Here is a 111523-nt window from a genome sequence, read left to right on the forward strand (position 1 = left end):
CGGGGGGCCCGGCCGACGAGCGAGTGCGTGAGACACGGTAAAAAAATTAACTCGGTAACGTTATGGCGCTAGGGTGATGCCATGACGTCACCCCACCCCGCGCACCCCGCCCTCCAGGAGTCCCTCCACGCCGAGCGCGCCCACCACGACGCCTGCCGCGCCGCCCTGGCCGCCATGGTGGAGGGCGCCGCCGAACAGGTCGTCATCGGCGAGGACGTCTCCGCCTCCGGCGCCGACGCCGAGGTCCTCGGCTTCCGGCTGCGCAGCCGGGCCAAGGCCATACGTGAACTGCCGCCCGGCCCGCTCTTCTTCGGCCGCCTCGACTTCGCCGACGACGCCCCCGGGCACGCCGGGCAGCACTACCACGTCGGCCGGGTCCGGATCACCGAGCACCCGGCTGCCCCGCCGCTCGTGGTCGACTGGCGGGCACCCGTCTCCCGCGCCTTCTACCAGGCGAGCGCCCGCGACCCCCAAGGCGTCGGGACGCGGCGCCGGTTCGGGTGGGCGCCCGGCAGCCGGGGCGACTCCGCCGACCTCACCGGCCTGGAGGACGAACACCTCGGCCGGGGCGAGTCGCGGGCCAGCGCCATCGTCGCCCACGAGATCGAACGTCCCCGCGTCGGACCCATGCGGGACATCGCCGCCACCATCCAGCCCGAACAGGACGACCTGGTGCGGGCGGACCTCACCGGCTCCGTGTGCGTGCAGGGCGCCCCCGGCACCGGCAAGACCGCCGTCGGCCTGCACCGCGCCGCCTACCTGCTCTACACCCACCCCAAGCGGCTCCAGCGCTCCGGCCTGCTCATCCTCGGCCCCAACCGCACCTTCCTGCGGTACATCGCCGAGGTGCTGCCCGCCCTCGGCGAGAGCGGCGTACGGCAGTCCACCCTCCTGGAGGAGATCGCCCGCCACCCCGCCACCGGCACCGACCCCGTCGCCACGGCCGCCGTCAAGCACGACGCCCGCATGGCCGAGGTGCTGCGCCGGGCGCTGTACGCGCGCGTGAGCGCCGCGGGCGCGGCCGACCTGGCCGTGGTGGAGGGCTCCTACCGGTGGCGGGTGTCCGCCGGCGAACTGGCCGCCGTCGTCGAGCAGGTGCGCGCCGAGCGGCCGCCGTACGCCGTGGGCCGGGAGCGGGTGCGCACCCGGGTGGTAGGGCTGCTGCGGGAGCGGGCCGAGCGGCGCTCCGGCGTCCGGCCGGCCTCCTGGGTCCGCCGCGTAGAGCGGTCCCGGCCGCTCACCGCGCGGCTCGACGCCGTCTGGCCCAGGGTCCGTCCCGAGGAGATCCTGGCCGAACTCCTCACCGACGGCGCGGTCCTGGCCCGTGCGGCGGGCGGACTGCTCGACCCGGGCGAGCAGTCGGCGCTGCTCTGGCCGCGCCCGCCGCGCTCGTACAAGTCCGCCCGCTGGTCGGCCGCCGACCTGGTTCTCCTCGACGAACTGTCCGGGCTGATCGAGCATCCCGAGGGCTACGGCCACATCGTCGTCGACGAGGCGCAGGACCTCTCGCCCATGGAGTGCCGCGCGGTCGCCCGCCGGGCCGCCTTCGGCTCGCTGACCGTCCTCGGCGACCTGGCCCAGGGCACCACCCCGTGGTCCGCCCGCGACTGGACCGTGCAGCTGCGTCACCTCGGCAAGCCGGACGCGGCCGTGGTGCCGCTGACCGCCGGGTTCCGGGTGCCCGCGGCGGTCGTCGAGCTGGCCAACCGGCTGCTCGCCCGTCTCGACGTCGCCGTTCCCGCCGCGCGGTCCCTGCGCGCCGACGGCGAGTTGACCCTGCGGCCCACCGGCGACGTCCTCGCCACGACCGTGACCGCCGTACGGGACGCCCTCACCCGGGAGGGCTCGGTCGGAGTCGTCGCGGCCGACGCGGACGTGGACGCCCTGCGGCGGGCGCTCACCGCGGCCGGAGTCACGACGGCGGACCCCGACACCCTCGGCGCCCGCGTGACCGTCGTGCCGGCGAGCCTGGTCAAGGGGCTGGAGTACGACCACGTCGTCGCCGTGGAACCGGCCGCCGTCGCCGAGGCGGAGCCGCGCGGCGCCCACCGCCTGTACGTGGTGCTGACCCGGGCGGTGTCCCGCCTGGACGTGGTCCACGCCCGGCCCCTGCCGTTCTGAGTGTCCCGAGGCGCGAGGGGGCCGCCGGGGCCCATCCTGGAAGCCTGATGCCGGCCCATCCTGGAACCCTGATGCTGCTCTTCCTCGACGTCGACGGTCCGCTCATCCCGTTCGGGGCGGCGGACCGCGCCTACCCGGTGTTCGCGGGTCCGGCGCCGGCCGCCGCCGCGCACCCGCTGCTGGCCCGGGTCGATCCGGCGCTCGGCCCACGGCTCGCCGCGCTGGGCTGCGAGCTGGTGTGGGCCACGACCTGGATGGACGACGCCAACTCCTGCCTCGCGCCCCGGCTGGGCCTGCCCGCGCTGCCGGTCGTGGAGTGGCCGGACGAGGAAGGCCCGCCCGGCCTGCTGCACTGGAAGACCAGGCCGCTGGTCGCGTGGGCGGCGGGCCGCCCCTTCATCTGGGTGGACGACGAGATCACCGAGGCCGACCGCGCCTGGACCGCCGTCCACCACCCGGGTCCCGCCCTGCTGCACCGGGTCGATCACCGGTACGGGCTGACGCCGGCCGACTTCGGGACGCTCGAGGAGTGGCTGGGAGCGCTCGCGCGGCGGGCCCCGGCCCGCCGTCGGCGGACGGTCAGGCGCCGACGTACTCCGCGAGGTGCCGGCCCGTGAGCGTGGACCGGGCGGCGACGAGGTCGGCCGGGGTGCCCTCGAAGACGACACGGCCGCCGTCGTGCCCGGCGCCCGGGCCGAGGTCGACGATCCAGTCGGCGTGGGCCATGACGGCCTGGTGGTGCTCGATGACGATCACCGACTTGCCGGAGTCGACGAGCCGGTCGAGCAGGCCCAGCAACTGCTGGACGTCGGCGAGGTGGAGGCCGGTGGTCGGCTCGTCGAGGACGTAGACACCGCCCTTCTCGGCCATGTGGGTGGCCAGCTTCAGTCGCTGCCGCTCACCGCCGGACAGCGTGGTGAGCGGCTGGCCGAGAGTGAGGTAGCCGAGGCCCACGTCGGCCAGGTTCCCGAGGATCCGGTGCGCGGCGGGGGTGCGCGCCTCGCCGGCGCCGAAGAACTCGGCGGCCTCCGCCACCGGCATCGCCAGCACCTCGCTGATGTCCCGGCCGCCGAGGCGGTACTCCAGCACCGACGCCTCGAACCGTTTGCCGTCGCACTCCTCGCAGGTGGTGGCGACGCCGGCCATCATCGCCAGGTCGGTGTAGACGACCCCGGCGCCGTTGCAGGTGGGGCAGGCGCCCTCGGAGTTGGCGCTGAACAGCGCCGGCTTGACGCCGTTGGCCTTGGCGAAGGCCTTGCGGATCGGGTCGAGCAGCCCTGTGTACGTCGCCGGGTTGCTCCGGCGCGAGCCGCGGATCGGGGCCTGGTCGACCGACACCACGCCCTCGCCGGCCGGGATCGACCCGTGCACGAGCGAGCTCTTCCCGGAGCCGGCGACACCGGTGACGACGACGAGTACGCCGAGCGGGATGTCGACGTCGACGTCGCGCAGGTTGTGCGCCGTCGCGCCGCGGATGTGGAGCGCGCCGGCCGGCTCGCGCACCGTCTTCTTCAGGGCGGCCCGGTCGTCGAGATGGCGGCCGGTGAGGGTGCCCCCGGTCCGCAGCGCCTCGACGGTGCCCTCGAAGCAGACGGTGCCGCCCGCGGTGCCCGCGCCGGGGCCGAGTTCGACGACGTGGTCGGCGATCGCGATCGTCTCCGGCTTGTGCTCGACGACCAGCACGGTGTTGCCCTTGTCGCGCAGGCGCAGCAGCAGCTCGTTCATCCGCTGGATGTCGTGCGGGTGCAGGCCGACGGTGGGTTCGTCGAAGACGTAGGTGACGTCGGTGAGCGAGGAGCCGAGGTGGCGGATCATCTTGACGCGCTGGACCTCACCGCCCGACAGCGTGCCCGCCGGCCGGTCCAGCGAGAGGTAGCCGAGGCCGATCTCCACGAAGGAGTCGAGGGTCTGCAGCAGCTTTCCGAGCAGCGGCGCCACCGACGGCTCGTCGAGGCCGCGGACCCAATCGGCCAGGTCGCTGGTCTGCATGGCGCAGGCGTCGGCGATGCTGACGCCCCCGATCTTCGAGGACCGGGCCGCCTCGCTCAGCCGGGTTCCCGCGCACTCGGGGCAGGTGGTGAAGGTGACCGCCCGGTCCACGAACTCCCGGATGTGCGGCTGCATCGCCTCCCTGTCCTTGGCGAGCATCGACTTCTGGATCCGCGGGATCAGTCCCTCGTAGGTCATGTTGATGCCCGCGATCTTCATCCTGGTCGGCTCGCGGTGCAGGAAGTCGTGCAGCTGCCTCTTGGTGAACTCGCGGATCGGCTTGTCCGGGTCGTAGAGGCCGGACTCGGTGTAGAGGCGGTGGTTCCAGCCGCCCGCCTTGTAGCCGGGGATGGTGAGCGCGCCCTCGTTCAGGGACCTGGAGTCGTCGAAGAGCCGGCCGAGGTCGATGTCGGTGACCGAGCCGCGGCCCTCGCAGCGCGGGCACATGCCGCCGGTGATGCTGAACTCGCGCCGCTCCTTCACCTTCTGCCCGCCGCGTTCCATGGTGACCGCACCGGCGCCGCTGATCGAGGCGACGTTGAAGGCGAACGCCTTGGGCGAGCCGATGTGCGGGGTGCCGAGCCGGCTGAAGAGGATGCGCAGCATCGCGTTGGCGTCGGTGGCGGTGCCGACGGTGGAGCGCGGGTCGGCGCCCATCCGCTGCTGGTCGACGATGATGGCGGTGGTCAGGCCGTCGAGGACGTCGACGTCGGGCCGCGCCAGCGTCGGCATGAAGCCCTGCACGAAGGCGCTGTAGGTCTCGTTGATCAGGCGCTGCGACTCCGCGGCGATCGTGTCGAACACCAGCGAGCTCTTGCCCGATCCCGAGACGCCGGTGAACACCGTCAGCCGGCGCTTGGGGAGCTCGACGCTGACGTCCTTGAGGTTGTTCTCCCGTGCGCCGTGCACCCGGATCAGCTCGTGACTGTCGGCGAGGTGCGGCGCCGGTGCCGACGCGTCCGTCCTCGTGGTCATGGTCATCGTGTCTCCGTCCCTGGGATCCGCCGCCGCCACGCTAACGGCAGGCCCCCACTCCCTGCTTCTCGATTCCTGACGGGTTCTCCGGCTCCCTCCGCCTCGGGCGCGTGCGTCGGGCCCCCGGGACACACTGTTGCAAGCAGGTGCTTGCAATTGTTAGCGAGAGTGGGGCAAGGTGGAGACATGGCATCGCTGAACGTCGGCAATCTCGGTGAGTACCTGCGCGAGCAGCGGCGCAACGCCCAGCTGTCGTTGCGCCAGCTCGCCGATGCCGCCGGGGTGTCCAACCCGTACCTGAGCCAGATCGAGCGCGGGCTGCGCAAGCCCAGCGCGGAGGTGCTGCAGCAGGTCGCCAAGGCCCTGCGCATCTCCGCCGAGACGCTGTACGTCCGCGCCGGGATCCTCGACGCCGACCGGGACCGGGACGAGGTGGAGACGCGTGCCGTCATCCTCGCCGACCCCTCGCTCAACGAGCGGCAGAAGCAGGTGCTGCTCCAGATCTACGAGTCCTTCCGCAAGGAGAACGGATTCGGGGTCGGCGAGCCCCCCGCGGGCGAGGACGGTTCGGGGACGGACGGGGAGGAACCCGACGGCACCGCCGTGCGCGGCACCCGCACGGCCGACCAGGACGATGCCGGTCCGCGGCGGACGGCCGGGTGACCGGACCAGGGCGCCGGCCGCCGCACCACGGACCACACCAACCCTCAGCCGAACGCGAATCCGGGAGGACCATCACCATGGCCATCACCGACGACCTGCGCAAGACCCTCAGCGACCCGAAGCCGTTCTACTTCGCCGCCGGCACCGCCGACCTGGCGCTGCAGCAGGCCAAGAAGGTGCCGGGCCTGGTGGAGCAGCTGCGCGCCGAGGCGCCGGCCCGCATCGAGGCCGTGCGCAACACCGACCCGAAGGCCGTGCAGGAGCGGGCCGCCGCGCGGGCCAAGGAGGCGCAGGAGACCTTCCAGACCAAGGTCAACGAGTTCTTCGGCACCATCGACGTCGACCTGAAGAAGCTCGGCGACACCGCCCAGGACCTCGCCCTGCGCGGTGTCGGCGTCGCCGCCGAGTACGCCGTCAAGGCCCGTGAGGCCTACGAGCGGGTCGCCGAGCACGGCGAGCAGGCCGTGAAGACCTGGCGCGGCGAGGCCGCCGAGGAGATCGAGGACCTGGCCATCGCCGTCGAGGGCAAGCCCGAGCCCGGCGAGATCCGCACGGAGCCGAAGCCGGCCGAGGTCAGGGCGGAGCCGAAGCCGGTCGAGCCCGTCGCGGAGAAGAAGCCCGTGGACAAGAAGGCTCCGGCCCCGCGCAAGAGCACCACCGCGAAGAAGACCACCCCGCCGGCCAAGTGACCCCGCCGGGCGAGACGGAACGGGCCGGGCACCTTCGCGGTGCCCGGCCCGTTCAGTGGGTACGGTGGCTTTACTGACGACTGGACTCGGGTGGTGGGCATTGTGCTGATGACGGCATTCGGCGGCCTGATGTGGCTGATCTTCACCGCCATGCTGGCGATGGCCGTGGTGGCCTTCGTGATGGCCGCCCTGTTCCGCGAGGACGCGTACCGCGCCGCCGACAAGCAGAACAAGGGCTTCTGGCTGATCATCCTGGGCATCGCGGTCGCGGTGAACCTGCTCGTCCCGATGCTGTTCCTGCAGCTCGCGGGCCTGGTCGCGACGATCGTCTTCTTCGTGGACGTCCGCCCGGCGCTCCAGCAGGTCTCCGGCGGCCGCGGCCGCGGCTGGGGCCGCCGAGGGGGCAGCAGCAGCGACGGACCGTACGGACCGTACAACGGGGGGCGTTAGCGCCGGCCGGGTGCCGGGTGCCGGGTGCCGGGTGCCGGGTGCGGGTCCGTGGGGTCCGTTCGCGCAGTTCCCCGCGCCCCTGAGGCGGCCAAGCCGCAGTTCGCTCAGGGGCGCGGGGAACTGCGCGATCAGCCACGACGGACCCGCACCCGGCGACGACCCGACCGGATTCCCCTACACAGTCACGGCGTCCGGTCCAGCAGGACCACCGCGACGTCGTCCGTCAGCTCACCTCCGTTGAGGTCCCGCACCTCGTGCACCGCGGCGCGCAGCAGCTCCTCCCCGCGCAGCCCCTCGGAGAGCTGGCGGCGGATCATCTCCACCATGCCGTCCTGCCCGAGCCGCTCCCCGTCCGCGCCGACCCGGCCCTCGATCAGGCCGTCGGTGTAGAGCATCAGGCTCCACTCGCGGCCCAGCTCCACCTGCATCCGCGGCCAGCGGGCGCCGGGCAGCAGGCCGAGGGCCGGGCCGTTGTTGTCGTACGGCAGCAGGCTCGCGGACCGGCCGGGGCGGGCGATCAGCGGGGCCGGGTGGCCGGCCAGGCACAGGCCCGCGCGGCGGCCGTCGGGGGCGATGTCCACCGTGCACAGCGTCGCGAAGATCTCCTCGTCCGCGCGCTCGTGCTCCAGCACCTGCTGCAGCGTGCCCAGCAGCTCGTCGCCGCACAGCCCGGCCAGGGTCAGCGCCCGCCAGGCGATGCGCAGCTCCACGCCGAGCGCGGCCTCGTCCGGGCCGTGGCCGCAGACGTCACCGATCATGGCGTGCACGGTGCCGTCGGGGGTGCGGACGGCGTCGTAGAAGTCGCCGCCGAGCAGTGCCCGGGAGCGGCCGGGGCGGTAGCGGGCGGCGAACCGCAGCGAGGAGCCCTCCAGCAGCGGGGTGGGCAGCAGGCCGCGCTCCAGGCGGCGGTTCTCCTGCGCGCGCAGCCTGCCCTCGGCGAGCCGGCGCTCGGCGGTGTCGGAGCGTTTCCGCTCCACCGCGTACCGGATGGCACGGCTGAGCAGCCGGCCGTCCAGCTCGTCCCGGAACAGGTAGTCCTGGGCGCCCACGCGCACGGCCTCGGCACCGCGCTCGGCGTCGGCGGAGGCGGTCAGCGCGAGCACGGCGTGCCGCGGCGCGAGCCGCAGCACGTGCCTGAGCACGGCCAGCTCGTCGTCCGCGCCGGCGCCGCCCGGCGCCTGGAGCGCGAGGTCCAGCAGGATGCAGTGGACGTCGTCGGTCAGCAGCCGCTCGGCCTCGGTGAGGTTGCGGGCTGTGCGGACGCGGATCGGCTTGCCGGACGCGTCCAGCAGGTCGGGCACGATCGGCGAGGCGGCCGGGTCGTCCTCGATCAGCAGCAGGGTGAGAGTGGCGCCGGTGCCGCTCGTGGGCGTGGCGTCGCGGTGGGCCTCTTCCTTGAGGGGACCGCCGACTGCGCCGGCGGCCTGCGCCTGACCACTCTCCACGGCCGGGATCGCTCTCTGCCGCGGTACGGGTACGGGCATCGTCTTGGGTTCCTTCCCTCCCCCCGAGGGCACGGCGGTGTCGAGGGGTCTCGACCCACCGACGGGTGACCATAGCGGCTGCGACCGCCCCGATGGAATGGTGTGAGCCGCGTCGCTCACGCGCAGGACGCCGTCATATGCCGCGTATCGTCCCGCAGTTGGACAGGACGCCGGGGGCGAGGGGATGACGAAGCTCACGCGCGGCCCGGTCGGGCGCCGGTCGGGCGTGCGGTGGGTCACATGGCCTGCGTCACCGGGGAGATGGCCGGATGACGCCACCCGCCGGGAACTCCCGCGTCACGCCTCGGGGCCGCCGGTCGGACTCCGTGGCGGGTTGTGCGTCACGCGTCCGGGCCGCCGGTCGGACTCCGTGGCGGGCCGTGCGTCACGCCTCCGGGCCGCCGACGTGGCCCCGCGGGGGGCCGGACCTCACGCGTCCGGGCGTACGACACCCAGGATCGGCATCGTGCCGGCGCCCGCGACCGTCACCGTCCGCCCAGGACGCGGGGCGTGGATGATCGTGCCGTCGCCGACGTACATCGCGACATGGCTGGCGTCGTCGAAGTAGATGATGAGGTCGCCGGGGCGCATGTCCTTCACGTCGACGTGCCTGAGCTGCTTCCACTGCTCCTGCGAGGTGCGCGGAATGGGGTGGCCGGCCGCCGCCCAGGCCTGGGAGGTCAGGCCCGAGCAGTCGAAGGCCTTGGGCCCCTCGGCGCCCCACACGTACGGCTTGCCGAGCTGGGTGGTGGCGAACCCCACGGCCTTCCTGCCCTGCGCGGAGGCCTTGCCGTCGACGTCCTTGAGGACGCCCGTGTCCAGCCAGGCGGTCTGGGCCTTGCGGGCGGCCTCCTTCTCCAGCTCGGCGAGCCGCTCCTTCTCCTTCTTCTCCAGCCGGGACTCGAGTTTCTTCGCGGCGGAGATCTGCTGCTCGATCTTCTTCTTGGCGGCGGCCTTGGCCTTGCGGCCCGCCTCCAGCTTCTTCCACCGCGCCTCGGCGTCGTCGGCGTACTCCCGCAACTCCTTCTGGGTGCGGGTCGTCTCGCCGAGCAGCTGCTTCGTCGCCTTCTGTCCCTGCAGGATCCGGCCGGCGCCGTCCAGGACCTGTCCGGGGTCGTCGCTGAGCAGGAACTGGGCGGTGGGCGGTATGCCGCCGGTGCGGTACTGGTCCCGGGCCGCCGCTCCCGCCTGGTTCTTGAGCCTCTTCAGCTTCTGCTGCCCCGCGACGATCTTCTTCGCCAGCGCGACGATCTCGGCGGACTGCTTGTCCGCCTTCTCCTCGGCCGCGTTGTAGGCGTCGGTCGCCACGGCCGCGTCGTGGTACAGCTTGTCGAGCCGCTCGCGGACCTGCTCAAGGTCCTTACCGGGCGGGGGAGTCGCGGCGGCCGGTGAGCCGCTCGCCGTCGGGGCGGGCGTGGGTGCGGGGGCCGCGAACGCCGTGCCGGGCGCGGCGAGCGCGGTCACCGCGCAGACCACGGTCAGGGCTGCCGTCAGCAGGCCGCGCTTGGCCGTGGGCATACCTCTTCCCCCCCACCTGATTTACCGTCAGTAACTTAGGTCGTCCGAGGGATCGTGCCACGGCCGCGCGCAAAGCGACAGAGGTCGTCGGAAACCGGAATTACCCCGCCCGCCACCGAGTACGGCGATCTCCCCGCCGATGTGACGAACGACGCACGGAGATCGTTCCGTTCCGGCGACCACGAAAGGGTGATGTCAGGACCGGGGCGCCAACGCCGTCCACGCCACCGTCACTTCGCCCTGGCGCCAGCGGGACGGGGAGTCGGTCACCGGCCAGTCGGCCCTCAGGTCCCGCACCGCGCGCAGCCAGCGCTGGCGGGCGCCGTAGGAGGCGTAGGGCGCGGCCGCGGCCCAGGCTCGGTCGAAGTCGCGCAGGAAGGCGTGCACGGGCTCGCCGGGGACGTTGCGGTGGATCAGCGCCTTCGGCAGGCGTTCGGCGAGGTCGGACGGTTGGTCCAGGGAGCCGAGCCGGGTGGCGAAGGTGACGGTGCGCGGGCCCTCGGGACCGAGCGCCACCCACACGTGCCGCCGCCCGATCTCGTCGCACGTGCCCTCGACCAGCAGCCCGCCGCGCGACACGCCGGCGGCCGGGGCGAGGCGCGCGCACAGCCGCTCCCACACGGCGGCGACCTGGGCCTCGTCGTACTGCCGCAGCACGTTGGCGGCCCGGATGAGCAGCGGGCGGCCCGGGACCGGTATCTCGAAGCCGCCGTGCCGGAAGGCCAGCCCCTCCCGCTCGTACGGCCTCGCCGCCGCCACCCGCTCCGGTTCGATCTCGATGCCGACCACGCGCGTGCGGGGGGCGGCGGTCCGCAGCCGGCCGAGCAGCTCGACGGCGGTCCAGGGGGCGGCGCCGTAGCCGAGGTCGATCGCCACCGGGTCCTCGGCACGCCGCAGTTCCGCGCCGTGCACGGCCGCGATCCAGCGGTCCATGCGGCGCAGCCGGTTGGGGTTGGTCGTCCCGCGCGTCACCGTTCCCACGGGGCGGGTCGTCGCGCGGGCTGTCATGCGTACGAGGGTAGGCGGCCCGCAGGTGGGGCAGGGCGGGCCGCCCGGTGCGGGCGGAGGCCGGCGCCGGCGGGTGCGCCGTGCTCCTGACGGGGTACACGAGCCGGGGCCGGGGGATGCGCCCGGCCGGCACGACGGCGGCGGACGACCGTATCGAACCTTTGAGCGAGTGACCGTAATGATTGGGCAAAGAAGCCCGCAGGGGAATGGCGGCCGCCCTCGTCGCTGTTGATCCCCCTTGGAGGGCGCGGTGGGGGTCCTCCGGCAGGCCTGCCCGCAACAAGGAGGAACGCCAGGTGAGCCAGTACGTCAGCAGGCTCGGGCGACGCTCCCCGTCGGCCGCCCCCCGGCTCCGGCTGCACCGCAGGCCCCGCCGGATCGCCATGCTCTCCGTGCACACCTCCCCGCTCCACCAGCCCGGCACCGGCGACGCCGGCGGCATGAACGTCTACATCGTGGAGCTGGCCCAGCGGCTCGCCGCGATCAACATCGAGGTCGAGATCTTCACCCGGGCCACGGCGGGCGGCCTGCCGCCCACGGTCCAGCTGGCCCCCGGCGTCCTCGTCCGGCACGTCGACGCGGGCCCGTACGAGGGCCTCGCCAAGGAGGACCTCCCCGCACAGCTGTGCGCCTTCACACACGGCGTGATGCAGGCGTGGGCCGGCCACCGTCCCGGCCACTACGACCTCGTGCACTCCCACTACTGGCTCTCCGGCCACGTCGGCTGGCTCGCCGCCCAGCGCTGGGGCGTCCCCCTCGTGCACGCCATGCACACCATGGCCAAGGTCAAGAACGCCAACCTGGCCGACGGCGACACCCCCGAGCCCGCCGCCCGCGTCATCGGTGAGACCCAGATCGTGGCCGCCGCCGACCGGCTCATCGCCAACACGGCCGAGGAGGCCGACGAACTCGTCCGGCACTACGCGGCCGACCCCGCCGGCGTCGCCGTCGTCCACCCCGGCGTGAACCTCGACCGCTTCCGCCCCGCCGACGGCCGCGCGGCCGCCCGCGCCCGCCTCGGCCTCCCGCAGGACGCCCTGATCCCCTTGTTCGCCGGCCGCATACAGCCTCTGAAGGCCCCGGACATCCTCCTGCGCGCGGTGGCGGCCCTGCTCGACGAGCGCCCCGACCTGCGCTCGCGCATCCTCGTCCCCGTCGTCGGCGGCCCCAGCGGCAGCGGGCTCGCCAAGCCGGAAGGGCTGCAGAAACTCGCCGCCCGGCTCGGTGTCGCGGACGTCGTGCGGTTCCGGCCGCCGGTCGGCCAGGAGCAGCTCGCGGACTGGTTCCGGGCCGCGTCCGTGCTCGTCATGCCGTCCTACAGCGAGTCGTTCGGCCTGGTCGCCATAGAGGCGCAGGCCGCCGGTACCCCGGTCCTCGCGGCCTCCGTCGGCGGCCTCCCGGTGGCCGTGCGCGACGGCCACACCGGCTTCCTCGTCGACGGCCACGACCCGGCCGACTACGCGCGCGTGCTGCGCCGGTTCGCCGACGAACCGTCCCTCGCCGCGCGCATGGGCCGGGCCGCCGCCCGGCACGCCCAGTCCTTCGGCTGGGACACCGCGGCCGCCGCCACCGCCGACGTCTACACGGCCGCGACGCAGTCCCACCGCCGTCGCGTACGCTCCCACCATGGGTGATGTCGAGAAGGCCGGGCAGGTCCTGGAGGACGTCCTGAAGGACGCCGAACTGGAGTGGGAGAGCCCCGAGCCCGGCAACTACGTGGTCAGGCTGCCCGGTACCCGCAAGCTCTCCACGACGGTCTCCTTCCTGATCGGCCGCCACTCCCTCTCCCTGAACGCGTTCGTCATCCGCCACCCCGACGAGAACGAGGCGGGCGTCCATCGCTGGCTGCTTGAGCGCAACCTCAAGCTGTACGGCGTGAGTTACGGCGTCGACCGCCTCGGCGACGTCTACGTCACCGCGCGACTCCCGCTCGCCTCCGTCACCCCCGACGGCATCGACCGCCTCCTCGGCCAGGTCCTGGAAGCGGCCGACGGCGCCTTCAACACCCTGCTGGAACTGGGCTTCGCGTCCTCGATCCGCAAGGAGTACGCCTGGCGGGTCTCCCGCGGCGAGTCCACGCGCAACCTGGAGGCCTTCCAGCGCCTGATCGACCGCCCGGCGGACTGACCGCGCCGCCGGGGCCGCGCCGCCGGAGCCGCGGCGCCGCGCGGTCGCCACGGAGTTCAGCGGGCGCCGCGGTACCGGCCCGGGGTGATCCCGACCAGCTTCTTGAAGTGCCGGGTGAGATGCGCCTGGTCGTAGAAGCCGGCCACCGGGGCCACCTCGCCCGGCGGCAGTCCGTCCAGCAGCAGCCGGCGGGCCCGGCCGACCCTGCGGGATGTCAGGTACTGGTGCGGGGCGATGCCGTACGCGCCGCTGAACGCCCGCACCAGGTGGGCGGGATGGGCCAGCAGCAGCCGCGCGGCCTCCTCCAGCGAAACGCCCTCGACGACCCGTGCGTCCAGCAACTCCCGCAGCTCGCGGGCGAGAACCGGGTCCCGGTGCGGCGGGGGCGCCGTCACCCGGTGCCGCAGGTGGTCCCGCAGCCGTTCCCCGACGAGGGTCAGCCGGCTCTCCGCCTCCAGCTCGTCGCCGGGCCGGGCGAGGGCGGAGTGCAGTTGCCCGACCCGCCGCCGCAGCACCGGGTCGCGCAGGTCGGGCCCGTCCACGGCCGCCCCGATCAGCTCCTCGCCCAGGCGGCTGCTGTCCAGGTACACCACGCGCTTGCGGAAGCCGTCCGGGGTGGCGGGGGAGCCGTTGTGCGGGACGTGCGGCGGCAGCAGCGAGACGGTGTCGTGCGGGGTGCCGTGCTCGTGCCGTTCCAGGTCGTACCGGACCGCGCCGTCGTCCACGATGAGCAGCGTCCAGGCGTCGTGGACGTGCATCGGATAGGCGTACCCGGTGAAGTGGGCGTGGAAGACCTCGGTGACGCCCGGGACACGGGGGCGCCACGCGGTGACTTCCTGCCGGACGGCCATGCAAAGAACGTACAAGACCGGACCGTACGGCGATCGGCAGTCTCGTCCCATGAGCGATGGACCGATCCGATTCGACACGAAGATCGCCGTGCTGCTGCGCGAGGACCTGGAGGTCTGGCAGCGCCTGAACGTCACCGCGTTCCTGGTCAGCGGCCTGGGCACGACGGCCACCGAGGTGATCGGGGAGCCGTACGAGGACGCCGACGAGGTGCCGTACCTGCCGATGTTCCGGCAGCCGGTGCTGGTCTTCGAGGGCACGAAGGAGACCCTCGCGGCGGCGCACGCCAGGGCGCTGGCCCGCGCCCTGCCCCGGGCGGTGTTCACGGCCGACCTGTTCTCGACCGGCAACGACCGCGACAACCGCGCGGCGGTCCGCGCCGTGCCCACCGCGCAGCTGGACCTGGTGGGGCTGGCCGTGTACGGCCCGCGCGGCGGGGTGGACAAGGTGCTGAAGGGGGCGCGGATGCATCCCTGACGCGCGGACGCACCCCGGGCGCCCCTCTTCTCAGCCCATCCGGTGCCGCCACAGCCCATCCGGTTGCCGGCTCAGCCCATCCGGTTGCCGGCTCAGCCGAACATGCCGGGCACGTAGTCACCGGCCGGCTGCTGGTTGATGACGTTGACGCGGTTGTAGGCGTTGATCAGCGCGATGATGCCGATCAGGGCGCCGAGCTGCTCCTCGTCGTAGTGCTTGGCCGCGTTCGCCCAGGCCTCGTCCGTGACCCCGCCCGCCGCGTCGGCGATCCGGGTGGCCTGCTCGGCCAGCTCCAGGGCGGCACGCTCGGCCTCGGTGAACACCGTGGCCTCCCGCCAGGTCGCGACCAGGTGCAGCCGCGTGGCGCTCTCGCCGGCGGCGGTGGCGTCCTTGGTGTGCATGTCGGCGCAGAACGCGCACCCGTTGATCTGGCTGGCACGGATCTTCACGAGTTCCTGCGTGGCGGCCGGCAGCGAGGAGTCCGCGATCGCCTTCCCCGCCGCGTTGAAGTGCTTGATGAGCGAGCCGGCGACGGGATTGGCGAAGAGGTTCAGCCGAGCTTCCATGGTGTGCTCCCTGTGTGGTTGCCGCTGCTTACACCTCTGTGACGGACCGGCCCGACGGGATGTGACACGGCCGGACGTGACGCGCGTCACCCCCCCCGTGTGCGGGCCGCCCGGCCGCCTCGCCGGGTGATGCCTCAGGCGGTGCTGACCTCGGGCTCGGCGCCGGTCTTCACCGCGTCCGGGTCCGGGTCCGGGGCCGCGTCCGCGGCCGGGCGCTCCGGGGGCAGCCGGCGCATGAGCAGCGCGTAACCGGCACCGGCCACCGTGCCCACCGCCGCGCACATCGCCCAGAGCCACTGCGCTCCCAAGCGGTCGATGACCGCGCCGGACATGAGCGGTGCGATCAGGGCGGCGACGGACCAGGACAGGGTGTACACGCCCTGGTAGCGCCCGCGGCCGTGGGCCGGGGACAGGCGCACGACGAGGCCGGTCTGGATCGGGGCGTTGACGATCTCGGCGAGCGTCCACACGCACACGGTGACCATGAACACGCCCACCGAGCCGGCGAAGGCGGTGAGCCCGAAGCCGTACCCGGCCAGGAGCGAGGAGGCGACGAGCAGCGTGCGCGGGTCGCGGTGCTCGATGAACCGGGTGACGGGAATCTGCAGGGCGACGATCAGGACGCCGTTGACCGCGACGGCCAGCCCGTAGTCGGCGGGGGAGAAGCCGGCCCGGCCCATGGCCACCGGCAGTCCCACGAAGCCCTGCTGGAAGATCAGGGCGACCAGGAACGAGAGACCGACGACCGCCATGTACCGCCCGTCCCGCAGCACGGTGCCGAGACTGACCGGGTCGTCCGCCTCCCTGGCGCCGGCGGCCGCCGGCCGGGACTCGGGGATCTTCAGGAAGACGACGAGCGCGCAGGCCAGCGTCATCCCGGCCTCGATCAGGAACCCGGCGAGATAGCTGTACTCGGCGATGAACCCGGCGGCCGCGGAGGAGACGGCGAACCCCAGGTTGATGGCCCAGTAGTTGAGGGAGAAGGCGCGGACGCGGTCCTCGGGCCGGACGATGTCGGCCATCATCGCCTGCACGGCGGGCCGGGAGGCGTTGGAGGTCATGCCGACGAGGAAGGCGACCCCGGCGATGGCCACCGGGTCCGTCATGAAGCCGAGCAGCGCCACGGAGGCGGCGGTGGCGGTCTGGGCGACGAGGAGGGTCGGCCGCCTTCCCAGCCGGTCGGCCATCACGCCGCCGCCCAGCGAGGAGACGACCCCGCCGAGGCCGTGCAGCGAGGCGACGAGACCGGCGTACGAGGCCGAGTAGCCGCGCTCGACGGTCAGGTAGAGGGCCATGAAGGTGGCCACGAACGCGCCGAGCCGGTTGACGAGGGTGCTGGTCCACAGCCACCAGAACTCGCGGGGGAGCCCGGAGACGGTTTCCCGGGCGGCGCGTCTCACAGTGGCTGGTGACATCGGTGATCCCCCGCGGTGGTAAGTGGCTCGGTCGGCGACCACAACTTACAAATGCGGGCCGCCCGGACGCCACTCAATTAGCGGGGACCGTCGATCGTCGCCCTGCCGCCGCCACCGCCGAGCGTGGCGTGGTGGGCCCGCCAGCGGCGGCCACCGGGCCTGGCCGTGCGGGCCGTCGACGTACGGCGCGCCATCCCCGCCGATCCGGGCGCGCCCGCCGATCCGGGCGCGCCCGCCGATCCGGGCGCGCCCGCCGCGCCCGCCGCGCCCGCCGCGCCCGCCGCGCCCGCCGCGCCCGCCGCGCCCGCCGATCCCGGCGCGACCGGCCGGGAGGCGGTCCGGGCGGCCCGTTCGAACCGGCTCGGGAACGGGAACCTGCGCTCCAGGAAGGCGCCGATGGCCGCCTGCGCCGCCGCCCGGTCGGCCTGCGCCGTGTCCACGTCGTTGAGGCAGAAGAAGTCGACGTCCTCACCGGCCGCCAGCCGGGCCAGCCGCCGCCGCATGTCCGGGGTGCCCAACTGCACGTAGCGGAAGCGGTACTCGGCCGGTATCGCCCGGCCGGTCGCGATCGCCCAGTGGTGGTGCAGAGTGGACGCCGGCGCGACGTCCGAGGTGGAGCGGAACCGCGAGTACGAGGTCCGTTCCAGTTCCTCGATCTTCAGGTCCTCCATCTCCCGCATCACCGACAGCAGTTGCGGGTGCGGGGTGTGCAGCGACTTGTGCGTGGCCTGCCGGCCGTGGAAGCGCAGGACCACCTCGCGGGCGTTCTTGCCCGCGGAGTTCGGCGCCGGCTCCATCGGGTGCGGGTCGCCCACGCCGAGCTTCAGCGGGGACAGCGGGATGCGCGCGATGCCGTTGCCGTGGAAGAAGTGCCCCGGTCCCACGGGGCGGTTGAGGAAGACGTCGTCGTTGAAGTACAGGTAGTGGTCCGACAGACCCGGGATGTGGTGCAGCCGGCTCTCTATCGCGTGCGAGTTGAACACGGGCAGCGCGTCGTCCGGGAGGATGTCCCGGTGGTCGACCACGGTCAGGCCCTCCGCCCGCGGATCCAGCCAGGACGGCACCTGGGAGTCGGTCACCAGGTAGACGTGCCGGACGAACCCGGCGTACATCTCCAGCGAGCGCAGCGCGTACCTCAGCTCGTCGTGGCTGGTGTAGCGGGAGGCGCCGGTCTCGCGCGGGGCGATGTCGTTGTCCGACGCCTGCTGGTGGGCGCGCCGCTTCGCGGCCATCGCCGGATCGTCCCCGTCGACCCAGGTGTACACGACGTCGACGGGGAAGAGCACCTCGTCGATGCCGGGCTCGGCGAACTGGGCGAACGTCGGCACGCTGCGGTGGCCCGCCACCGCGGGCCGGCGCGCCGCCACCTGCTCCTGCGCCGCCGCGGGGACCACCTCCGACACGGCGTTGCCGCGCGGGGCGACCAGCGCCGACCCGAAGACGTCCGGCAGCCGGTTGCCGGGCACGGTCAGCCAGGAGGGGTCCGGGCCCCGGGTGTCCAGGTCCCGGCCGTGCCGCCAGAACTCGATGTCGCAGCCCGTCTCCAGAGCGCTGAGCACCTGGCCCGCGGGGCCGAGGCGCAGCACCCCGGTACGCAGCACGGCGGCCCGCCGCAGCGCCCGCGGCAGCTTCCCGTCCGCCCACAGCACCGCCGTGGTCACCACGCCGTCCGCGCCGACCGCGCCGACGTAGGCGGGGGTGCGCACGAAGCGGTGGGCGGCCCGGGCGAGCACCACCTCGCGGTACGTCTCCTCGACGCCGATCACCTGACGCGGCGTGCCGTGCCCCTGCTCGGAGGGGACCAGGAAGTACGGCACGCCGGCCGTCTCCAGCAGGGTGCACACCTGCTCCAGGTCGGCTGCGGCGGCGTCCGCGGCGGTGTAGCCGGCGACCGTGCGGCCGTACAGCCGCACCGGTCCGGCGGTGATCCGGCGCAGCCCGGGGATCGAGTCCTTGAGGCGCCGGCGGGCCCGGGCCGTGCGCAGCGACCAGAGCCCGGCCCACAGCCAGAGCCGCAGGCGCACGAGGAGGTCCCGGGCGGCCCGGGCGCCCGAGGGCGCCGCGAAGCGGTTGCGGATGTCCATGGGCTCGGCCTCGTCAGCTCTGCTTCTCGAAGGGGCTCGGGAAGGGGAAGTAGTTCTCCAGGAAGTCGTGCATCCGGACGCTGACCTGCTCCCGCTCCTCCGGCGGCACGTCGACGTCGTTGAGGCAGAAGAAGTCGAAGCGGCGGTTGCGGCGCAGGTCGTTCAGGCGCCGCTCGGCGTCCGGGCGGCTGATGTTGACGTACCGGAAGCTGAACTTGCCCGGCACGCCGCGGCCTGTCATCAGGGCGTACTGGTAGAGCAGCGGGGCCGTCATCGCGATGTCCGTCGGCGAGCGGAACCGGGACGCCGTGGTGCGGGCGATGTCCTCCGGGAACAGGTCCTCCAGCGCCCGCAGTGTCTCGCGCTGCTGCGGCAGCGGGGTGTGCATGAAGTTGTTCGTGGTCATCCGGCCGAACTTCTCCAGCAGCAGCCGGCGCACGTTCTTGCTGGCGGAGTTGGTGGCCGTCTCCTCGGCGTGCGGCTTGCCGACGCCGATCTTGAGCGGGGACACCGGGATCTTCATCAGGCCGCTGCCGAAGAAGAAGTGCTCCGGGGCGATCCGGCGGCCGACGAACACGTCGTCGTTGAAGTACAGGTAGTGGTCCGACAGGCCCGGGATGTGGTGCAGCCGTGTCTCGATCGCGTGCGAGTTGAACACCGGCAGGGCGTCCGCCGGGAAGATGTCGCGGTGGTCGACGACCGTGATGCCCGGGGCGGTGTCGTCGAGCCAGTGCGGCTTCTGGCCGTCGGTGACGATGTAGATGTGCCGGACGAAGTCGGCGTACATCGCGAGCGAGCGCAGCGAGTACTTCAGCTCGTCGTGGCTGGTGTAGCGGGAGGCGTTCGTCTCCTTGTCCAGGATCTCGGCGGTGCCGCGCTCCTGGTAGCGGGCCCGCTTGGCCCGCATCTCCGGCTCCTCGCCGTCCACCCAGGTGTAGACGACGTCCACCGGGAAGGTCACCTGGTTCACGGTCGGCAGGGTCAGCGGGGTGAAGCTCGGCAGCTCCCGCTCGCCGACGCGCACGGTGGCGGGCTTCTGCTCGGCGGCCGGCAGGACGTCCGTGACGCCGTTGTTCCGCGGGGTGATCAGGGACTCGGCGAAGACGTCGGCGGACGCCTGCGGCTGAACCTTGGCCAGTCGCCGGGGGCCGTCGGCCGACTCCAGGAGCGCTCCGCCGTCCTCCCAGAACTCGACGTCACAGGCCAGCTCCGGTCCGGCGAGCAGCTGGCCCTCCGGTCCGAGGAGGTTCTCCCCGACGCGCAGGACGGGGGCGCTGCGCAGCGGGGCCGGCAGTACGCCGTCCATGAACATCGCGGGGTGCTTGAGCGCCCCGCCGGGCAGCGGCCTGCCGATGAACACCGCCTTGCCCTCGTTCTGCGCCTCCAGCGCGGTGAGGAAGCGCTCCCGGTCGACGGCGTTCACGCCGACGACGTGCCGGATGCGGGAGGCGACCATGAAGTAGGAGATGCCCTCCTGCTCCAGCGCGGCGACGACCAGGTCCAGGTTGGAGGCGGCGGCCTCGGCGGCGGTGAAGCGTGTCACCAGCCGTCCGTACAGCTCCTGGCCGCGGACTTTCACCGGGCGCAGCACCGGGTCGGTGACCGCTGTCCTGCGACGGCGCCGCATGGTACGCAGCTGCCAGACCCGCTCGGCGGCCTTCCGCTCGACTCTCGGCCGGATGCGGCGGGCAAAGGAACGGACGGTCACGTTCGGGGCTCCTCTTCGTAAACCTCACTTCTGCGATAACCAGACCGTCGGATGTGGTGAAAGGTTGTAGAAGAATTAACCGGGGCTTGGACGAAGTGATCGCGGACACAGAGCGAGGCACGTACCGACCCACGCACCGACCCACGTACGGGCCGCCCGCGCCGACGCGGGCGGCCCGGCTCGCTGGGTGGACACGGAGGCCGCCCCCCGGGGCCCCTTAGGTAGGCTCGAAGCCATGGCCGACGCACCGTACAAGCTGATCCTCCTCCGCCACGGCGAGAGCGAGTGGAACGCGAAGAACCTGTTCACCGGCTGGGTGGACGTGAACCTGAACGAGAAGGGCGAGAAGGAGGCGGTCCGCGGCGGTGAGCTGCTCAAGGACGCCGGCCTGCTGCCCGACGTGGTCCACACGTCCCTCCAGAAGCGCGCGATCCGCACCGCCCAGCTCGCGCTGGAAGCGGCCGACCGCCACTGGATCCCGGTCCACCGCAGCTGGCGCCTGAACGAGCGCCACTACGGCGCCCTGCAGGGCAAGGACAAGGCGGCGACGCTGGCCGAGTTCGGCGAGGAGCAGTTCATGCTCTGGCGCCGCTCGTACGACACCCCGCCGCCCCCGCTCCCGGACGACTCCGAGTTCTCCCAGGCGCACGACGCCCGCTACGCGACGATCCCGCCGGAGCTGCGCCCGCGCACGGAGTGCCTGAAGGACGTCGTCATCCGCATGCTGCCGTACTGGTACGACGGCATCGTCCCCGACCTGCTCGCCGGCCGCACGGTCCTGGTGGCGGCCCACGGCAACAGCCTGCGCGCCCTGGTCAAGCACCTGGACGGCATCTCGGACGCCGACATCGCGGGCCTGAACATCCCGACGGGCATCCCCCTCGCCTACGAACTGGACGCCGACTTCAAGCCGGTCACCCCCGGCGGCAAGTACCTCGACCCCGAGGCGGCGGCAGCGGCGATCGAGGCGGTCAAGAACCAGGGCAAGAAGAAGTAAGACGGACTGATCAAGCCCCCTACCTGCGGTTTCTCCGCGAGTAGGGGGCTTGCTGCTGCCTCCGGGCCGTCTCTGGGCCGTCGCGCTCAGATGCGGTGCAGTCTCACCCGGACCGACACGACGAAGGCCAAGGGGAGGACGGCGATGGGTTCAGCACCGACCCACACGGCCAGCGCCGCCCCGCCGAGGCCGACGAGGCCCAAAGGCAGCTCACGAGGGATGAGAGCGCTCCTGGCTGGACGGCATGAGGTGCGCGTACACGCGGAGCGTCAGGCCTGGGTCCGAGTGGCCGCGGTACTCGGCGAGGGCCTTGATGTTCTCGCCGGCGTCCAGGAGCACCGAGGCCTAGAAGTGCCTCAGAGCATGCATCCCGTTCGCCCGGGACTCGACGTAGGGCTCGCCAGGAACCGCTTCATGTGCTCCCCAAGCGCATCGGCCACGGGGCCAGGAAGCGGGACGTCCCGAAGTTTGCCGCCCTTCGGCGGGGCGGGGGCGGGCCCTATCAGTGTCCGTGCTGCGGCTACCTGACGCTCGCAGAGCGCGGCCTCTACGAGATCTGCGCCGTGTGCTTCTGGGAGGACGACGGCCAGGACGATCACGACGCCGACAGGGTACGCGGCGGACCGAACGGCCGGCTGAGTCTGACTGAGGCCCGTCGCAACTTCCACGCCATGGGCGCATGCGACGAGCGGTGCACCCAGTTCGTTCGGGAGCCACTGTCACACGACAGCGGCGGTCGAGGCCGGACGCCCAGGGGTGATCGGCCGAGGCGCACGGGCGGTTGGCCGACGTTGGCAGGCCCCCGTGATCGACCTGATAAAGATGAGGCCAGACCTCAAAGCGTTCACCTGGCCCGGGTGCCGTCCTCACCGCTGGCTGGCCCCCGCCGCCTTGACTCAGCCTTGATCCATCGATCCGATTCCGAGGCGGCTGTGCTGAGGGCCTGTCCCCGGATTCACCAAAGGTGAGATCGTCCCCGATCGCGGCCGAAGAGTCGCCGGATCAGCAAGTACGTACCCACGGCAAGCAAGGTCGCCCCTATAAGGATCAAGGCCACCCCGATAGCGATCAGGAATGCCCCGATAAGGACCAGAAATGCCCCAAGCAGGACCAAGAGCGTCCCGATGATGAGGAGAAAGATCGCGAGGACGGTCACGGTTGTCTCCTGTCCTCCCTCCCGCTCTGCCTCCTTCCCTGCTCCCGGGGGAACACGCCGCCTCACGCCCACAGCACGGTTGCTGAGCGTCGCCGCACCGTCATCCAGTGCGATTCACGCCTGTTGCAAGATCGGTCTTGCTATGCCTGCGGCCCCTCGGCATCCCTCCGGCTGGACACGACATGTCGCGCGATCGTGGACAAGGCCAGCTCACGATCCTCGGCAACCACGAGCCAACCCTTGCCCAGGAGCGATTGCAGCAGTGGGCGGACCTCTTCGCCCAGTTCCTCCGCCAAGTCGTCATCCGTGAGGGAGAAGCCATCCTGTACACGGCTCGCCACGTGGAACACGACGGCTTCCTCCCCCGCGGTGATGTTGAAGTCCATGACGTGAAGGTATGCGAGCCCCATGACCGCAGCACGCCGATGGCGCCTGAAGCCGGGAATCATCGGCTGCGGCCGGATGCGCCTGCGGCTGATCCGAACGGCCTGGTCAGTCCCCACCCGCCCGTCTCGGTTTCCGTCTCATTCAGCGACGGACACCACCGTTCAGGCGGGTCCCGCACTCGACTCGTGATGAGCGCCCGGACGGGCATGAACGCAGGTGAACGCCCCGGCACGGCCCCTAGTGGACTGCCAGCAGACCTGGAAAGCGGTCGCGGCAGATGTACGGCGGTCAGAGATCATCCGGACCCCCAAGAGACCCCCTGAACTCAGCTGCCGTCGTGGCACTCGTCTTCGGCGGGGGACTGGCAGGCCCGGCACAGTTCGTGCCGCCCATAGGAAGTGATCACGCTTCCCCAGCCGTTGCACACCTCACAGTCGGCAGCCAAAGCGGCGTTGGCGCGAGGGTTGGGCTCGGGAGCGGTCATCGTTCCGTAAGCCATTGATTCTCCTGACGTCGGGACTGCTCCAGATGCACCCCTGGGCTGCACGATGCCTACTTTATTCCGTTTCATGCCCGATTGCGCCCGTTCATGCAGATTTTGTGACTGGTTTACCTGCTGTGGCAGCCGGACTCGCCCGTGGCCGAGGAATCGTCCCCTGGCGTGGCGCCGTGGTGGGGTGGCGGCCGGCACCGTCAGGGGAGTGCCGCTGTCCCTTCAAGCAGGCCTCAGGGGCGCACAGCAACGCCCCGGCTCGGGCCGTCTCTGGGCTGCGGGGATGTTCGGCATCAAAGGACTTCTGGCATCCACAGCGGACATCAACGGCGTCGGACGAAGGCGTACACCAGCACCCCTGCCTGGCCGTTGCTCCCATCGGCGGCCGCAGTCGGAAGATGCTCGGATCGAACTCCTAAAGCGGTGCTCCGAGAGCGCCGGCGCCTCGTCAGCAGCGGTCGCTAGGCTCGAGCTCGTGAGCGAAGCCGCCCAACTCATAGCGAACCACCGAGTCCACGTCGTACCCGTTGTGCTGGCCTTGGCCAATCCACCCTGGCAGCGGGACGTCTGGCTCGACCCGTCGGCGTTCGAAAACCTGGACCATGTCTTCCACACACTCTTCGACGACTTCTGCGACGCCGACGAGCCGGAGCGGTACCTCGGCGTCAGCCTTCGAAGTGACGAAGAGGTCGTCCTCATGCGAGAGCTCGGTGCCGCGCTCAACGCTGCGGCAGCCGAGGCGCCCAACGACACCGACGCGGAGCATCTCCAGTCATCTGCCTGGCCAGACGTCGTGTCCATCGCCGGGCGCCTCGCTCAAGTCATGGTCACGAACGACCTGCAAGAACTTGCCACACTGCTCGAGGACGCGGCCGTGCCAGACCCGTGCCAGATCGCGCGGGGAGCCACGGGGAACAGCGGGGAGCAGGTCGGCGGCAATTCAGGCTCCGACACGGCGTCGCCACAGGTCGGCTCGGCAACCTCTCGCGAACGCCCTTAGCTTCCCAAGCCGAGGGCTCCGGCGCCGTGGTCACGCATCGGCTGTCGCGGCTTGCTCTGGTCGACGGCATCAGCAGCGTGGCTGAGCCCGGTAAAGGTACAGCGAGCCATACGCGCGCCTGATCGGTCGGCCCACCCGCCATCGTGGCTGACTTTCGTCGGCTGAGGTTCAGACGTGGGTCCGCCGAACGCCGGTACACGCGATCAACCTCCCGCCGTCTCCGGTCAGAAACAGCATGAACGTCCAGGAGTCATCGGCAGCCCTGATCTGCGACAGGCGAACCGGCTGTTGATGCCGGCCGAGCAGCTCCACGGCGCATGCCATAGAACTACGGATCAGAAGGTTCTCGAACCGGCCGCCAAGGCGGAGGCCATGGAGCCTCCTGCACGGTCCCCAGCTCGGATATCTGCAGGCTCCGCCGAGCGCAATCATGGAACTCAGCCCGCGCAGCCCGGTAGCCACTGAATGCCTCTGCCCAAGAGGGCGGGTTGCCGGCCAGCTGCCCACGCGCAAGCCACTCAAGGTGCCAGACGCACCTGTTGAGCCTCTGCACCGCTACCGCGGTCTCGGCGTTGGCTAGGAGACTCAAGGCCTCAACTGAGGCCGCTCGCCGACCTTCTGCTGTCGCCGCCTGCTCCAGTTCCGCATCTGTCGGCTGAAGGGGTGCCGGGTGATCAACAAGACCGCGGTAGGCAGCAAGCCGCTGGTACCGAGTGGCGCACTCCTTCACGGCATGGCTGTACTCGCTGTACGCCTGGAGGAGATGGCCGTCCCAACGGGTCTCCTGCTGCCTGCGCCAACGGCTTCGCTCGGTGAGTGCCCCAACGAGGTAGGACATCAGGCCACCGACGACAACTCCCAACAGCGTCGGTAATTGTCCAACGATCCCACTCACATTGCCCCCAGCCCTGTGACGTCTCAGGGATACATACCCCCTGGAACTACCACTGCCAGGCCTGGGCCCGAATCCAACTTGGCCGTTCACCGATGGACGGCGTGTGCGCACCACAAGCGCAGTCGTCGTCACGGGCCGGTCGTCGCGGCTTGCGGTGGTCGACGACAAACCCGATGGCGTGGTTGATGCCGTGGGGGAGAAGCGAGGCACACACGTGCCTGTTAAGTCGGCGCACCCGCCGTCGTGGCCGGCTGTCGTCGGCAGTCCTAGAGCTCCGAACTCCAGCGCGCTCGCAGTGATGCACCACCGGCCAGGCTGTCGTCGAGGAACCCAGACAACTCGTGGAGAGCGTCCAGCACGCGTTGGAGGTTGAGGCGACGCTCGCCTTGTGCGATGGCGAGATGGAACCAGATGAGAGGGTCTGCCCACACCCTCCGATCCGGTTGCGAGAGGAGTTCGCAGAATTCTCTGTAACTCCGGAGCCGTCCTTCAGGTTCGAGGATGACGTCAGTGCCGATGCTGGACTGTGTCGCGTAGTAGACGTCACAGGCGGCGAAGGCTACCTGGACCTTCAGTATCAGGGCGGTCAGTTTCGTGTCGTCCTGCCCAGGCAAGCGAAGGAACGGTATGTCGAGTCGTGTACGCGTCATCTGGGCGAAGAGGCATGCAACCATCCAGACACTGGAGACCAGCGCGACGCCCCTCCCGGCGAACCAGGCGGGATCTTTGTCATCGATCTCACCGGGTTCGTTGAGCACCTGAGCGGGTTGGTAGCAGTCATGCCGATCGACGGAGGTCGCGTAGAGGGAAAGCCGGTGGTGCGCCTCAGCAGCGTGCCATCTGAGGGGGTTGAGGTACGACGTGTTGTGGGCCTCGCGTTGAGTGCGCCTGTTGTCTCGCCGTTGCTGTTGGCTGGTCATCCATACGAGACTCGTTGAGATAACGCCCGAGGTTAAGGCCGATACCAGCGTTACCAAGAGAGTATTCACGCAGCTGTCTCCTTCGCACGGCCCATGTAGCGAAGAGCCTCCTGGAAGCGTCTGCCGAGACGGCAGCGGCAGCGTGGCTGAGTCCGGTGGGGGTACAGCGAGGCCCCGGATGCCGGCCCGTGGTGGCGTGCGCGGGTGTCTTCAGTGGCTGCGTTCACGAGAACGGACATCAGATGTCCACCACTTCGAGAGGCATCCGGGAATCTCCCCCGGCAGGCGCCTCTACCAAGATCCACCAGCCCTTGCCGCCGCTCATCCCGGCTGCCTCTGGTTGACTGTCGGCAGCGCCGTGAAGGCTGTCGGCCGAGCGGGGAAGCGGTAGCCACCACGGTGGAGTTGATCTCGCTCGGCGGACCCGACGGCGAATCTGCGCTTGTCGCCCAGAACAACGTTCACCCTGGTAACGGTCGCAGATTCAGCCCTGAAAGTCAGCAGCGGACTCGACCAGCCGCCAGACGGAGTGCCTCCCGAAGTGGTGGACATCCGCGCCCCGTTCTCGTGGACCCAGCCACTTCAGGACTCGCCGCAGGCGTGACGTAGACGCTGAAGGTTCGCCTCGTGCTCATCGATCCAGTCAGCCGTCGGCTCGAGTCCCAGAGCCACCGTCAACCTGTCCGGGTCGTGGACCGAGATGGAGAGCCAGCCGGTCTCGTGCGGGTGGAAGTACAGCTCCAGGCCTCGGCTGCCGTGCGGCCAGCTGGCGTCTCGACCAGCGCTGAGGCCTCTGAGCGCTTCCTCCCACTCGTCGAGATGATCAAGCCAGATGTTGGTCTGCAAGCGGGCGTCCACGAAGTCCGTGGTCACCAGGCACTCGGCTCGCACCTGGGCGCGTCGAGCCTCGTGGCGCTCAATCGTGCGCAGGACGAGGGAGACGTTTCGCCCGTCGGACAGATGTATCAAGTCAACGGGGACCCATTCGTCCACTCGCACTCCCCTTCGCCGGTCGTGTGTACAGAGCTCGTGTGCACGATACGACCTCGAACGCCCCGCCCACGGCGTAGTGATCGACTCACGCGGTCCGCGGCGACCGTCTCGGGTCTCGTCCGGAACCTGAGTATCAGCATCAATGTCAGTGCCCCCTCCTAAGGTGGCCAGCGATCTTGCGGATGTCACACCGGGAGGAGCGGAACGATGGGCGCCAGTGGATGGGAGTACGTCACCCCGTACGAAGGGACCGTCGAGAAGTCCCTGGAGGTCCTGCACGCGCGGGTCTTCCAAGAGCTCTACGGCGACGACGCCACCTACCGGAATCTCGAGGAGCTGTGGCAGGACGAGGAGTTCATGGGCGAGGAGGGGACCCACTCGATCCTGGACATCGATCGCGTCGTCCACACACCCGCCGCTCCCTCGAGCCACAACGTCGCGGACTACGGGACGCTGCGCCCGCTGGCACATGAGCGCGTCGTGCACCATTTCGGCACCGATCGCCCAACGCCCGCCCGGTTCGAGGAGGTTCTCGCCCAAGCCCAGACAGCCATCGGGACCCCGTTCGACCGTCCGGAAACGCTCCTTGACGAGTGCCGCATGCGGTGGACCGGGGTGTACGTCGTGCTCTACACCGGCGATGAGCCCACCCACTTGGGGATCTTCGGGTTCTCCGGCGACTGAGCCGTGCCCGGGGAGGCTGCGCTAGCCGTCGTACGGAACCCAGGCACGCACGCCCGCGCTGTTCGTGCCGTACCAGTAGCGCGGCATTCCCTTGATGCTGGTGGTGTGGAACGGGCGGCCGTGGTCGTCGATGCGGATCGTGCCGGTGCGGCCCTGGGAGGACCAGTCGAGTTCGAGGTACCAGCGGGCGTCGTAGGCCTGGGTGGTCGCGTCGACGAGCAGGACCTCCGGGTCCTCGGCGGAGACCCGGTACGGGAAGTGCGCCGCCGGGATGGTGTGTTCGACGTCCGCGCCGTCCTTCGGGCGGGCGGTGGGGCGGTCCACGTCGAGGTTCACGGTGAAGCGGCCGGGCGTCATGTCGCCGCCGCAGCCCTGGTCCATGGCGTACGCGCGCCCGGCGGCCGGGTTGCCGCGGCTGACGACTCGGACGCGGAGCGCCTCCAGGACCACGGCGGTGGACGACCGCCCCTGCACCGAGATCTGCACCATCGTCTGCCGCCCGTGCGCCGCGCCCTGCGTCGCTGCCCACGCCGCGGCGTCCTGCTGCACCGGCGGCGGAGGCACCTGTGCGGGCGACTTGTCGATGACGTAGTCGTGGCCGCAGCCCTGGTCCCAGACCTGGGAGTCTGCGCTCCAGATGAGGGGCAGGCCGGTGGCCGGTTTCGCGGACGGGGCCGACCCGGCGCCCGTGGGGGACGGGGTGGAGGTCTTCCGCCGGGGACCGGGTGTCTTGGAGCTCCGGGAGGGTGAGGGGGATGCGGTGGCCGACGGTTGCGCCGAGCGGCCGGGTGAGCCGAGGGCGGTCGTCCGCGGGCCCGCGGTGCGGGAGGCGTCCGGTTCGGAGGGGTGGTCGTCCGACAGGGCGGACGTGCTGCCCAGGGCGGCGAGCAACGCGCAGGTGACGGCGGTGGGCGCCAGGACCCGCTTGCGGCGGTACCAGGGGCGGGGAGCGGGGGAGGGGGCGAGCCGAATCGGCTCCCGTTCGTCCTCCGGTGCGGGGTCGTGCGGGCCCCTGTCGTCCGGTGCGGGGTCGTGCGGGGCCGCATCGTTCGGAGCGGTCCCGTGCGCGGCGGTCCCGTGCGGGGCGGCGTCACCCGGGGTGCCGTCCCCCGGGCTCCCCGCGGGGCCGCTCTTCTCGGTGAGAGACCCGTCCGCCTCCGCCTCCGCCGCCTCCGCCGCCACCGCCGCCTCCGCCGGACCGGCCGTACGGGTCCGCTGCCGGGCCGCCAACGCCGCCAGCCACAGCCGGTGCAGTTCCAGCCGCTCCGCCGGTGTCGCCTCGCAGAAGGCCGCCAGCCGTTCCACGGGCGCGAAGTCCTGCGGCACCGCCTCGCCGGCGCAGTACCGGTGCAGCGTCGAGGTGTTCATGTTGAGGCGGCGGGCCAGGGAGCCGTAGCTCCGGTCCGTGCGGTCCTTCAGCCGGCGCAGCAGCGCCGCGAACTCCTCGACATCGTCCTGAGTCGACACCGTTCCCCCGTCGTCCACCGCGAATCCGTATCCCAGGCGCTCATATACCTGCACGTCAGATGGGCTGGGATGGTTCCACCATCGCCAACCGGGCGGCAGCCGTTGCGCCCGGCTCCGGTGACCGCCGATGCTCTAGGTGTCGCACCGACCAGGACCGGAACCTCCAACCGGCGTCGGGCGGCGTCCGACACGTGTGCACCGCGCTCACGCAGTGCTCACCGCGTCCACCGCACGCATCGTATTCACCGCACTCGTTCACGGGGGGACACCCATGCCCAAGCACGCCCGAGCAGGCGCGCTCCTCGCAGTCGCCGTCACGGGTCTGACCGTGGCGCTCGCCGGGCCGGCCGGCGCCGCCGCGAAGACGCCCGGCTTCCTCGCGGCCGGGGACCTGCCGCCGCATCCCGCCTCGGCCTGGACGGCCGGCAAGGTAACCGCCGGGGTGCCGGGGGAGACGGCCGGGGACGCCTGTCTCCGGGCGCTGCCGGGCCACAAGCCGGCCTGGCACCGCGACTTCCGCACCGACCTCGACACGAACGCCCGGCAGATCACGCTGGTCCTGCGCGACACCCGTTCGGCGAAGCAGCTGACCTCGCGGCTGGACAAGGACATCAAGTCCTGCGCGGCGCGCATCGAGCGGCAGCACCCGGACACCGAGGCCACCGGCAAGGACTACGGACAGCTGCCCGTCGAGGAGGGCGCCCACGTCTACGGCGTCCACACCGAGACCTCCCACGGGGCCGACGACGTCCGCCTGCTGTCGGTCGGCCGGGACGGGCGCACCGTCACGGTCGTGAACTGGGCGCAGCTCGGCGGCTTCGAGGGTGCCCCGGTGAAGGCCTTCAAGAAGACGACCACCAAGGCCGTGAACAAGCTCCACTAGCGGGGCCGCTCGGGGCCGCCCTCCCGCCACGGGGGTCGGAAGGGCGGCCCGGCACCGGCCACCACGACAGCACGACCCGATCGATCGACCACCCGATCACCCGATCACCCGAAAACAGGGGGAACAGACATGAACAGCAAGACCCGCATCGCCCTCACCGCCGGCGTCCTCGCCGTCGCCCTCGGCCTCGGCGCCGGTGTTCAGGCCTCCGCCGGGACCCCGCGCAGCGTCAGCGGCAAGCCGTCCGACAACATCACCCGCATCGCCGACTTCTACGGCGCCTACATCGACGCGGTGACCGACGAGGACAGCGGCAACCTCGGCACGGCCCTGCGCAGCCACTACCTCACCCCCGCCTTCCAGAGGGAACTGAACGCCTGGGAGAAGAAGAACCACGCCAACGGCGTCCTGCGCGCCCAGAACGTGCCGCTCGCCTGGAAGGTCACCGACAACGGCACCACCGACCACACCGAGGCCGTCATCACGCTCACCTGGGGGAAGTCCAGCACCACCAAGCTGGTCGTCGACATGACCCGCGGCAGCCACAAGATCTTCCACATCGGGGAGAAGGGCATCGGCAGGAAGTGACGGCCGCCATGTGGCCGACTGCTGTCCCGCTCGGAAGAACCGGGCGACTGAGCATATGAGGAACAAGGTCGCTCGACAGCGGCCGTTCAAGGCCCCCACCTGCGGTTATCCGCGGGTGGGGGCCTTCGCGCGGGCAGGTGCGGAGTGGATCTGTGCCCACGGCCACAGCGGACGGGGCGCGCGGAGGCGCATACTGAGCCATGACCAAGCCTGCTGCGCCGAAGCGTCACCTGCCCACCAGCCCCTTCAAGGCCCCGGTCGCACCGGTTCCCAAGCACTTCGCCGTGGGTGACCAGGTCACGCACGACGTGTACGGCCTCGGCCGGGTGATCGGCATCGAGGACGGAGTCGCGGCGCTCGTCGATTTCGGCTCGGCGCAGATGCGGATCTTGAGCCCGTACGCCAAGATGACCAAGCTGTAGGACCGTTGTGCCCGGTCACGGCACACCCAGGCCCCCATGAGGGGCCTGCAACGAAAGAGAGTCCCCCCATCGATACGACGTCGCTGTTCTCCGCCCTGGAAGGGCAACCCCGCCGCTCCGCCGCGGCATCGCCGCCTCCGGCGACCAACCCCTTCCAGGCCCCCGACTTCGGGGACGACGAGACCTACCCCTTCGAGGACGCACAGGAGCCCGCCGCGGGCACACGTGCGGCACGGTCCAGGGCGGCCTAGCCCCGGACCCAACGCGGCTTGGCCACAATGCCGGTGACTTAGCCCCAGACCCAACGCGGCTCAGCCCCAGACCCCGACGCGGCCTGGTCCCGAGCCCAAGGCGGCCCGGCCTCACGCGCAGGAGTCGTGGCAGCGGCCGGTTCAGGAAGGCCGGCCGGGGCCGTAGCGCACGGCCAGCAGGGCCACGTCGTCGTCGTTGTCCGGTGGGCGCGCCCGCGCCAGCAACTGGTCGGTGAAGTCTTCCAGGGGGCGGTGGGCCAATGCCGCGGCGTGCCGGCGCAGGTGTTCCAGGCCCTCGTCCAGGGTGTGGCCCGGGGACTCGATGAGGCCGTCCGTGTAGAGGACCAGGGTCGCCTCGGGCGGCAGCTCCGCCGTCGCGTCGGGACGGACCTTCTCGGGCGTGACGCCCAGGAGGATCCCGTGGCCGTCGGTCAGATAGCGGGCCACGCCCTCCCGGGTGACCAGCAGCGGAGGTGGATGGCCCGCGTTGGTCCAGGACAGCTCGCACTGGCCGGCGGCGTTCTCACTCATGCGGGCGAAGACCAGCGTGGCCATGGAGACCTCGGTGATGTCCAGCGTCGCCTGGTCGAGCCATTCCACGATCTTGCTCGGCGGCTTCTGCTGGGACACGGCGTACGCCCGGAGCATGTTGCGCAACTGGGCCATGCCGGCCGCGGCGTCCAGGTCGTGGCCGACGACGTCACCGATGGCGAGGGCGGTGGCGCCGTCCGTCAGGGTGAACGCGTCGTACCAGTCGCCGCCGACCTCGGAGGCGTCCGGCGCGGGCAGGTAGCGGGCAGTCATGCTGCGGCCGGGCGTCCGGGGGAGCGTCGGCAGCAGATGGCGCTGCATGGTCTCGGCCACCTGGCGCTGGCGCTGGTAGAGGCGGGCGTTCTCCAGGGCGAGGCTGGCGCGCCGGGCGATGTCCTCCAGCAGGGCGGTGTCGGTCGCGGTGAAGTGATCGGGCTGGTCGGCGCGGCCGAGGGTGAGCGCACCCATGACGCCGTGCAGGCTGCGGAGGGGGACGATGACGGCCGAGTGCATGCCGGTCGTCTCGAACAGGCGCCGCTGCTCCACCGCGATGCCGGAGTCGGGCGGGCCCTGGTAGGTCTCGGGGCCGGCGAAGGAGGACGCGACGCCGCGCAGGGCGCGGGACAGGGGCATCGAGGACTCCTGCGGCACCGGCGGCATGGGCCCCTGGAGATCGTCCCGGAACAGTACGGTGCCGCCTTCAGCATGGGCGACGGCGAAGCGCGACACTTCGTCCCGCTGGCTGATCAGGTCGATGACGGCCCAGTCGGCGATGCGGGGCACCACGAGGGTGATCAGGCGGCGCAGCGCCTCGTGGATGTCCAGGGTGGAGGTGAGCAGGGTGGTCGTCTCGGCGAGCAGAGCCAGCCGTTCCATTTCGGAGAGCCGTCCGTCGGCCGGTGGCCGCTGGGCGGGACGCCCGGGGCGTCCCGCGGAGTGGAAGAGGACGAGCGTGACTGACGGGCGGACACCGGTGTCGCAGGGGGTGGCCAGCCAAGCCACCGGCAACAGTGTGCCGTCTCCCCGCTCGAGCCACTCGTCCTCACCCTGCTCCGTGCGTCCGCCGAGGACGCTCTGCCGCATCCGGCACTGGGCCCTCGGTACGGGTTCCCCCCAGCCGTTGCGGTGCAGCAGGTCGTGGGCGTCTCGGCCGACCAGATCGGAGGCGGGGCGGTCCAGGAGTTGTTCGCCGCGCGTGTTGACGGCGACGATCAAGCCCTGATCGTCCGCCAGGAAGGCACCCGTGCCGAGGGCGTCGAGGGCCCTGGCAACTGCTTCGTGCGGACTTTCCGTGGCCGTCATCGCTGCCTCCCGTCACCGGGGAATCATCGCGCCCCTCCCTCCGGTACGGGTTCCCTTGGGGCAGGGGAACCCACGCGGCGGGCAGGAGCCACACGATTCCGGCCGCTGAGGTTCGACGCCCGTCGTCACAGCGGCCGGATCCGGGCGCGCAAGAGGCAGAACTCGTTGCCCTCCGGGTCGGCCAGGACGTGCCAGTCCTCCTTGCCGGTCTGGCCCACGTCGGCGGGCCTGGCGCCCAGGGCGAGCAGTCGTCGCAGTTCGGCGTCCTGGTCGCGGTCGGTGGCGTTGACGTCGATGTGCAGCGGGAGCTTCCCCGGGCGCGGGTCCGTGCCGGGGCTGAGGACCAGGGTCGGCTGCGGGCCGCCGAAGCCGGTGTCGGGCGGCCCGATCTCGATGCTTCCGTCGTCCTCCCTGCCGAGCTCGACGTAACCGAGGACCCCGCTCCAGAACGCGGCCAGCCGTTCGGGGTCGGCGGCGTCCAGGACCAACTCGCTGATGCGGCATGCCATGCCCGGAATCGTACGGAGGACCCCCGACGCGCGCAGTTAGATTCCGTGGGCTGGGAACTCGGTGTGGCGACGGGATACTGAGAGACCATGACTGCTGATCACGCGTCACGCCGGGGGTGATGACCATGCCGCCGGAGGAGCCCCGGCCGCCGGCCGGCGGTGGTGTGCCTCCCGACGCCGAACCACGGCTGTGGGTCGGTGAGACGCTGGCCGCCGCCGCGCGCGACGCGGGGGATCCGCAGCGGGTCCCGGGCGCACTGTGCGAGGCGTGCCTGCGGCTGCTGCCGGTCAACGGCTCCTCGGTGTCCATCTCCGGCGGCAAGGGCGTCAGCGTCACCTGGTGTGCCAGCGACCGGGTCGCCGCCCGGCTGGCCGAGCTGCAGTACACCGTGGGCGACGGCCCCTGCCACACCGCTCTCGACCGGGGCGCCCCCGTCCTCGCGGTCGACCTCAGCCAGGGCGGCGACGCCCACCGCTGGCCGATCTTCGCGAGCGAGGCCGTGGCCCTCGGCGTCCGCGCCGTGTTCTCCCTGCCGCTCGGCGTCAGCGGCGCCGCGATCGGCACGCTCGACCTGTACAGCGAGCGCGTGGGCGGGCTCACGGAGCCTGACATGCGGACCGCCCTGTGGGTGCGGGACGCGGTCACCTACGCGCTGGTCGGCCTCCAGAGCAGCGACCCCGTCGGCGGGGAGGACGGTGCGGAGGACGGGGTAGCGTCCTGGATGGCGGCCTCCGAGGCCGACCACACCGAGGTCTACCAGGCCGTCGGCATGGTGATGGTGCAGCTGGACGTGGACCCCGAGCAGGCGCTGGACCGGATGCGGGGCCGCGCCTACGCCGAGGGCCGCACGGTCAGCCAGCTCGCCCGGGACGTCCTGGCCCGCAAGCTCCGCTTCGACGGGGACGCGGACGGCCGGGGCGGCGCCGGCCGCGGTGGTGGGAGCCTCGCCGGGGGGTGGCAGCTCGGAGCGGGCGGCCGGGACGTCGATGACGAGGGAAGGGACGGTGAACGGTGATGGGCCGTGAACAGCAGCTCGCGGAGGTGCTCGTCGGGCTGGCCGACTCCCTGGCCGACGACATCGACCCGGTGGTTCTCGTCGAGCGTCTCGCAGACAGCTGCGTCCGCCTCACCGGCGCGGACGCGGTCGGCGTCATGGTGGCCTCCTCCCGCGGCGATCTGCGCCCGCTGGCCGTCACGGACGAGCAGGCCGCCTTCCTGGAGTTCTTCCAGCTCCAGGCCGACGAGGGCCCCTGCCTGGACTGCTTCCGCGAGGGGCGCCGGATCGACGTCCCGGACCTGGAGGGCAGCCGCGACCGGTGGCCCGAGGTCGCCCCGTACGCGATCCGGCACGGCTACGGCTCCCTGCACGGTCTGCCCCTGCGCGTGCACCGGCAGACCGTCGGTGCGGTCAACCTCCTGCTGCACGGCACGGGCGGCCTGTCCCCGATCGACCTGGAGCTGGCCCAGGCGCTCGCCGACGTCACCGCCGTCGCCCTGGTCAACTGGAACCCGGAGCCACTGCGGCCGAGCGACGTCAGCAACCGCGTCCAGGCGGCACTCGCCGCCAAGGCGGCCGTCGACATCGCCACCGGGATGCTCGCGCAGGCCGGGGACCTCACCATGCCCGCGGCCCGCGCCGCCCTGCACGACTACGCCGGCCGTCGTCACCAGCGCCTCGTCGACGTCGCCCACGCCCTGGTCCGGCGCTCCCTGACCCCGGACGGCGTCCTCCACGCCCACGACGCCCACGACGTCCACGACGTCCACGACGCCCACGACGCCCGTGACGTCCACGACGGCTGATGGACGGGCGGGTCCGGCCTCGGCCCGACGCGCCCGTGGACACAGGACTACGCTGAAAAGTGCCGGGACCGTGTCGCGCCGGGTCCAGTGAGACCCACGCGTCGCGCGGTCTGCCGATCCAGGGAGTCCGGTCATGCGGCACTTCTCCTGTGAGACCGTGGCCGACCTGGCCCTCCCCGGGCCGGCCGGGGGCCGGTTGACGCTCCTTGCCCTGCACGGTGTCGTGGACGCCGCGGTCCGTGACGACCTGACCGCAGCGCTCGCCGTGCCGGGGTCCGCGGAGTTGGTGGTGGACCTGAGCGGGCTGCGCTGGCTGTCACCCGACGGCGCCGGCATCCTGGTCGGCATCGGGGAGACGGGCGCCCGGCAGGGCCGCGTCCTGCGCCTCGCCGCCTGCCCGCCGCAGGCCGCCGCCGTACTCGCCCGTGCCCGCGCGGGCCGGGCCCCGCCCGAGCAGTACCCGTCGGTGGCCGACGCGCTCGCCGCGGTGATCGCCGCCGCGGTGGACGCGCCCCCCGGGCCCCTCGCCCCCACCGCCGCCGACAGCGCGACCCGCTACCTGCGCACCGACGCCCTGTGGATGCGGCACGCCGTGCGCGGCCGCTCCCTGACCGGCCGGGCGCAGGGGATGCTCATGGAGCGCTACGGCCTCCGCGACCGGGCCGGTGTCCGCGCCCTGCTCCTTTCCGTCGCCCGCGGCCACGGACTCGGCGCCGTCGAGCTGGCGGCGGCCCTCGCACGGACACCGCCGCCGCGGCCCGGTGAGGCGTGGTTCCCGGGCCAGGACCACTGCGCCCCGCCCGCCGTCCGCTTCGTCACCGCGCCGTGCGAGCGGCCGCCGTCGTTGCCGGCCTTCCTCGACGCCCTCCGGGACGCGGTCCGCGGGATCACGCACACGGACATGGTCGACGTGCAGTTGATCGACGTCAGTGACAACACGCTGCGGCTGGAGTCCCACTGCGGGCTGTCCGCGCAGTTCGTGCGCTTCTTCGCGGTGATCGACGACAGCGGCACCGCCTGCGGTCAGGCGGCCCGCAAGAGCGAACGGGTCGTGGTCGACGACGTGGCGACGGCCCCCGTCTTCGACGAACCCTCGCGGGCCGTGATGCTCGCGGACCACAGCCGCTCCGTGCAGTGCACGCCCATCCCGGGGCCCGCCGGCCGCCCGCAGGGCATGTTCTCCACCCACCACTCCCAGCCCGGCCACAGCTACACCGGTGCCGAACTCACCGCTCTGGACACCGTCGCCGAGGAGGCGGGGGAGTGGCTGGAGTGGCACCGGACGAGCACGCTCCAGGACGCCCTGGAGGACCTGCACCGACGCGCGCTCGCGCAGAGCCCGTGACCGGGCGGGTACGGCACGCCGCTCAGACCGCCAGCGGTACCGGATGCACCTCGTCCGCGCGGTGCCCGGCGCGCTCGTGTATGCGCTGGACGGCCTCGGCCGAAGGGGCTTCGGAGAGGCAGTAGACGATGCCCGAGTCCGGGTCCGCCCAGGCGTTCTCGAAGTGCACGTCCTCTTCCCCTTCGATCGCCAGGTCGGCCCGGTGGGCCTCCATCAGCTGGTCGGCCGTGATGCCCTTCATCCCGTGGTGGACGTCCATGAACCTGGCCATGACTCGCACCTCCGCCTTCTTCTCGGTCTCCTTCCATGCTGCGCCCCGGCACCTGCAGGGGCATCCGGATACCGGTACGACGAGGGGCCGGTGCGCGTCAGGTTCACACCGGCCCCTCGCCCGGACAGTCGGAGCAGCCGTACCGTCAGCCGCACTGGCAGGGGCCGCCCGACTGGCACCCGCAGCCGCAACCCGATCCGCAGCCGCACGCGCCGACCAGCGGCAGGCTCCTGATCTCGGCGGGCTGCTCGGTCTCGCGCTCCTGCGTGGGGTCGGGCGTGGTGCTCGGGGATTCGGCCATGGGACCCTCCTGGACGCTGGGGCGGGGATGCCCTCGCCCATTGCATGCCCGTTCCCGTGGGCGCATCAACGGCGCACGGAGGCGCCCACGGAACCCGCTCGGCCCCCCCCCGGGCGCCGGGTGCCGCGCCACCCCCGAGGCTCAAGCCTCAGCCACCCGGCTCCAGCCACCCGAGCTCAGGCATCAGGGCCTCAGGCACCCGGCTCCAGCCACCCGGGCTCAGGCATCAGGGCCTCAGCCACCCGACCCCGGCCACCCGGGCCTCAGCCCCAGCGCTCCAGCCCCGAGCCCCGGCAGGGCCTACGCGCCCTCCACTCCCGTCACCGGCTGGATGTCCTGCTGCAGCTCGTCCGCGTGTTCTCCCGTGACCAGGTAGACGACGCGCTTGGCGACGGCCACGGCGTGGTCGGCGTACCGCTCGTAGTAACGGCCGAGCAGGGTCACGTCCACGGCGGTCTCGATGCCGTGCTTCCAGCGCTCGTCGATCAGGTGCTGGAAGAGGGTGCGGTGGAGCAGGTCCATCTCGTCGTCGTCCTGCTCCAGCTGGAGCGCGAGGTCGACGTCCTTGGTGATGATCACCTCGGCGGCCTTGGCCATCAGGCGCTGGGCGAGCTGGCCCATCTCCAGGATGGTGGCGTGCAGGTCCTGTGGGACCGCCCGCTCCGGGAAGCGCAGCCGGGCCAGCTTCGCCACGTGCTGGGCGAGGTCGCCGGAGCGCTCCAGGTCGGCGGACATCCGCAGCGACGTGACGACGATGCGCAGGTCCGTCGCCACCGGCTGCTGCCGGGCGAGCAGGGCTATGGCCCGCGCCTCCAGGTCGTGCTGCAGCTCGTCGACCTTCTGGTCGGCCTCGATCACGCTCTCGGCCAGCTTGAGGTCGGCGTCGAGGATGGCGGTCGTGGCGCGCCCGATCGCCGACCCGACCAGCCGGGCCATCTCCACCAGTCCGTCGCCGATCGAGTCCAGTTCCTCGTGGTACGCGTCCCGCATCAGGTTCCCTCTCCTACGTGTGTTCCGGGGCCGCGGGGACCGTGACGCCTCGCGCCCGCGTCCGTGGCGACACCGGCGGTGCGAACCCCCCACGATCCCCACGCTCCCACGTTCTGCCCCGTACGCGTCTGTTTCCGCCACCCCAAATGAACCACCACTGGCTCCAAGGTGAACTCTGGGCGACGAGTGTTCGAGGTCGCACCTCGACGGCTGTGGTCACGTCGCGCGCCATGCCTAACCTTGAGGCATGGACGTGAACGCGGCGGTCGCCGCAGCGGCAGCGATCGCCGGGGTGCTCACCGGTGTCATCGCCATGCTGGCGTTCCGCTGGAGCGAACGCGACCAGAAGCGACCGACCAGGACTTCCTTGCATACCGATGCCGTACTCCCGCCCGGCGTGGACACCGTGCTGTCCGTGCTCCGCTCCTCGGCCGTCGTCCTCGACGAGGCCGACGCCGTCGTCAAGGCCAGCTCCGCCGCGTACGCCCTCGGGCTCGTCCGCGGCGGCAAGCTCTCGGTCGAGCCGATGCTGCAGATGGCCCGGGACACCAGACGGGACGGCGAGATACGCCAGGTCGAACTGGACCTGCCCCGGCGGGGCACCGGACGCGGCGAAGCCCTCGCCGTGTCCGCCCGGGTGGCCCCGCTCGGCTCCCGCCTGGTCCTGCTGCTGGTCGAGGACCTGACCGAGGCCCGCAGGATCGAGGCCGTGCGGCGCGACTTCGTGGCGAACGTGAGCCACGAGCTGAAGACGCCCGTCGGCGCGCTCTCCCTGCTCTCCGAGGCCGTCATGGACGCCTCCGACGACCCCGAGGCCGTGCAGCGCTTCGCCGGCCGCATGCAGATCGAGGCGACCCGCCTGACCAACCTGGTCCAGGAGCTGATCGACCTCTCCCGGGTCCAGAACGACGACCCCCTCGAGGACGCCGAGCCCGTCCGGGTCGACGAGCTGGTCGCCGAGGCCATCGACCGCTGCCGCCACCAGGCGGGCACGAAGCAGATCACGATGGCCACAGGGGGCGCCGCGGACCTGCACGTGTGGGGCAACCGGGGCCAGCTGGCCGCCGCCCTCGGCAACCTGGTCGAGAACGCCGTCAACTACTCCCCGGCCCGCACCCGCGTCGGCATCGCCGCCCGGCGGATCAGCGCCCCCGGCGGCGACCTGATCGAGCTCGCGGTCACGGACCAGGGCATCGGCATCTCCGACAAGGACAAGGAGCGCATCTTCGAGCGCTTCTACCGCGTGGACCCGGCCCGTTCCCGGGCGACCGGCGGCACCGGTCTGGGTCTCGCGATCGTGAAACACGTGGTCGCCTCGCACGGCGGGGAGGTCACGGTGTGGAGCGCCGAAGGCCAGGGCTCCACCTTCACCCTCAGGCTGCCGGAGGCGGGCGCGGCCCGCGACCGCGCACAGCAGCACCCCGACCTCGACGACGAGGCCGGCGCCACCGAGTCGTCACCGTACGAACCGCTTCCCGCCCCGGAGGTCCTTCCGTGACCCGAGTGCTCGTCGTCGAGGACGAGGAGTCCTTCTCCGACGCCCTGTCGTACATGCTCCGTAAGGAGGGCTTCGAGGTCGCAGTGGCGGCCACCGGCCCTGACGGGCTCGACGAGTTCGAGCGCAACGGCGCCGACCTCGTCCTCCTCGACCTGATGCTGCCGGGGCTGCCCGGTACCGAGGTGTGCCGCCAGCTGCGCGGGCGTTCCAACGTCCCCGTGATCATGGTGACCGCCAAGGACAGCGAGATCGACAAGGTGGTCGGTCTCGAGATAGGGGCCGACGACTACGTCACCAAGCCGTTCTCCTCCCGGGAGCTGGTCGCCCGCATCCGGGCGGTGCTGCGCCGCCGCGGCGAACCGGAGGAGGTCGCCCCGGCAGCGCTGGAGGCCGGCCCGGTGCGCATGGACGTCGACCGCCACGTGGTGACGGTCTCCGGCTCCAAGGTCGACCTCCCGCTGAAGGAGTTCGACCTGCTGGAGATGCTCCTGCGCAACGCGGGCCGCGTGCTGACCCGTATGCAGCTCATCGACCGGGTCTGGGGCGCCGACTACGTGGGCGACACCAAGACCCTCGACGTCCACGTCAAGCGCCTGCGCGCCAAGATCGAGCCGGACCCGGGGGCGCCGCGCTACCTGGTGACGGTCCGCGGACTGGGCTACAAGTTCGAGCCGTAGGCCGTAGGCCGTAGGGCGGCGCCCACCGGGCGAACGGCGAAGGGCGGCACCCCGGCCGGGGTGCCGCCCTTCGCGCGGGTACGGCTGGTCACTCGGCGGTGGCCGACTCCGAGGCCGAGTCGCTCGGGGTGGCGGCCGCGCCGGAGGCGCCGGTCGACGGGGTCGCCTTGCCGTGCTTCGCCGGCTTGCCGCTGCCGGACGCGCTCGCGCCCGGGGCGCCGGTGGCGGTCGCCGCGGCGGAGGCGGACGGGATCTCGCTCGGGCCCCACTCGCCGAAGTAGCCGGTGGCCGGGACGACGAAGGCGTTCAGGCTCACCGCGCCGGTCTTGCTGAAGGTGAAGGTGACCTTCTGGGCGTTGCCGTCCTGCACGGCCTCACGGCCGCTGGGCAGCACCGCGGAGGCGTTGTCCTTGCCGCCGATGACCAGCGAGCCGTGGGCCGGGACCGTCAGGCTCTGGCCCTTGGCGGGCTTCAGCTGGACGGAGTGGCCGCCGTTGACGGTGATCGACTGGAGGGTCTGGTCGCTGCTCCCCCCGTTGAACAGGGTCGCGGAGACCGCGGCCGGACCCGTCGACTTCAGGTCGGGCTGCGTGATGACCGTGGCGTTCTGGACCTGGATGTCGCCCACCTTGGTCGCCGCGTTGTCCGGCTTGATCTGCAGGGTCTGGGCGTCGTTGCCGGAGCCGCACGCTGCGAGCGAGGCGACCGAGAAGGCGATGGCGGCGGCGGCGAGGGCGCCGCGTCGAAGGCTGCTGCTCACGGCGGCGGCAACTCCTTGAACGCGCGGGCGGCTCCCTTATAAAGCCACCCTAAGTGTCTGTCAGCGGCCTTAGGTTACCGAGCCGTTCCCACGCCACCGCACCCGACCCTCCCCCAAGCCCCCGGCTTCCCTCCGGGTGGGGGTACTCCGCGCAGGCGCGGGGCGCTTCCCCGCCGTACTCTCCCGGCACTTTGCGTGCTGCTCGTCCAGCATTCACATAAGGCGGCGGCAGCCGCTCTCACGGATTTTCCGTGAAGGAATGCGGGCCACCTCCGATATTGATCACGGGCCGCCCTTCCGCACCCGGTGATCAATTCCGGATTCGTCTCACATCCGCCTCCGGTCACCGAACGGAGTAGCGGAAGTCGCACGCTTGGAACCGGACATATCGGGATGTTCAGCCACTTGGAGTGGGCTCGCGAAGTGTGTAACGTACGCGTTTCGACCTGCCCGGAGAGCCCCTCCGACCTGCGAATACCCGCTTCCGCAGACCTCCCGCAGCACGTTCCGGTTGCTGTTGTCAAGCCCCGAGATATGCCCTGACCTGCGAAAACGCCATTCAGAAGACGCCGTATCCGTGTTACCCTGGATAGCCACGGAAGGGGTACCTGTCACATGACGTTCAAGGTTGGCGACACCGTGGTCTATCCCCATCACGGGGCCGCGCTGATCGAGGCTATCGAAACTCGCCAGATCAAAGGCGTGGACAAGACCTACTTGGTGCTGAAGGTCGCCCAGGGTGACCTGACGGTACGTGTGCCAGCGGACAATGCGGAGTTCGTCGGCGTGCGTGATGTGGTCGGTCAGGACGGGCTGGACCGAGTCTTCGAGGTGCTGCGCGCACCTTACGCCGAGGAGCCCACGAACTGGTCCCGTCGCTACAAGGCGAACCTGGAGAAGCTCGCCTCCGGTGATGTCATCAAGGTCGCGGAAGTCGTGCGTGACCTGTGGCGTCGCGAGCGCGAGCGCGGACTCTCCGCCGGTGAGAAGCGCATGCTCGCCAAGGCCCGCCAGATCCTCGTGAGCGAGCTGGCTCTCGCCGAGAACACGAACGAGGACAAGGCCGAAGCCCTGCTCGACGAGGTGCTCGCCTCCTGACGCGCCGCGGCGGCGATCCCTCGCCTGCTGCCCGCTCAGCGCAGTGAAATGCCGCGGTGCCCGATGACACTGATCGTGTCGCCGGGCGCTGCGGCATGTTCGTCCCCGGATGTCCCGGGTCGTTCCCCGGGTACCCGGGACACGCCGGGAACATGTCCTCCCGTACGTCCTCCCCGCAGGAGCCGCGGCCGCGCGGCCCCGGCGAAGCCCGGCACGCCGCGCGCCGACGGGCGGAACCTGCGGAAACCTGCCGTACATCGCGGGGGAAGCCCCCGATACTTGACGTGCCGGGCCCGGGCAGCCGACTCGACCGGGGTCACGGAAGGGTCCGGTCAAGGCGTCGCGCCCGGCACTCCTCCAGGCCATACCCACGTAGGTCGAGCACACAAACCTGACAGGAACCGATGTCTGACGAATCGCGCCCCTCGCCCGCGCAGAGCCCCGTCGCCGCCGTGATTCCCGCCGCCGGCCGCGGCGTACGCCTCGGTCCGGGTGCCCCCAAGGCGCTGCGCGCGCTGAACGGCACGCCCATGCTCATCCACGCGGTCCGCGCGCTCGCCGCGTCCCGCCACGTCTCCCTGGTGATCGTCGTCGCCCCGCCCGACGGCGCCGGCGAGGTCAAGTCGCTGCTCGACGCGCACGCGCTCCCGGAGCGCACCGACTTCCTCGTCGTCCCCGGCGGGGAGTCCCGCCAGGAGTCGGTCCGGCTCGGCCTGGACGCCCTGCCGCCCGAGTACGGCGTCGTCCTGGTCCATGACGCGGCCCGCCCGCTCGTCCCCGTCGACACGGTGGACGCCGTCATCGAGGCCGTGCGCGACGGCGCCCCCGCCGTCGTCCCCGCACTGCCCCTCGCCGACACCGTCAAGGAGGTCGAACCGGCCACGGTCCCCGGCGACCCGGAGCCGGTCGTCGCCACGCCGGACCGCGCGCGGCTGCGCGCGGTGCAGACGCCCCAGGGCTTCGACCGCGCGACCCTGGTGCGCGCCCACGCGGACGTCACCGACGACGTCACCGACGACGCGAGCATGGTGGAGCGGCTCGGACTGACGGTCGTCGCCGTGCCCGGCCACGAGGAGGCCTTCAAGGTCACCCGCCCCCTCGACCTGGTCCTCGCCGAGGCGGTCCTGGCCCGCAGGAGGCTCAACGATGGCTTCTGAGCAGCCGCAGCCGCAGTTCCCGTTGCCGTTGCCGCAGGTGGGCATCGGCACCGACATCCACGCCTTCGAGGAAGGGCGCGAGCTGTGGTGCGCCGGCCTGAAGTGGGAGGGGCAGGGGCCGGGCCTGGCCGGGCACTCCGACGCGGACGTCGTCGCCCACGCCGCCTGCAACGCCCTCTTCTCCGCCGCCGGGCTCGGTGACCTCGGGCAGCACTTCGGCACCGGACGTCCCGAGTGGTCCGGCGCCTCCGGCGTCACCCTGCTCACCGAGGCCGCGCGGATCGTGCGCGAGGCCGGCTACACCGTCGGCAACGTCGCCGTGCAGGTCGTCGGCCCCCGTCCGAAGATCGGCAAGCGCCGGGACGAGGCGCAGAAGATCCTCTCCGAGGCGGCCGGCGCCCCGGTCTCGGTCTCGGGTGCGACCACGGACGGCCTCGGCTTCCCCGGCCGCGACGAGGGGCTGATGGCGGTGGCCACGGCGCTGGTGGTCCGGACGGGCTGACGGCGCCGCCACACGGGTTGCCGCACCGTGCCGCGCGGTGCCGGTGCGTCAGGGGCGTGCGAGGGTAACCGGGAAGTCGTCCGAGTCACCACTGGCGAAGGCTTTCCGGAGGCACCCATGACCGCCGCCCTGTCCGACCGGCTCAAGTCCCTGCTCGACGGCAAGGTGTTCATCCTCGTCGGCACCGTCCAGCCCGACGGCAGCCCGCAGATGTCCCCGGTCTGGGTGAAACGCGACGGCGAGGACATCCTCTTCTCCACGACGGTGGACCGCCGCAAGAAGAAGAACCTGGACCGCGACCCCCGCGTCTCGGTCGTCGTGGTGGACCCGGACCAGCCCTACGAGTACGCCGAGATCCGCGGCACCGCGGAGATGACGACCGAGGGCGGCCAGGAGCTGATCGACGAGCTGAGCCGGAAGTACACCGGCAAGGACTACGCCGACTTCAACCCGGCCGCCGGTCAGGACGCCGAGCGGGTGGTCGTCCGGATCGCGCCGCGGAAGGTCGTCGGCAGGCTGTGACGGGGGCCGGGGGCCGCGGGCGGGCGGGGTGAGGCCGTCACGGGCGCTTGTGAGCGGCGCGCTTCCGTGGCGGAAGGCGCATGGCACTGCCCGGAGCCCACTACCCTGGAGAGGTGACTATTCGCCTGTACGACACCAACGCCCGGCAGATCCGTGACTTCACCCCGCTCAAGCCGGGTTGCGTCTCGATCTACCTCTGTGGTGCCACCGTGCAGGCGGCACCCCACATCGGGCACATCCGCTCGGGCCTCAACTTCGACATCATGCGCCGCTGGTTCGAATACCGCGGCTACGAGGTGACGTTCGTCCGCAACGTCACCGACATCGACGACAAGATCATCGCCAAGGCCGGGGAGCAGAACCGGCCCTGGTGGTCGATCGGCTACGAGAACGAGCGCGCCTTCAACGACGGCTACAGCGCCCTCGGCTGCCTGCCGCCCACCTACGAGCCCCGCGCCACCGGCCACGTCACCGAGATGGTCGAGATGATGCAGGGCCTCATCGAGCGCGGGCACGCCTACGCGGCCGACGGCAACGTGTACTTCGACGTGCGGTCCTTCCCGCGCTACCTGGAGCTGTCCCGGCAGGAGCTGGACAACCTGCTCCAGCCGTCCGGCGAGGGCGAGACCGGCAAGCGGGACGCGCGTGACTTCGCCATGTGGAAGGCGGCCAAGCCCGGCGAGCCCACCTGGCCGACCCCCTGGGGTCCCGGCCGGCCCGGCTGGCACCTGGAGTGCTCGGCGATGGCCCACAAGTACCTGGGCAGCGCCTTCGACATCCACGGCGGCGGCCTCGACCTGATCTTCCCGCACCACGAGAACGAGATCGCCCAGGCCAAGGCCTACGGCGACGACTTCGCGCAGTACTGGGTGCACAACGCCTGGGTGACCATGGCCGGCGACAAGATGTCCAAGTCGCTCGGCAACAGCGTGCTGGTCAGCGAGATGGTCAAGCAGTGGCGGCCGGTCGTGCTGCGCTACTACCTCGGCACCCCGCACTACCGCTCGATGATCGAGTACAGCGAGGAGGCGCTGCGCGAGGCCGAGTCCGCGTACGCGCGGATCGAGGGCTTCGTCCAGCGGGTCACCGAGCTGGCCGGGAAGACCGTCGAGCCGGCCGCCGAGGTCCCGCCCGCCTTCGCCGAGGCCATGGACGACGACCTGGGCGTCCCGCAGGCCCTGGCCGTCGTGCACACCACGGTCCGGCAGGGCAACAGCGCGCTGGCCGCCGACGACAAGGACGCCGCGGTGGCCCGGCTCGCCGAGGTGCGCGCCATGCTCGGCGTGCTCGGTCTCGACCCGCTCGACGCGCAGTGGTCCGGCGCCCCGACGGGCCGTGGCGAGACCGTGCTCAACGAACGCGTGCACGGCGTGGTCGACAGCCTCGTGCGCCTCGTCCTCGACCAGCGCGAGTCCGCCCGCGCCCGCAAGGACTGGGCCACCGCCGACGCCATCCGCGACCAGCTGGCCCAGGCCGGCCTCGTCATCGAGGACAGCCCCCAGGGACCGCGCTGGAACCTCGGCGGGCGCTGAGCCCGGACCGAGATCGATTGTGCCGCCCGGCCTCCCGGGCGGCACACTGCATAGACGTACGCACACTTTCGCAGAGAACAGGTAGGTCATGGCCGCGAACAACCGCCGCATGTCCGGCAAGAAGGGCGCGCAGGTCGGCAGCGGCGGCAAGCGACGCCGGGGCCTTGAGGGCAAGGGCCCGACCCCGCCCGCCGAGATGCGCAAGGGACACGCCAAGCAGCGCGCCGTCGCGGCCAAGACCCGCCGCGCGCAGGGCCGCCCGCCGCAGCGCCGGGGCGCCGGCCGGTCCGCCTCCGAGCTGGTCGTCGGCCGCAACCCGGTCGTCGAGGCGCTGCGCGAGGGCGTGCCCGCCTCGACCCTCTACGTCCAGCAGTTCATCGACAACGACGAGCGCGTCCGCGAGGCCCTCCAGCTCGCCGCCGAGCGCGGCGGCATCAACCTCATGGAGGCCCCGCGCCCCGAGCTGGACCGCATGACCAACGGCCTGAACCACCAGGGCCTGGTCCTGCAGGTCCCGCCGTACGAGTACGCGCATCCCGAGGACCTCACCGAGGCCGCTCACGACGAGGGCGAGGACCCGCTGATCGTCGCCCTCGACGGCGTCACCGACCCGCGCAACCTCGGCGCGGTCGTCCGCTCCGTCTCCGCGTTCGGCGGCCACGGCGTGCTCGTGCCCGAGCGCCGTTCGGCCGGCATGACGGCCGGTGCCTGGAAGACCTCCGCCGGCACGGCCGCACGCACCCCGGTCGCCCGCGCCACCAACCTCACCCGTGCCCTGGAGGCCTACAAGAAGGCCGGCATCACGGTCGTCGGCCTCGCGGCGGACGGCGAGGTCGCACTCGGCGACCTGGAAGCCCTCGACGGCCCGGTCGTCATCGTCGTCGGCAGCGAGGGCAAGGGCCTGTCCCGCCTGGTCGGCGAGACCTGCGACTTCCGCGTCCGCATCCCCATGCCGGGCGGCGCCGAGTCGCTCAACGCGGGTGTGGCCGCGGGCATCGTGCTGTACGAGGCGGCCCGCCGACGCGACTGAACGCGCGTCCGGTACGTCACCCGTGCGGGGTGATTCCGGCGTCCATGTGGCGTCTGGGGCGGCTTTGACGGGGTCCGGACACATCCGGGCGGTCGGAGCAGTGTCCTAACACCACGTCACTCGGTTAGATGAGTGTGGACACCAGAACACCCCGCACACCCACGGGGGACCGCTCGTCGGGATACGACGACGCTCCCGCGCTGAGCATGGTGAAGGTGCCGAGCGATCCGGCGCAGGTCATCGTCAATCACGCCAGCTTCCGCGTGCAGCTGGGCGCGTCGGCGAGGCGGAGCCAATCCCCTCGGATCGCACGGCATCCGAGCGCCACCCAGGACCCGGCCCGGATGGCTGCCGTGGGCACGGCGGGCGTCGCGGCCGCCGGCCGCCGCCGCCCCGTCGTGTGGAGCGGCAGGTCCGCCCCCGACGACACCGGCGCCCACCGCCTCCTCCAGGCCGTGCGGGGCGGCAGCGTCCGCCACGCCGACGAGCCCGTGGCCGGCGCCACCCGGGTCGTCCCGCGCGTGGGGACCGGATACCCGGACGCCTACGGCACGCTGGACCAGACCGTCGAGACCCCCGTCGTCGGTCACCAGCGCACCGCCGCCGACGCCGACGGAACCCGTCTGCTGCCGCACATGCGCCCGGTCGTCGGCGCCTACGACGAACCCGCGTACCGGGGGCCCGCCTACGGGAACGACGGGTACGCGGAGGACGAGTACGCCGACGACGGTTACGCCGACGACGGGTACGAGCCGTACGACACCGACCCGGACGGCTACGGCACCGACACCCGCGCCCGCGCCCGGCGCAACAGCGACGACCCGGCCCGGCACGCCTACTACCCGGGCCGCCGGATGAACCTCGGATTCGTCCTGCTCCCGCTGCGCCTCTTCCTCGGCTGCATCTCCATCTACGCCGGGATGAGCAAGCTGTGCGACCCGCTCTACTTCGACGGCGGCAAGCGCGGCTCCATGGTCAAGTGGCTCAACACCCTGCACCCCTGGGACGTGGCCGAGCCGCTGCGCCAGTTCGCCCTGCACCACCCGGTCGGCTCCGGCCTGGTCATCGCCTTCCTCCAGGTCGTGGTCGGCGTCCTGACCATCCTCGGCTGCTGGCAGCGCGTGGCCGCGGTGCTCGGCGCCCTGCTCTCGGCCGCCCTGATCGTCACCGTCAGCTGGAAGACGGTCCCGGCCTACGACACCCCCGACATCATCTATCTCGCCGCCTGGTCCCCGCTGATCATCGCCGGCGCCCCGGTCTACTCCGTCGACGGCCGTCTCGCCGGCGGCGCCTGGCGGCGCCTCGGCCCCCGCGCCGACATCTGGGACCTGCGCCGCTTCGTCCTGCGCCGCGGCGCGCTGATCACGTTCGTCACCGTCGGCCTGACCCTGCTCGTCGGCTCCCTGCTGGGCGGCGCGGTCCGCGACTCCGGCCGGGTGATCGTCCCCGGTCCCGGTGACGCCCCGCGCAACAACGTCCCCGGCACCCCGCTGCCGCGGGACCCCGGTGAGGAGGAGAACACCCCGTCCGCCTCCGCCTCGCCGACGGGCGGCGCCACTGCGGGCGCGAGCCCCTCGGGCGCGGCGACGACCCCAAGCGCCACCCGGTCCGCCGGCGGTGCGACCACCGCTCCGAGCCAGACCCAGGGCACCACGGGCCAGGCCCCGCCCCGGCCGTCCTCGCCCACGGGCGGTGTCCCGAGCGCGACGGCCGGTCCCAGCAGCACGGGCGGCACGGGCACCGGCACCGGTGGCCCGGCGACCGGTGGCGGCACGTCCTCGGGCGGCGGCAGCGGCTCCTCCACGGGCCAGCCGGGCCTGGTGGGCGGCCTGCTGGGCTAGCGGCACGGTCGGAACGACGGGCCCCCCGTACCCTCCCGGTACGGCGGGCACGGTCGGAACGCGACAGGGCCCCCGTACCTTTCCCGGTACGGGGGCCCTGTCGTCCGCCTGTGGACGGCTAGCGGCCCAGGGCCGCCAGCTCCTTGGCCGCCTCGCTGAGGTCCTTCGCCGTGTCGATGGCCCGCCAGTAGGCCCCCTGCGGGATGGGGAACCCGGCGAGCTTGCGCTCCCGGGCCAGCCGCGGGAACGTCGTCCGCTCGTGGTCCCCCCGCTCGGGGAGCATCCCGGCGAACTCCGGCGAGAACACGTACACACCGGCGTTGATCTCGAACGTGGACGGTGGCGCCTCGATGAAGTCGGTGATGTGCCCGAACCCGTCGGTCTGCACGGCACCCCAGGGAATCCGCGGACGCGCCAGCGCCAGCGTGGCGACGGCGTCCCGCTCGGTGTGGAAGTCGGCCATGTCCCGCAGGGAGAAGCGGGTCCAGATGTCGCCGTTGGTGGCGTACCAGGGCCGGTCGGGGTGGGGGAGGCGCGCGGCGGCGTACTTGAGGCCGCCGCCGCGGCCGAGGGGCTCGGTCTCCACGACGGTGGTGACGGAGACGGGCAGGTCGGCCGAGTCCAGCCACTTCTGCAGGACCTCGGCGAGGTGGCCGCAGGAGACCACCACGTCCGTGACGCCCTCCTCGGCGAGCCAGGTCAACTGGTGGCCGATGATCGGAGTGCCCGTGCCGGGGATCTCGACCATCGGCTTGGGCCGGTCGTCGGTGTACGGACGCAGTCGGGAGCCCTGGCCACCGGCGAGGATCACGGCTTGGGTGGGGCGCGACGCGGCGTTCGGATGGGTCATGACCGCACTGTACGTGGCGCCCCGCCACCCCTCGCCGGTGGCAGCCGGCTCATGGGACGCCGTCGCCGGCCTCCCGGCCGGTCCTCGCCCGGAAACGGGCGGGTGACGGCGCAGCCGGGCTCAGCTGTGCGCGGCGAGCACGCCCGAGGCGAAGGCCGTGTCGCACACCGGGCGGGCGTACGACTGGGCGCGCGAGGCGCCGTAGATGCGCACCGCGGCCTTGCCGAGGGAGCGGGCGATGGAGGAACAGTGCCGGGCCAGCGAGGGGCGTCCGTTGACGGCCTGCTGGAGGTGCGTGAGGACCACGCCGGGGTCCTTGTGCCGCAGCTCGGTCATCAGGTGGTCGCGGAGCACGTCCTGCGGGGCGTGGGACACCGCCTTGGCGGGAGCCTCCGCGGCGGTGACGTCCGAGGCGGCCAGCACCGAGCCGGAGGGGCTTCCCGTCCAGTTGACCCGGGTGACGGCGAGGGTCCCGGAGAGCACCAGGAAGACGGGCAGGACGAGGGCGAGAGTGCGGCCGATCCGGCGGGCAGGGCCGCCCCGGTGGCCACGTGGCGTCTGAGGGGTGGTGGAGTGCTTCACGCGTGTGAGGGTAGCGTGACGTAATGAATCGGCGACATTGAGTCACCCCTTCGGGGGATGAACTGGCGCCGCTTTCTGGGTAAGGGGTTGACGCGCCGTGCCGTAATCGCTCGCTGTGCCGGGGTATGCCGGAAGTCCCGTGCGACCGAGAAAGGGGCCCCGCGGTGGTCCGCGGAGCCCCTTCCCGGTGATCGGTCGCCCCGGATCCCGGTCGTGCGTCAGTCGGACAGACGTTCGCCCGTGGACGTCGAGAACACGTGGGTCTCGCCCGGTCGCGGCACGACGTGCAGCGTGGAGCCCTTCTCCGGGACGGCGCGGCTGTTGACGCGGACCACGAGGTCCTTGCGCTCGCCGCCGACCTCGACGGTGCCGTAGACGTAGCCGTCGGCGCCGGTCTCCTCGACCACGTTCACCGAGACGGCGAGGCCGGCCGGGGCGTCCTCGGCGTCCTTCGTCAGGGACGCGGCGCCGGCGCCGCCCAGCTCGACGACGTCGAAGTGCTCGGGGCGGACGCCCACGGTCACCGTGCGGTCGCCCTTGTCGGCGGCGGCCTTGAGCGCGTCCCGGTTCACCGGCACCACGCTGTTGCCGAACTTGACACCGCCGTCGGTGATCGGCACCTCGATCAGGTTCATGGCCGGGGAGCCGATGAAGCCGGCGACGAAGACGTTGGCGGGCCTGTCGTACATGTTCCGCGGCGAGTCCACCTGCTGGAGCAGACCGCCCTTGAGCACGGCCACGCGGTCGCCCATCGTCATGGCCTCGACCTGGTCGTGGGTGACGTAGACGGTGGTGATGCCGAGGCGGCGCTGCAGCGACGCGATCTGCGTACGGGTCGACACACGGAGCTTGGCGTCGAGGTTCGACAGCGGCTCGTCGAAGAGGAACACCTGGGGGTCGCGCACGATGGCGCGGCCCATGGCGACACGCTGGCGCTGACCGCCGGAGAGCGCCTTCGGCTTGCGGTCCAGGTACTCGGTGAGGTCCAGCATCTTCGCGGCCTCTTCGACCTTCTGCCGGATGTCCGCCTTGTTGACGCCGGCGATCTTGAGCGCGAAGCCCATGTTGTCGGCGACCGTCATGTGCGGGTAGAGCGCGTAGTTCTGGAACACCATGGCGATGTCCCGGTCCTTGGGCGGCAGGTGCGTGACGTCGCGGTCGCCGATGCGGATCGCGCCGCCGTTGACGTCCTCCAGGCCCGCGAGCATCCGCAGGGAGGTGGACTTGCCGCAACCTGACGGTCCGACGAGGACGAGGAACTCGCCGTCCTCGATCGCGATGTCGAGCTGGTCGACGGCGGGCTTGTCGGAACCCGGGTAGATCCGGGTCGCCTTGTCGAACGTGACAGTGGCCATGGTGAATGGGCCCCCTTCTACCGGCAGGAACGTGCCGGACGATCCGTTGTAGGAAGGTGGTCGGTGCGGTCCGCGAGAGCGGACTGGGTCAGGACGGTACCTGCAGATCACCCGGTCTGTCAGTACCCGGCCCCCTGTGAACTTCGCGGAAACTCTCGACGGGACCGCCCCGGGACGTGGGTACACTGCACACCACGGACGCCGCACACGCGCCCGCGCCTCCTTAGCTCAGCTGGCCAGAGCACCGCTCTTGTAAAGCGAAGGTCGTCGGTTCGAATCCGACAGGGGGCTCTTTCTCTGAGCAGCACGAACGCCCCGAACGATGATCCGTTCGGGGCGTTCGACGTCCACGGGTGACATCGACCGGGGCGGTCACTCACGGTCGACACGGCGCCTGAGCAGGCGGTCCATGTGGCTGATGGCCTCGCGCTGGGTGTCCGACGTCACGTGCGTGTAGACGTCCATGGTGCTGATCTGGCTGTGCCCAAGGATCTCCATCACCACGCGGGGCGCGCCGCCAGCCGCGGTGAGAAGCGTGGCGCAGCCGTGCCGGGCATCGTGCAGACGGATGCGGTGAAGGCCGGCGGCGTCGGTGATGCGAAAGAACGACCGGTTGACGTTCCGGGGGTCGATCGGGCGGTCGTTGCGTGTCGTGAAGACATACGAGGACCGGGAGCACAGGTCGCAGCGTTGATCGATTACACGGGCGCAGGTCAGAGACCCGGCCCTTCACTTCTTCGGCTATTGGGGAGCGACGTGCGCGGAGCGTGGGCGAATACCTGAGTGCGGCTAGACGTGGATCACGGCAGGATGAGCGGATGAAGCAACCACTTGACGTGCCCGAACTCGCTGCCGGTGAGGGTTTCACGCTGCGGCCGTGGCGCATGTCGGACCTTGGCCTGGTCCGTGAAGCGTCAGAGGACGATTACATTCCGTTGATCACGACGGTGCCGGCTCCGTTCTCCGAGGCGGAAGGTGTTGCGTTCGTCGAGCGGCAGTGGGGGCGGGCAACCACCAGGACCGGGTATCCGTTCGTCATCGTCAGCCCTGACGGCGAGCCGGTCGGCAACGTGGGGCTGTGGCTGAAGGACATGGGACAGGGCCGCGCGTCGCTTGGTTACTGGGTCGTCAAGTCGGCACGAGGCCGGGGTGCTGCCGGGACCGCGCTTGAGGCAGTTGTCGGCTGGGCCCGACGAGAACTGTGCATCCCCCGGTTGGAGCTCTACGTGGAGCCGTGGAACAGCGCCTCCTGGCGAACCGCGGAGCGCGTCGGTTTCCAACGCGAGGGCCTGATGAGGAGTTGGCAGCAGGTCGGGACCGAGCGTCGGGACATGTTCATGTACTCGCTGCTGAGCGACGGGCAGTGAGCGGACGACCTCAAGGCCGCGCTCGTCAAGGCTGCGTGCGGCAACTGACACCAGCGGCTGACACCAACAAGCACGCACAGCAGCGGTCGGCACCGGACCTCAGTGGACGATCGACCGAGGCGTAGGCCCGGTTGACCGACGTCGACGGCCCCCTGTGATCGACCTGATAAGGATGAGGCTAGATCGCAAGGTGGGCACGCCTACGGGCGTCGTCTCAACTAACGTGCGACGTCTGCGACTCAACTCGGCCAATGGACTCCACCGACCCGGTTCGACGTGCTAGACACTTGTCATGGATCCGGGGGTAGTAGCGTTGATCGCGGCACTGGCGAGCCTGATCGGTGGACTAGTGGGTGCTCTCATCGCCAAAAGTGCAACATTAGACGCGGCATCAATAAACGCGAAGGCACCCGTCGTCACAAAACGCTACGAGGCCCAGCTTGATGCATACAAGGCCTTTCAGAGCGCACTGGATGTACTTCGGCACTCCCTTACAGCCAATGACTTTGATCGAATTGTTTTCAAGGCGGCCGACCAGGCAGTCCACGACAACATCAATGTGCTCTCGCATCTCGCACCCAAGGACGTGGCCGAGATCGCGGAGAAAATCGGCTGGACGTGCAGGAAGGTCAGACTAAGGGTCCAAGGTGGACGTAGTGCCTCTACTCGGGCACGTAATGCGGAGTGGGAAACCTGGATCCAGCCGCAGCGAAAGGCTCTGAATGCGGCTATCCGTAAGAATCATGCCTAACAGCACGAGTCCGCTTTCGGGCCGTCTGCCAGAGCTACGGATCAGATGCTCCCCGTGCCACAACCGTGCCAGAACCAGCGGGGAACCACGGGGAATGACAGGCGCCGACAGGGCCTGTACCTCACCTCCGCCAGAGTGCTCCTTGCGCAGGTCAGCCACTGGCTCCCCCAACCTCGCTCCTAAGGCGGTGGTCCGAGTCAAGGGATGCCCCAGTTCAGCCTGTTGAGGGGTGAGGCGTAGCCCAGCCTCAAGTGCTCGACCCTTCGGAAGTCGTGTCACGCCTCCCAGGTACGTTGAGCCGTCAGCCGAGGGGGAACGCTCGCGAGGGAGCGCCCCGCAACGCGTGGCTGCGGGGCGCCGATCCACTTTCACAACGGGCCCTAGTGGGGTTTAGTCGACCGTCTGCCCGTCGTTCACACCGCCTCTGCAGGTCGGGAGCATGGGCGTCGACCGATCGATCGTTCCGCCGCCGTCCGTGCACTCACCCGGGGTGACGCTGGCCGGGGTGACGCTGGCCGGGGTGACGCTGCCCGCGGTGGCGGTGGCGGTGGCGGCGCCTGTGAGGCCGAGTCCGGCGAGGGCTGCCGTGGCGAAGACTGCGGCGAGGATTCGTCGAATGCGCATTTGGTTCGCCTTTCACAGATTGCCTCGGTTGGGGCACTACTCAGCCAATTGTTCATCCATGTGGGTGACACGTCATGTTGGGCCGTTCGATTGACATTGCTGTCGGGTGCGGGGTCGGTGACGCGACCCGTCAGAGCGGATGGAAGCCCGTGCAACATCCGTGCCAGAAAGAGCGGATCCCAGCGGTCAAGAGCAGTCAAGCGCGACGCCCTCGCGATTAATCACCAGAGGCCGTTTGCGCTGGTCAGCGTCAACCCCCTCCGTGACGGCCCGGTGATTCCCAAGCCCAAGGCGCTTCGTTGCCGCGGCGGACAGATCCCGGGTACTGCTCCCCCCTCGTCGCCGATCAGCTTCGCGGACAGTTCGGCTGCGAGGTCAGCCAAGCCGACCAGGTCCACACCGCGTGGGCCCCGGACAGAATCACTCGTCCCTCGCACCAATGGAGCCTGACCGCGACGCTGTCCAGGCTGCCCCATATGAACACCGGTTGCCGGCCTACGCTGTGCAGGTCGAGGTGGCCTTCTTGCCGAAGTGCCGCGTTGTTGTGTGCAAACTCAAGCCAGTCGCGCAGCGAGATGGGGCGTTCCTCGCTGTCCAACCAGTCTGAGGTGGGCCAAAGGTTTGTACGGCCAAGCCCGCAGTGAGTTGGAGGCCGTCCTCGCCCACCGGCGCGCCATCCTCGGCGACACCCCACATGGACACCCTGGACACCCTCACCACGTGGAAGGTACTCGCGAGCGTTCCGCAGCTTCGTGCGGTCATCAGCCCTGATGGCTGCCCGACCGAGGCTCCGGGTGCCAGGAGGCCGTGACGGCGGATCCAGGTGTGTCGGATATGAGGTCCCGATTCCCCCCATCATGTCCATATGCGGGCTCGTCACTGGTGGTCTCAGTTGGGGTCTCGATACCCGCCCGTTTCGTCGCTGCCCGCTCTGGTCCGCCGACGTCCGAGTACGCCCGTGACCAGGGATGGAGCCTCACTCGCAGACGCATGTGGACTCGCCCGGATCAAGGTCGGACACCTCGTAATGCGTAGGTCCCCGGCGTCGGCGGCACCCTGACGGCAACCGGTGACGGCAACGGCTGTGCACATCCCCGTATCGCGGAGCACTTCTGCCTACCCGGCAGGTGACGTGCGCGGCCTGAGTGGATGGGCTGTACGACGAGCAGAAAGATCTTGTGAGGCGAAGGTCGTGGGTTCGGATCCGACAGGGGGCTCTTTCTCTGAGCAGCACGAACGCCCCGAACGATGATCCGTTCGGGGCGTTCGACGTCCACGGGTGACATCGACCGGGGTGGTCACTCACGGTGGACACGGCACCTGAGCAGGCGGTCCAAGGGGCACCGCTGTGGCAGACGAACCCGGGCGCCACGCAGCGAGTCACACGAACCGGAGCAGCACCACCAGGGCAATCGGCGCGGGCAGCACAGCACGTACCACGCGCCACCGGGCGTCCCCGCGCGTGACGAGTGCCAGGAACGCGAGTGAGTACGGAGCCGCCAGCGGAATCGCCGAGACCAGGCCCACGGTCGTCGACACGTGATGCCCGAAGACCAGGATCGCCCGCAGGGCGGCCCACCCGGCCGCCCCGGCCGTAAGCACCTGAATCGTGAGCGACCTGCTCCGGTCTCGAACTGCGGTCACGCGGGACTCGGCGATCGTCTCGCGGACGATCATGACGCCCGTCCATGCGAAGAGCGTTGTGACAGCCAGGATGATGAGCAGCCCGAAGGCGGCGAGGCCGCCGTCACCGAGGATCGAGTCCGGGTGCCAGAAGATCTCGATGATGATCCAGGCGGGAACGCCCAGAACGATGCCTGCCGCCCATATGGAGACGATCTCCTTGCCCAGACGGTCCGACCACCACTCTTGCAGGGCCCGCCCCCACAGCAAGATCTTGCGCAGGCTCTCGCCCACAGGTTCGCCCTCCCCTGACCGCTCGGCATCTTAGGCCGACCTCCGGGAGCGTGGGGAACGCAGGGTGCGCACCTGTCAGGAGCGGTTGCCCAGGACTCCCCACGCCCGGCCGCCTCGCGTTCGGCTACGGGGCGACCGGGTTGCCGACGCGCTCGGTCTCGTCCTGCACGAGCAGGGAGAGCAGGGAGGCCACGGAGAGGCCGGCTTCCGCCGGATGGCGCAGCACCTTGTCCGCCTCGATGCGGTAGGTGTTCGTGCGCCCGTCGCGGGTGTGGGACAGGTAACCGTCCTGCTCGAGGTCGGCGATGATCCGCTGGACGGCGCGCTCCGTGAGCCTGCAGTGGGCGGCGATGTCGCGGATCCGGACGTTCGGGTTGTCGGCAATGGCTGCCAGTACGCGCGCGTGGTTGGTGATGAACGTCCATCCGGTGTGAGGTTCGGGCACTCCAGCCATGCCCTGCATTTTAGGGCACGCCATTGCCTGAATGCAGATACATGACATACTTTTCCGGTAACAGGTAGCAGCCGACCTGCTCCCGCGCGGAAGAGTCACGGAAGGAGACCGAGGGTGTCCTGGGATGAGGCCGTCATGCCGAAGTTCACGAGCAACGCCGGCGGGATGCGGTCGTCGGCCCGGCACGGCGAGCGTGCCCCTGGAGCCGCGGTGACCGCGTACGAGAGGGGCGGTGCCTGGGTCGTCGCCGCTCACGGCTCCTACGACACGTACTCGATCGCGCCGCTGGCGCACGCGCTGGACGCTGCCGCGAGGAAGTACCCGAAGGTGGTCCTGGACGCCTCCGGTGTCGACTTCGGGGACTCCGCGCTCCTCAATCTGCTGATCCTCACCCATCAGGCGGGAAACCTGCGCGTCGCCGCACCGCCGCAGCAGCTCCAGCGGCTCTTCGAGATGACCGGAGTCGACACGGTGCTGGAGATACGCGAGACGGTGGACGCCGCCGCCGTCTCCTGAGCGCACCATGTCGGTCACGGACCGCGGGGCGCCGGCGTGGGTGAATCGGGCCCATGGGAACTGTCGGGGTCCGGCGCGGGGTGTGGACGTACGTCCGCCGTGCTCCCGGCACGTACGTGTGGCTGGGGATCCTGTTCGTGACGACCGTCGCGCTGCACCACATGTCGCCCGAGTTCGAGCAGCACTTCCTGCGCCAGCGGTCGACCAACATCCACGAGCTGTCGCGCACCCCGGTGCGGGTGCTGGTCGCGAGCGCCATGTGGATCGACAGCGGCCACTGGGTGCCGTACGCCCTGCTGTTCTCGGTGTTCCACGCGCCGGCCGAGCGCTGGCTGGGTACGGCGCGCTGGCTGGCGGTGTGCGCGCTCGCGCATGTCCTGGCCTCGCTGATCAGCGAGGGGGTGCTGCTGAAGGCCATCCGGGACGGGATGGCTCCGCACTCCGCGGTGAACAGCCTGGACATCGGGGTGAGCTACGCGCTGGCAGGGGTCGTCGCGGTGCTCACGTACCGGATCGCGGCGCCCTGGCGGTACGCCTACCTCGCGGCGGTGCTGGTCCTCTTCGGGCTGCCGCTGGCCGCCGGGCCGACCTTCACCGACTTCGGCCACTTCGTCGCGGTGCTGATCGGACTGGCCTGCTATCCGCTGGTCAGGGGCCGCGGAGAACAACGGGATCCGAAGGAGACACCGGCCGCTCCCAGGGGTTAACGTCCCGGCCATGAGCAGCTGGGCAAACGGTGTCGTCAACGGCGGTGTCTCCTTCTGGTACGCGGACGACGGTCTGCCGGCGGCGCGGGAGCCGCTGTCCGGGGACGCCTCGGCGGACGTCGTGATCGTCGGCGGCGGCTACACGGGCCTGTGGACCGCGTACTACCTGAAGAAGGCGGCGCCGTTCCTGCGGATCACCGTGCTGGAGCAGAAGTTCTGCGGCTACGGCGCCTCCGGCCGCAACGGCGGCTGGCTGTACAACGGTGTCGCGGGGCGCGACCGGTACGCCAGGCTGCACGGCCGGGACGCCGCCGTACGGCTGCAGAGGGCGATGAACGACACCGTCGGCGAGGTGATCGCGGTCGCCGAGGCGGAGGGCGTCGACGCCGACGTGCACAGGGGCGGTGTACTGGAGGTGGCCACGACGCCCGCCCAGCTGGCGCGGCTGAGGGCGTTCCACGAGCACGAGGCGGCGTACGGGGAGAAGGACCGGGAGCTGTACGGCGCCCGGGAGACGGCCGCGCGGATCCGGGTCGCGGACGCCGTCGGCTCGACGTGGACCCCGCACGGGGCCCGGCTGCACCCGGTGAAGCTGGTGAAGGGGCTGGCGGCCGTCGTGGAGGCGCTCGGCGTGACCGTCCACGAGTCGACGCCGGTGACGGAGATCCGCCCGAAGCACGCCGTGACCCCCTACGGCACGGTCCGCGCCCCCTACGTGCTGCGCTGCACCGAGGGCTTCACCGCTTCCCTGAAGGGACAGAAGCGGACCTGGCTGCCGATGAACTCCTCGATGATCGCCACCGAGCCGCTGACCGGGGAACAGTGGGCGGCGATCGGCTGGGACGGCCGGGAGACGCTGGGCGACATGGCGCACGCCTACATGTACGCCCAACGCACCGCCGACGGCCGGATCGCGCTCGGCGGCCGGGGCGTCCCGTACCGCTTCGGCTCGCGCACCGACAACGACGGCCGTACGCAGGAGGCGACGGTGGAGGCCCTGCGGGAGATCCTCACCCGCCTCTTCCCGTCCCTGGCGGGCGTGCGCGTGCAGCACGCCTGGTCCGGAGTGCTCGGCGTGCCGCGCGACTGGTGCGCGACCGTCACCCTGGACCGCGCGACCGGCCTGGGCTGGGCCGGCGGCTACGTCGGCTCGGGAGTCGCCACCGCCAACCTGGCCGCCCGTACCCTGCGCGATCTCGTGCAGCAGGACTCGGGTCAGGGCGGCCGGACCGAGCTGACGGACCTGCCGTGGGTGAACCACAAGGTCCGCAAGTGGGAGCCGGAACCCTTCCGCTGGCTCGGCGTGCACGGCATGTACGCCACCTACCGTGCCGCCGACCGGCGCGAACTGCTGAACCCGGGCCGCGGCTCCTCCCGGCTGGCACGGGTGGCCGACCGGGTGGCGGGGCGGAACTGAGAGACGGGTGACCGGACCGGGCACACCCGGGCGGTGTGCCGGCTCACCGGCGGGGCACCGGCCGGGCCGGACCGTTCAGCCGACCGACTCCGGCACCGGCGTCTCGGTCCGGGCCCCACATATGTGCCGCATCCGCGTGCGGCCGGGAGCGCCGTGTCCCGCCCCCCGGTCCGGCCGGGGGTGTTGTCAGTGGCGGGGTGCAGCATGGGCGCATGGCGAGGAGAGCGACGGGTGGCGGGCCGGGCAGGGCCGGGACGAAGGGGGTGCGGAGGCCGGAGGTGCGGCTGCCGGCCCTGGAGCCGTGGCGCGGGGACGGGCTGGAGGCCGACGGCGACTACGACGGGCTGGAGTTCCTCCGGACGGACCTGTCCGGGCAGGACGGTGTCGGCGCCCGGTTCATGGACTGCGCGCTGACGGGCTGCCTGGTGGACGGGACGGCCCTTGGCCGGGCCCGGGTGCTGGACTCGGCGCTGACCGGCTTGCGGGGGGTCGGCACGCATCTGGCCGAGTCCACGTTCCGCGACGTCGAGGTGGTCGACGCGCGGCTGGGCGGGACGCAGCTGCACGGCGCCGTCCTGGAACGGGTCGTGGTCCGGGGCGGCAAGCTGGACTGCCTCAACCTCCGCGAGGCCCGGCTCACGGACGTCGTCTTCGAGTCGTGCGTCCTGGTCGAGCCGGACTTCGCGGGCGCGCGCCTGACGCGGGTGGAGTTCGTCGACTGCGCGGTGCGGGAGGCCGACTTCGGCGGGGCGACGCTGACGGACGTGGACCTGCGCGGTGCCGCCCCGCTGGAGATCGTGCGGGGTCTGGACCGGCTCTCCGGCGCGGTGATCAGCACCGGGCAGCTGCTGGATCTGGCTCCGGTGCTGGCGGCCGAGCTGGGGATCAGGGTGGAGGGCTGAGGCCCCCGGCCCGGATGGGCCCCGGACCGGGTACGGCCCGGACCGGTACCGGCCGGACCGGCGCGCGGTTCAGGGCACGCGGGGGAAGCGGGCCTGGAGGGTCCAGATCGCCGGGTTCTCCGCCAGGTCGTCGTGGAGATCGGTCAGGTCCGCGATCAGGTCGTGCAGGAAGTCGCGGGCCTCGCGGCGCAGTTCGGCATGGGAGAAGGACAGCGGGGACTCCTCGGCCGGGGCCCAGTCGGAGGTGATGTCGACCCAGCCGAAGCGGCGCTCGAAGAGCATCCGGTCGGTGGACTCGGTGAAGTCCAGTTCCGCGCGCTGCGGGCGGGCGGCGCGGGAGCCGAGCGGGTCCCGGTCCAGCCGCTCCGCGATGTCGCACAGCGCCCACGCGAAGTCCAGCACCGGCACCCATCCCCAGGCGGTGGACAGCTCCCGGTCGGTCTTGGTGTCCGCGAGGTAGACGTCCCCGCAGAACAGGTCGTGGCGCAGCGCGTGGACGTCCGCACGGCGGTAGTCGGTCTGCGGCGGGTCTGGGAACCGGTTGGAGAGGGCGTAGCCGATGTCGAGCACGCAGGAGATGGTGTCACGCCCGCGGCCGCACCCCCGCTCCGGTGGCCGCCACCCCTGCTCCGGTGGGCCGCGCCCGCATAGGATCACTGACATGTCCAGATCCGTGCGTCTTGTCCCGGTCGTCGCGGCCCTGCTGGCCCTCGCCCTGACCGCCACCGCCACCGCCTGCGACGGCGGGGTGCAGGGCACCCCGGGCGGCTCCGGCGTACGCGATCCGTACTTCCCGAAGGCGGGCAACGGCGGATACGACGTCGGCCACTACGCCCTCACCCTGGACTACACCCCCGCCACCCGCCGTCTCACCGGCAAGGCGGTCATCACCGCCCGCGCAACCCAGGACCTGTCCGCCTTCGACCTCGACCTCGCAGGGCTGGACGTCACCTCGGTCACCGTCGAGGGCAGGGACGCCCGCTGGAACCGCAGCGGGCAGGAACTCACCGTCCGCCCCCACGACGACCTGCGCAAGGGCGAGACCTTCAGCACGACCGTCCGCTACTCGGGCACCCCGCGGACCCTCACCGACCCGGACGGTTCCGAGGAGGGCTGGCTGCCCACCGCCGACGGCGCCCTCGCGCTCGGCGAACCCGTCGGCTCCATGGCCTGGTTCCCCGGCAACGACCACCCGTCCGACAAGGCGACCTACGACATCGCCGTCACCGTCCCCAAGGGACTCCAGGCGGTCTCCAACGGCGAGCCGACCGGCCGCAGCGACAGCGGTGGCCGTACGACCTACCGTTGGCACACCGACCAGCCCATGGCGACCTACCTCGCCACGGTCGCCGTCGGCCACTACGACATCACCCGCACCACCGGCCCGCACGGACTGCCGGTCCTGACCGCCGTCGACCCCACCCAGGCGAAGGCGAGCGCCGAGGTGCTCGCGAAGATCCCGGAGATCCTGGACTGGGCGGAGCTCAACTTCGGGCCGTACCCCTTCTCCTCGTCCGGCGCGATCGTCGACCGGCCGGACGACGCCGGCTACGCCCTGGAGACGCAGAGCCGGCCCGTCTTCCCCGGCGCCCCCGACACCACCACCCTCGTCCATGAACTGGCCCACGAGTGGTACGGCGACTCGGTCACGCCCGCGTCCTGGCGGGACATGTGGCTCAACGAGGGCTTCGCCACCTACGCCGAGTGGCTGTACAAGGAGGACCACGGGGGCCCGAGCGCCGAGGAGACCTTCAGGAAGCTGTACGAGAAGGACGACGACACCGTCTGGGCCTTCCCGCCCGGACGGCCGTCGAGCGCCGCGCACATCTCCGACGAGCCCGTCTACACGCGCGGCGCGATGGTGCTGCAGAAGATCCGGCAGAAGGTCGGCGACGACACCTTCTACGACATCGTCCAGGGCTGGGCCGCCGCCCACCGGCACGGCAACGCGAGCACGGCCGACTTCACCGCGTACGTGGAGAAGAAGGCCCCGCACCACGACTTCGCCGGGATCTGGCGGGACTGGCTGTACGGGGACGGCAGGCCGGACCACCCGTGACGGGCGGCCCGGCTGCCTCACGTGCCCCGGATCGCGGCTACTTGACGTTCACGGCCTTCCAGGCCGCCGCCACCGCGTTGTACTCCGCGCTGCCCGAGCCGTACAGGGCGGCCGCGGCCTGCAGGGTGCCGGTGCGGGCGCCCGCGTAGGTGGTGGTCGAGGTGAAGTACGTGCTCAGGGCCTTGTACCAGATCTGGACCGCCTTGTCCCGGCCGATGCCGGTGACCGTGGAGCCGTCGTAGGTGGGGGAGTTGTAGGACACCCCGTTGATCGTCTTCGCGCCGCTGCCCTCGGACAGCAGGTAGAAGAAGTGGTTGGCGACCCCGGACGAGTAGTGCACGTCCAGACGGCCGACGGACTTGGACCAGTAGTCGGCGGAGCCGCCGTCCTTGCTCGGCTTGTCCATGTAGCGCAGCGGGGTGCCGTCGCCGTTGATGTCGATCTTCTCGCCGATGAGGTAGTCACCGGTGTCCGAGCTGTTGTTCGCGAAGAACTCCACCGAGGTGCCGAAGATGTCGGACGTCGCCTCGTTCAGGCCGCCGGACTCACCGCGGTAGTTGAGCTTGGCCGTGGCCGCGGTCAGACCGTGGCTCATCTCGTGGCCGGCGACGTCGAGCGAGGTCAGCGGGTCGGCGTTGCCCGTACCGTCGCCGTACGTCATGCAGAAGCAGCTGTCGTCCCAGAACGCGTTGACGTACGCGTTGCCGTAGTGGACGCGGGAGTAGGCGGCCCTGCCGTCGCCCGCGATGCCGTTGCGGTTGAACGCGGACTTGTAGAAGTCCCAGGTGACGGCGGCGCCGTAGGCGGCGTCGACGGCGGCCGTCTGCCGGTTGGTGACGGTGCCGTTGCCCCAGGCGTCGTCGGCGTCGTGGAAGAGGGCGCCGGTGCCGCTCGTGCCGCCGTTCAGGTCGTAGGTCTTGTGGCCGCCGCGACCGCCGTCGATCAGGTCGTAGCCGCCGGAGGAGGAGGCGGTGGTGCCGATGGTGACCGTACCGCTGTACTGGCTGGTGCCGGTGCCGGTCTCGACGGCCTCGTAGGAGTAGATCTTCTTGCCGGTCCGCGCGTCGGTGATGACGTGCAGTTCGCTCGGCGTGCCGTCGTGCTGGAGGCCCTTGACGACGGACTCGTAGGCGAGGACCGGCTTGGCGCCGGCCGCCCAGACGACCTTGCGGGAGGACGAGGCGGTGGCCTTGGCGGTGCCGGCGGCCTTCAGGGCGGTCTTCTTCGCGCTCGCCGAGGTGACCGCGGCCGTGGTGGTCGGCACGGATATCCGCGCCTTGGCCGCCTTGTCGACGCCCTTCAGGTCACCGTTCTTCGCCACGTGGGTGACCAGGTCGCCGCCGAGCACGGGCAGGCCGGCATAGGTGCGCTCGTAGCGGGTGTGCACCGTGCCGTTCGCGTCCTTCAGCACGTCCCGGACGACCAGCTTCTCCTTGGCGCCGAGGCCGAGCCGGTGGGCGGCGGCAGCGGCGTGGTCCTGGGCCGACTTCAGGGCGGCGACCCGGGCCGGGGCGCTGAGCGCGACCGCGGAGCCACCGGAGGGGCGCGGGGCGGGGGCGGCGGTCGCGGCGCCGTTCTGCAGCGCGAGGACGACCATCGCCGCCGAGCCGATCAGGGCGGTGGCGCGCACGGCGGTCTTGCGGGGAGCGGACACTCGATCTCCTTCTGACTGGTCTCGTGGGGAGAGACACAGATGGGTCACAGGAAACGCACAGGGGTTGCGGCGAGCGAGGAGAGAGTGACACCCGGGACGGTCTGTTTGACAGAGCGCCAACAAGAATTTACTTGTTCGTATCCGAAAGGCGTGCCGTGGGAACCGGTATGCGGACGATTGTCGGAGCGGCCAACTCCGCACCTGGCGAACGCATCTGAGCATCGGTGGGCATGAAAAACCGGGCCGCGGCAGGCATGCCGCGGCCCGGAAGGGGTGTTCAGGCTCGGTCGCGTCAGACGTTCACGCCGAAGTCCTGGGCGATGCCGACCAGGCCGGACGCGTAGCCCTGGCCCACCGCGCGGAACTTCCACTCCGCGCCGTTGCGGTACAGCTCACCGAAGATCATGGCCGTCTCGGTGGCCGCGTCCTCGGAGAGGTCGTAGCGGGCGATCTCCGCGCCGCCGGCCTGGTTGACGATACGGATGTAGGCGTTGCGGACCTGGCCGAAGTTCTGGCCGCGGTTCTCGGCGTCGTAGATGGAGACCGGGAAGACGACCTTCTCGATGTCGGCCGGGAGCGCGGCCAGGTTGACGTTGATCGCCTCGTCGTCGCCCGCGCCCTCGCCGGTGCGGTTGTCGCCGGTGTGGACGATGGAGTTGTCCGGGGTCTGCTTGTTGTTGAAGAAGACGAAGTGGCCGTCCGAGTAGACCTTGCCCTGCGGGTTGACCGCGATGGCGGACGCGTCCAGGTCGAAGTCCGTGCCGGTGGTGGTGCGGACGTCCCAGCCGAGGCCCACGGTGACGGCGGTCAGGCCCGGAGCCTCCTTGGTGAGCGAGACGTTGCCACCCTTGGACAGGCTTACAGCCATGTTGGGAGTCCCTTCCTTAGATGTCCCTGCACATGTGTGCCGACGAAGCTACCGTCACCGGGAACAACGTCGAGGGGGGTCCCGGTGGTTCCGGATCCCTTTACCTTTTTTACCCGCGCGGGTGAAAACCGGGTGACGTGGGGCCCGCCGGGCCGGGAACATGGGAGGCATGTCCGGTCCCTACCTCATCCGTGGCTCCGTCTCGCTGCCCGAGGCCGAGCTGACTTGGCGTTTCTCCAGGTCGTCCGGGCCGGGCGGGCAGCACGTCAACACCAGCGACTCGCAGGTGGAGCTGCGGTTCGACCTCGCGAACACCGAGGCGCTGCCGCCGGTGTGGAAGGAGCGGGCGCTGGAGCGGCTGGCCGGCCGGCTGGTCGACGGCGTCGTCAGCGTCCGCGCCTCCGAGCACCGCTCGCAGTGGCGCAACCGCGAGACCGCCGCCGTGCGCCTCGCCTCGCTCCTCGCCGAGGCCACCGCGCCGCCGCCCAAGCCGCGCAGGCCCACTCGCATCCCGCGTGGCATCAACGAACGCCGGCTGCGGGAGAAGAAGCAGCGCTCGGAGACCAAGCGCGGGCGCTCCAGCCGCGACTGGTCCTAGCGCGGCGCGCCGCGGTGACCGGCTCAGCCCAGCCGGCGGTAGCGGCTGCGGAAGTAGAGCAGGGGGCCGCCCTCCACGCTCGGTACCCGGGCGGTCAGGACGCGGCCGATGACCAGCGTGTGGTCCCCGGCGGCCACCCGCTGCTCGGTGCGGCACTCCAGGGTGGCCAGTGCGCCGCCCACCAGCGGTGCGCCGGTGACCTCGCCGCGTTCGCAGGCGATGTCCTCGAAGAGCAGGCGGTCGCTGATGCGGCCCTTCATGGCGAAGCGGCCCGCGATGTGCCGCTGGCTCTCGGTGAGCACCGAGACCGCCCACTGGGGCTGCTCGTCCAGCAGGTCGTCCATGCGCGAGCCCTCGCGCAGGCTGACCATGACCAGCGGCGGGTCGAGCGAGACCGACATGAAGGCGGTCGCGGTCATGCCGACGTCCTCGACGCCCGGCGCCCCGGGGTCGTCGGGATCGAGCGGCGGTTCCTGCGCGGTCACCAGGACCACGCCCGCCGCCAGCCGTGACATCGCGGCCCGGAACTCGTCGTTGCTCACCCCCTCAGCATGCCCGGAAGCGGAGAGGGCGGTGGGGGAGGCGGTGTTCAGCACGTCGGCCACGCTAGTCCCCGCCCTCGGCGGGCCGCATCGGGCCCGCGCCCGACTCGTCCTACCCGCCTGGACCTAGGTCCGCCCGGGCCGCCCGGGTAGGGCGATGTGCGCATCACCTGCGCACTCGGGCCGGGTTCACACGCAGAAAAAGCACAGGCGAAATGCAGAAACTTCACCCAGCTGTTCACGTTCTCCTGTGACTTGAGTCACAAGGGGCAGGAATTGTTGACCCTGTGTACCGAGTGGGCAGCGCGCTGTGATTCAGTGGCGGGGAAGCTGATAAGGAACCGTAAGAGGCACCCTGGAGAAGCGCCGACGACAACCCTTGGTTCGCTGCGAGGTCGCGGGGGGAGGGCGAGCATGGAGACCGAGTCGGAGCCGTACGTCCGCCTGGCGTCCCTGCGGCAGTTGCACCAGGTCATGGCCGACATGAACACGGCACGCAGTCTGGCGGACACACTGCAGACCGTCGCCGACGGCGCCGTGAACGCCCTCGGGTACGAGATAGCGTGCGTGAACCTCGTCCGCCCCGACGGCGATCTCGTCGTCGCCGCGCTGTCCGGCAACTCCGCCGCCGAGGCCCTCATCACCGGCCGGGCCGGCTCCCGCGACTCCTGGGACCGGCGGCTGGCCATGGGCGAGCAGTGGGGCGACCTGGTGTTCATACCGCACACCGAGGGCTGGGTCCTCGACGACGACGACGTCCCGCAGTGGTACACCGACGGGCCCGCGCCGCGCTTCGAGGACGAGTGGCACCCCGCCGACCGCCTCTTCGCCCCGATGTACACCCCCGGCCTGCAGGGCGGCTCCTCCGGCGAACTGCTCGGCGTCATATCCGTCGACCGTCCGCGCAACGGCCGCCGCCCCGGCGCCTGGGGCCGCGAGGCCCTGCAGATGTACGCCTTCCAGGCCGCCATCGCGATCAGCAACGCCCGGCTGCGGGCCAACATGCAGCGCGCCCTGGTCCGGCTGGAGCGCGAGCAGCAGGCGCTGCGCGCCAGCGAGGAATCCTTCCGGCAGGCCTTCGAGTACGCCCCCTCCGGCATGGCCATCGCCGAGATGGGCGGTGACCAGCACGGCCGCATCCTGCGCAGCAACGACGCCCTGTGCCGGCTGCTGGGCCGGCCGGCCTCCGCGATGCGCCGCTACTCCTTCTCCGACCTCGTCCACCCGGAGGACATCGGCACCCTCCTGCGCACCTCGGCGGAGGGTGGCCGGGCGGAGCTGCGGCTCGGCCGCCGGGACGGCAGCTACGTCTGGGTGAGCCTGCGCAACAGCGTCGTCGCCGACGCCGCCGACGGCCCCCGATTCCTGCTCACCCACGTCGAGGACATAGAGGAGCGCAAGCGGCGCGAGCTGCAGCTCGCCCACCGCGCCTCCCACGACTCGCTGACCGGCCTGCCGAACTCCGCCGAGCTGCGTTCGCGGCTGTCGGGCCGCCTGTGCCGGCGCCCGGCGCACACCAGCGCCGTGGAGTCCCTGGACGCGGCCTACGGCCACCCCTCCTTCGGCGTCGCCCCCGGGCACGGCTTCGACTTCGCGCCGGGCACGGAGGCGTTCGACGCCTTCGACCACCACGTGCACATCGTCGCGCCGGAGGAGGGGCGGGACGACGGCACCAAGGGCCTCGCGGTCCTCTTCTGCGATCTCGACGGCTTCAAGTCGATCAACGACCGGTTCGGCCACAACGCGGGCGACGCGGTCCTGATCGAGGTGGCCCAGCGGCTCTCGCGCGGGGTCCGGGACGGCGACACGGTGGCCCGGCTCGGCGGCGACGAGTTCGTGATCCTCGCCGACGGCCTCGGCCGCGCCGACGCCCAGGACCTCGCCGTACGGCTGCGCAACGAGATCATCCAGCCGATCCGGGCCGAGGGCCGGGCCGTCCGGGTGGGCGCCAGCTTCGGCATCGGATGGGCGCACTGCGGCATGACGGCGGACGAAGTGCTGAAGTCGGCCGACGAGCGGATGTACGTAGAGAAACGATCTCGTCCCAAACAGCATCGACGCGCGGGATGAACCCCAGGTCAGCGAGTTGATGCGGTCTGAGTCACCTGTTTGGGCCAGCCGGAGCGGGTAGGCTCGCCATTCCACACCTTGACCGCATCCGCCCGCACCTGTTGAGGAGTACCAAGGGATGACGCCCGGCGACAACGGCGCGAGCACGCCCGAGGACGACGACCCGTTCGGCTACCTGTACGCAGACGGCCAGGCCCGGGGAGCCCAGCCGCCGTCCGGCGGTTACGGCTACCCGAACTCGGTCAGCAGGGTGCGTACGGTCGGCGAGCGCCAGTACGGCCAGCAGCAGGGGCCCCAGGGCCAGCAGGCCGCCCCGACGCAGCAGGGCGCCTACGGTCAGCCGAACGCCTACTACCAGGCCCCGGAGACGCTGCCCGGCGGAGTCCCGGCCGGCAGCCGCCCCGGGCCGCCCGTGCCCGCCCGCCGCGGCCCCAACACCAAGGGCCTGCTGATCGGCGCCGTCGCGGTGGTCGCCGCCGTCGTCATCGGCATCGGCATCGCGATGATCAACGGCAACTCCGACGACGACGGCAAGCCCGGCAGCGACGTCGCCGCGAGCCCCGCCCAGTCCCAGAGCCACTCCCCGAGTCCGTCGAGCAGCGCCTCGGCCCCGTCGGGCGAACTGCCGAAGGCGGACGCCAGCGGCCTCCAGCTCGCGGGCGGCGCGACGAAGGCCTCGGACGTGAAGGGCGCGCAGGCCGCGGGCGGCGTCTACGTGGGCGGCCTGGAGACGGTGGGTTCCTCGGTCACCTGGACGGTCGACGGCATCCCCGAGGACGGCGTCTACACGCTCCTGGCTCGGTTCGACAACCCCGGTGACGACCAGTCGATGACACTCACCATCAACGGCGAGAAGTTCGGCGGCGGGATGAACCTCGGCAACTTCACGGGCCAGGACGACCCGGAGAACGCCTGGACCGAGACGTTCGCCTACCCGAGCCTGAAGAAGGGCTCCAACACCATCTCGCTGTCCTGCCAGACCGGCGACAAGTGCAACGTCCTGCTGGACCAGTTCCGGCTGAAGAAGGGCAAGGTCGGCCGGGGCTGAGGCCGCTCTCCCGGATCCTTCCCCGGGTGCGGGACCCCAGGCCATGTCGTCGAACTCCCGCCTGCCCCGCGGGCGGACGCCGGGAGCTTGACGACAGAGCCTAGGCCGCGCTGACCTCGCCGGTCACCGCCACCCGGGCCAGCAGTTCCTCGTACGCCGTGCGGTCGAACTCGCCCGCGGCCGGGGCCAGGACCGTCGCCGCCGACAGGGCGGTCGCGCGGGCCAGGCGCTCCGGCCAGGGGAGGTGCTCCACCAGGCCCGACAGCAGGCCGGCCGTCGCCGAGTCGCCCGCGCCCGTCGGGTTGCCGTGGAGGCGGGCCGGTGGGGTGGCGCGCCAGCGGCCCTCGGGTGTCGCCGCGAGGAGGCCCTGCGGGCCCAGGGAGGCGACCACCGCATGCGCCCCGCGGCGCCGGGCGTCCTGCGTGGCGCGCAACGGCTCGTGCGAGCCGGTCAGTTCGGCCAGTTCGTCGGCGTTCGGCTTGACGATGTCCGGGCGGGCGGCCACCGCGCGGCGCAGGGGTTCGCCGCTGGTGTCGAGGAGGACGGGGACGCCGTGGGACCGGGCGGCGCGCACGAGGTTGGCGTAGGCGCCCACCGGCACGCCCGGCGGCAGGCTGCCGCACAGGGCCACCGCCGAGGCGGCGGGCAGGAGTTCGTCGTAGCGGTCCAGGAAGGCGCCCCACTCGGCCGGGGCAACCTGCGGGCCCGGCTCGTTCAGCTGGGTGGTGTCCCCGGAGAGGTCGTCCACGACGGCGATCGTGCGCCGGGTGGCCCCGGCGACCGGGACCAGCGCGTCCGTCACCCCCGGCGTGTCCGCGAGCAGTTCGCGCGTCTTGCGGCCCGTGGCGCCGCCCGCGAAGCCGGTGGCCGTCACCTCGTGCCCGAGCGCGGCCAGCACCCGGGCCACGTTCAGGCCCTTGCCGCCCGGCCGCTCGGCGACCTCCGAGACGCGGTGCGAGGTGTGCGGCCGCAGCGACCGCACCCGGTAGGTGATGTCGAGAGCGGTGTTCAGCGTGACCGTGAGGATCACCGGTCCGACCTCCCTCGAAGTCCGTGCCCGTATCGGTTTCCGGCGGCACGATCATGCCAAAGAGTCGGCGGCCGGCCCAGTGCGCGGGTCGGCCGCCGCCCGGGCAGCCGGGCACGGATCAGGGCAGTTGGGGCGCGACCACCCATTCCCCCTGCCGCATCACGCCCTTGAGGTCGAAGGCCGCGTCCAGCAGGACCAGGTCGGCGTCCTTGCCCGGCTCCAGGGAGCCGATGCGGTCGGACATGCCGAGCAGCCGGGCCGGGTTGGCCGACAGCGCCGCCACCGCGTGCTCGACCGGCAGCCGGTCGACGGTCACCGCCCGCTTGAACGCGCGGTCCAGCGTCAGCGTCGACCCCGCGATCGAGCCGCCCTGCACCAGCCGGGCCACGCCCTCGCTGACCTCGACCTCCAGCGGGCCGAGCATGTAGCGGCCGTCGCCGATGCCGGCCGCGTCCATCGCGTCGGTGATGAACGCGACCCGGCCGGCCCCCGCGTGGTGGAAGGCGAGCTGCAGCGCGGCGGCGTGCAGGTGCGTGCCGTCGTTGATCAGCTCGACCGTGACCCGCTCGTCCTCCAGCAGGGCGGCGATCGGACCGGGCGCGCGATGGCCGAGGCCGGGCATGGCGTTGAAGAGGTGGGTGGCGACGGTGGCGCCCGCGTCGATGGCCTCCACGGTCTGCTCGTACGTGGCGTCCGTGTGCCCGATCGCCGCGATGACGCCGTGCTCGGCGAGCAGCCGTACCGAGTCGATGCCGCCCGGCAGCTCGGCGGCGAGAGTGATCATCCTGGCGTGGCCGCGTGCCGCGTCGACCAGCTTGCGGACCTCGGCCGGGTCCGGGTCGCGCAGCAGTGCCTCGGAGTGCGCGCCCTTGCGGCACGGTGAGATGAACGGGCCCTCGAAGTGGATGCCGGCGATCTCCCCCTGCTCGGCCAGCTCGCTCAGCAGCCCGGCCTGCCGCACCAGCAGGTCCATCTCGTCGGTGACGGTGGAGGCGACCAGGGTGGTGGTGCCGTGCAGCCGGTGCGTGCGGACGGCGGTGAGGATCTGCTCGGGCGTGCCGGAGAAGGAGGCCCCGCCGCCGCCGTGGTTGTGGATGTCGACGAAGCCGGGCACCAGCCAGTGGCCGGTGACGTCGACGGTCTCGGCGCCGGCCGGGGCCGTGCCGGTGATGCGCCGGCCGTCCACCGCCACCTGGCCGCCCTCCACGACTCCGGTGGGAAGGACCACCTTCGCGCCGGTGAGCAGCCGAGGGCCGGTGGAGGCGGGGCGCGCCCCGTGGCGGAGCCGCGTGCCGGCACCGCCCGGTGCCCCCGGGGCGGCGCTGCTCCCACCCGGAGCTCGACTGTCCCGCTCGGTTGCCATCAGGTGCTTACCTCCGGAGTCGTAGAAGTAGAGGTGGTCAGCAGGTCCCGAGCGAGCAGCCCCGCGCCCAGGCAGCCCGCCGTGTCGCCGAGGGCGGCGGGGACGACGGCCGGCAGCCGCTGGAAGGTGACCCGTCGCCGGACGGCGTCCCGCAGGGGCTGGAACAACACTTCACCCGCCTCGGCCAGGCCGCCACCGATGATCAGCGTGCGCGGGTCCAGCAGGGTGAGCGCGGTGACCAGGCCGTCGGCGAGCGCGTCCACCGCCTCCTGCCAGACCCGGACGGCGTTCGGATCACCGGACGCGACGGCCTTCGCGCAGTCCGCCGCGTCCGCCTCCGCGTCCCCGCAGGCCGCGGCCCAGGCCTCGCTGACGGCGGACGCGGAGGCGTACCGCTCCAGGCAGCCGTGCTGCCCGCAGGGGCAGGGCGCGCCGCCGGGCCGTACGACGATGTGGCCGATCTCGCCCGCGAAGCCGTGGGCGCCGGCCTCCACCCGCCCGTCCAGGCCGATGGCGCCGGCGATCCCGGTACCCAGCGGCACGAACAGGAACCGGTCGGTGCCGCGCCCCGCGCCGATCCGTCCCTCGGCGAGCCCGCCGGTGCGCACGTCGTGGCCGAGGGCGACGGGGACCCCGAGCCGTTCGGCCAGCAGGGCGCGCAGCGGGACGTCCCGCCAGCCGAGGTTGGCGGCGTAGGCGGCGACGCCCCGCCGTTCGTCGACGATGCCGGGGACGGCGATGCCGGCCGCGGCGGCGGCCTCGCCGTAGTGCTCGACGCCGTACGCGCGCAGCTCGGCGGCGAAGTCGAGGATCGCCGCGACCACCGCGTCGGGGCCGCGTTCCCGGCCGGTGGCGCGGCGGGCGCGATGCAGCAGCGCGCCGTCGTCGCCGACGAGGGCGGCCTTCATCCCGGTACCGCCCACGTCGAGGGCGATGACATGTCTCACCACGGGGCCTAGTGTGACCCCCGCACCCGGGAGAGGTCTAGTCCACTCACGTGGTGTAGACCTTACGTGTCCACATATCGAACAGTCAGACAGCAGGGTTGGGGCTTTGAGGGTGCGTCGGCGTACGGCAGGAACGACCGCGGTGGTGTCCGCACTGGGCATGACGGTGGTCCTCGGCGGCTGCGGGAGCACGGACTCCTCCGACGTGACCCTCAGACTCGTCGCCGCCGACTACGGCGCCTCGGCCGCCGACGGCTCCCAGAAGTACTGGGACGCCCTGGTGAAGGACTACGAGTCCGCGCACCCCGGCGTGAAGGTCGAGGTCAGCGTCTACTCCTGGAACGACGTCGACCGCAAGGTCAGGGAGATGGTCGACGACGGGCACGCCCCCGACCTGGCCCAGATCGGCGCCTACGCCGACTACGCCGCCGCCGGCAAGCTCTACCCGGCCTCCGACGTGCTCTCCATCCGCACCCAGGCCGACCTGATCTCCCAGCTGTCCGACGCGGGCCAGTGGGAGCACACCCAGTACGGCATCCCGTTCGCCGCCTCCACGCGCGTGCTCTTCTACAACAAGACCCTCTTCGCCGAGGCCGGCATCAAGCCCCCCACCACCTGGGACGAACTGGCGGCCGACGCCGCGGCGCTCAGGGCGAAGGGCGTGAAGTACCCCTACGCCCTGCCCCTCGGCCCCGAGGAGGCGCAGGCCGAGACCATGCAGTGGCTGCTCAGCGGCGCCCGCAGCGGCAACGGCTACACCGACGACGTCGGCACCTACAGCATCGACTCCGAGCAGAACGTCGTGACCTTCGACTGGCTCAAGGACGAGCTGGTCGGCAAGGACCTGACCGGCCCCGTCGCCCCCGGCAAGCTCAACCGGGCGGACGCCTTCGCCGCCTTCGCCGACGGCGAGGTCGGCATGCTCAACGGCCACCCCACGCTGATCCGGCAGGCCACCGCCAAGGGCGTGAAGTTCGGCATGGTCCCGATGCCGGGCCGCACCGGCAAGGCCGCCTCCATGGGCGTCGCCGACTGGATGATGGCCTTCAGGCAGAACGGGCACGCCGCGCAGATCGGCGACTTCCTCGACTTCGTCTACTCCGAGAAGAACGTCCTCTCCTTCTCCCGCGAGTACGGCCTGCTGCCGGTCACGAGCTCCGCCTCCACCGCCATGAGCGCGTCGGGCGCGGCCAAGGACAAGGTCCTGCGGCCCTTCCTCGACCAGCTGCCCACCTCCCAGCTGTACCCCGTCGGCAAGACCTCCTGGGCGGCGGTCAGCGCCGCCGTGAAGAAGGACATCGGCCGGGCGGTCGCCCCCGGCGGCAGCCCCGTCGGCGTCCTCACCCGCCTCCAGGCGACGGCCACCGCGGCCGACAGCCGCGACGCCGGCTGAGTCGCCGGCCGGGCGGCCGGCCGGGCCGCCCGACCGGGCCCGCTGTCGGTGCCCGGCGCTACGGTGGCTCCCATGGAACTCGGCCACCGCGAACAAGCCATCCTCGCGCTGGAGCGCCGGAACTTCCCCGGTCCCGGCGCGAAGGAACGGGCGATACGCGAGGAGCTGGACCTGTCGCCCGTGCGCTACTACCAGCTCCTCAACGCCCTGCTGGACGACGAGCGCGCCCTGTCCCACGACCCGGTGACGGTCAACCGGCTGCGCCGGGTACGGGAGTCCCGCCGAGCCGAACGCTGAGGAGTGGAACCCGCCCCTCGCGGATAGTGTCGCCGTATGGGCACCCACACGACGGACTCCCCGGACCCGACGAACCCGGACCCTACGAACCCGGACCCGACCGGCCCGACGGCCCCGCTGCCGACGCCGGCCACCCAGGCCGGCCGGGACGGGCTCGCGGCCCTGCTCGCGCGGCCGCGCACCGCGGTGATCGGCCTGGACTTCGACGGCACACTGGCCCCCATCGTCGACGACCCCGAGCAGGCCCGCGCCCATCCCGAGGCCGTACCCGCCATCGCCGCGCTCGCCCCCAAGGTCGCCTCCGTCGCCGTGATCACCGGCCGGCCCGCAGGGGTGGCGGTGCGCCACGGCGGCTTTGCCGGCGTCCCCGGCCTGGAACACCTCACCGTCCTCGGCCACTACGGGGCCGAACGCTGGGACGCGGTCACCGGCACGGTCACCGCGCCCGCCCCGCACCCCGGCGTGGCGGCGGTCCGCGCCGAGCTGCCGGGGCTGCTGGACCGCGTCGGCGCCTGGCAGGGCACGTGGATCGAGGAGAAGGGCCGGGCGGTCGCGGTCCACACCCGCCGCGCGCAGGATCCGCAGGCCGCGTTCGACGCCCTGGTCGAGCCCCTCACCGACCTCGCCACCCGCCACGGGCTGATCGTCGAACCGGGGCGGATGGTGCTGGAACTGCGTCCGCCGGGCATGGACAAGGGCGTGGCGCTCGCCGAGTACGTCCGCAGGACCGGCGCCGGGTCGGTCCTCTACGCCGGTGACGACCTGGGCGACCTCCCCGCCTTCGCCGCCGTCGACAAGCTCCGCTCCGACGGTGTTCCCGGCCTGCTGGTCTGCAGCGGCAGCACGGAGGTGACGGAGCTGGCCGAACGGGCCGACCTGGTGGTGGACGGCCCCCTGGGCGTCGTGACCCTCCTCCGCGGCCTGGCGGCCCGCCTGCGCTGACACGGCGCCCCGGCGCAGCGGCGACGTGTGAGTGCCGGTGACCGCGGCTCCCCAGGGGCGCGGGGAACTGCGCGCCCAGCCACGGGCGGCCCGCGGCTGTTCGGGTCGGGGTTGGATCGCTTGCCCGCGCGTGCGGGGTGCCGCTGCGCCCACCCGTGCCGCCCCAGCGGCACGACTGCCCGCAGCTGCGGCGTTCGGGGGCGCGGGGAACTGCGCGACCAGCCACCGACGGCCCGCGGCTGCGGTGGCGGGGTGTCGCTGCGGCGACGTGTGAGTGCCGGTGACCGCGGCTCCCCAGGGGCGCGGGGAACTGCGCGCCCAGCCACGGGCGGCCCGCGGCTGTTCGGGTCGGGGTTGGATCGCTTGCCCGCGCGTGCGGGGTGCCGCTGCGCCCACCCGTGCCGCCCCAGCGGCACGACTGCCCGCAGCTGCGGCGTTCGGGGGCGCGGGGAACTGCGCGATCAGCCACCGACGGCCCGCGGCTGCGGGGTTCGGGGGCGCGGGGAACTGCGTGGCCAGCCACCGACGGCCTCGGGGGTGGTGGGGTCAGTCCAGGGCGTGGAGTTGGTCCAGGAACCACTGGGCCGGGGGCAGGGCCGTCGCCGCCGCCGCGAGGTGCTTCGTGCGCTCCGTCCGCTCGGACGCCGGCATGCTCAGTGCCCGGTGCAGCGCGTCGGCGGTGCCCACGATGTCGTACGGGTTCACCACGATCGCGTCCGCGCCCAGCTCCTCGTAGGCCCCCGCCTCCCGCGACAGCACCAGCGCGCAGCCCTCCTCGGAGAGGACCGGGACCTCCTTGGCGACCAGGTTCATGCCGTCCCGGATCGGGTTGACCAGCGCCACGTCGGCCAGCCGGTACGCGGCCAGCGAGCGCGCGAAGTCGTCCCGCACGTGCAGCACCACCGGCGTCCAGCCGGCCGTCCCGAAGTGCGCGTTGATCTCGTCGGCCACCCGCTGCACCTCGGCCGTGTACTCGCGGTACACGGCGAGGTCCTGGCGGGACGGATAGGCGAACGCCACGTGGACGACCTTCTCGCGCCACTCGGGGCGGTCCTCCAGCAGCTGCCGGAACGCCAGCAGTCCGCGCACGATGTTCTTCGACAGCTCGGTGCGGTCGACGCGCACGATGCTCCGGCGCCCCTCGCCGATCTCCTCGCGCAGCGCCGTCACCCACTCGTCCACGTCGCCGCGGTGGGCCCGCTCGCGCAGGAAGTCGGCGTCCGCTCCGAGCCCGTGCACACCGATCCGCGTGCCGGCGGCGACATCGGCCCCCAGCACCGCGTGACAGCAGTCCGTGAACGCGTCCGCCCACCGCTGGGTGAGGAACGCCGCCCGGTCCGCGCCCAGGATGCCGTTCAGCAGCTCGGCCGCGATGTCGTCGGGCAGCAGGCGGAAGTAGTCCGGCGGGGCCCACGGGGTGTGCGAGAAGTGGCCGATGCGCAGGTCGGGACGGAGCTGCCGGAGCATCCGCGGGGCGAGGACGAGGTGGTAGTCCTGGATCAGCACCGCCGCGCCCTCCGCCGCCTCCTCGGCCAGCGCCTCGGCGAACGCCCGGTTGTAGGCCTCGTACGACGCCCACTGACGGCGGAACCCGGCGTCGAAGACCGGCTCCAGCGGGGTCTGGTACAGCATGTGGTGCACGAACCAGAGCACCGAGTTGGCGATGCCGTTGTACGCGTCGTGGTGCACGTCCGCGTCGATGTCCAGCATCCGCACGTGCTGCCCGCCGGTGTCCTCGGCCGGCAGCGGTGCGCCGCCGGCGCGCCGCACCGCCTCCCGGTCGCCGTCGCCGAGCGCGGCGCACACCCACACCGCGTTGGCGTCCGGCCCGATCGCCGACAGCCCGGAGACCAGCCCGCCGCCGCCCCGTCTGGCGTGCAGCGCGCCGTCCTCGCCCACCTGATACGAAACCGGGCCGCGATTGGACGCGACCAGCACCTCAGCACCGTGCGTGGAAGCCATGGTCCTCAACCTAGCCCGGCCCGGAAACGCTCAAACGTACGGTCCACTCCGGAAGAGCCGTATACGGCCGTTCTCCCGCGTCCACCCGCACCCGCTCACGCCACCCGGCGTGCCGTGTACTCCGCGATCTCCGCCATCGGCGGCCGTTCCTCGGTGTCCACCGAGTAGGTGCGCGGCTCGAACCCGTCCGCGCCCCGCTCGAACTGGGTCAGGGCCGGCCTCACCAGATGCCCGCGGGCCAGCCGGAGCTGCGCCGTGCGGTAGATGGCCGCCGCCATCCGGCCCAGCGCCTGGCCGTCCTGGTGCCGGTGCTTGCGCACCCCCACGTCCACCTGGGCCAGTGCGTCGAGCCCCACCAGGTGCAGGGCGTCCACCAGCATCCCCAGCTCCACGCCGTAGCCGACCGGGAACGGCAGCTGTTCCAGCAGCGAGCGGCGGGCCGCGTACTCGCCGCCCAGCGGCTGGACGAAGCCGGCCAGCTGCGGCCAGTGCATGTTCAGCAGCGGGCGGGCCATCAGCTCGGTGACCCGGCCGCCCTGCCCCGCGGCGCCGCCGAGCGGGCGGTCGTACATGCCCTTGACGAGGTCGACCTCGGGATCGGTGAGCAGCGGTCCGACGATTCCCGACACGAACTCGGAGGAGAAGTCCCGCAGGTCCGCGTCGATGAAGCAGACGATGTCCCCGCCGGTCACGAGCAGCGAGCGCCACAGCACCTCGCCCTTGCCGGGCACGGCGGGAATGCGCGGCAGTATCTCGTCGCGGTGGACGACCCGCGCGCCCGCCGCCGCGGCGACCCGGGACGTCCCGTCGGTGGAGCCGGAGTCGACGACGACGATCTCGTCGACGAGCGGGACCTGCTCCACGAGGTCGTGCCGGATGACCGCGACGATGTCGCCGACGGTCTCCTCCTCGTTGAGCGCGGGCAGTACGACGCTGACCGTCTGCCCCGTGCGCTGTTTGGCGGCGAGCACCTTGTGCAGCGGGCGATCGGTCACGGACCAGGAGCGGGTGCTCAGCCAGCGCTCGACTTCTTCCAGCACGGTCCCGGGCTCCTCACGGTGTCTCGCGGTTCGGACGACTATCTCAACTGTCCTGGCCGTCGGTTACAGTCTTGAACAACGCCGATGACCATCGCATGTCGGGGGTCGGCGGCGTCTACAACCACATACAGCTCATCCAGAGGGGCAGAGGGACACGGCCCGATGAAGCCCCGGCAACCCTCCAGTCGGTTCTCGTAGATCATTCCTGATCGCTCCGCGAGGCTCCCGGCTAGGGAAGGTGCCAAATCCGTCTCACGGCGAGGTGCGCCGTGAGGAAGATGAGGAGAAAGGGCCTCGCCTCCATGGCTGTGCAGACAGTTGCAACCACCAGCAATCCCGCCGTCGACCTCGGTCCCGCCGCCGCCCTGAGCTGTCGCGAGTGCGGTCACCGGGTACCCCTCGGACCGGTCTTCGCCTGCGAGGAGTGTTTCGGCCCGCTGGAGATCGCCTACGACTTCTCCGCCTACGACACCGAAGAGCTGCGTGCGCGCATCGAGGCGGGCCCCGCGAACATCTGGCGCTACGCGCCCCTGCTGCCCGTCCCCGCCGACGTGGCCGGCAAGCCCAACCTGAACCCGGGCTGGACCCAGCTCGTCAAGGCCGACAACCTCGCCCGCGAGCTGGGCGTCACCGGCGGCCTGTACGTGAAGGACGACTCCGGCAACCCGACGCACTCCTTCAAGGACCGCGTCGTCGCCCAGGCCCTGGAGGCCGCCCGCGCCTTCGGCTTCACCACGCTCTCCTGCTCCTCCACCGGCAACCTCGCCGGCGCCGTGGGCGCCGCCGCCGCCCGGGCCGGCCTCCGCTCCTGCGTGTTCATCCCGCACGACCTGGAGCAGGGCAAGGTCGTCATGGCCGCGGTCTACGGCGGTGAGCTCGTCGGCATCGAGGGCAACTACGACGACGTGAACCGCTTCTGCTCCGAGCTGATCGGCGACCCGGCCGGCGAGGGCTGGGGCTTCGTCAACGTCAACCTGCGGCCGTACTACGCGGAGGGCTCGAAGACCCTGGCGTACGAGATCTGCGAGCAGCTCGGCTGGCGGCTGCCCGACCAGATCGTCGTCCCGATCGCCTCCGGCTCCCAGCTCACGAAGATCGACAAGGGTCTGCAGGAGCTGGTGAAGCTGGGCCTGGTCGAGGACCGGCCGTACAAGATCTTCGGCGCGCAGGCCGAGGGCTGCTCGCCGGTGTCCACGGCGTTCAAGGCCGGCCACGACGTGGTCCGCCCGCAGAAGCCGAACACCATCGCCAAGTCGCTCGCCATCGGCAACCCGGCCGACGGCCCGTACGTCCTCGACATCGCGCGCCGCACCGGCGGTGCCGTGGAGGACGTGACGGACGCGGACGTCGTCGACGCGATCAAGCTGCTGGCGCGCACGGAGGGCATCTTCGCGGAGACGGCGGGCGGCGTGACCGTCGGCGTCACCCGCAAGCTGCTCAAGGAGGGCGTGCTGGACCCGGCGAAGACGACGGTCGTCCTCAACACGGGCGACGGCCTCAAGACCCTCGACGCGGTGGCCGGCACCGGTCTCACCGCGACCATCCGCCCCAACCTGGAGTCGTTCCGAGAGGCTGGCCTCGCATGAGCGTGACCGTTCGCATCCCCACCATCCTGCGCACCTACACCGGTGGCCAGGCCGAGGTCGCCGCCGAGGGGGGCACCCTCGGCGAGGTCATCGAGGACCTGGAGAAGAACCACACCGGGATCGCCGCCCGCGTGCTGGACGACCAGGGCAAGCTGCGCCGGTTCGTCAACGTCTACGTCAACGACGACGACGTCCGCTTCGAGCAGGGCCTCGAGACGGCTACTCCCGACGGCGCCGGCGTTTCCATCATTCCGGCCGTCGCCGGCGGCTGACCGGCTGACGGAATGACCGATCATTACCATCGGTAACAGCGGTCACTTATCGTTCACCGGATTGCCCCCTCCGTGTAAGAAGCGGAGGGGGCAATTCTGTGTGATTGAGCGCGGTACAGTTGGGGAACACGGTCCCCGGCTTCGGGTCGCGGGCCCTGGATTCCTGCCGCGACACCCGACGAGAAGTGGCCAAAGTGCCCGGGTTATATGCGGCTTTTGCGCCATTTACGGGGCCCGACTTGCCCTGCATTCGCACGAATTCTCGGCACATTCCGGACCGCGCTCATCCAGAATTCTCGTCCGATTGACCTGTTGCAGAGGGCAGTTGGACAGATACATTCAGCCGCGGTCGACGCGTTCCGGCGCACGCCCCCGACCCATGGGGGGTGAGGTCTGACCCGGGTCCGCGAAGTGCGGATCTGTGCAAGGGCCAGTAATAGGGGAGTTAGGCATGGCTCAGGGCACCGTCAAGTGGTTCAACGCGGAGAAGGGGTACGGCTTCATCGCGGTCGACGGTGGTGCGGACGTCTTCGTCCACTACAGCGCCATTCAGATGGACGGCTACCGCACCCTGGAAGAGGGCCAGCGGGTGGAGTTCGAGATCTCGCAGGGCCAGAAGGGCCCGCAGGCCGACATGGTTCGCCTCAGCGCCTGAACGTTTCTCGTTGTCGAAGGGCCCGCACCGGCACAGGGTGCGGGCCCTTCGGCGTGCCCGGGTTCCGCTGTTCGCGTGCGGCTGACGGGGCGGCCGTACCCCCCGAGGCGCTTGCACTCGACCATGCCGAGTGCTAATCATTGCGTTAGCACTCTGAAGGTGAGAGTGACAGTGATGGACCGGGTCGGTGAGGCCCGCAGGCCAAGTGGGGCAAGGAACCACGCGGCCGGCGAGCCGTCCGTCGCGGGCGCGGGCGCGGTCCGAAGGAATCACCCCCAGTCCTGGAGGGACCACTTCACATGGCCAAGATCATCGCGTTCGACGAGGAGGCGCGGCGCGGCCTCGAGCGCGGCATGAACCAGCTCGCGGACGCCGTCAAGGTGACGCTCGGCCCCAAGGGCCGCAACGTCGTCCTCGAGAAGAAGTGGGGCGCCCCCACGATCACCAACGATGGTGTCTCCATCGCCAAGGAGATCGAGCTCGAGGACCCGTACGAGAAGATCGGCGCCGAGCTGGTCAAGGAAGTCGCCAAGAAGACGGACGACGTCGCCGGCGACGGTACGACCACCGCGACGGTGCTCGCCCAGGCCCTGGTCAAGGAAGGCCTGCGCAACGTCGCCGCCGGCGCCAACCCGATGGCCCTGAAGCGCGGCATCGAGAAGGCCGTCGAGGCCGTCTCCGCCGCCCTGCTGGAGCAGGCGAAGGACGTCGAGACCAAGGAGCAGATCGCCTCCACCGCGTCCATCTCCGCCGCCGACACCCAGATCGGCGAGCTGATCGCCGAGGCCATGGACAAGGTCGGCAAGGAAGGCGTCATCACCGTCGAGGAGAGCAACACCTTCGGTCTGGAGCTCGAGCTCACCGAGGGCATGCGCTTCGACAAGGGCTACATCTCCGCCTACTTCGCGACCGACATGGAGCGCATGGAGGCGGTGCTCGAGGACCCGTACATCCTCATCGCCAACTCCAAGATCTCCTCGGTCAAGGACCTGCTCCCGCTCCTGGAGAAGGTCATGCAGTCGGGCAAGCCGCTGCTGATCATCGCCGAGGACGTCGAGGGCGAGGCCCTGTCGACCCTGGTCGTCAACAAGATCCGCGGCACCTTCAAGTCCGTCGCCGTCAAGGCCCCGGGCTTCGGTGACCGCCGCAAGGCCATGCTCGGCGACATCGCCATCCTCACGGGCGGCGAGGTCATCTCCGAGGAGGTCGGCCTCAAGCTGGAGAACGCGACCCTGGACCTCCTGGGCCGCGCCCGCAAGGTCGTCATCACCAAGGACGAGACCACCATCGTCGACGGCTCCGGCTCGTCGGACCAGGTCGCGGGCCGTGTGAACCAGATCCGCGCCGAGATCGAGAACAGCGACTCGGACTACGACCGCGAGAAGCTGCAGGAGCGCCTGGCGAAGCTCGCCGGCGGTGTCGCGGTCATCAAGGCCGGCGCCGCCACCGAGGTGGAGCTCAAGGAGCGCAAGCACCGCATCGAGGACGCCGTCCGCAACGCGAAGGCCGCCGTCGAGGAGGGCATCGTCGCCGGTGGTGGCGTGGCCCTGCTGCAGGCCTCCCAGGTCTTCGAGAAGCTGGAGCTCGACGGCGACGAGGCGACCGGCGCCAACGCCGTGCGCATCGCGCTCGAGGCCCCGCTGAAGCAGATCGCCGTCAACGCCGGCCTCGAGGGCGGTGTCGTGGTGGAGAAGGTGCGCAACCTGACCCCGGGCCACGGCCTGAACGCCGCGACCGGCGAGTACGTCGACCTGGTCGCCGAGGGCATCATCGACCCGGCGAAGGTGACCCGTTCCGCGCTGCAGAACGCCGCCTCCATCGCCGCGCTGTTCCTCACGACCGAGGCCGTCATCGCCGACAAGCCGGAGAAGGCCGCCGCGCCGGCCGGCGGCGGCATGCCGGGCGGTGACATGGACTTCTGATCGACCCAGGGTTGATCACTCGTCCTTCAGACCGAGGGCGGTACCCCCAGCCACTGCGCCGGGGGTACCGCCCTCGGTCCGTTGTCGGGGGCGTTCGGGCCTCCGGGGGCGGACGGGGGTGTGCAGGGTGTGTCCGGGGTCACACGCAGGGCCCGCCGGTCCGGGAATGTGAGCCGGCGCATTGGCCGTTGCTTAAGAAGCTGCAACAATGCGCGCGCACATACCAGCCGGTTAACCGGACCCAGCAGACCCCGCAACTTCACGAGGAGCCCCCCCACGTGACCGTCTCCACGCCCGTCTCCCGCGCGGCCCGGATCCTGTCCCGGCCCATCACGCTGAACGGCCTCACCGTCCCCAACCGGATCGTGATGGCGCCGATGACCCGCATGTTCTCCCCGGGCGGCGTCCCCGGTGAGGACGTGCGCTCCTACTACGCGCGCCGCGCCGCCGCCGGCGTCGGCCTCATCGTCACCGAGGGCACGTACGTCGGCCACGACTCGGCCGGTCAGAGCCACCGCGTCCCCCGCTTCCACGGCGATGAGCAGCTGGCGGGCTGGGCGAAGGTCGCCGAGGACGTGCACGCGGCGGGCGGCACGATCGTCCCGCAGCTGTGGCACATCGGCATGGTCCGCAACGAGGGCGACGGGCCGTTCGAGGGCGCCCCCGCCGTCGGCCCCTCCGGGCTCGTCACCGCGGGCGCCGAGCCCACCGGCAGGACCATGACGCAGGCCGACCTGGACGACGTCATCGCCGCGTTCGCCCAGGCCGCCGCGGACGCCGAGCGCATCGGCTTCGACGGCGTGGAGATCCACGGCGCCCACGGCTACCTCGTCGACCAGTTCCTGTGGGAGGGCACCAACCGCCGCACGGACACGTACGGCGGCGACCCGGTGTCCCGCACCCGGTTCGCGGCGGAGATCGTCGCCGCGGTCCGCGAGAAGGTGTCCCCGGAGTTCCCCGTCCTCTTCCGCTACTCGCAGTGGAAGCAGCAGGACTACACCGCCCGCCTCGCCGAGACCCCCGAGGAGCTGGAGGCGATCCTCACCCCGCTGGCCGCCGCGGGCGTCGACGTCTTCCACGCCTCCACCCGCCGCTACTGGCTGCCGGAGTTCGACGGCTCGGACCTGAACCTGGCCGGCTGGACGAAGAAGCTCACCGGCAAGCCGGTCATCACCGTCGGCTCGGTCGGCCTCGACGGCGACTTCCTGGGCGCCTTCCAGGGCGAGAACTCCCCGCTCAAGGGCATCGACAACCTCCTCGACCGCCTGGAGTCCGACGAGTTCGACATGGTCGCCGTCGGCCGCGCGCTGCTCCAGGACCCCCAGTGGGCGGCCAAGGTCCTCTCCGGCCGCTTCGAGGAGCTGCGACCCTACGACGCGGCGGCGGTGAAGACGCTCAGCTGACGGGGCACTCGTGATCGCTCCCGTGCGTTCCCCTGATGACCGGTGAGGCCAGTGAGGAGCGGGCATGACGACGAGCGAGTTCCACGCCCCGAGCACCGAGACCCCCGTGGTGCGCACCGCCTCCGGCGCGGTGCGCGGGCTGCGCGAGGGGGACCTGTCGGTGTTCCGGGGCGTCCCCTTCGCCGAACCACCGGTCGGCGCGGCCCGCTTCCAGGCCCCGCGCCGGGTCCGGCCCTGGGACGGCACCCGGGAGGCGTTCGCCTTCGGCCCGCCGCCCCCGCAGGAGTCCGGCGCCCTGGGCCGCGCCGCCCGCCCCACCGGGCCCCTGGGTGACGACTGGCTGACGCTGAACGTCTGGACGCCCGACCCGGACCCGTCCTCGGCCCGCCCGGTGATGGTGTGGATCCACGGCGGCTCCTACCGGCGGGGCCACGGCGGCATGCCGGGGTACGACGCCCAGCACATCGCCCGCGACGGCGACGTCGTGGTCGTCACCTTCAACTACCGCCTGGGCATGGAGGGTTTCGTCCTCTGGGAGGGCGCCCCGGCCAACCGGGGCCTGCTGGACCAGGTGGCGGCCCTGGAATGGGTGCGGGAGAACATCGCGGCGTTCGGCGGCGACCCGGACCGGGTCACGGTCTTCGGCGAGTCGGCCGGCGCGGGCTCCCTCGCCTCGCTGCTGGCGATGCCCAGGGCGCGGGGCCTGTTCCGGCGGGCGGTGGCGCAGAGCGTGACCGGCACCTACTACTCGGCCGACCTGGCCCGCGACATGGCGACGGCACTGGCGGCGGAGGCGGGCCGGAAGCCGGCGGCGGCCGACGTGGCGGCGGTGGACCCCCGCGAACTGCCGGAGGCGGGCCGTTCCCTGTCGGCCAGGATGCTCCAGTACCTGGACCGCTGGGGCCAGGCGGCACCCACCGCCACCCCCTTCTCACCGGTGGTCGACGGTGACGTGCTGCCCACCACCCCCTGGCCGGCACTGGCCTCGGGCGCGGCGCGGGACGTGGACCTGCTGGTCGGCCACAACCGCGACGAGGCACGGCTGTTCCTGTACATCGCCGGCGTTCTCGGCACCGTCGCCGATGACCGTGCGACGGCAATGCTGAGGCTGATGGCACCGGGCGGTGAGGCGGGCGAGCGCGCCTACCGCGAGGCGTTCCCCGAAGCCTCCCCCGACGAGCTGTTCGAACGCGTCCACACGGACCGGCTGTTCGCGATGCCGACCCTGCACCTGGCCCAGGCCCAGCTGGCCGGCGGCGGCCGGGCCCACGTCTACGAACTGACCTGGCCGGCCCCGGGAGGCGGGGGCGCGCTGGGCGCCTGCCACGGCCTGGACATCCCGCTGCTCTTCGGCACGTTCGGCGCGGACCTCGGCGCCCTCCTCTTCTCCGACGGCGATCCCACACCGGAGGGCGAGTACCTCTCCGCCCGCATCCGCCGCTCCTGGACGGCCTTCGCGCACACCGGCGACCCCGGCTGGCCGGAGTACGACACGCGGGCCCGTCCCGTGCAGGTGCTCGACGCGCACCCGAGGGTGGAGCCGTACCCGGAGGAGCGGACGAGACGCATCTGGGAGCACCACGACTTCGAGCCGCTCCCCCTGCTGACGTGACGCGGCCTAGAGGTTCCCCATGGGTTCGATGTCGACGCGCACCGGCGTCCCCCACACCCGCAGCACCTCGTAGTCGGTGAACTCGTGCACGAGCCGGTACGCCATGGCGGGCCGTGACCCGCGCCGCTGGGCGGCGATGTAGGCCTCGGCCTCCCGCCGGTCCCGCCTGGGCGTCCCGCACAGCTGCCACTCCTGCCCGTTCCACAGCTCCGGCAGCCACCGCTGCTGGGGCTGCGGCCGGTCGCCGCGCACGCCGTACCGGGACGGGGCGGTGGGGACGGGGCCGGCGTCCGACCGCCCACTGCTCTGGTACTCCGCCCGCCGCGCCGCCCGGCGCCGGGTCTCGCACAGCAGGCACCGGTCGGGCGCGCTCTCGTCCACGGGTCCCTGCGGGTGCTCGGGACACCGGGTGGTGGCCGCGTTCGAGGTGACGCTCTCGTCCAGCAGATCGAGCGCCCTGCGCAGATCGGCCTTGATCTCGTGCAGCCGGCCGTCCGGGGTGTCGGCGCCGAGCGCCTCCCCGTGCTCCCCGAGCAGCCGCAGCGCCCGTCCGAGGGCGGCGATCTGTGCGTGGTTCATGATCAGTCCGCGTGATCCTTCAGTTTCTCCGTGTCCAGGGTGGTGCCGACCGGGGGCGGCAGTTCGACGGTAGCGCCCCACGGGCGGCGGGGGGACCGGAGGGAGCGGCCGTCCTGCGGCTCACTCCCTCCCCCCTTCCTGAAAGAGGTCTCGGAGTCCGGAGCGTGAGGCCTGGGCTTCGGGGCGGCGGGCCGGTCAGGCGGTGGCGTGGGTCAGGGCCGTGCGCAGGTGGCCGCCGGACTCGTGCAGGAGGCGGGCGGCCGTGGGGCCGTCGACCCCGGACAGGAGGGCGAGGATCGCGTTCTTGACCTCGCCGCCGGACTCGGTGAGGGCCTTCTCGATCTCCGCGTCGCTCGCGCCCGTGGCCAGGGACACGATCCGGCGGGAGCGGGCCCGGAGCTTGTCGTTGGAGGCGCGCACGTCGACCATCAGGTTCCCGTACGTCTTGCCGAGCCGGATCATCGTGATCGTCGAGAGCATGTTCAGGACCAGCTTCTGGGCCGTCCCCGCCTTCAGCCGCGTCGAGCCGGTGATCAGTTCCGGGCCCACGACCACCTCGATGCCGTGCTCGGCGGCGGCCGCCAGCGCGCTGTGCTCGTTGCAGGCGAGCCCGACGGTCAGGGCGCCGAGGGCGCGGGCGTGCTCGACAGCGCCGACGGCGTAGGGGGTGCGGCCGGAGGCGGAGACGCCGACCACCGTGTCGTCGGCGGTGAGCCCGAGCGCGTCGAGGTCCTTGCGGGCCAGTTCCGGGGAGTCCTCGGCGCCCTCCACGGAGGTGACCATGGCCTCGGGGCCGCCCGCGATCAGGCCGACGACCTGGGCGGGGTCGGTGTTGAACGTGGGCGGGCACTCGGAGGCGTCCAGGACGCCGAGCCGGCCCGCGGTGCCGGCGCCCGCGTAGACGAGGCGTCCGCCGCGCGCCATCCGCTGCGCCACGGCGTCGATGGCGGCGGCGATCCGCGGCAGCTGGGTGGCGACGGCGGCCGGGACGCCGGCGTCCTCGCCGTTCATCAGGCGGGCGATGTCGAGGGTGGGCAGGCGGTCGATCTCGGCCAGTTCGGGGCGGAAGGCCTCGGTGGTCAGGGAGGCCAGTTCGGTGTGCAGGTCGTGGGAGGTGCGGCGGGAGGTCATGGGGGGTGGCTCACTCCGATTCAGGTGCGGGTACGCGTGCTTCACTCACCTGGGGTTGGTGCGGTGCCGGTGCGCCAGCGCCTCGTACGAAGCGGCCAGCGAGGGCGCCGCCGTCTCGTAGGTCCGCTGCGCCACTCCCACGAACAGGCAGTCCACCACCAGCAGCTGGCTCGTCCGCGAGGACATCGCGGCCGGGCGCAGCTCGGTCTCCCGTGAGGTGGACGTGGTCAGCACGTGGTCGGCGTACTGGGTGACCGGCGAGTCCGGCCGTCCGGTGATGGCCACCGTGGTGGCCCCGCGCTCGAAGGCGACCCGCAGCGGCTCTATGACGTCCCACGTCGAGCCGGAATGCGTGATCGCGATGGCCACGTCCCCCGAACGGAGCTGCACCGCGTTGGTCACCGCGAGGTGCGGGTCGCTGTGCGCGTGGGCTATGAGCCCTATTCGCAGCAGCTTCTGCGTGAGGTCCTGGGCGACGAGGCCGGAGGCCCCGATGCCGTACACGTCGGTCCGCCGGGCGCCGGCCAGCGCGGTGACGGCCGCGCCCAGCTGTCCGGTGTCGAGTCCGGCGGCCGTGTCGGCGAGGGTCTGCTGCTCCTCGTAGGCGAGCTTGGTCACCACGTCGGCGATGGGGTCGTCCACCGCGATGTCCGTGGTGATGGCCGGCGCCCGCCCGGACTGCTGCTGCGCGGCCAGCCCGGCGAGGGCCAGGCGCAGGTCGCGGTAGCCGGGGTAGCCGAGGAGGCGGGCGGTGCGGACGACCGTGGCCTCGCTGGTGCCGGTGAGTTCGGCGAGGCCGGTGACGGTGAGGGCGGCGCAGCCGGCCGGGTCGCTCGCCACGGCCTCGGCGACGCGCTGCATGGACCGGGTCATGGAGGGGGCGAGGGTGCGCACCTTCGCGGCGAGGGAGCCGCCCGGACTGCCGAAAATTTCCTTCATGTCCTGGGTCACTCCTGAAAGATATTTTCGGTTACCTCTCGCGGTCAAGAGTGCGCACAATGGGTCGCATGGAGCCCGTCAGTCCCCTTGAGCAGGCCTTGCACGCCGCGCGCGCCCTGGTGCTCGCCGACCTCGTCGCGCGGGAGGTCGCGGAGGCGGACGTGGTCTCACTGGTCGAGGACTCCGTCGCACAGCGGCGCTGGTGGGTCGAGCAGTGGCCGGAGGGCGCGGCCTTCGTGGCCGGGCTGGTCGCCCAGGACGTGCAGGACGCGCTGCTCGACCGGTACGGCCGCTGGCCCCTGTGCCCGGTGTGCGGCTCGGGCGACCCCCACGCGCTGGAGGTGGAACCGGAGCTCGGCCCCGACCCGCACTGGGTGTGCCACAAGGCGGGCGTGAAGGTCGCGGCGATCGGCGGGCTGAGCTCGTCCCTCGGCGGGACGTCCTCCTCGTGAGGCGCCCGTGACGGTGTACATCGACCCGCCGGACTGGCCCGGACACGGGCGCATGTGGTCGCACCTGGTGAGCGACGTGTCGTACGACGAACTGCACCGGTTCGCCGAGGGGTTGGGTGTGCCCCGGCGCGCCTTCGAACGCGACCACTACGACCTGCCGTCGCACCGGTACGCGGACGCGGTGGCCGCCGGGGCGGTGGAGGTCCGCAGCCGCGAGGTGGTGCGGCTGCTGCGGGCCTCCGGACTGCGCCGGCCGAAGGGGCTGCGGGCGCGGCGCGGATAGCGGGGCCTCAGGCCCGGCGCAGGTACAACAGGATCCCGGCGTCCATGTCGTGCTCCTCGCGGGCGATCCGGTCCTCCTCCACGGTCGCCCGGGTGAACCCGGCCCGTTCCAGGACGCGTTGGGAGGGCGCGTTGTCCCGCTCGACGGTCGCGAAAACCAGGTCGACGTCGTCCCGGGACAGCGCCCACTCGGCCAGCGCGCGTGCGGCCTCGGTGGCGTAGCCCTGGCCGCGGGCGCCCTCGACGAGGTCGTAGCCGATCTCCACCCGGCCCTCCTCGTCCGGGGCGCCGTGGAAGCCGATGCCGCCGATCGCCCGGCCGTCCTCGTGCCGGACGAGGGCGAAGACGCCGAACTCCGGCCGGTGCACGCCCGCTTCGTAGGCCTTCACCAGGAAGCCGGACGCCTCGCGCGTGCCCTCGTACGGCCCGCCGTCGATCCACTCGAAGCCGCCGTCGCCGCCGAGGCGCAGATCGCGGGCGGCGGCCGGGCGGACACCGGTGAGGGCGAGGCGTTCGGCGGGGATGACCAGGTTGTTGCGCCAGCGCCAGTCGGTGACCGGGGCGCGGCCGGGCAGGTCGCCGCGGCCGGTGGCCCACAGCAGGGTCGGCCAGGGCGCCGGGCCGGGCTGGACGTGCGGGAAGAGCCAGGTCAGCACGGACTCGGCCAGGTCCTCGTCCGGCTCGTGGGCGAGGCCCAGCCCCTCGGCCATGTCGTGGGTGTGCAGCAGCACCTCGGCGATGCCCATCGCGGCGAAGCCCTCGCGGTCGGCGCTGCGGAAGGGGTAGGGGTGGAAGGCGCGGACGCCGGGCGGGGTGGTGCGGACGGCCGTGGCGAGCAGCGCACCGGTGGTCTCGATGACGTGGAGCAGACCGGCGTTGTCGGTGTCCTTGTCCAGAGCGATCTCGAACGGGACGTACGCCTCCTGGGCGCGGCCCGCCAACTGGCCCGCGTAGGCGATGAGATCGCTCGCCACGTGCTCGGCCGTCCGCCGGCAGTTCCACTCCAGCCGGCCCGCCCCGGTGCCCTCCCAGTCCCGGTCCACCGCCGGCCGCAGCGTCGCCACGCAGCCCGCCACGGCCCTGCTCACGTCATCCCCGCTCATCGGTCGCATGGGCGCACCCTAGGAGGGGCCGGCCGCTCGGGTCGACAGCATTTCCAGCTCGGAGGCCAGGTTGTAGCGGGCGGTGGCCTCCCAGTGCCGCTGGCCGTAGGGGGTGTGGAACAACCTGGGCAGCGCGAGGAGTTGGCGCAGAATCGCCGACCGGCCCTCCCGGAAGGCGTCGCTGGGGACGAAGTGGTACTCCTCGCGGACCTCGGCGGTGTAGACGGCGTACGCCGACGGCGGCGCGGCCAGGACGGCCAGGTCCGCGTCGCACAGGACCTGTCCGTCGCGGTCGTCGCCGGCCGGGTCGTGCGTGACGGTGAGCCGGACCAGCCGGGCCACCTCCGCCGCCTTCGGTTCCGGCACCCCGGCCTCCGGCAGGGCGCGCTCGGCGAGCCGCGCGGACCGCTCCTCGTTCTCGGACCGCTCGGGCAGGTAGACGGCGTCGTGGAACCAGGCGGCCAGCCGCACGACGTCCGGGTCGGCCGCGTACCGCTCCAGCGCGTCGACGTGGTCGAGCACCGCGGTGAGATGGGCCACCGTGTGGTACCTGCGCTGGGGCTCCTGCCAGCGGGCGAGCAGGTTGTCGGCGTACGGGGCGGGGTCGGGCCCGCCGGCGGGCGCGCGGGCTGCTTCCAGCGCACGGGCGAAACGGACACGCAGGGCGTCGAGATCGGCCATGGCGCCCATTCTTCCGTCCGCGCCGCGATTCCCGCGTCCACCCACCGGTGATCTGTGACGCGTTTCCCGGACGGGGTGGCGGTTTCTCCGTGACGGCACGGGGCGGGGACCCTACCTTTGGGCCTCATGACCGACGTACACGAGGTGACACGGGACCCCGAACTGCCGGGCCGGCTGCTGGCGACCGAACGGGACACTCTGGTACCGCTGTTGCGGTCGCGGCCGGACGCGGACTTCGCGCTGCCGGCCGCCGCGTGTCCGGGGTGGTCGGTGCGCGACGTGCTGGCGCACTGTTCCGCCGCGCTGATGCGGGTGGTGGAGAGCCGGTTCGGGGAGGGCGTCTTCTCACCCGAGTCGAACGACCGGGACATCGCCGAGCGCGCGCAGTGGACCAACGCCCGGGTCGTGGACGAGCTGGAGCGCGGGATGACCGAGGCCGGGCCGGTGATCGCCAGGGCGGGCGGGGCGCTGGACATGGTCGCGCTCGGCGAGTGGGTGCACGCCGGTGACGTGCGGGAGGTGTTCGGCGAGCCGGGCGCCTACGCGGGGGCCGGGCTGCCGGACGCGCTGACCCTGCTGGTGCGCGTCACCCGGGAGAAGCGGCACGTGCCGCTGCACGCCGACCTCGACGACGTGGACGAGCCGCTGCTGCTGGGAGCCATGGCCGCGGACGCCCCGCCCGCCCGGTACCTGGGCGACGCCGCCACGCTGGTACGGCTGTACGCCGGGCGGCCGCTGAACGGGTCCCGGTACGAGCTGGCCGGTGTGCGGGAGGGGGAGCTGAACATCTTCGGATGAGTGGCGCTCCGGCACGGGCGTACCCTTGGATTGGACTAGACCTGTAGCCGCCCGACGAATGCCGACGAATGGGGTGCCATGAGCAAGCGTGCAGTCCTGGAGGTGATCGCCCTCGACACCGAGGACGCGGTCGCCGCCCAGGCCGGAGGCGCGGACCGCCTGGAGCTGGTCACCGAGATGGCGGCCGACGGGCTCACCCCGTCCCCGGCCACCGTCGCCGGCATCCGGGCCGCCGTCGACATCGACCTGCGCGTGATGCTCCGGCTGGCCGACGGCTTCGCGGCCGGGGACGTGACGGGGCTGGTCAGGGCGGCGGGCGAGCTGCGGGACGCCGGTGCGGACCAGTTCGTGCTGGGGTTCCTGGGCGCGGACCGCGGGGTCGACCTGGCCGCCGTGGAGCGGGTGGTCGACGCGATCGACGGCGCCCGCTGGACCTTCCACCGGGCGATCGACCGGGCCGCCGACCGCGACGCCCTGCGCAAGCGGCTCGCCGGCCTGCCCGGCCTGGACACCTACCTCACCGCCGGCTCCGCGTCGGGCGTGGACGAGGGGCTGCCCACGCTGATCGCGGAGGCCGCGCACGGCGGGGAGCCCGGGTACGAGCAGCAGATCATGGTGGGCGGCGGCCTCCGCCTCGACCACGTGCCGCGGCTGCGGGACGGCGGTATCGAGGCGTTCCACATCGGCGGCGCGGCCCGGCCCGCGGGATGGGCGGGACCGGTCTCGGCGGCGGCGGTCGCGCAGTGGCGGTCGGTGCTCGACGGTGACGCGGTCCGGGTCCCCGCCTAGGGCCTCCCGACGTCCCGGGACAGCACACCTGGGCCGTCCGCGAAGTCGTGTCGTCCGACCGCAGGGCGGGCGTCGCGGCGCAGGCGCGGCTTCGCGGACGCGGCCCTAACCCCTCAGCGGACGCAGACAGAAGGACGTCGCGCCGTCCGCGCTGTACTCCGGGTAGGCGACGTGATCCCCGGACGCGCAGGAGCCGCTTGCCGGGTCGACGACCCGGTACCGGGCGTCCGGCGAGCCGCAGTCCGCGGACCTCAGGTCCTGTTCGGGCCACGGATCGTCGTTGCGGGCGCACGAGCCGGGCGTCAGGGTCACGCCGGTGCTGCCGCTGCCGCCCGTGCCGCTCTCGTCCGGTCCGGTCACCAGGCCGATGACGAGCAGGACCGGGACGGCCGCGACGAGCAGACCCAGCACGGCGAGCGGGATGAGGGCGAGGATGCCGGCCGGCCGCCGGAACACCGGCCGGCCCGGGTCCAGCGGCGGCCGCCACCCGGCCGCGACCGGCACGGGTATCCGCCGGATGCCGGACAGGGCGCTGAGGTTGGCCAGCAGGGTGAAGGGCGTGATGATCACCGACAGCGGGCCCCACCAGCCCGCGATCAGGGTGTCCGCCTGCATGTCCCGGAAGAGGGCCAGCGCGCAGGGGTGACAGAACACCCCCTGGCGGCGCAGGAACCGCATGATCACCACCATGCCCTGATGGCCGCGGATCGTCACCGGCATCGCGGGCACCGCCCCGCACACCTGACAACCCGCCACGGGGCCGCCCGCCGTCACCCCGCCGTACTGGCCGTACCGGCCGTACGGCCCCGGAGATCCTGGGAGCTGAGGATGGGGCCCCGGAACCGGCTGGTAAGGGGGGTACGAAGGCGGTGGCGTCGGCAACTCGGGCCTTTCCCAGGGGACATGGCGGAACGCCACAGCACCTTATCCCGCGAGCTGCACCGGCAGTGCGGTCGCGTGGGCCACGATCAGGCCCGACACCGCTCGGGTCAGGGCCACGTACAGGCGGCGCAGGCCCGTGCGTTCGTCCGGCTCGCCGTCGACCACCGCACGGGGCTCGTCCAGGACCACGTAGTCGTACTCCAGGCCCTTGGCCAGGGAGGCCGGTACCAGGGTGAGGCGGGTCTCGCGGGTGGTCTCCTCGCCCGGGGCCAGGTACGGGATGCCCGCCGCCGCCAGCGCCTCCGCGAGCGCCGGAATACGGGCGTCCGCCGCGATCAGACCCGTCGAACCCTCGTTGCGCAGCAACTCCTCGCAGGCCGCCACCACGTCGGCCGTCGCGGTCACCGCTCGGACCTCGAAGAAGCCCGGGTTCTCACGGACCGAGGCCACCGGGGTGAGACCCGGCGCGATGTGCGGGAGCAGACGGGAGGCGTAGGCGATGACGTCGGTGGGCACGCGGAAGCCGGCCGTCAGCTCCTCGATGACCCCCTCGCCCTTGCCGAGGTGGGCGAGCGCCTCGTCCCAGCTCCGGGTCGCCCAGGGGGTCGTCCCCTGCGCCAGGTCGCCCAGCACCGTCGCGCTGCCCGTCGTGCAGCGCCGGCCGACGGCCCGGTACTGCATCGGGGACAGGTCCTGCGCCTCGTCCAGGACGACGTGGCCGAGCGAGTGCGTGCGCTGGACCAGATCGGCCGCCTCGTCGATCAGCACCGCGTCAGCCGCCGACCACTTGGCCGACTTCACGCTGCGCACCGGCTTGGCCCAAAGGATCTTCTTGCGCTCGTCCTCGTCCAGGACGCCGTCGGAGTGCTCGGCGAGGAAGCCGGCGTCGGTCAGCAGGCGCAGCACGAGCTTCGCCGGGTCGACGGCCGGCCAGATCGCCTTCACGGCCGCCTTCACCGCGCTGTTGCGGGCGACGGCGTCCTGCACCCGGTCGTCCGGCGCCTCCCCGGCCCGCTCCATCTGCACCAGCACCGCGTGCGCGATCCGCTGCGGCAGGGCCTCGCGGGCGGCCCCGTAGCGGATGTCCCGCTCCAGCAACTCGCGGACGATCTCCTCCAGGTCGTACGCCGGCACCCGCCAGCGGCGCGAGCCGCGCACCACCACGACCGGTTCCGCCGGCGTCGTCACGTGGGAGTACAGGGCCCGGCGCAGCACCTGGGCCATGCGGGCGTCGCCCTTGACGACCGCGGCCGCCGCGTCGTCCGTCCCGCGGACCTCCACGTGCCCGACCAGGTCGTCCACCGTCGCCTGCTGGACGCTCAGCTCACCGAGCGCCGGCAGGACCTGCTCGATGTAGTGCAGGAAGGACCGGTTCGGGCCGATGACGAGCGTGCCGGTGCGGGCGAGCCGCTCGCGGTGGGCGTAGAGCAGGTACGCGACCCGGTGCAGACCGACGGCGGTCTTCCCGGTGCCCGGACCCCCCTGGACGCAGACCGTGCCGGACAGGCCCGAGCGGACGATCTCGTCCTGCTCTGGCTGGATGGTGGCGACGATGTCCCGCATCGGGCCGACACGCGGCCGTTCGATCTCCTGCTGGAGCAGCTTGCTGGTGCCGGCAGCCTCCTGCGGGTCGGACAGGTGCTCGTCCTCGTAGGCGGTCAGGTCGCCGCCGGTGTAGCCGAAGCGGCGGCGCAGCCCGACATCCATCGGGTCCTTCCTGGACGCGCGGTAGAACGGCTGCGAGACCGGGGCGCGCCAGTCGATGACCATGGGGTCGCCGTCGGCGTCGTGAACGTGCCGCCGCCCGATGTAGAAGCGTTCGCCCGCCGCCCCCTCGGCCCGGTCGGCGCCCGGCGCGTACAGGTAGTCCAGCCGGCCGAAGAACAACGGCGTGTCGCTGAGGTCGGCCAGCGCCTTGATGCGGTCGTCGATCTGCTGGGCCAGCACCGCGGCGTTGACCCAGTTCGCGGTGACGTCGCGGATGTCCAGCGCCTCCACGTCCTCGCGCATGGCGCGCAGGGCGGAACGGGACGCGGTCAGGTGCGAGCGCTCGCGGGCGAGGGGGTCGTCGAGCGGATCGCCGAGCGGCTCGTGGACGGGCGTGGACAAGGGAGTGCCTCCGGATCTGCTCTTCCGTGACGGGCCATGGGTGGCCATGACTGGGGCATGGCCGAGCCACCCGGTTTCCGTCCGGGCGGCGGCACTCCGCGAGAGGGAGGCGGGCAAGAGCGGAGATTGTAGGGCAGCCATTCAGGGGCGGGCCACTGGATTACCTAGGGGGCCGGTCCGTCCAAAGAGGTACGGGCGGACGTCCGGGCCGGCTCCATCGGCCGATGCCGTCGCGTTGCGGGAGAGTGAACATGGAGGTATGAGCGCAGCAACCATCCACCCCGGCCCCGCGCGGCCGCCTTCCGGCGCCACGGCCGTGGAGGGCACCCACCACCACCGCCTGGGCAGCGCACTGCGCGCCGTCAAGGTGTTCGTCCAGGCGGCCTTCAGGGTCGTGATCCTCGGCGAGTACGGCGAGGAAGCGTACATACACCGCAGGTGACGGCATAAGGTCACTTCCGTGCGGAAACGGACGGTGACGCCCCCCTTCCCTGCCCTGCTCGCCCCGCTCCTCCTCACGGTCTCCCTCTGCTCCTTCGCCGCCCTGTGCGTCCTGCACCGCGCCCCGATGGCCGACCTGCTGGTCTACCGGGCCGAGGGCGCCGCCGCCCTCCGCGGAGGCGACCTCTACGGCCTCACGGTCACCCGGTGGCGGCTCCCGGCGACCTACCCGCCCTTCGCGGCACTCCTCTTCGTCCCGGCCGGGTGGCTCCCCGTCCCGGCCCTCAAGGCGGCCGTCCTGGCGGGCAACGCCCTCCTGCTCGCCGGCCTGGTCGCCCTCTCCGCCCGCCTGGTCGCCCGCCGCCTGCCGCCGTCCCTGCTGTGCACGGCCACCGCCCTCGCGCTCTGGCTGGAGCCGGTCTTCCAGACGTTCCTGTTCGGCCAGGTCAACCTGGCCGTCACCTGCCTGGTCCTGTGGGACCTGCTGCGGCCTCCCGGTGCCCGCGCCAAGGGCCTCGTCCTCGGCCTGGCGGCCGGCGTGAAGGTCACCCCGGCGGTGTTCGTGCTCCTGCTGTTCCTGCGCGGACGCAAACGGGAGGCGGCCACGGCCCTGACCGGGTTCGCGGCCACGGCGCTGCTCGGCTTCCTGCTGCTCCCCGCGGCCAGCACCGACTTCTGGACCCGGCGCCTGTACGAGACCGGCCGGGTGGGCAAGGCGTGGATCGTGGACAACCAGTCCCTCCAGGGCCTGGTCGCCCGCGCCCTGCACGACCCCGTGCCCGGGCCCGCCTGGGTGCTCCCCGCGGCGGCGGTCGCGGTGGCGGGCGTCGGCCTGGCCGCGCGCGCCCGCCGGGACAGCCACGCCGTCCTGCTGACCGCGTTCACCGCCCTGCTGGTCTGCCCGATCAGCTGGAGCCACCACTGGGTGTGGTGCGTGCCGCTGCTCGCGGTGCTGCTGGCAGAGGGCCGGGTCCGCACGGCCGCGCTGGTGGGCCTCGTGTTCACCGCCCGCACCATGTGGCTGGTGCCGCACTCGGGCGCCCAGGACCTCCAACTGGCCTGGTGGCAGCAGCCGTTGGCATCCCCTTACGCCATCCTGGCGCTTCTGCTGCCGGTGGCGTGTGGCACCATGATCAGCCGTCAGAATCATTCGAACGAGCAAACGGGGAAAACGACATGTTCTCGAAGCTTCCGTTCCGCAAGGCGGTGAGCGGTCTGACCGCCGCCACCGCGCTCGCCCTCGGCGCCACCCTGATGGCCGCGCCCAGCGCCTCGGCCGTCGGCTCCTCCGCCTGCACCAAGAACATCAAGGACGCGACCTACCCGGTCGTCCAGTGGGACCACGCCGACATGCGCACGGGCCCCGGCTACTCCTACAAGGTGAAGAAGTCCGTCTTCGCGGGCAGCAAGGTGCGCGTGTACTGCACCGCATACAAGAAGGGCAACACCTGGTACTACGGCAAGTCCGGCAAGACCAAGGGCTGGATGGAGTACCACGCCTTCTTCTAGGCCGTACGCCTGCCGGGCCGTACGCCTTTCAGGCCGCACCCCGCGGCCCGGCGGCCGGGCTACCCCTCCGCCAGGATCTCGTCCGCGTCCACGATCCGGTACGCGTACCCCTGCTCCGCCAGGAACCGCTGGCGGTGGGCGGCGAAGTCCTGGTCGATGGTGTCGCGGGCCACGACCGAGTAGAAGTGCGCCTGGTGGCCGTCGGCCTTCGGGCGCAGCACCCGGCCCAGACGCTGGGCCTCCTCCTGCCGGGAGCCGAAGGTGCCGGACACCTGGATGGCGACGGTGGCCTCCGGCAGGTCGATGGAGAAGTTGGCGACCTTGGAGACGACGAGGACGCTGATCTCCCCCTCGCGGAAGGCGTCGAAGAGCTTCTCGCGCTGGGCGTTGGACGTCTCGCCCTTGATCACAGGGGCGTCCAGGTGCTCGCCCAGCTCGTCGAGCTGGTCGATGTACTGGCCGATCACCAGGATCTGCTGGCCGGCGAACCGGCGCACGATCGCCTCGGTGACCTTCCGCTTGGTCGCGGTCGTGGCGCAGAAGCGGTACTTCTCCTCCGTCTCGGCGGTGGCGTACGCCAGCCGCTCGGAGTCGGTGAGGTTGACGCGCACCTCGACGCAGTCGGCGGGCGCGATGTAGCCCTGCGCCTCGATCTCCTTCCAGGGCGCGTCGAACCGCTTGGGTCCGATCAGCGAGAACACGTCCGACTCGCGGCCGTCCTCCCGCACGAGGGTGGCCGTGAGGCCGAGCCGCCGCCGCGCCTGGAGGTCGGCGGTGAACTTGAAGACGGGCGCGGGCAGCAGGTGCACCTCGTCGTAGACGATCAGCCCCCAGTCCCGGGAGTCGAACAGCTCCAGGTGCGGGTAGACGCCCTTCCGCCGGGTCGTGAGGACCTGGTAGGTGGCGATGGTGACGGGCCGGATCTCCTTCCGCGTCCCGCTGTACTCGCCGATCTCGTCCTCCGTCAGCGACGTCCGCTTCACCAGCTCGTGCTTCCACTGCCGGGCGGAGACGGTGTTGGTGACGAGGATCAGCGTGGTCGACTTCGCCTGCGCCATCGACCCGGCCCCGACGAGCGTCTTGCCGGCGCCGCAGGGCAGCACGACGACACCGCTGCCGCCGTGCCAGAAGTTCTCCACGGCCTGCTTCTGGTACGGCCGCAGGTTCCAGCCGTCCTCCAGCAACTCGATCGGGTGCGCCTCGCCGTCCACGTACCCGGCGAGGTCCTCGGCGGGCCAGCCCAGCTTGAGCAGCGTCTGCTTGATCTGCCCGCGCTCGGAGGGGTGCACGACGACCGTGTCGGGGTCGATGCGGGCGCCGACCAGCGGGGTGATCCGCCGGGACTTCAGCACCTCCTCAAGCACCGGCCGGTCGGTGGTGGTGAGCACGAGTCCGTGCGCGGGGTGCTTGCTCAGCGTGAGGCGGCCGTAGCGGTCCATCGTCTCGGCGATGTCCACGAGCAGCGCGTGCGGCACGGGGTAGCGGCTGTACTGCACCAGCGCGTCCACGACCTGTTCGGCGTCGTGTCCGGCCGCCCGCGCGTTCCACAGGCCGAGCGGCGTCACGCGGTAGGTGTGGATGTGCTCGGGGGCCCGCTCCAGCTCGGCGAAGGGCGCGATGGCCCGGCGGCAGTCGTCGGCCCGCTCGTGGTCGACCTCCAGGAGCAGGGTCTTGTCGGACTGGACGATTAGGCAGGACACGCATACCTCCGGAGATCAGGTCGTCTCATGACAGAAACAACGTCTGTCGCAGCACGGGCTATGCCCCGTGCCCGACGCCGGAAGGGCGTCCCGGCCGGCGCGCCGGGGATGCGCGCCGCTATCCATGTTCGCCTATCGCACGAAACCGACGAGACGACTTCCCCGGAACGCCGGTGCGCGGCCTGTGAGATCTTCGTCGTTCGTAGTGTGCGGGAATGACAAGAAGCGAACGTCTCGCGGAGCAGTCGGACTGGTACTGGCGCAAGAACCTGCGGCCACGGCTGGAGGGGCTCACCGACGAGGAGTACTTCTGGGAGCCGGTGCGCGGCTGCTGGAGCATCCGCGCACGTGGCACGTCGGCCGCACCGATGTCGGAAGGCTCGGGGGAGTGGACGATGGACTTCGCGTCGCCTGGTCCGGAGCCGGCGCCGGTGACCACGATCGCCTGGCGGCTGGCGCACATCATCGTCTCCTGCCTGGGCTATCGGGTCGGATGGTACTTCGGCGGCCGGGAAGTCGACTCCGGGTCGTTCGCCTACGCGGGGACCGCTGACGAGGCGCTGAAACAGCTCGATGAGATGTACGGGAGATGGAACGCGGGGGTCCGCGAGCTCTCGGACGCCGACCTGGAGAATCCGCCCACGGTGGGTCCCGAGCGGTTTCCCATGGAGAACAGGGTTCTGCACGTCAACAGGGAGCTGATCCATCACGGCGCCGAGATCTCCCTGCTGCGTGACCTGTACCGCTGGCAGGACGGAGCCGTACCACGCCGCGTATGACTTTCCGGTAACCGGCGATCGAGTGTCGGCAACCGACGCCAGGTGTGCCTCACCGCCGCCGATCACGGTCAGTCGTCCGCGAGCTCGGCGACCCCCGTGATCCGGTGCAGGGGGTACGTGCGCACCTCGTCCGCCGTGTGGTCGTACGCCGTCACGAAGCCGCCCTCCACCCGGACGGGGCCGATGACGCGCTGGCTGGCGGCGCCGTCGGCGTTGACGTAGCCGATCCACAGGGACTCGCCGGTCAGGACGGCCGCCTGCACGGTGGCCAGGGTCTCGGCGGCGGAGGTGCGGGGCAGCTCCCCACTGGCCAGCGGCGCGCCCCCGGTCTTGCGCGGGGTGGTGGCGGCCAGGTCACCGGCCCGGATCGCGCGGATCGCCGCCGTCAGGAGCGTGGCGTCGGGTGCCGGCGGGCCGTCCGGCACCGGCTCGGGGGCGGCGCGCGGCGGGGTGCGGTGCGCGTGGGCGCGGGCGATGAGCACGTCGCCCTCGGCGGACTCGGCGGCGGGCGCGTAGCCCATCGCGCGCAGCCCCTCCAGCAGCGTCGCCGGGTCGGCCGGGGCGGCCAGCACGGTCGGCGCCAGGCGGCGCAGGCGCAGCGCGGCGGCGCGCTTGTCGGCGAGGATCTCGTTCAGCAGCGTGTCGTCGTCGCAGCGGACGTACGACGAGGCGGCGCCCACCCGCAGATGGCCGTGCTTGCGGGCCACGTCGTCGATCAGGTACGCGAGCGGCTGCGGCACCGGCGTACGCGAGTGCTCGGCGAGGAAGGCGTGCAGGTCGGCGGCGGTCCGGCCGGCGTCCAGCGCGCGCCGGACGGATGCCGGGGTGAAGCGGTAGACGGTCGCGCCGCCCTTGGACTCCACGTCCGCGAGCACGCCCAGCACGTCCGCGAGCGGACGCCGCAGCGGGCCGGGGGCCACCGCCGTCAGGTCCGCCTGGAGCAGGACGTGGTCCAGGGGCTCGGGCAGCAGCGGCGCGAGGAGCCGGGCCGCGGCGGCCGTGGCGGCGGACTGCTCGGCGGGGGAGAGGGGGGCCGGATGTCCGGGCGGGCGGTGGTGGTGCACCGGGAGCTTGTCGCCCGGGCCGGACGGCTCGGGGGCGGCGGCCCCGGGGGCCGGTGCGCCGGGCCTGGCTGAGGCGGCCGGGGAGGCGGGCTTGGCGGAGGCAGCCGGGGTGCCGGACCCGACGGTCGTGGGGCCGGCCCCGGACGCGCCGCCGGTCGCCGCGTCGGGCGCCGTGCCGCGCTTCGGGCCGCCGGTCGCGGCGGCCGGCGTGGCGCCCAGCAGGGCGCGGGCGTGCGCCGACAGGGCGCCGCGGCCGGTCACGCCCAGCAGTTCCGCCTCCGACAGGGTCCAGCGGGCCAGCCGCGTGCGCAGGTCGTCGTCGGGCTGCGGGCCGCGCAGCGGCCGCTCCCAGCGCAGCCGGGCCAGCACCGACTCCGTGTCCGGTGCGGTGCCCTGCGGCAGCCCGGCCAGCAGGGTCAGCACCCGGTGCCGCACCTCGGGCGCGGCCGACCGGTCGAGGCCGGGGCCCAGCGCGGAGAGCGTACGGTCCTTCGCGTCCCGCCCGCCGACCAGGCCCGGCGTCCGGGTGACCGCCAGCCAGGCCTCGGCCAGCCGTACCCAGCGCTCGGCGGCGGGCCGCTCCAGCCACTCGTCGTAGGCGGGGGTGGCCGCGTACCGCTCGTCGGCCTCGCCGTCCGAGGCCAGCAGTCCGGCCGCGTAGGCCAGCTCGATCCAGAACGCGGTGACCGGCTCGGACACGTCGAGGGCGACGGCGGTCCGCTTCAGGTCACGCACGCTCAGGCCGCCGGCCCGCAGCACGGCCGGCCCGCCCTCGTCCCAGTCCTTCAGCAGTTCCTCGACGGTGGCGAGCGCGGTGTACGCCTGCCCGGCCGCCGTCGCGTCCACAACCTGTGGACTGTGGTTCGCGGCCGGTTCCACCGCCGGCGGCAGCGGCTCGGGCGCCCGGTGCGCCCGGCCCTCGCGCAGGTGCAGGGCCACCTCCCGGGGCAGGACGACGGTGCCCGGCGCCGTCGGCAGCAGCAGGCCCCGGTCCAGGAGCCAGCGCAGGTGCGCGGCCGGTTCCGCGGTGACCTGCCCGTACGGCGGGCCCCACACCAGCCGGTCCAGCACCTCGCGGGCCGCCTCCGGCGCCCCGGCGAGCAGCTTGGTCATCTTCCTGCGGTCGGCGAACAGCGCGGTCAGCGCGGTCACGGCCGACACCGAGTCGTGGGTCGAGGGCAGCCCGGCCGTCGTCACGATGTCCTGGATCCGGCCCGGCGACATGCCCGAGGTGGCCTCCCGCACGGTCGGCCCGAGACCGGTCGGGGAGGGATGCTGCGGGGTGGGCGCGAGCAGCTCGCGGGCGGTGCGCACCAGCCGCAGCCGTTCGTCGTCGCCCCACACCAGCGCCTGCTCGCGCAGCGTGGCGACGGCCCGTGGCAGTGCGGCGGCGACGGTCTCGTCCCCGCCGTCCCCGGCCATCAGCCCGAGCAGCGTCCGGTACGACGCCGGGTCCGGGGCCACGGCCAGCGCCTCCGCCGTCTGCAGCGCGAACCGGTCCAGCCGCTCCAGCGCCCGCAGCACCGAGGCACGGGTGCCGGCCCGGGTGGCCAGCTGGGTGAGGTCGGTCGGGACGGGCGTGATGAGGTCCGGGCGGCTGCGCAGGAGCGCGGCCAGCGAGGCGTCGTCCCTGGCACGGAGCGCTTCCGCGAGGGAGCGAGGGGCTGAGGGGGCCTCGGGGCTCATCCGGTCCACGGTAGCGGACATCCCGGCCCGGCCGGAGTTCCGGGAAGAAGCGGTACCGTCCTCACGGGGTATCAGTCGGCGCACCCCGGAGGGGTTCGTGGGGATCGAAAGCGATCAGGTCGTCTACGAGTATCTGAGCCGCGTCGGGGACATCGCTCAGCAGCGGCAGCTGCCGTCGGCCACGCGGATGCGGCTCGTGTCGGAGCTGCGCAACGAGATCGACCGGCGCCGGGCCAAGGCGACCGTGGACTCGCCGGCCGCCGTCCGCCGCATCCTGGACAACCTGGGCAGCCCGGACGCGATCGTCGAGGCCGCGGGCACCGGAGGCCACGGGCGCGGGCCGCAGGCGACGGCCGCCGCGGTGCCGGTGCAGCCCGCGCCCCGGGAGCCGGAGCGGAAGCCGAAGCCCGAGCCGGAGCCGGGGGAGCGGCCGAAGGGGCTGCGCCGGGTCGTGCCCCGGCCGCGGGCCGCCGAACCCGGGCCGCCGCCCGCCCCGCGCGACGCCCCGTCCCCGCCGCACCTCGCCGCCGCACACGAGCTGGGGGACAGCACGCTGCCGCCCGACTGGTGGCGCGTGGGGTCCGGGCCGTTCGGCGGGCCGGCGGGCGCCTCGCCGGGCGAGTTCGACACGGTGCCGGGGTTCGTCGGCGGGGTGGAGATCCCCGAGCTGCTCAGGCGGCCGCCGGCGGAGACGGAGAAGGACCGGGCCGCGGCGGCGCGGACCACCCCGGAGACCGCGCCCGCGGCGGACGCCACCGGGGCCGCGCCCGCAGCGCGCCGCCGCCTGTTCACCCGCCGGGCCGCCGCGGCCGGCTCCGCCGCCGGCTGGTCCAACCCCCTCCTGCTGCTGGCCGCCGCCGCGCTGGTGGCCGGTGCCGTGTTGGGGAAGTGGGTCGCGCTGCTCCTGGGCTGGCTGATCGCCTACGGCTCGCGGCGGCTGACGCCCGCGGAGACGAAGTGGGCGGTGATGGTCCTGCCGGGCAGCGCGGTCGCGGCCGGGGCGGTGTGGCTGTGGGGGAGGAACGACGGCCGCTGGGGTGAGCCGATCGCCCGCGGGCACATGGCGGACGCGGTCGCGCAGACGTGGCCGTGGGTCGTGCGGGGGGCGGCGGTGGCGTCGGCGGTGTACCTCGCGTGGCGCTCCCAACGGAAACGCTAGCCGCTGCCTTCGACGGCCGCCCTTCGCCCAACGGTCCGCCGTAACCGCTCGCGCAGTTCCCCGCGGCCCTGGGGGCGTCCGAGCGTTATGGCCTGCGGGCCCGCCGTGGCCGCTCGCGCAGTTCCCCGCGCCCCTGAGGGGGGTGTCCGAGCGTTGTTGGCTGCGGGTGCGTTGTGGTTGTTCGCGCAGTTCCCCGCGCCCCTGAGGGGGGTGTCCGAGCGTTGTTGGCTGCGGGTGCGTTGTGGTTGTTCGCGCAGTTCCCCGCGCCCCTGAGGGGGCGTCCAAGGGTTGTTGGCTGCGGGTGCGCCGTGGCCGCTCGCGCAGTTCCCCGCGCCCCTGGGGTGGTGCGGCGTCGTTTTCGGCTGCGGGTGCGTGGTGGCCCCTGAGAACTGGAAAGGGGGTGCTTCCCCCTGGCCGGACAGCCGGTCACCCACCCAGGGGCGCGGGGAACTGCGCGGTCAGGAGCGACGGGCGCGCACCCGGCCACCTCCCCGAACCGCCGGCGGCACCCGGCACAATGGCCCCCATGACCCTCACCGTCGGCTTCGACCTCGACATGACCCTCATAGACTCCCGGCCAGGAATCCGCGCCTGCTACCTGGCCCTCGCGGAGCGAACGGGCACGTACATCGACGCCGACCTCGTGGTGACCCGGCTGGGTCCCCCGCTCGCGGACGAGCTGGTCAACTGGTTCCCGGCCGAACAGGTCGCCGAGATGGCCGCCATGTACCGGGAGATGTACCCGTCGTACGCCGTCGCCGCCAGCCCCGCGATGCCCGGGGCCCGGGAGGCGGTCGAGGCGGTGCGGGCGGCCGGCGGCCGGACGATGGTGGTCACGGCCAAGTACGAGCCGAACGCCAAGCTCCACCTGGCCCACCTCGGCATCGAACCGGACGTGGTCGTCGGCGACCTGTGGGCCGAGCAGAAGGCGCAGGCCCTGCGTGAGCACGGCGCCGGCGTGTACGTCGGCGACCACGTCGGAGACGTGCGCGGGGCCCGTACGGCCGGCGCGCTGTCGGTGGCCGTGGCCACCGGGCCCTGCGACGGCGACGAGCTGCGCGCGGCCGGCGCGGACGTCGTCCTGGACGGCCTCGCCGCGTTCCCGGCCTGGCTCGACGGTTACCGGGAGTCCACCCGCGCCTGACGCCGGGCGGCGGTGACCGACCGCAGGACGCCCGCGCCGGCGACCAGGAAACCGACGGCCATGAGCATGCTCAGGCCGAACATGTACGTCGGAAATGGCTTCGCGCCGAGGAACAGCGGGGCCACTGTGACGAGGGTGGCCACGGCTCCGACGAAGAAGACGACGGCACCGGCGCGGATCAGTCGGTCACCGGGAGCGGCGGAATTCGTTCGGGTTTTGTCACGCACCGGACCAGGGTAGTTCCCTGCGCGAGAGAACAACCGGGGGACGTCTTGTCACCCGCCCGAAGACCATTAGCCTTGGTAGCGGCGGGTCGAGGTCGACCCGCCCCAGTGCTGTATTGAGCCGTTTCCGAAGAAGCTTTCCCGACGAGTACGAGGACGAGGACAGACGTGCCTACCGGCAAAGTCAAGTGGTTCAACAGTGAGAAGGGCTTCGGCTTTCTCTCCCGCGACGACGGCGGTGACGTCTTCGTCCATTCCTCGGTACTCCCCGCCGGAGTGGAAGCGCTCAAGCCGGGACAGCGCGTGGAGTTCGGCGTGGTCGCCGGTCAGCGCGGCGACCAGGCCCTGTCGGTGACCGTGCTGGACCCGACGCCGTCGGTCGCCGCCGCCCAGCGCAAGAAGCCGGACGAGCTGGCCTCGATCGTGCAGGACCTGACGACCCTCCTCGAGAACATCACGCCGAGCCTGGAGGGGGGCAGGTACCCGGACAAGGCCTCCGGCAAGAAGATCGCCGGCCTGCTCCGCGCGGTCGCCGACCAGCTGGACGTCTGAGCGGCGACCACGCGGGACAGCGCGCCTACGGGAACGCGAGCGCGTCCGGGCCGAGGGCCGGCAGGAGGCCCTCGGCCGCCGCGCGGGTGAGCAGGCCGCGGATCGCCGCGTAGCCGTCCTCGCCCAGGTCGGCCGTGAACTCGTTGACGTACAGCCCGATGTGCTGGTCGGCGACGGCCGGGTCCATCTCCTGGGCGTGCGCCATGACGTACGGCCGGGAGGCCTCGGGGTCGTCCCAGGCGGCCCGTACGGAGGCGCGGACGGAGTCGGCGAGCCGGGTCAGCGCGGCCTCGCCCAGCGAGCGCTTGGCGATGATCGCGCCCAGCGGGATCGGCAGCCCGGTGGTCCGCTCCCAGTGCTCGCCCATGTCGGCGAGCTTGTGCAGCCCGAAGTCCTGGTAGGTGAACCGGGCCTCGTGGATGACGAGTCCGGCGTCCACCTTGCCGTCCCGCACGGCCGGCATGATCTCGTGGAACGGCATGACGACGATCTCGCCGACCCCGCCCGGCACCGTGTCCGCGGCCCACAGGCGGAACAGCAGGTAGGCGGTCGACGTCTCGCTCGGCACCGCGACCGTACGCCCCGTGAGGTCGCCGCCCGGCTCCCGGGTCAGCACCAGCGGCCCGCAGCCCCGCCCCAGCGCACCGCCGCACGGCAGCAGCGCGTACTCGCCGAGGACGTACGGCAGGACGGCGTACGACACCTTCAGCACGTCGAACTCGCCGCGCTCGGCCATGCCGTTGGTGATGTCGATGTCGGCGAAGGTCACGTCCAGCGCGGGGGCGCCGGGGACGCGGCCGTGGGCCAGGGCGTCGAAGACGAAGGTGTCGTTCGGGCAGGGGGAGTACGCGATGCGCAGCGTCGGCTGCTCACTGGTCGTCATGCTGACTCCAACTCTCCATCAGGGGCGCGATCTTCCCGAAGGCCTCGGCGAGGGCGGCGAGGGCGTCGCCGATGCGCCAGGCGGCGCGGTCGCGCGGGCCGACCGGGTTGGAGATCGCGCGGATCTCCAGCACGGGCACCTCGTGCGCGGCGGCGGCCTCCGCCACCCCGAACCCCTCCATGCCCTCGGCGAGCGCGCGGGGGTGCAGGGCGCGCAGCCCGTCCGCGCGGGCGGCGGTGCCGGTGACCGTGGAGACGGTCAGAACGGTGCCGGTGCGGGCGCCGATGGCCTCGGACACGACTCGTACGAGTGATTCTGGTGACCGGTGGGTGACGGTCCCGAAGCCCAGCTCGGTGACCGGGAGGAAGCCGTCGGCGGTCTCGGCGCCCAGGTCGGCCACGGTGATCTCGTCGGCGACGACGAGCGAGCCGAGCGGCGCCCCGGGCAGGAAACCGCCGCCGATCCCGGCCGAGACGACCAGGCCGTAGGGCGTGCCGTCCAGCGCGGCGGCGGTGAGGGCGGCGGAGACGGAGGCGGCGGCGCGGGCCGGGCCCACTCCGGCGGCGAGCAGGTCGCAGCCTGCGGCGGTACGGCGGAGCACGGCGCCCGGGACCGGCACGTCCTCGGCCGCCGTGGGGAACGCCCGTGCCACCGCGTCCCGTTCGGCCGGGACCGCGGTGGCCACGAGAACGCGCACAGGCGTCGTGATCAGGCCTTCTTCAGCTTGAAGGACCACAGGCCCTTGTCACCCTGCTGGATGGACACGGTGTTGGTGTCGCCCTGCGTGCCGTACTGGGCGTTGAAGAACGCGCTGCCCGGGATCGTGCGGTACGTCTTCTTGCTGGAGTCGGTGAACTGGCGGCCGTTGACCAGGATCGTCCAGCCGCCGTCCGCGATCTTCGGGTCGACGCCGAAACGGACCGTGTCGTCCGTGTCGACCTTGATCGACGGGACGTCGCCGGCCTTCTTGGCGCACTCCGCGAGCGACTCGGCGTCCAGCTTCTTGCCGTCGTTGTAGCAGAGAGCCTCGGAGTTGACCGAGCTCCGGCCGACGGTGACCGTCGCGACGGGCGTCGGCTTGTCACAGGCCGACAGGACGAGCAGTCCGGCGGAAACGGCGCCGGCGACGACGACGGCGCGGCGGCGTCGCACGACGCGGTGGAGATCAGCGGCTTCGCCGCGGGGCAGCGTGGTCATGGCCGAAGGCTATCGGGCGCCCCGAGCCGTCCGCCCACGTGGGGTCGGCGTGCCCGGTTCGTTACGCCAGGTGCGCCCGCCCGCGGGCGAGCCGGGCCCGGCCCGTTACGCCACCCGGGCCCGGGACCGGCCGCCGTGCCGGGCGGAGGCGAGGAGCCCCTTCAGCGTGGCCAGCCAGCCGACGGCCACGAACAGGGCGCCCATCAGCAGTCCGGCGGTGCCGTTGAGCGGCATCACTATGCCGACCGCGCCGCCGAACACCCACGCCATCTGCAGCAGCGTCTCCGAGCGCGCGAACGCCGAGGTCCGCACCGGCTCCGGCACGTCCCTCTGGATCAGCGCGTCCAGCGCCAGCTTGGCCAGCGCCTGCCCGAACCCGGCGACCGCGGCGAGGCAGGCCACCAGCAGCGCGCTGAAGAAGACCGCCGACACGATCGCCGTACCGAGCACCACCGCGACGACCGTCACGATGATGACCTCGGGCGCCCTGGACCGCAGCCACGCCCCGACGGCCGTACCGAGCGCGTTCCCCGTCCCCGCCGCGACGCCGACTATCCCCAGCGAGACCGCCGCGCTCTCCCCGGTCAGCGGGTGCTCGCGCAGCAGGAAGGCGAGGAAGAAGATCAGGAAGCCGGACAGGCAGCGCAGGGCGGCGTTGGCCCCCAGCGCATGGGTGACGGCCGGCCCCACCGTCCGCAGCCCGGGCCGCTTGACCTGCTTGCGGCGCGGCCCGTGCAGGTGCTCCGCGTCGGCGGCCAGCAGCGCCACGCCCTCGCCCTTGGCCGAGTCCACCTTCGGCGGCATGGAGAACGACAGGAACGTACCCACCGCGAAGATCACGAAGGCGCCGTAGAGCGGCCAGGGATCCCCTATGGCGTGCAGCGCCGCCCCGATCGGCGCGGCGACGCCCGTGGCCAGCAGGCCGGCCAGGGTCACCCGGGAATTGGCCTTCACCAGCGAGAACCGGGGCGGCAGCAGCCGCGGTACGACCGCGCTGCGCACCACCCCGTAGGCCTTGGACGCCACGAGGACGCCCAGCGCGGCGGGATACAGCTGCAGGCTCCCGCTCGCCACGGCCCCCGAGATGACCAGCGCGAGCAGCGCCCGGGCCAGCATCGACCCGGCCATCGCGGCGCGCCGTCCGTGCGGCAGCCGGTCCAGGAGGGGGCCGATGACGGGGGCGAGGACGGTGAAGGGCGCCATGGTGATGGCCAGGTAGAGGGCGACGCGGCCCCGCGCCTCGTCGGTCGGCACGGAGAAGAACACCGTGGAGGCGAGCGCCACGGTGACCATCACGTCGCCCGCGCCGTTCACCGCGTGCAGCTCGATCAGCTTGCCCAGCCCCGACTCGCCCGCGCCGTGGGCGTGTGTGGCCCTGCGGATGCCCCGCGCCGCACCGGTGACCGGAAAGTGCAGGGCGCGGCCGACCGCCCGGACGGCGCCGCCCACCCGGACCGAACCACCCGCCCGGATCGCACCGCCGCCCTGATCACTCGTCTTGTCCGCGGTTGCCACGACGTCATAGTGCCCCGAGAAGGCGGGGGGTAGTGCGGTTGCGACGCGCTGGGCGGCGGACTGTCGCCCGCCCTTCGGCCGGGACCGGGGAAGACCGGCCTCCGCTTTCCCGCCCTCCGGGACCGGTGAGCGGGCGGGCGACGACGCCGGACGGCGCCGGACTGTCCCCGACCACCACGGACGGGGTAGCGTGCGTATCTCAGCCATCAAGCACAATGGATGGCAGAGGTGCGCCCGAGCGCGATCGGATGCAGACGTCGATGCGGCCCGTAGGTCCGCTCCGTCCGCTTCACCGCCGGAGGCAGCCGCACTCGATGAGACGGCGTAGGAGAGAAGCGATACCTGTGAGCGCAGCGACAACGCGAAGCCGCACCCCCGACCGTCTGTGCGCCGAGGCCGTCGACCTCGCACGCGCCGCCGCCGAGGAGGCCGCCGCGCCCGGCGTGGTCGGCGAGCACGCCGGCCTGGTGTCGGAGGGCGACCGTGTTGTCACGCACTTCTTCGAGTGCAAGGAACCGGGCTACCGGGGCTGGCGCTGGGCGGCGACGGTGGCCCGCGCCTCCCGCGCGAAGATCGTCACCCTGGACGAGGTCGTCCTCCTGCCCGGCCCCGACGCCCTCCTCGCCCCCGAATGGGTCCCCTGGAGCGAGCGTCTGCGCCCGGGCGACCTGGGCCCCGGCGACCTGCTCCCCACCGACCAGGACGACCTGCGCCTGGAGCCGGGCTACTCCGGCGAGGAGGCGCCGCCGCCGAACTCCCCGGTGTCCAGGGAGATGGCGGAACTGGCGGAGGCGGAGGACGCGGACGTCACCCCCGGCGCGCCCGCCACCCAGCCGACGGTGCCCTCGCGCGGCTCCATCGCCGCCGTCGCCGAGGAACTGGGCATGCGCCGCGCCCGGGTGCTGTCCCGCTACGGCCTGCACGTCGCCGCCGACCGCTGGGAGGAGGCGTACGGCGCCAAGACCCCCATGGCCCAGGCGGCCCCCGCACCGTGCGTCAGCTGCGGCTTCCTCACCCCCATCGGCGGCTCCCTGGGCCAGGCCTTCGGTGTCTGCGCCAACGAGTTCTCCCCGGCGGACGGCCGCGTGGTCTCCCTGACCTACGGCTGCGGCGGCCACTCGGAGGCCGCGGTCATGCCGAAGCCGCCGCAGCGGGCGGCACCGGTGATCGACGAGACCCGCGTCGACCCCTTCCCCCTCCGCCCGTCCCGCGACTCCGGCTCGGTCCCGGAGACGAGCGACGCGGAGACGGCGGAGCTGGGCCACTCCTGACGGGCGGCCGGCCGCTCCCGGGAGCCGTGCCCGCCGGCCGCCGACCGGCCGGCGGCGCCGCCGTCGCCCGGACGCATCGCGCCGCCGTCACCGCCGCCGTCACCCGGACGCATCGCGCCGCCCGGCTCCGGAACCCTCGGCGGTCAGGGCGGCTTCGTGCACCGTCCGCAGCCGCTCGCCGGGACCGGTGCGCTCCAGCCGCAGGTGGGCCGAACGGCCGCGCAGGGTCAGGGTCATGAGCTGGTTGCCGAACCACGGCCCGCCCCGCCTGCGCCACTTCACCGGCGGCCGGGGGCAGCGGCCGTGCCGGGCGAGGAGCCGCCCCAGCAGACGGGCCGGCGCGCTCCAGCCGAAGCGGAAGCCGATCCGCATCGACAGCGGCACGGAGTTGTGCACCGGCGAGCAGGTGAGCTGGACCACGGGGGCGGCGGGCCCGCCGGACGGCCAGGACGCCTCGGCGATGTACGCGTGGTGCACGTCGCCGGACAGCACGCACACGCTCGCCGGGGCACCCGGCGCGGAGCCGGCCTCGTGGATGAGCGCGGCGAGGTCGGCGAAGGAGCGGGGGAAGGCCGCCCAGTGCTCCAGGTCGGCCCCGCGGCGCAGGTACTCGCCGAAGCGGGCCCAGCGCTCCCCGCGCTCCCCGGTGCACAGGGCCGCGTCCCAGGCCTCGGCGTCGTGCACGAGGTGCGGCAGCAGCCAGGGCAGGGAGGTGCCTATCAGCAGGTGGTCGTAGGCTCCCTCGCCGTCCAGCACCTGTTCGCGCAGCCAGCGGGCCTCCCCCGGGTCCAGCATGGCCCGCCGGTCCTCGTCGAGGACCCGTGCCGCCCGGGAGTCGACCATCACCACCCGTACGCGTCCGAAGTCGCGCCGGTAGCTGAAGCGGACCGAGGCGGGGTCGGCGTCGGCCTGCCGGGCGAGGGCGCGCAGCGCGTCCGTGCCGTCCGGAGCCGCGCGCACCGCTGCCCAGGTCGGGTCGTCGGCCAGTTCGGCGGGGGAGAGGTTGCCGAGGTGCTGGTG

The 111523-nt window shown here is 72.1% G+C and carries 111 protein-coding genes, 1 tRNA gene, 1 pseudogene and 1 riboswitch (2 of these 114 cut by a window edge); of the genes and pseudogenes, 60 read left to right on the forward strand and 53 right to left on the reverse strand.

Annotation, left to right across the window (positions count from 1 at the left end; translation table 11 throughout):
• The 3 genes from IE177_RS23650 to IE177_RS23660 all read left to right on the forward strand — a co-directional run.
• A protein-coding gene (locus IE177_RS23650) for a TetR family transcriptional regulator (RefSeq protein WP_190017414.1) crosses the window boundary here: on the forward strand, positions 1-41 show its end. It extends 619 nt beyond the left edge of the window; the window shows 41 of its 660 coding nt (coding positions 620-660); its start codon lies off the left edge, out of view; the stop codon is at positions 39-41.
• Between the two features lie 40 nt (positions 42-81).
• On the forward strand, positions 82-2121 hold the full coding sequence (locus IE177_RS23655; RefSeq protein ID WP_190017415.1) for a HelD family protein: 2040 nt from the start codon (positions 82-84) through the stop codon (positions 2119-2121).
• Between the two features lie 71 nt (positions 2122-2192).
• Positions 2193-2738: an HAD domain-containing protein gene (locus IE177_RS23660; protein ID WP_229816249.1), complete on the forward strand. Its 546-nt coding sequence runs from the start codon at positions 2193-2195 to the stop codon at positions 2736-2738.
• Here IE177_RS23660 and IE177_RS23665 read toward each other — a convergent pair.
• Entirely contained in the window at positions 2701-5091 is a 2391-nt protein-coding gene (locus IE177_RS23665; RefSeq protein WP_190017416.1) for an ATP-binding cassette domain-containing protein, read from the reverse strand. The genes IE177_RS23660 and IE177_RS23665 overlap by 38 nt on opposite strands.
• Before the next feature lie 180 nt (positions 5092-5271).
• On the opposite strand from IE177_RS23665, the gene IE177_RS23670 reads away from it, so the two are divergent.
• The 3 genes from IE177_RS23670 (at position 5272) to IE177_RS23680 (ending at position 6887) form a co-directional block, all read left to right on the forward strand.
• On the forward strand, positions 5272-5748 hold the full coding sequence (locus IE177_RS23670) for a helix-turn-helix domain-containing protein (protein ID WP_190017417.1): 477 nt from the start codon (positions 5272-5274) through the stop codon (positions 5746-5748).
• A 77-nt stretch (positions 5749-5825) separates the two neighbouring features.
• The gene (locus IE177_RS23675) at positions 5826-6437 is read left to right on the forward strand and encodes a prolipoprotein diacylglyceryl transferase (protein ID WP_190017418.1); all 612 of its coding nucleotides are present in this window, start codon (positions 5826-5828) and stop codon (positions 6435-6437) included.
• 102 nt (positions 6438-6539) lie between these two features.
• Entirely contained in the window at positions 6540-6887 is a 348-nt protein-coding gene (locus tag IE177_RS23680; protein ID WP_190017585.1) for a DUF2516 family protein, read from the forward strand.
• A gap of 182 nt (positions 6888-7069) precedes the next feature.
• On the opposite strand, the gene IE177_RS23685 is transcribed toward IE177_RS23680, so the two are convergent.
• The 3 genes from IE177_RS23685 to IE177_RS23695 all read right to left on the reverse strand — a co-directional run bounded on the left by IE177_RS23685 (position 7070) and on the right by IE177_RS23695 (position 10897).
• Positions 7070-8371, reverse strand: coding sequence for a PP2C family protein-serine/threonine phosphatase (locus IE177_RS23685; protein ID WP_190017419.1), 1302 nt, complete (start codon positions 8369-8371; stop codon positions 7070-7072).
• Positions 8372-8800: 429 nt separating this feature from the next.
• The gene (locus IE177_RS23690; protein WP_190017420.1) at positions 8801-9889 is read right to left on the reverse strand and encodes a C40 family peptidase; all 1089 of its coding nucleotides are present in this window, start codon (positions 9887-9889) and stop codon (positions 8801-8803) included.
• Between the two features lie 195 nt (positions 9890-10084).
• Positions 10085-10897 (reverse strand): class I SAM-dependent methyltransferase, encoded by an 813-nt coding sequence (locus IE177_RS23695; RefSeq protein ID WP_190017421.1) that lies wholly within the window; start codon positions 10895-10897, stop codon positions 10085-10087.
• 296 nt (positions 10898-11193) lie between these two features.
• Here IE177_RS23695 and mshA point away from each other — a divergent pair, with 296 nt between their 5' ends.
• Entirely contained in the window at positions 11194-12531 is a 1338-nt protein-coding gene (gene mshA, locus IE177_RS23700; protein WP_190017422.1) for a D-inositol-3-phosphate glycosyltransferase, read from the forward strand.
• On the forward strand, positions 12524-13024 hold the full coding sequence (locus IE177_RS23705; RefSeq protein ID WP_190017423.1) for a type III secretion system chaperone family protein: 501 nt from the start codon (positions 12524-12526) through the stop codon (positions 13022-13024). Before mshA ends, IE177_RS23705 begins: the two co-directional genes overlap by 8 nt.
• A gap of 56 nt (positions 13025-13080) precedes the next feature.
• Here the strand turns inward: IE177_RS23705 and IE177_RS23710 are convergent, their stop codons facing one another.
• Positions 13081-13875, reverse strand: coding sequence for an AraC family transcriptional regulator (locus tag IE177_RS23710; RefSeq protein WP_190017424.1), 795 nt, complete (start codon positions 13873-13875; stop codon positions 13081-13083).
• Between IE177_RS23710 and IE177_RS23715 the strand changes: the two genes are divergently transcribed.
• On the forward strand, positions 13874-14350 hold the full coding sequence (locus tag IE177_RS23715; protein WP_190017425.1) for a DUF2000 family protein: 477 nt from the start codon (positions 13874-13876) through the stop codon (positions 14348-14350). The two genes, IE177_RS23710 and IE177_RS23715, sit on opposite strands and share 2 nt — an antisense overlap.
• Positions 14351-14442: 92 nt before the next feature.
• Here IE177_RS23715 and IE177_RS23720 read toward each other — a convergent pair whose 3' ends face one another.
• The 4 genes from IE177_RS23720 to IE177_RS23735 form a co-directional block, all read right to left on the reverse strand.
• Positions 14443-14916 carry a carboxymuconolactone decarboxylase family protein gene (locus IE177_RS23720; RefSeq protein ID WP_190017426.1) on the reverse strand — a complete coding sequence of 158 codons (474 nt, stop codon included), beginning with the start codon at positions 14914-14916 and terminating at the stop codon, positions 14443-14445.
• Positions 14917-15050: 134 nt separating this feature from the next.
• Positions 15051-16331 carry an MDR family MFS transporter gene (locus IE177_RS23725; protein WP_190017427.1) on the reverse strand — a complete coding sequence of 427 codons (1281 nt, stop codon included), beginning with the start codon at positions 16329-16331 and terminating at the stop codon, positions 15051-15053.
• 77 nt (positions 16332-16408) lie between these two features.
• Positions 16409-18415 (reverse strand): stealth family protein, encoded by a 2007-nt coding sequence (locus IE177_RS35495; RefSeq protein WP_190017428.1) that lies wholly within the window; start codon positions 18413-18415, stop codon positions 16409-16411.
• 13 nt (positions 18416-18428) lie between these two features.
• Positions 18429-20123: a stealth family protein gene (locus IE177_RS23735; RefSeq protein WP_190017429.1), complete on the reverse strand. Its 1695-nt coding sequence runs from the start codon at positions 20121-20123 to the stop codon at positions 18429-18431.
• A 235-nt stretch (positions 20124-20358) separates the two neighbouring features.
• Here IE177_RS23735 and IE177_RS23740 point away from each other — a divergent pair, with 235 nt between their 5' ends.
• On the forward strand, positions 20359-21120 hold the full coding sequence (locus IE177_RS23740; RefSeq protein WP_190017430.1) for a phosphoglyceromutase: 762 nt from the start codon (positions 20359-20361) through the stop codon (positions 21118-21120).
• A gap of 210 nt (positions 21121-21330) precedes the next feature.
• On the opposite strand, the pseudogene IE177_RS23745 reads toward IE177_RS23740, so the two are convergent.
• Positions 21331-21608, reverse strand: a pseudogene (locus tag IE177_RS23745) (site-specific integrase); the annotation flags it as partial.
• On the opposite strand from IE177_RS23745, the gene IE177_RS35205 reads away from it, so the two are divergent.
• Positions 21537-22088 carry a CPCC family cysteine-rich protein gene (locus IE177_RS35205; RefSeq protein ID WP_229816250.1) on the forward strand — a complete coding sequence of 184 codons (552 nt, stop codon included), beginning with the start codon at positions 21537-21539 and terminating at the stop codon, positions 22086-22088. The pseudogene IE177_RS23745 and the gene IE177_RS35205 sit on opposite strands and share 72 nt — an antisense overlap.
• Here IE177_RS35205 and IE177_RS23755 read toward each other — a convergent pair.
• From IE177_RS23755 to IE177_RS23765, 3 genes are all read right to left on the reverse strand, one after another.
• Positions 22076-22276 carry a hypothetical protein gene (locus tag IE177_RS23755; protein WP_190017431.1) on the reverse strand — a complete coding sequence of 67 codons (201 nt, stop codon included), beginning with the start codon at positions 22274-22276 and terminating at the stop codon, positions 22076-22078. The two genes, IE177_RS35205 and IE177_RS23755, sit on opposite strands and share 13 nt — an antisense overlap.
• Positions 22277-22416: 140 nt before the next feature.
• The gene (locus tag IE177_RS23760) at positions 22417-22662 is read right to left on the reverse strand and encodes a hypothetical protein (RefSeq protein WP_190017432.1); all 246 of its coding nucleotides are present in this window, start codon (positions 22660-22662) and stop codon (positions 22417-22419) included.
• A gap of 326 nt (positions 22663-22988) precedes the next feature.
• Positions 22989-23162: a hypothetical protein gene (locus IE177_RS23765; RefSeq protein WP_190017433.1), complete on the reverse strand. Its 174-nt coding sequence runs from the start codon at positions 23160-23162 to the stop codon at positions 22989-22991.
• A gap of 469 nt (positions 23163-23631) precedes the next feature.
• On the opposite strand from IE177_RS23765, the gene IE177_RS23770 reads away from it, so the two are divergent.
• The gene (locus IE177_RS23770; RefSeq protein WP_229816235.1) at positions 23632-24156 is read left to right on the forward strand and encodes an SCO4402 family protein; all 525 of its coding nucleotides are present in this window, start codon (positions 23632-23634) and stop codon (positions 24154-24156) included.
• Between the two features lie 1161 nt (positions 24157-25317).
• On the opposite strand, the gene IE177_RS23775 is transcribed toward IE177_RS23770, so the two are convergent.
• Both IE177_RS23775 and IE177_RS23780 read right to left on the reverse strand, forming a co-directional pair.
• Positions 25318-26040, reverse strand: a complete 723-nt coding sequence (locus tag IE177_RS23775) for a hypothetical protein (protein ID WP_190017434.1) — start codon at positions 26038-26040, stop codon at positions 25318-25320.
• 513 nt (positions 26041-26553) lie between these two features.
• Entirely contained in the window at positions 26554-26964 is a 411-nt protein-coding gene (locus IE177_RS23780; protein WP_190017435.1) for a DUF5959 family protein, read from the reverse strand.
• Positions 26965-27171: 207 nt separating this feature from the next.
• Between IE177_RS23780 and IE177_RS23785 the strand changes: the two genes are divergently transcribed.
• Complete coding sequence (locus IE177_RS23785; RefSeq protein WP_190017436.1) at positions 27172-27648, forward strand: hypothetical protein; 477 nt, start codon at positions 27172-27174, stop codon at positions 27646-27648.
• Positions 27649-27669: 21 nt separating this feature from the next.
• Here IE177_RS23785 and IE177_RS23790 read toward each other — a convergent pair whose 3' ends face one another.
• Positions 27670-29115, reverse strand: a complete 1446-nt coding sequence (locus tag IE177_RS23790) for a helix-turn-helix domain-containing protein (RefSeq protein ID WP_229816236.1) — start codon at positions 29113-29115, stop codon at positions 27670-27672.
• Positions 29116-29386: 271 nt separating this feature from the next.
• Between IE177_RS23790 and IE177_RS23795 the strand changes: the two genes are divergently transcribed.
• The 3 genes from IE177_RS23795 (at position 29387) to IE177_RS23805 (ending at position 31008) form a co-directional block, all read left to right on the forward strand.
• Entirely contained in the window at positions 29387-29998 is a 612-nt protein-coding gene (locus IE177_RS23795) for a hypothetical protein (RefSeq protein WP_190017438.1), read from the forward strand.
• A 129-nt stretch (positions 29999-30127) separates the two neighbouring features.
• Complete coding sequence (locus tag IE177_RS23800) at positions 30128-30586, forward strand: hypothetical protein (protein ID WP_190017439.1); 459 nt, start codon at positions 30128-30130, stop codon at positions 30584-30586.
• 200 nt (positions 30587-30786) lie between these two features.
• Positions 30787-31008, forward strand: coding sequence for a hypothetical protein (locus IE177_RS23805; RefSeq protein ID WP_190017440.1), 222 nt, complete (start codon positions 30787-30789; stop codon positions 31006-31008).
• Positions 31009-31400: 392 nt separating this feature from the next.
• Here the strand turns inward: IE177_RS23805 and IE177_RS23810 are convergent, their stop codons facing one another.
• A complete protein-coding gene (locus tag IE177_RS23810; RefSeq protein WP_190017441.1) occupies positions 31401-33092 on the reverse strand; it encodes a SpoIIE family protein phosphatase in 1692 nt (563 codons plus the stop codon).
• Positions 33093-33217: 125 nt separating this feature from the next.
• Complete coding sequence (locus IE177_RS23815) at positions 33218-33601, reverse strand: VOC family protein (RefSeq protein WP_190017442.1); 384 nt, start codon at positions 33599-33601, stop codon at positions 33218-33220.
• A gap of 119 nt (positions 33602-33720) precedes the next feature.
• Here IE177_RS23815 and IE177_RS23820 point away from each other — a divergent pair, with 119 nt between their 5' ends.
• The 3 genes from IE177_RS23820 to IE177_RS23830 all read left to right on the forward strand — a co-directional run bounded on the left by IE177_RS23820 (position 33721) and on the right by IE177_RS23830 (position 36750).
• On the forward strand, positions 33721-34617 hold the full coding sequence (locus IE177_RS23820) for a GAF and ANTAR domain-containing protein (RefSeq protein WP_229816237.1): 897 nt from the start codon (positions 33721-33723) through the stop codon (positions 34615-34617).
• Positions 34617-35405: a GAF and ANTAR domain-containing protein gene (locus IE177_RS23825; protein WP_190017443.1), complete on the forward strand. Its 789-nt coding sequence runs from the start codon at positions 34617-34619 to the stop codon at positions 35403-35405. The genes IE177_RS23820 and IE177_RS23825 overlap by 1 nt, the downstream gene beginning before the upstream one ends.
• Before the next feature lie 133 nt (positions 35406-35538).
• Positions 35539-36750 carry a GAF domain-containing protein gene (locus IE177_RS23830; protein WP_190017444.1) on the forward strand — a complete coding sequence of 404 codons (1212 nt, stop codon included), beginning with the start codon at positions 35539-35541 and terminating at the stop codon, positions 36748-36750.
• A 22-nt stretch (positions 36751-36772) separates the two neighbouring features.
• Here IE177_RS23830 and IE177_RS23835 read toward each other — a convergent pair whose 3' ends face one another.
• The 3 genes from IE177_RS23835 to phoU all read right to left on the reverse strand — a co-directional run bounded on the left by IE177_RS23835 (position 36773) and on the right by phoU (position 38312).
• A complete protein-coding gene (locus IE177_RS23835; protein WP_190017445.1) occupies positions 36773-37021 on the reverse strand; it encodes an SCO4226 family nickel-binding protein in 249 nt (82 codons plus the stop codon).
• A 145-nt stretch (positions 37022-37166) separates the two neighbouring features.
• Positions 37167-37322: a hypothetical protein gene (locus IE177_RS23840; RefSeq protein WP_190017446.1), complete on the reverse strand. Its 156-nt coding sequence runs from the start codon at positions 37320-37322 to the stop codon at positions 37167-37169.
• A gap of 300 nt (positions 37323-37622) precedes the next feature.
• Positions 37623-38312 (reverse strand): phosphate signaling complex protein PhoU, encoded by a 690-nt coding sequence (gene phoU, locus IE177_RS23845; protein WP_190017447.1) that lies wholly within the window; start codon positions 38310-38312, stop codon positions 37623-37625.
• A 247-nt stretch (positions 38313-38559) separates the two neighbouring features.
• Here phoU and phoR point away from each other — a divergent pair, with 247 nt between their 5' ends.
• Both phoR and phoP read left to right on the forward strand, forming a co-directional pair.
• Positions 38560-39810 (forward strand): two-component system sensor histidine kinase PhoR, encoded by a 1251-nt coding sequence (gene phoR / locus IE177_RS23850; RefSeq protein WP_190017448.1) that lies wholly within the window; start codon positions 38560-38562, stop codon positions 39808-39810.
• Positions 39811-39815: 5 nt separating this feature from the next.
• Entirely contained in the window at positions 39816-40487 is a 672-nt protein-coding gene (gene phoP / locus IE177_RS23855) for a two-component system response regulator PhoP (protein WP_467163958.1), read from the forward strand.
• A gap of 88 nt (positions 40488-40575) precedes the next feature.
• Here the strand turns inward: phoP and IE177_RS23860 are convergent, their stop codons facing one another.
• Positions 40576-41247, reverse strand: coding sequence for a copper chaperone PCu(A)C domain-containing protein (locus tag IE177_RS23860; RefSeq protein ID WP_190017449.1), 672 nt, complete (start codon positions 41245-41247; stop codon positions 40576-40578).
• 615 nt (positions 41248-41862) lie between these two features.
• On the opposite strand from IE177_RS23860, the gene IE177_RS23865 reads away from it, so the two are divergent.
• From IE177_RS23865 to IE177_RS23895, 7 genes are all read left to right on the forward strand, one after another.
• The gene (locus IE177_RS23865; protein ID WP_003953493.1) at positions 41863-42345 is read left to right on the forward strand and encodes a CarD family transcriptional regulator; all 483 of its coding nucleotides are present in this window, start codon (positions 41863-41865) and stop codon (positions 42343-42345) included.
• Between the two features lie 404 nt (positions 42346-42749).
• Positions 42750-43502 carry a 2-C-methyl-D-erythritol 4-phosphate cytidylyltransferase gene (gene ispD, locus IE177_RS23870; RefSeq protein WP_190017450.1) on the forward strand — a complete coding sequence of 251 codons (753 nt, stop codon included), beginning with the start codon at positions 42750-42752 and terminating at the stop codon, positions 43500-43502.
• A complete protein-coding gene (gene ispF, locus IE177_RS23875) occupies positions 43492-44004 on the forward strand; it encodes a 2-C-methyl-D-erythritol 2,4-cyclodiphosphate synthase (RefSeq protein WP_190017451.1) in 513 nt (170 codons plus the stop codon). The genes ispD and ispF overlap by 11 nt, the downstream gene beginning before the upstream one ends.
• Before the next feature lie 117 nt (positions 44005-44121).
• Positions 44122-44526, forward strand: a complete 405-nt coding sequence (locus tag IE177_RS23880; protein ID WP_190017452.1) for a PPOX class F420-dependent oxidoreductase — start codon at positions 44122-44124, stop codon at positions 44524-44526.
• Between the two features lie 113 nt (positions 44527-44639).
• Positions 44640-46058, forward strand: a complete 1419-nt coding sequence (gene cysS, locus IE177_RS23885; protein ID WP_190017453.1) for a cysteine--tRNA ligase — start codon at positions 44640-44642, stop codon at positions 46056-46058.
• Between the two features lie 88 nt (positions 46059-46146).
• Entirely contained in the window at positions 46147-47088 is a 942-nt protein-coding gene (gene rlmB / locus IE177_RS23890; protein WP_190017454.1) for a 23S rRNA (guanosine(2251)-2'-O)-methyltransferase RlmB, read from the forward strand.
• Between the two features lie 128 nt (positions 47089-47216).
• Positions 47217-48929 carry a DoxX family protein gene (locus IE177_RS23895; protein WP_190017455.1) on the forward strand — a complete coding sequence of 571 codons (1713 nt, stop codon included), beginning with the start codon at positions 47217-47219 and terminating at the stop codon, positions 48927-48929.
• 118 nt (positions 48930-49047) lie between these two features.
• On the opposite strand, the gene IE177_RS23900 is transcribed toward IE177_RS23895, so the two are convergent.
• The 3 genes from IE177_RS23900 to IE177_RS23910 form a co-directional block, all read right to left on the reverse strand.
• A complete protein-coding gene (locus IE177_RS23900; RefSeq protein ID WP_190017456.1) occupies positions 49048-49779 on the reverse strand; it encodes a nucleotidyltransferase family protein in 732 nt (243 codons plus the stop codon).
• A 120-nt stretch (positions 49780-49899) separates the two neighbouring features.
• Positions 49900-50361 (reverse strand): hypothetical protein, encoded by a 462-nt coding sequence (locus IE177_RS23905; protein WP_190017457.1) that lies wholly within the window; start codon positions 50359-50361, stop codon positions 49900-49902.
• 218 nt (positions 50362-50579) lie between these two features.
• Positions 50580-51716, reverse strand: coding sequence for an ABC transporter ATP-binding protein (locus IE177_RS23910; protein WP_190017458.1), 1137 nt, complete (start codon positions 51714-51716; stop codon positions 50580-50582).
• A 217-nt stretch (positions 51717-51933) separates the two neighbouring features.
• Here IE177_RS23910 and IE177_RS23915 point away from each other — a divergent pair.
• Positions 51934-52007, forward strand: a tRNA-Thr gene (locus IE177_RS23915).
• Between the two features lie 81 nt (positions 52008-52088).
• On the opposite strand, the gene IE177_RS23920 is transcribed toward IE177_RS23915, so the two are convergent.
• A complete protein-coding gene (locus tag IE177_RS23920; RefSeq protein WP_268253181.1) occupies positions 52089-52433 on the reverse strand; it encodes a tyrosine-type recombinase/integrase in 345 nt (114 codons plus the stop codon).
• A 101-nt stretch (positions 52434-52534) separates the two neighbouring features.
• Here IE177_RS23920 and IE177_RS23925 point away from each other — a divergent pair, with 101 nt between their 5' ends.
• Together IE177_RS23925 and IE177_RS23930 are read left to right on the forward strand one after the other, a co-directional pair.
• Positions 52535-53083, forward strand: a complete 549-nt coding sequence (locus tag IE177_RS23925; RefSeq protein ID WP_190017459.1) for a GNAT family N-acetyltransferase — start codon at positions 52535-52537, stop codon at positions 53081-53083.
• A 292-nt stretch (positions 53084-53375) separates the two neighbouring features.
• Complete coding sequence (locus tag IE177_RS23930) at positions 53376-53834, forward strand: hypothetical protein (protein WP_190017460.1); 459 nt, start codon at positions 53376-53378, stop codon at positions 53832-53834.
• Between the two features lie 390 nt (positions 53835-54224).
• On the opposite strand, the gene IE177_RS23935 is transcribed toward IE177_RS23930, so the two are convergent.
• The 3 genes from IE177_RS23935 to IE177_RS23945 form a co-directional block, all read right to left on the reverse strand.
• Entirely contained in the window at positions 54225-54458 is a 234-nt protein-coding gene (locus tag IE177_RS23935; protein ID WP_190017461.1) for a hypothetical protein, read from the reverse strand.
• Positions 54459-55838: 1380 nt separating this feature from the next.
• Positions 55839-56375 carry a hypothetical protein gene (locus IE177_RS23940; RefSeq protein ID WP_190017462.1) on the reverse strand — a complete coding sequence of 179 codons (537 nt, stop codon included), beginning with the start codon at positions 56373-56375 and terminating at the stop codon, positions 55839-55841.
• A gap of 124 nt (positions 56376-56499) precedes the next feature.
• A complete protein-coding gene (locus IE177_RS23945; protein WP_190017463.1) occupies positions 56500-56829 on the reverse strand; it encodes a helix-turn-helix transcriptional regulator in 330 nt (109 codons plus the stop codon).
• Positions 56830-56943: 114 nt separating this feature from the next.
• Here IE177_RS23945 and IE177_RS23950 point away from each other — a divergent pair, with 114 nt between their 5' ends.
• From IE177_RS23950 to IE177_RS23965, 4 genes are all read left to right on the forward strand, one after another.
• Positions 56944-57345 carry an STAS domain-containing protein gene (locus IE177_RS23950; protein WP_308431590.1) on the forward strand — a complete coding sequence of 134 codons (402 nt, stop codon included), beginning with the start codon at positions 56944-56946 and terminating at the stop codon, positions 57343-57345.
• Positions 57346-57398: 53 nt separating this feature from the next.
• Complete coding sequence (locus IE177_RS23955; RefSeq protein WP_190017464.1) at positions 57399-58052, forward strand: rhomboid-like protein; 654 nt, start codon at positions 57399-57401, stop codon at positions 58050-58052.
• 10 nt (positions 58053-58062) lie between these two features.
• Positions 58063-59469, forward strand: coding sequence for an NAD(P)/FAD-dependent oxidoreductase (locus IE177_RS23960; protein ID WP_190017465.1), 1407 nt, complete (start codon positions 58063-58065; stop codon positions 59467-59469).
• 212 nt (positions 59470-59681) lie between these two features.
• A complete protein-coding gene (locus IE177_RS23965) occupies positions 59682-60371 on the forward strand; it encodes a pentapeptide repeat-containing protein (protein ID WP_190017466.1) in 690 nt (229 codons plus the stop codon).
• A 69-nt stretch (positions 60372-60440) separates the two neighbouring features.
• On the opposite strand, the gene IE177_RS23970 is transcribed toward IE177_RS23965, so the two are convergent.
• Positions 60441-60941: a hypothetical protein gene (locus IE177_RS23970; RefSeq protein WP_190017467.1), complete on the reverse strand. Its 501-nt coding sequence runs from the start codon at positions 60939-60941 to the stop codon at positions 60441-60443.
• 91 nt (positions 60942-61032) lie between these two features.
• Between IE177_RS23970 and IE177_RS23975 the strand changes: the two genes are divergently transcribed.
• Entirely contained in the window at positions 61033-62430 is a 1398-nt protein-coding gene (locus IE177_RS23975) for a M1 family metallopeptidase (protein ID WP_190017468.1), read from the forward strand.
• Between the two features lie 37 nt (positions 62431-62467).
• Here IE177_RS23975 and IE177_RS23980 read toward each other — a convergent pair whose 3' ends face one another.
• Together IE177_RS23980 and IE177_RS23985 are read right to left on the reverse strand one after the other, a co-directional pair.
• Complete coding sequence (locus IE177_RS23980) at positions 62468-64027, reverse strand: M4 family metallopeptidase (protein ID WP_229816252.1); 1560 nt, start codon at positions 64025-64027, stop codon at positions 62468-62470.
• Between the two features lie 349 nt (positions 64028-64376).
• Positions 64377-64952 carry a TerD family protein gene (locus IE177_RS23985; RefSeq protein ID WP_190017470.1) on the reverse strand — a complete coding sequence of 192 codons (576 nt, stop codon included), beginning with the start codon at positions 64950-64952 and terminating at the stop codon, positions 64377-64379.
• Between the two features lie 160 nt (positions 64953-65112).
• Between IE177_RS23985 and arfB the strand changes: the two genes are divergently transcribed.
• Positions 65113-65550 (forward strand): alternative ribosome rescue aminoacyl-tRNA hydrolase ArfB, encoded by a 438-nt coding sequence (arfB, locus tag IE177_RS23990; protein ID WP_190017471.1) that lies wholly within the window; start codon positions 65113-65115, stop codon positions 65548-65550.
• Positions 65551-65573: 23 nt separating this feature from the next.
• On the opposite strand, the gene IE177_RS23995 is transcribed toward arfB, so the two are convergent.
• Positions 65574-66146 carry a flavin reductase family protein gene (locus IE177_RS23995; protein WP_229816238.1) on the reverse strand — a complete coding sequence of 191 codons (573 nt, stop codon included), beginning with the start codon at positions 66144-66146 and terminating at the stop codon, positions 65574-65576.
• Positions 66147-66506: 360 nt separating this feature from the next.
• Here IE177_RS23995 and cdgB point away from each other — a divergent pair, with 360 nt between their 5' ends.
• Both cdgB and IE177_RS24005 read left to right on the forward strand, forming a co-directional pair.
• On the forward strand, positions 66507-68162 hold the full coding sequence (gene cdgB / locus IE177_RS24000; protein ID WP_190017472.1) for a diguanylate cyclase CdgB: 1656 nt from the start codon (positions 66507-66509) through the stop codon (positions 68160-68162).
• Positions 68163-68280: 118 nt separating this feature from the next.
• Positions 68281-69210 (forward strand): carbohydrate-binding protein, encoded by a 930-nt coding sequence (locus tag IE177_RS24005; protein WP_190017473.1) that lies wholly within the window; start codon positions 68281-68283, stop codon positions 69208-69210.
• A gap of 100 nt (positions 69211-69310) precedes the next feature.
• On the opposite strand, the gene IE177_RS24010 is transcribed toward IE177_RS24005, so the two are convergent.
• The 3 genes from IE177_RS24010 to IE177_RS24020 form a co-directional block, all read right to left on the reverse strand.
• Positions 69311-70240, reverse strand: coding sequence for a 1-phosphofructokinase family hexose kinase (locus tag IE177_RS24010; RefSeq protein WP_190017474.1), 930 nt, complete (start codon positions 70238-70240; stop codon positions 69311-69313).
• A gap of 118 nt (positions 70241-70358) precedes the next feature.
• The gene (nagA, locus tag IE177_RS24015) at positions 70359-71486 is read right to left on the reverse strand and encodes an N-acetylglucosamine-6-phosphate deacetylase (protein ID WP_229816253.1); all 1128 of its coding nucleotides are present in this window, start codon (positions 71484-71486) and stop codon (positions 70359-70361) included.
• 116 nt (positions 71487-71602) lie between these two features.
• Positions 71603-72550 carry an ROK family protein gene (locus IE177_RS24020; RefSeq protein WP_190017589.1) on the reverse strand — a complete coding sequence of 316 codons (948 nt, stop codon included), beginning with the start codon at positions 72548-72550 and terminating at the stop codon, positions 71603-71605.
• 112 nt (positions 72551-72662) lie between these two features.
• Between IE177_RS24020 and IE177_RS24025 the strand changes: the two genes are divergently transcribed.
• The 3 genes from IE177_RS24025 to otsB all read left to right on the forward strand — a co-directional run bounded on the left by IE177_RS24025 (position 72663) and on the right by otsB (position 75182).
• A complete protein-coding gene (locus IE177_RS24025) occupies positions 72663-73943 on the forward strand; it encodes an extracellular solute-binding protein (protein ID WP_444545625.1) in 1281 nt (426 codons plus the stop codon).
• A 72-nt stretch (positions 73944-74015) separates the two neighbouring features.
• Complete coding sequence (locus IE177_RS24030) at positions 74016-74240, forward strand: DUF3263 domain-containing protein (RefSeq protein WP_190017477.1); 225 nt, start codon at positions 74016-74018, stop codon at positions 74238-74240.
• A gap of 36 nt (positions 74241-74276) precedes the next feature.
• Entirely contained in the window at positions 74277-75182 is a 906-nt protein-coding gene (otsB, locus tag IE177_RS24035; protein ID WP_190017478.1) for a trehalose-phosphatase, read from the forward strand.
• A gap of 546 nt (positions 75183-75728) precedes the next feature.
• Here otsB and IE177_RS24040 read toward each other — a convergent pair.
• On the reverse strand, positions 75729-77144 hold the full coding sequence (locus IE177_RS24040; RefSeq protein WP_190017479.1) for an alpha,alpha-trehalose-phosphate synthase (UDP-forming): 1416 nt from the start codon (positions 77142-77144) through the stop codon (positions 75729-75731).
• Between the two features lie 95 nt (positions 77145-77239).
• Positions 77240-78184 carry a glucosyl-3-phosphoglycerate synthase gene (locus tag IE177_RS24045; protein ID WP_190017480.1) on the reverse strand — a complete coding sequence of 315 codons (945 nt, stop codon included), beginning with the start codon at positions 78182-78184 and terminating at the stop codon, positions 77240-77242.
• A 129-nt stretch (positions 78185-78313) separates the two neighbouring features.
• Positions 78314-78469, forward strand: a riboswitch (SAM riboswitch).
• Positions 78470-78486: 17 nt separating this feature from the next.
• Between IE177_RS24045 and thrC the strand changes: the two genes are divergently transcribed.
• The 6 genes from thrC (at position 78487) to IE177_RS24075 (ending at position 85634) form a co-directional block, all read left to right on the forward strand.
• Complete coding sequence (thrC, locus tag IE177_RS24050) at positions 78487-79770, forward strand: threonine synthase (protein WP_190017481.1); 1284 nt, start codon at positions 78487-78489, stop codon at positions 79768-79770.
• On the forward strand, positions 79767-80042 hold the full coding sequence (locus IE177_RS24055; RefSeq protein ID WP_190017482.1) for a MoaD/ThiS family protein: 276 nt from the start codon (positions 79767-79769) through the stop codon (positions 80040-80042). Before thrC ends, IE177_RS24055 begins: the two co-directional genes overlap by 4 nt.
• Positions 80043-80493: 451 nt before the next feature.
• Positions 80494-80697 (forward strand): cold-shock protein, encoded by a 204-nt coding sequence (locus IE177_RS24060; protein ID WP_004929928.1) that lies wholly within the window; start codon positions 80494-80496, stop codon positions 80695-80697.
• A 299-nt stretch (positions 80698-80996) separates the two neighbouring features.
• On the forward strand, positions 80997-82619 hold the full coding sequence (gene groL, locus IE177_RS24065; RefSeq protein WP_190017483.1) for a chaperonin GroEL: 1623 nt from the start codon (positions 80997-80999) through the stop codon (positions 82617-82619).
• A gap of 278 nt (positions 82620-82897) precedes the next feature.
• Positions 82898-84022, forward strand: a complete 1125-nt coding sequence (locus IE177_RS24070; protein WP_190017484.1) for an NADH:flavin oxidoreductase — start codon at positions 82898-82900, stop codon at positions 84020-84022.
• 64 nt (positions 84023-84086) lie between these two features.
• Entirely contained in the window at positions 84087-85634 is a 1548-nt protein-coding gene (locus IE177_RS24075; protein WP_190017485.1) for a carboxylesterase/lipase family protein, read from the forward strand.
• A 6-nt stretch (positions 85635-85640) separates the two neighbouring features.
• Here the strand turns inward: IE177_RS24075 and IE177_RS24080 are convergent, their stop codons facing one another.
• The 3 genes from IE177_RS24080 to IE177_RS24090 form a co-directional block, all read right to left on the reverse strand.
• Positions 85641-86213 (reverse strand): hypothetical protein, encoded by a 573-nt coding sequence (locus tag IE177_RS24080; RefSeq protein WP_190017486.1) that lies wholly within the window; start codon positions 86211-86213, stop codon positions 85641-85643.
• A gap of 195 nt (positions 86214-86408) precedes the next feature.
• Positions 86409-87344: an N-acetylmuramic acid 6-phosphate etherase gene (murQ, locus tag IE177_RS24085; RefSeq protein WP_190017487.1), complete on the reverse strand. Its 936-nt coding sequence runs from the start codon at positions 87342-87344 to the stop codon at positions 86409-86411.
• Positions 87345-87389: 45 nt separating this feature from the next.
• Positions 87390-88283, reverse strand: coding sequence for a MurR/RpiR family transcriptional regulator (locus IE177_RS24090; protein WP_190017488.1), 894 nt, complete (start codon positions 88281-88283; stop codon positions 87390-87392).
• Between the two features lie 68 nt (positions 88284-88351).
• Between IE177_RS24090 and IE177_RS24095 the strand changes: the two genes are divergently transcribed.
• Both IE177_RS24095 and IE177_RS24100 read left to right on the forward strand, forming a co-directional pair.
• Positions 88352-88735: a DUF8819 family protein gene (locus IE177_RS24095; protein WP_190017489.1), complete on the forward strand. Its 384-nt coding sequence runs from the start codon at positions 88352-88354 to the stop codon at positions 88733-88735.
• Positions 88736-88742: 7 nt separating this feature from the next.
• On the forward strand, positions 88743-89018 hold the full coding sequence (locus IE177_RS24100; RefSeq protein ID WP_190017490.1) for a DUF4031 domain-containing protein: 276 nt from the start codon (positions 88743-88745) through the stop codon (positions 89016-89018).
• A 7-nt stretch (positions 89019-89025) separates the two neighbouring features.
• On the opposite strand, the gene IE177_RS24105 is transcribed toward IE177_RS24100, so the two are convergent.
• Complete coding sequence (locus tag IE177_RS24105) at positions 89026-90129, reverse strand: GNAT family N-acetyltransferase (RefSeq protein ID WP_373305158.1); 1104 nt, start codon at positions 90127-90129, stop codon at positions 89026-89028.
• Positions 90130-90138: 9 nt separating this feature from the next.
• Positions 90139-90801 carry an HD domain-containing protein gene (locus IE177_RS24110; protein ID WP_190017491.1) on the reverse strand — a complete coding sequence of 221 codons (663 nt, stop codon included), beginning with the start codon at positions 90799-90801 and terminating at the stop codon, positions 90139-90141.
• Positions 90802-90927: 126 nt separating this feature from the next.
• On the opposite strand from IE177_RS24110, the gene IE177_RS24115 reads away from it, so the two are divergent.
• Entirely contained in the window at positions 90928-91599 is a 672-nt protein-coding gene (locus tag IE177_RS24115; protein WP_190017492.1) for a maleylpyruvate isomerase family mycothiol-dependent enzyme, read from the forward strand.
• A 78-nt stretch (positions 91600-91677) separates the two neighbouring features.
• On the forward strand, positions 91678-92388 hold the full coding sequence (locus tag IE177_RS24120; protein ID WP_190017493.1) for a copper homeostasis protein CutC: 711 nt from the start codon (positions 91678-91680) through the stop codon (positions 92386-92388).
• A gap of 105 nt (positions 92389-92493) precedes the next feature.
• Here the strand turns inward: IE177_RS24120 and IE177_RS24125 are convergent, their stop codons facing one another.
• On the reverse strand, positions 92494-93108 hold the full coding sequence (locus IE177_RS24125) for an LppU/SCO3897 family protein (RefSeq protein ID WP_190017494.1): 615 nt from the start codon (positions 93106-93108) through the stop codon (positions 92494-92496).
• 204 nt (positions 93109-93312) lie between these two features.
• On the reverse strand, positions 93313-95379 hold the full coding sequence (locus tag IE177_RS24130; protein WP_190017495.1) for a HelD family protein: 2067 nt from the start codon (positions 95377-95379) through the stop codon (positions 93313-93315).
• A 259-nt stretch (positions 95380-95638) separates the two neighbouring features.
• Here IE177_RS24130 and IE177_RS24135 point away from each other — a divergent pair, with 259 nt between their 5' ends.
• From IE177_RS24135 to IE177_RS24145, 3 genes are read left to right on the forward strand one after another with little or no spacing between them, the layout of a single operon-like run.
• Positions 95639-95821: a hypothetical protein gene (locus IE177_RS24135; protein ID WP_190017496.1), complete on the forward strand. Its 183-nt coding sequence runs from the start codon at positions 95639-95641 to the stop codon at positions 95819-95821.
• An 18-nt stretch (positions 95822-95839) separates the two neighbouring features.
• Positions 95840-97030 carry a glycosyltransferase 87 family protein gene (locus tag IE177_RS24140; RefSeq protein WP_373305159.1) on the forward strand — a complete coding sequence of 397 codons (1191 nt, stop codon included), beginning with the start codon at positions 95840-95842 and terminating at the stop codon, positions 97028-97030.
• Positions 96997-97329 carry an SH3 domain-containing protein gene (locus tag IE177_RS24145; protein ID WP_190017497.1) on the forward strand — a complete coding sequence of 111 codons (333 nt, stop codon included), beginning with the start codon at positions 96997-96999 and terminating at the stop codon, positions 97327-97329. Before IE177_RS24140 ends, IE177_RS24145 begins: the two co-directional genes overlap by 34 nt.
• Before the next feature lie 59 nt (positions 97330-97388).
• On the opposite strand, the gene IE177_RS24150 is transcribed toward IE177_RS24145, so the two are convergent.
• Positions 97389-99029 (reverse strand): DNA repair helicase XPB, encoded by a 1641-nt coding sequence (locus tag IE177_RS24150; RefSeq protein ID WP_190017498.1) that lies wholly within the window; start codon positions 99027-99029, stop codon positions 97389-97391.
• A gap of 215 nt (positions 99030-99244) precedes the next feature.
• Here IE177_RS24150 and IE177_RS24155 point away from each other — a divergent pair, with 215 nt between their 5' ends.
• Positions 99245-99808 (forward strand): DinB family protein, encoded by a 564-nt coding sequence (locus IE177_RS24155; protein ID WP_190017499.1) that lies wholly within the window; start codon positions 99245-99247, stop codon positions 99806-99808.
• 68 nt (positions 99809-99876) lie between these two features.
• Here IE177_RS24155 and IE177_RS24160 read toward each other — a convergent pair whose 3' ends face one another.
• Positions 99877-102558, reverse strand: a complete 2682-nt coding sequence (locus IE177_RS24160; RefSeq protein WP_190017500.1) for a helicase C-terminal domain-containing protein — start codon at positions 102556-102558, stop codon at positions 99877-99879.
• A 97-nt stretch (positions 102559-102655) separates the two neighbouring features.
• Between IE177_RS24160 and IE177_RS24165 the strand changes: the two genes are divergently transcribed.
• Entirely contained in the window at positions 102656-103717 is a 1062-nt protein-coding gene (locus tag IE177_RS24165; protein WP_190017501.1) for a hypothetical protein, read from the forward strand.
• Between the two features lie 526 nt (positions 103718-104243).
• Positions 104244-104861, forward strand: a complete 618-nt coding sequence (locus IE177_RS24170; protein WP_373305160.1) for an HAD family hydrolase — start codon at positions 104244-104246, stop codon at positions 104859-104861.
• Here IE177_RS24170 and IE177_RS24175 read toward each other — a convergent pair.
• A complete protein-coding gene (locus tag IE177_RS24175) occupies positions 104837-105088 on the reverse strand; it encodes a hypothetical protein (protein ID WP_190017503.1) in 252 nt (83 codons plus the stop codon). The genes IE177_RS24170 and IE177_RS24175 overlap by 25 nt on opposite strands.
• 165 nt (positions 105089-105253) lie before the next feature.
• Between IE177_RS24175 and IE177_RS35625 the strand changes: the two genes are divergently transcribed.
• A complete protein-coding gene (locus IE177_RS35625; protein WP_190017504.1) occupies positions 105254-105637 on the forward strand; it encodes a cold-shock protein in 384 nt (127 codons plus the stop codon).
• A gap of 25 nt (positions 105638-105662) precedes the next feature.
• Here IE177_RS35625 and IE177_RS24185 read toward each other — a convergent pair whose 3' ends face one another.
• The 4 genes from IE177_RS24185 to IE177_RS24200 form a co-directional block, all read right to left on the reverse strand.
• Positions 105663-106520 carry a 1,4-dihydroxy-6-naphtoate synthase gene (locus IE177_RS24185; RefSeq protein WP_190017505.1) on the reverse strand — a complete coding sequence of 286 codons (858 nt, stop codon included), beginning with the start codon at positions 106518-106520 and terminating at the stop codon, positions 105663-105665.
• Positions 106507-107217, reverse strand: a complete 711-nt coding sequence (locus tag IE177_RS24190; protein ID WP_229816240.1) for a futalosine hydrolase — start codon at positions 107215-107217, stop codon at positions 106507-106509. The genes IE177_RS24185 and IE177_RS24190 overlap by 14 nt, the downstream gene beginning before the upstream one ends.
• 11 nt (positions 107218-107228) lie before the next feature.
• Positions 107229-107717 carry a DUF2771 domain-containing protein gene (locus IE177_RS24195; RefSeq protein ID WP_190017506.1) on the reverse strand — a complete coding sequence of 163 codons (489 nt, stop codon included), beginning with the start codon at positions 107715-107717 and terminating at the stop codon, positions 107229-107231.
• A gap of 105 nt (positions 107718-107822) precedes the next feature.
• Positions 107823-109166 carry an MFS transporter gene (locus IE177_RS24200; protein WP_190017593.1) on the reverse strand — a complete coding sequence of 448 codons (1344 nt, stop codon included), beginning with the start codon at positions 109164-109166 and terminating at the stop codon, positions 107823-107825.
• Positions 109167-109576: 410 nt separating this feature from the next.
• On the opposite strand from IE177_RS24200, the gene IE177_RS24205 reads away from it, so the two are divergent.
• Positions 109577-110503 carry a DUF3027 domain-containing protein gene (locus IE177_RS24205; protein WP_190017507.1) on the forward strand — a complete coding sequence of 309 codons (927 nt, stop codon included), beginning with the start codon at positions 109577-109579 and terminating at the stop codon, positions 110501-110503.
• A gap of 99 nt (positions 110504-110602) precedes the next feature.
• Here IE177_RS24205 and IE177_RS24210 read toward each other — a convergent pair whose 3' ends face one another.
• Positions 110603-111523 carry the 3' portion of an alkaline phosphatase D family protein gene (locus IE177_RS24210; protein ID WP_190017508.1) on the reverse strand. It continues 741 nt past the right edge of the window, so only the last 921 of its 1662 coding nucleotides appear in the window; its start codon lies beyond the right edge, outside the window; the stop codon is at positions 110603-110605.

Origin of the sequence: Streptomyces lucensis JCM 4490 (assembly GCF_014650035.1) — a bacterium.
Classification (GTDB): Bacteria; Actinomycetota; Actinomycetes; order Streptomycetales; family Streptomycetaceae; genus Streptomyces; species Streptomyces lucensis.

Bases quoted from the DNA above. Each gene is read 5' to 3' on its own strand.
- IE177_RS23655 (WP_190017415.1), top strand. From the start codon at position 82: ATGACGTCACCCCACCCCGCGCACCCCGCCCTCCAGGAGTCCCTCCAC.
- IE177_RS23660 (WP_229816249.1), top strand. From the start codon at position 2,193: ATGCTGCTCTTCCTCGACGTCGACGGTCCGCTCATCCCGTTCGGGGCG.
- IE177_RS23665 (WP_190017416.1), bottom strand. From the start codon at position 5,091: ATGACCATGACCACGAGGACGGACGCGTCGGCACCGGCGCCGCACCTC.
- IE177_RS23670 (WP_190017417.1), top strand. From the start codon at position 5,272: ATGGCATCGCTGAACGTCGGCAATCTCGGTGAGTACCTGCGCGAGCAG.
- IE177_RS23675 (WP_190017418.1), top strand. From the start codon at position 5,826: ATGGCCATCACCGACGACCTGCGCAAGACCCTCAGCGACCCGAAGCCG.
- IE177_RS23685 (WP_190017419.1), bottom strand. From the start codon at position 8,371: ATGCCCGTACCCGTACCGCGGCAGAGAGCGATCCCGGCCGTGGAGAGT.
- IE177_RS23690 (WP_190017420.1), bottom strand. From the start codon at position 9,889: ATGCCCACGGCCAAGCGCGGCCTGCTGACGGCAGCCCTGACCGTGGTC.
- IE177_RS23695 (WP_190017421.1), bottom strand. From the start codon at position 10,897: ATGACAGCCCGCGCGACGACCCGCCCCGTGGGAACGGTGACGCGCGGG.
- IE177_RS23705 (WP_190017423.1), top strand. From the start codon at position 12,524: ATGGGTGATGTCGAGAAGGCCGGGCAGGTCCTGGAGGACGTCCTGAAG.
- IE177_RS23715 (WP_190017425.1), top strand. From the start codon at position 13,874: ATGCAAAGAACGTACAAGACCGGACCGTACGGCGATCGGCAGTCTCGT.
- IE177_RS23710 (WP_190017424.1), bottom strand. From the start codon at position 13,875: ATGGCCGTCCGGCAGGAAGTCACCGCGTGGCGCCCCCGTGTCCCGGGC.
- IE177_RS23720 (WP_190017426.1), bottom strand. From the start codon at position 14,916: ATGGAAGCTCGGCTGAACCTCTTCGCCAATCCCGTCGCCGGCTCGCTC.
- IE177_RS23725 (WP_190017427.1), bottom strand. From the start codon at position 16,331: ATGTCACCAGCCACTGTGAGACGCGCCGCCCGGGAAACCGTCTCCGGG.
- IE177_RS35495 (WP_190017428.1), bottom strand. From the start codon at position 18,415: ATGGACATCCGCAACCGCTTCGCGGCGCCCTCGGGCGCCCGGGCCGCC.
- IE177_RS23740 (WP_190017430.1), top strand. From the start codon at position 20,359: ATGGCCGACGCACCGTACAAGCTGATCCTCCTCCGCCACGGCGAGAGC.
- IE177_RS23760 (WP_190017432.1), bottom strand. From the start codon at position 22,662: ATGGACTTCAACATCACCGCGGGGGAGGAAGCCGTCGTGTTCCACGTG.
- IE177_RS23765 (WP_190017433.1), bottom strand. From the start codon at position 23,162: ATGGCTTACGGAACGATGACCGCTCCCGAGCCCAACCCTCGCGCCAAC.
- IE177_RS23785 (WP_190017436.1), top strand. From the start codon at position 27,172: ATGGGCGCCAGTGGATGGGAGTACGTCACCCCGTACGAAGGGACCGTC.
- IE177_RS23795 (WP_190017438.1), top strand. From the start codon at position 29,387: ATGCCCAAGCACGCCCGAGCAGGCGCGCTCCTCGCAGTCGCCGTCACG.
- IE177_RS23800 (WP_190017439.1), top strand. From the start codon at position 30,128: ATGAACAGCAAGACCCGCATCGCCCTCACCGCCGGCGTCCTCGCCGTC.
- IE177_RS23805 (WP_190017440.1), top strand. From the start codon at position 30,787: ATGACCAAGCCTGCTGCGCCGAAGCGTCACCTGCCCACCAGCCCCTTC.
- IE177_RS23810 (WP_190017441.1), bottom strand. From the start codon at position 33,092: ATGACGGCCACGGAAAGTCCGCACGAAGCAGTTGCCAGGGCCCTCGAC.
- IE177_RS23815 (WP_190017442.1), bottom strand. From the start codon at position 33,601: ATGGCATGCCGCATCAGCGAGTTGGTCCTGGACGCCGCCGACCCCGAA.
- IE177_RS23820 (WP_229816237.1), top strand. From the start codon at position 33,721: ATGACCATGCCGCCGGAGGAGCCCCGGCCGCCGGCCGGCGGTGGTGTG.
- IE177_RS23825 (WP_190017443.1), top strand. From the start codon at position 34,617: ATGGGCCGTGAACAGCAGCTCGCGGAGGTGCTCGTCGGGCTGGCCGAC.
- IE177_RS23830 (WP_190017444.1), top strand. From the start codon at position 35,539: ATGCGGCACTTCTCCTGTGAGACCGTGGCCGACCTGGCCCTCCCCGGG.
- IE177_RS23835 (WP_190017445.1), bottom strand. From the start codon at position 37,021: ATGGCCAGGTTCATGGACGTCCACCACGGGATGAAGGGCATCACGGCC.
- IE177_RS23840 (WP_190017446.1), bottom strand. From the start codon at position 37,322: ATGGCCGAATCCCCGAGCACCACGCCCGACCCCACGCAGGAGCGCGAG.
- phoU (WP_190017447.1), bottom strand. From the start codon at position 38,312: ATGCGGGACGCGTACCACGAGGAACTGGACTCGATCGGCGACGGACTG.
- phoR (WP_190017448.1), top strand. From the start codon at position 38,560: ATGGACGTGAACGCGGCGGTCGCCGCAGCGGCAGCGATCGCCGGGGTG.
- IE177_RS23865 (WP_003953493.1), top strand. From the start codon at position 41,863: ATGACGTTCAAGGTTGGCGACACCGTGGTCTATCCCCATCACGGGGCC.
- ispD (WP_190017450.1), top strand. From the start codon at position 42,750: ATGTCTGACGAATCGCGCCCCTCGCCCGCGCAGAGCCCCGTCGCCGCC.
- ispF (WP_190017451.1), top strand. From the start codon at position 43,492: ATGGCTTCTGAGCAGCCGCAGCCGCAGTTCCCGTTGCCGTTGCCGCAG.
- IE177_RS23880 (WP_190017452.1), top strand. From the start codon at position 44,122: ATGACCGCCGCCCTGTCCGACCGGCTCAAGTCCCTGCTCGACGGCAAG.
- rlmB (WP_190017454.1), top strand. From the start codon at position 46,147: ATGGCCGCGAACAACCGCCGCATGTCCGGCAAGAAGGGCGCGCAGGTC.
- IE177_RS23895 (WP_190017455.1), top strand. From the start codon at position 47,217: ATGAGTGTGGACACCAGAACACCCCGCACACCCACGGGGGACCGCTCG.
- IE177_RS23900 (WP_190017456.1), bottom strand. From the start codon at position 49,779: ATGACCCATCCGAACGCCGCGTCGCGCCCCACCCAAGCCGTGATCCTC.
- IE177_RS23910 (WP_190017458.1), bottom strand. From the start codon at position 51,716: ATGGCCACTGTCACGTTCGACAAGGCGACCCGGATCTACCCGGGTTCC.
- IE177_RS23925 (WP_190017459.1), top strand. From the start codon at position 52,535: ATGAAGCAACCACTTGACGTGCCCGAACTCGCTGCCGGTGAGGGTTTC.
- IE177_RS23930 (WP_190017460.1), top strand. From the start codon at position 53,376: ATGGATCCGGGGGTAGTAGCGTTGATCGCGGCACTGGCGAGCCTGATC.
- IE177_RS23935 (WP_190017461.1), bottom strand. From the start codon at position 54,458: ATGCGCATTCGACGAATCCTCGCCGCAGTCTTCGCCACGGCAGCCCTC.
- IE177_RS23945 (WP_190017463.1), bottom strand. From the start codon at position 56,829: ATGGCTGGAGTGCCCGAACCTCACACCGGATGGACGTTCATCACCAAC.
- IE177_RS23955 (WP_190017464.1), top strand. From the start codon at position 57,399: ATGGGAACTGTCGGGGTCCGGCGCGGGGTGTGGACGTACGTCCGCCGT.
- IE177_RS23960 (WP_190017465.1), top strand. From the start codon at position 58,063: ATGAGCAGCTGGGCAAACGGTGTCGTCAACGGCGGTGTCTCCTTCTGG.
- IE177_RS23965 (WP_190017466.1), top strand. From the start codon at position 59,682: ATGGCGAGGAGAGCGACGGGTGGCGGGCCGGGCAGGGCCGGGACGAAG.
- IE177_RS23975 (WP_190017468.1), top strand. From the start codon at position 61,033: ATGTCCAGATCCGTGCGTCTTGTCCCGGTCGTCGCGGCCCTGCTGGCC.
- IE177_RS23980 (WP_229816252.1), bottom strand. From the start codon at position 64,027: ATGGTCGTCCTCGCGCTGCAGAACGGCGCCGCGACCGCCGCCCCCGCC.
- IE177_RS23985 (WP_190017470.1), bottom strand. From the start codon at position 64,952: ATGGCTGTAAGCCTGTCCAAGGGTGGCAACGTCTCGCTCACCAAGGAG.
- arfB (WP_190017471.1), top strand. From the start codon at position 65,113: ATGGGAGGCATGTCCGGTCCCTACCTCATCCGTGGCTCCGTCTCGCTG.
- cdgB (WP_190017472.1), top strand. From the start codon at position 66,507: ATGGAGACCGAGTCGGAGCCGTACGTCCGCCTGGCGTCCCTGCGGCAG.
- IE177_RS24005 (WP_190017473.1), top strand. From the start codon at position 68,281: ATGACGCCCGGCGACAACGGCGCGAGCACGCCCGAGGACGACGACCCG.
- IE177_RS24030 (WP_190017477.1), top strand. From the start codon at position 74,016: ATGGAACTCGGCCACCGCGAACAAGCCATCCTCGCGCTGGAGCGCCGG.
- otsB (WP_190017478.1), top strand. From the start codon at position 74,277: ATGGGCACCCACACGACGGACTCCCCGGACCCGACGAACCCGGACCCT.
- IE177_RS24040 (WP_190017479.1), bottom strand. From the start codon at position 77,144: ATGGCTTCCACGCACGGTGCTGAGGTGCTGGTCGCGTCCAATCGCGGC.
- thrC (WP_190017481.1), top strand. From the start codon at position 78,487: ATGGCTGTGCAGACAGTTGCAACCACCAGCAATCCCGCCGTCGACCTC.
- IE177_RS24055 (WP_190017482.1), top strand. From the start codon at position 79,767: ATGAGCGTGACCGTTCGCATCCCCACCATCCTGCGCACCTACACCGGT.
- IE177_RS24060 (WP_004929928.1), top strand. From the start codon at position 80,494: ATGGCTCAGGGCACCGTCAAGTGGTTCAACGCGGAGAAGGGGTACGGC.
- groL (WP_190017483.1), top strand. From the start codon at position 80,997: ATGGCCAAGATCATCGCGTTCGACGAGGAGGCGCGGCGCGGCCTCGAG.
- IE177_RS24075 (WP_190017485.1), top strand. From the start codon at position 84,087: ATGACGACGAGCGAGTTCCACGCCCCGAGCACCGAGACCCCCGTGGTG.
- IE177_RS24080 (WP_190017486.1), bottom strand. From the start codon at position 86,213: ATGAACCACGCACAGATCGCCGCCCTCGGACGGGCGCTGCGGCTGCTC.
- murQ (WP_190017487.1), bottom strand. From the start codon at position 87,344: ATGACCTCCCGCCGCACCTCCCACGACCTGCACACCGAACTGGCCTCC.
- IE177_RS24090 (WP_190017488.1), bottom strand. From the start codon at position 88,283: ATGAAGGAAATTTTCGGCAGTCCGGGCGGCTCCCTCGCCGCGAAGGTG.
- IE177_RS24095 (WP_190017489.1), top strand. From the start codon at position 88,352: ATGGAGCCCGTCAGTCCCCTTGAGCAGGCCTTGCACGCCGCGCGCGCC.
- IE177_RS24105 (WP_373305158.1), bottom strand. From the start codon at position 90,129: ATGCGACCGATGAGCGGGGATGACGTGAGCAGGGCCGTGGCGGGCTGC.
- IE177_RS24110 (WP_190017491.1), bottom strand. From the start codon at position 90,801: ATGGCCGATCTCGACGCCCTGCGTGTCCGTTTCGCCCGTGCGCTGGAA.
- IE177_RS24115 (WP_190017492.1), top strand. From the start codon at position 90,928: ATGACCGACGTACACGAGGTGACACGGGACCCCGAACTGCCGGGCCGG.
- IE177_RS24120 (WP_190017493.1), top strand. From the start codon at position 91,678: ATGAGCAAGCGTGCAGTCCTGGAGGTGATCGCCCTCGACACCGAGGAC.
- IE177_RS24125 (WP_190017494.1), bottom strand. From the start codon at position 93,108: ATGCCGGTGACGATCCGCGGCCATCAGGGCATGGTGGTGATCATGCGG.
- IE177_RS24135 (WP_190017496.1), top strand. From the start codon at position 95,639: ATGAGCGCAGCAACCATCCACCCCGGCCCCGCGCGGCCGCCTTCCGGC.
- IE177_RS24145 (WP_190017497.1), top strand. From the start codon at position 96,997: ATGTTCTCGAAGCTTCCGTTCCGCAAGGCGGTGAGCGGTCTGACCGCC.
- IE177_RS24155 (WP_190017499.1), top strand. From the start codon at position 99,245: ATGACAAGAAGCGAACGTCTCGCGGAGCAGTCGGACTGGTACTGGCGC.
- IE177_RS24160 (WP_190017500.1), bottom strand. From the start codon at position 102,558: ATGAGCCCCGAGGCCCCCTCAGCCCCTCGCTCCCTCGCGGAAGCGCTC.
- IE177_RS24170 (WP_373305160.1), top strand. From the start codon at position 104,244: ATGACCCTCACCGTCGGCTTCGACCTCGACATGACCCTCATAGACTCC.
- IE177_RS24185 (WP_190017505.1), bottom strand. From the start codon at position 106,520: ATGACGACCAGTGAGCAGCCGACGCTGCGCATCGCGTACTCCCCCTGC.
- IE177_RS24195 (WP_190017506.1), bottom strand. From the start codon at position 107,717: ATGACCACGCTGCCCCGCGGCGAAGCCGCTGATCTCCACCGCGTCGTG.